Source organism: Methylococcales bacterium, from assembly GCA_030949405.1.
Lineage (GTDB): Bacteria > Pseudomonadota > Gammaproteobacteria > Methylococcales > Methylomonadaceae > WTBX01.
The window spans coordinates 2,074,062-2,189,404 of record JAUZSN010000002.1 but is presented as its reverse complement, the minus strand read 5'-3'; the positions used below and the strand labels follow the sequence as shown (position 1 = coordinate 2,189,404).

General features: G+C 38.0%; 104 protein-coding genes, 6 tRNA genes and 1 pseudogene (2 of these 111 cut by a window edge). 47 read left to right on the top strand and 64 right to left on the bottom strand.

The genetic code is table 11. From position 1 onward, the window contains the following. From Q9M50_11240 to Q9M50_11215, 6 genes are all read right to left on the bottom strand, one after another. Positions 1-19, bottom strand: the 5' portion of a protein-coding gene (locus tag Q9M50_11240) for a hypothetical protein (protein ID MDQ7091195.1). 179 nt of this gene lie to the left of the window's left edge; only the first 19 of its 198 coding nucleotides appear in the window; the start codon lies at positions 17-19; its stop codon lies beyond the left edge, outside the window. Positions 20-212: 193 nt separating this feature from the next. Continuing rightward, a complete protein-coding gene (locus tag Q9M50_11235) occupies positions 213-596 on the bottom strand; it encodes a transposase family protein (GenBank protein MDQ7091194.1) in 384 nt (127 codons plus the stop codon). 26 nt (positions 597-622) lie between these two features. Next, positions 623-1,141: a transposase family protein gene (locus Q9M50_11230; GenBank protein MDQ7091193.1), complete on the bottom strand. Its 519-nt coding sequence runs from the start codon at positions 1,139-1,141 to the stop codon at positions 623-625. A gap of 166 nt (positions 1,142-1,307) precedes the next feature. After that, positions 1,308-2,417, bottom strand: a complete 1,110-nt coding sequence (locus Q9M50_11225; GenBank protein ID MDQ7091192.1) for a hypothetical protein — start codon at positions 2,415-2,417, stop codon at positions 1,308-1,310. A 141-nt stretch (positions 2,418-2,558) separates the two neighbouring features. Further along, positions 2,559-2,831, bottom strand: a complete 273-nt coding sequence (locus Q9M50_11220; GenBank protein ID MDQ7091191.1) for a transposase family protein — start codon at positions 2,829-2,831, stop codon at positions 2,559-2,561. A 149-nt stretch (positions 2,832-2,980) separates the two neighbouring features. Further along, a complete protein-coding gene (locus Q9M50_11215) occupies positions 2,981-3,475 on the bottom strand; it encodes a transposase family protein (protein MDQ7091190.1) in 495 nt (164 codons plus the stop codon). 312 nt (positions 3,476-3,787) lie between these two features. Between Q9M50_11215 and Q9M50_11210 the strand changes: the two genes are divergently transcribed. The 4 genes from Q9M50_11210 (at position 3,788) to Q9M50_11195 (ending at position 6,345) form a co-directional block, all read left to right on the top strand. Then, positions 3,788-4,057 (top strand): hypothetical protein, encoded by a 270-nt coding sequence (locus Q9M50_11210; GenBank protein MDQ7091189.1) that lies wholly within the window; start codon positions 3,788-3,790, stop codon positions 4,055-4,057. 371 nt (positions 4,058-4,428) lie between these two features. Continuing rightward, positions 4,429-4,767, top strand: a complete 339-nt coding sequence (locus Q9M50_11205; protein ID MDQ7091188.1) for a hypothetical protein — start codon at positions 4,429-4,431, stop codon at positions 4,765-4,767. A gap of 405 nt (positions 4,768-5,172) precedes the next feature. Next, positions 5,173-5,481 (top strand): hypothetical protein, encoded by a 309-nt coding sequence (locus tag Q9M50_11200; protein ID MDQ7091187.1) that lies wholly within the window; start codon positions 5,173-5,175, stop codon positions 5,479-5,481. 12 nt (positions 5,482-5,493) lie between these two features. Further along, positions 5,494-6,345, top strand: coding sequence for a hypothetical protein (locus tag Q9M50_11195; protein MDQ7091186.1), 852 nt, complete (start codon positions 5,494-5,496; stop codon positions 6,343-6,345). A 56-nt stretch (positions 6,346-6,401) separates the two neighbouring features. On the opposite strand, the gene Q9M50_11190 is transcribed toward Q9M50_11195, so the two are convergent. Then, positions 6,402-7,610 (bottom strand): hypothetical protein, encoded by a 1,209-nt coding sequence (locus tag Q9M50_11190; GenBank protein ID MDQ7091185.1) that lies wholly within the window; start codon positions 7,608-7,610, stop codon positions 6,402-6,404. 98 nt (positions 7,611-7,708) lie between these two features. Between Q9M50_11190 and bioB the strand changes: the two genes are divergently transcribed. From bioB to Q9M50_11125, 13 genes are all read left to right on the top strand, one after another. Further along, positions 7,709-8,692 carry a biotin synthase BioB gene (gene bioB, locus Q9M50_11185; GenBank protein ID MDQ7091184.1) on the top strand — a complete coding sequence of 328 codons (984 nt, stop codon included), beginning with the start codon at positions 7,709-7,711 and terminating at the stop codon, positions 8,690-8,692. Between the two features lie 3 nt (positions 8,693-8,695). Continuing rightward, on the top strand, positions 8,696-9,853 hold the full coding sequence (gene bioF, locus Q9M50_11180) for an 8-amino-7-oxononanoate synthase (GenBank protein ID MDQ7091183.1): 1,158 nt from the start codon (positions 8,696-8,698) through the stop codon (positions 9,851-9,853). Then, positions 9,850-10,626 carry an alpha/beta fold hydrolase gene (locus Q9M50_11175; protein MDQ7091182.1) on the top strand — a complete coding sequence of 259 codons (777 nt, stop codon included), beginning with the start codon at positions 9,850-9,852 and terminating at the stop codon, positions 10,624-10,626. The genes bioF and Q9M50_11175 overlap by 4 nt, the downstream gene beginning before the upstream one ends. Beyond that, positions 10,616-11,407, top strand: coding sequence for a malonyl-ACP O-methyltransferase BioC (gene bioC, locus Q9M50_11170; GenBank protein MDQ7091181.1), 792 nt, complete (start codon positions 10,616-10,618; stop codon positions 11,405-11,407). Before Q9M50_11175 ends, bioC begins: the two co-directional genes overlap by 11 nt. 156 nt (positions 11,408-11,563) lie before the next feature. Then, positions 11,564-12,553, top strand: a complete 990-nt coding sequence (locus Q9M50_11165) for an MMPL family transporter (protein MDQ7091180.1) — start codon at positions 11,564-11,566, stop codon at positions 12,551-12,553. Then, positions 12,529-13,143, top strand: a complete 615-nt coding sequence (locus Q9M50_11160) for a cyclic nucleotide-binding domain-containing protein (protein MDQ7091179.1) — start codon at positions 12,529-12,531, stop codon at positions 13,141-13,143. Before Q9M50_11165 ends, Q9M50_11160 begins: the two co-directional genes overlap by 25 nt. A gap of 247 nt (positions 13,144-13,390) precedes the next feature. Beyond that, positions 13,391-15,475 carry an elongation factor G gene (gene fusA, locus Q9M50_11155; GenBank protein MDQ7091178.1) on the top strand — a complete coding sequence of 695 codons (2,085 nt, stop codon included), beginning with the start codon at positions 13,391-13,393 and terminating at the stop codon, positions 15,473-15,475. A 159-nt stretch (positions 15,476-15,634) separates the two neighbouring features. After that, on the top strand, positions 15,635-16,360 hold the full coding sequence (minC, locus tag Q9M50_11150) for a septum site-determining protein MinC (GenBank protein MDQ7091177.1): 726 nt from the start codon (positions 15,635-15,637) through the stop codon (positions 16,358-16,360). Between the two features lie 25 nt (positions 16,361-16,385). Next, the gene (minD, locus tag Q9M50_11145; protein ID MDQ7091176.1) at positions 16,386-17,198 is read left to right on the top strand and encodes a septum site-determining protein MinD; all 813 of its coding nucleotides are present in this window, start codon (positions 16,386-16,388) and stop codon (positions 17,196-17,198) included. Next, positions 17,198-17,488 carry a cell division topological specificity factor MinE gene (minE, locus tag Q9M50_11140; GenBank protein ID MDQ7091175.1) on the top strand — a complete coding sequence of 97 codons (291 nt, stop codon included), beginning with the start codon at positions 17,198-17,200 and terminating at the stop codon, positions 17,486-17,488. The genes minD and minE overlap by 1 nt, the downstream gene beginning before the upstream one ends. A 5-nt stretch (positions 17,489-17,493) precedes the next feature. Continuing rightward, positions 17,494-17,706, top strand: a complete 213-nt coding sequence (locus tag Q9M50_11135) for a winged helix-turn-helix domain-containing protein (protein MDQ7091174.1) — start codon at positions 17,494-17,496, stop codon at positions 17,704-17,706. Between the two features lie 699 nt (positions 17,707-18,405). Further along, positions 18,406-18,831: a hypothetical protein gene (locus Q9M50_11130; GenBank protein MDQ7091173.1), complete on the top strand. Its 426-nt coding sequence runs from the start codon at positions 18,406-18,408 to the stop codon at positions 18,829-18,831. Positions 18,832-19,190: 359 nt separating this feature from the next. Next, the gene (locus Q9M50_11125; protein MDQ7091172.1) at positions 19,191-19,520 is read left to right on the top strand and encodes a hypothetical protein; all 330 of its coding nucleotides are present in this window, start codon (positions 19,191-19,193) and stop codon (positions 19,518-19,520) included. 102 nt (positions 19,521-19,622) lie between these two features. Here the strand turns inward: Q9M50_11125 and Q9M50_11120 are convergent, their stop codons facing one another. From Q9M50_11120 to Q9M50_11015, 22 genes and pseudogenes are all read right to left on the bottom strand, one after another. Further along, positions 19,623-21,572 carry a BRCT domain-containing protein gene (locus Q9M50_11120; GenBank protein MDQ7091171.1) on the bottom strand — a complete coding sequence of 650 codons (1,950 nt, stop codon included), beginning with the start codon at positions 21,570-21,572 and terminating at the stop codon, positions 19,623-19,625. Between the two features lie 32 nt (positions 21,573-21,604). Then, entirely contained in the window at positions 21,605-22,654 is a 1,050-nt protein-coding gene (gene hypE, locus Q9M50_11115; GenBank protein MDQ7091170.1) for a hydrogenase expression/formation protein HypE, read from the bottom strand. Further along, a complete protein-coding gene (gene hypD, locus Q9M50_11110; protein ID MDQ7091169.1) occupies positions 22,647-23,735 on the bottom strand; it encodes a hydrogenase formation protein HypD in 1,089 nt (362 codons plus the stop codon). The genes hypE and hypD overlap by 8 nt, the downstream gene beginning before the upstream one ends. Continuing rightward, positions 23,732-23,974, bottom strand: coding sequence for a HypC/HybG/HupF family hydrogenase formation chaperone (locus Q9M50_11105; protein MDQ7091168.1), 243 nt, complete (start codon positions 23,972-23,974; stop codon positions 23,732-23,734). Before Q9M50_11105 ends, hypD begins: the two co-directional genes overlap by 4 nt. A 32-nt stretch (positions 23,975-24,006) precedes the next feature. Beyond that, on the bottom strand, positions 24,007-25,296 hold the full coding sequence (gene tilS / locus Q9M50_11100; protein MDQ7091167.1) for a tRNA lysidine(34) synthetase TilS: 1,290 nt from the start codon (positions 25,294-25,296) through the stop codon (positions 24,007-24,009). A gap of 478 nt (positions 25,297-25,774) precedes the next feature. Beyond that, positions 25,775-25,894: pseudogene (locus tag Q9M50_11095) on the bottom strand (prepilin-type N-terminal cleavage/methylation domain-containing protein). Positions 25,895-26,131: 237 nt separating this feature from the next. Further along, positions 26,132-26,207 (bottom strand) — tRNA-Glu (locus Q9M50_11090). A 56-nt stretch (positions 26,208-26,263) separates the two neighbouring features. Continuing rightward, positions 26,264-26,339 (bottom strand) — tRNA-Glu (locus tag Q9M50_11085). A 34-nt stretch (positions 26,340-26,373) separates the two neighbouring features. Next, positions 26,374-26,449, bottom strand: a tRNA-Ala gene (locus Q9M50_11080). 31 nt (positions 26,450-26,480) lie between these two features. Beyond that, on the bottom strand, positions 26,481-27,887 hold the full coding sequence (gltX, locus tag Q9M50_11075; protein ID MDQ7091166.1) for a glutamate--tRNA ligase: 1,407 nt from the start codon (positions 27,885-27,887) through the stop codon (positions 26,481-26,483). 19 nt (positions 27,888-27,906) lie between these two features. Continuing rightward, positions 27,907-28,431: a peptide deformylase gene (gene def, locus Q9M50_11070; protein MDQ7091165.1), complete on the bottom strand. Its 525-nt coding sequence runs from the start codon at positions 28,429-28,431 to the stop codon at positions 27,907-27,909. Continuing rightward, positions 28,428-29,444, bottom strand: a complete 1,017-nt coding sequence (locus Q9M50_11065) for an ABC transporter substrate-binding protein (GenBank protein ID MDQ7091164.1) — start codon at positions 29,442-29,444, stop codon at positions 28,428-28,430. Before Q9M50_11065 ends, def begins: the two co-directional genes overlap by 4 nt. Beyond that, positions 29,434-30,225, bottom strand: coding sequence for an ABC transporter ATP-binding protein (locus tag Q9M50_11060; GenBank protein ID MDQ7091163.1), 792 nt, complete (start codon positions 30,223-30,225; stop codon positions 29,434-29,436). Before Q9M50_11060 ends, Q9M50_11065 begins: the two co-directional genes overlap by 11 nt. Further along, positions 30,225-30,986, bottom strand: coding sequence for an ABC transporter permease (locus Q9M50_11055; GenBank protein MDQ7091162.1), 762 nt, complete (start codon positions 30,984-30,986; stop codon positions 30,225-30,227). Before Q9M50_11055 ends, Q9M50_11060 begins: the two co-directional genes overlap by 1 nt. Before the next feature lie 221 nt (positions 30,987-31,207). Continuing rightward, positions 31,208-32,110 (bottom strand): AAA family ATPase, encoded by a 903-nt coding sequence (locus tag Q9M50_11050; protein MDQ7091161.1) that lies wholly within the window; start codon positions 32,108-32,110, stop codon positions 31,208-31,210. 15 nt (positions 32,111-32,125) lie between these two features. Then, positions 32,126-33,187, bottom strand: coding sequence for a chemotaxis protein CheB (locus Q9M50_11045; protein MDQ7091160.1), 1,062 nt, complete (start codon positions 33,185-33,187; stop codon positions 32,126-32,128). A gap of 50 nt (positions 33,188-33,237) precedes the next feature. Beyond that, a complete protein-coding gene (locus Q9M50_11040; protein ID MDQ7091159.1) occupies positions 33,238-36,195 on the bottom strand; it encodes a chemotaxis protein CheA in 2,958 nt (985 codons plus the stop codon). Between the two features lie 11 nt (positions 36,196-36,206). Next, the gene (locus Q9M50_11035) at positions 36,207-36,563 is read right to left on the bottom strand and encodes a response regulator (GenBank protein ID MDQ7091158.1); all 357 of its coding nucleotides are present in this window, start codon (positions 36,561-36,563) and stop codon (positions 36,207-36,209) included. Positions 36,564-36,600: 37 nt separating this feature from the next. Continuing rightward, positions 36,601-37,128 (bottom strand): chemotaxis protein CheW, encoded by a 528-nt coding sequence (locus Q9M50_11030; GenBank protein MDQ7091157.1) that lies wholly within the window; start codon positions 37,126-37,128, stop codon positions 36,601-36,603. A gap of 14 nt (positions 37,129-37,142) precedes the next feature. Then, positions 37,143-40,316: a methyl-accepting chemotaxis protein gene (locus Q9M50_11025; protein ID MDQ7091156.1), complete on the bottom strand. Its 3,174-nt coding sequence runs from the start codon at positions 40,314-40,316 to the stop codon at positions 37,143-37,145. 38 nt (positions 40,317-40,354) lie between these two features. Then, entirely contained in the window at positions 40,355-41,407 is a 1,053-nt protein-coding gene (locus Q9M50_11020; GenBank protein MDQ7091155.1) for a chemotaxis protein CheB, read from the bottom strand. A 5-nt stretch (positions 41,408-41,412) separates the two neighbouring features. Continuing rightward, positions 41,413-44,130, bottom strand: a complete 2,718-nt coding sequence (locus Q9M50_11015; GenBank protein ID MDQ7091154.1) for a response regulator — start codon at positions 44,128-44,130, stop codon at positions 41,413-41,415. 823 nt (positions 44,131-44,953) lie between these two features. Here Q9M50_11015 and Q9M50_11010 point away from each other — a divergent pair. After that, a complete protein-coding gene (locus Q9M50_11010; protein ID MDQ7091153.1) occupies positions 44,954-45,406 on the top strand; it encodes an SUF system NifU family Fe-S cluster assembly protein in 453 nt (150 codons plus the stop codon). Positions 45,407-45,617: 211 nt separating this feature from the next. Here Q9M50_11010 and Q9M50_11005 read toward each other — a convergent pair whose 3' ends face one another. From Q9M50_11005 to fur, 5 genes are all read right to left on the bottom strand, one after another. Then, positions 45,618-46,145: a DUF1097 domain-containing protein gene (locus tag Q9M50_11005; protein MDQ7091152.1), complete on the bottom strand. Its 528-nt coding sequence runs from the start codon at positions 46,143-46,145 to the stop codon at positions 45,618-45,620. Positions 46,146-46,309: 164 nt separating this feature from the next. Further along, complete coding sequence (locus tag Q9M50_11000) at positions 46,310-46,570, bottom strand: hypothetical protein (protein ID MDQ7091151.1); 261 nt, start codon at positions 46,568-46,570, stop codon at positions 46,310-46,312. Beyond that, the gene (gene lolD, locus Q9M50_10995) at positions 46,554-47,288 is read right to left on the bottom strand and encodes a lipoprotein-releasing ABC transporter ATP-binding protein LolD (GenBank protein MDQ7091150.1); all 735 of its coding nucleotides are present in this window, start codon (positions 47,286-47,288) and stop codon (positions 46,554-46,556) included. Before lolD ends, Q9M50_11000 begins: the two co-directional genes overlap by 17 nt. After that, positions 47,281-48,534 (bottom strand): lipoprotein-releasing ABC transporter permease subunit, encoded by a 1,254-nt coding sequence (locus Q9M50_10990; protein ID MDQ7091149.1) that lies wholly within the window; start codon positions 48,532-48,534, stop codon positions 47,281-47,283. Before Q9M50_10990 ends, lolD begins: the two co-directional genes overlap by 8 nt. A gap of 5 nt (positions 48,535-48,539) precedes the next feature. Next, positions 48,540-48,962, bottom strand: a complete 423-nt coding sequence (gene fur, locus Q9M50_10985) for a ferric iron uptake transcriptional regulator (GenBank protein MDQ7091148.1) — start codon at positions 48,960-48,962, stop codon at positions 48,540-48,542. A gap of 198 nt (positions 48,963-49,160) precedes the next feature. Here fur and bamE point away from each other — a divergent pair, with 198 nt between their 5' ends. The 3 genes from bamE (at position 49,161) to Q9M50_10970 (ending at position 51,720) form a co-directional block, all read left to right on the top strand. After that, the gene (gene bamE, locus Q9M50_10980) at positions 49,161-49,619 is read left to right on the top strand and encodes an outer membrane protein assembly factor BamE (GenBank protein MDQ7091147.1); all 459 of its coding nucleotides are present in this window, start codon (positions 49,161-49,163) and stop codon (positions 49,617-49,619) included. Between the two features lie 231 nt (positions 49,620-49,850). Next, complete coding sequence (gene yegQ, locus Q9M50_10975; GenBank protein ID MDQ7091146.1) at positions 49,851-51,209, top strand: tRNA 5-hydroxyuridine modification protein YegQ; 1,359 nt, start codon at positions 49,851-49,853, stop codon at positions 51,207-51,209. Between the two features lie 325 nt (positions 51,210-51,534). Further along, positions 51,535-51,720: a hypothetical protein gene (locus Q9M50_10970; protein ID MDQ7091145.1), complete on the top strand. Its 186-nt coding sequence runs from the start codon at positions 51,535-51,537 to the stop codon at positions 51,718-51,720. 41 nt (positions 51,721-51,761) lie between these two features. On the opposite strand, the gene parE is transcribed toward Q9M50_10970, so the two are convergent. Beyond that, positions 51,762-53,651: a DNA topoisomerase IV subunit B gene (parE, locus tag Q9M50_10965; protein MDQ7091144.1), complete on the bottom strand. Its 1,890-nt coding sequence runs from the start codon at positions 53,649-53,651 to the stop codon at positions 51,762-51,764. 260 nt (positions 53,652-53,911) lie between these two features. Between parE and ispA the strand changes: the two genes are divergently transcribed. The 7 genes from ispA to lysS all read left to right on the top strand — a co-directional run bounded on the left by ispA (position 53,912) and on the right by lysS (position 61,106). Continuing rightward, positions 53,912-54,808, top strand: coding sequence for a (2E,6E)-farnesyl diphosphate synthase (gene ispA, locus Q9M50_10960; protein ID MDQ7091143.1), 897 nt, complete (start codon positions 53,912-53,914; stop codon positions 54,806-54,808). Between the two features lie 73 nt (positions 54,809-54,881). Then, on the top strand, positions 54,882-56,747 hold the full coding sequence (gene dxs, locus Q9M50_10955; protein ID MDQ7091142.1) for a 1-deoxy-D-xylulose-5-phosphate synthase: 1,866 nt from the start codon (positions 54,882-54,884) through the stop codon (positions 56,745-56,747). Between the two features lie 172 nt (positions 56,748-56,919). Next, positions 56,920-57,192, top strand: a complete 273-nt coding sequence (locus Q9M50_10950; GenBank protein MDQ7091141.1) for an HU family DNA-binding protein — start codon at positions 56,920-56,922, stop codon at positions 57,190-57,192. Positions 57,193-57,205: 13 nt separating this feature from the next. Beyond that, positions 57,206-57,281, top strand: a tRNA-Val gene (locus Q9M50_10945). An 8-nt stretch (positions 57,282-57,289) separates the two neighbouring features. After that, a tRNA-Asp gene (locus Q9M50_10940) sits at positions 57,290-57,366 on the top strand. Between the two features lie 217 nt (positions 57,367-57,583). Further along, positions 57,584-59,452, top strand: coding sequence for a SurA N-terminal domain-containing protein (locus Q9M50_10935; GenBank protein ID MDQ7091140.1), 1,869 nt, complete (start codon positions 57,584-57,586; stop codon positions 59,450-59,452). A gap of 157 nt (positions 59,453-59,609) precedes the next feature. Beyond that, on the top strand, positions 59,610-61,106 hold the full coding sequence (gene lysS, locus Q9M50_10930) for a lysine--tRNA ligase (protein MDQ7091139.1): 1,497 nt from the start codon (positions 59,610-59,612) through the stop codon (positions 61,104-61,106). A 182-nt stretch (positions 61,107-61,288) separates the two neighbouring features. On the opposite strand, the gene Q9M50_10925 is transcribed toward lysS, so the two are convergent. The 5 genes from Q9M50_10925 to Q9M50_10905 all read right to left on the bottom strand — a co-directional run bounded on the left by Q9M50_10925 (position 61,289) and on the right by Q9M50_10905 (position 63,327). Then, complete coding sequence (locus tag Q9M50_10925; protein MDQ7091138.1) at positions 61,289-62,296, bottom strand: ATP-binding cassette domain-containing protein; 1,008 nt, start codon at positions 62,294-62,296, stop codon at positions 61,289-61,291. A 53-nt stretch (positions 62,297-62,349) separates the two neighbouring features. Beyond that, complete coding sequence (locus Q9M50_10920; protein ID MDQ7091137.1) at positions 62,350-62,484, bottom strand: hypothetical protein; 135 nt, start codon at positions 62,482-62,484, stop codon at positions 62,350-62,352. Positions 62,485-62,531: 47 nt separating this feature from the next. Then, positions 62,532-62,762 carry a hypothetical protein gene (locus tag Q9M50_10915; protein ID MDQ7091136.1) on the bottom strand — a complete coding sequence of 77 codons (231 nt, stop codon included), beginning with the start codon at positions 62,760-62,762 and terminating at the stop codon, positions 62,532-62,534. A gap of 120 nt (positions 62,763-62,882) precedes the next feature. Further along, on the bottom strand, positions 62,883-63,095 hold the full coding sequence (locus tag Q9M50_10910; GenBank protein ID MDQ7091135.1) for a hypothetical protein: 213 nt from the start codon (positions 63,093-63,095) through the stop codon (positions 62,883-62,885). Next, the gene (locus Q9M50_10905; protein ID MDQ7091134.1) at positions 63,052-63,327 is read right to left on the bottom strand and encodes a hypothetical protein; all 276 of its coding nucleotides are present in this window, start codon (positions 63,325-63,327) and stop codon (positions 63,052-63,054) included. The genes Q9M50_10910 and Q9M50_10905 overlap by 44 nt, the downstream gene beginning before the upstream one ends. Before the next feature lie 158 nt (positions 63,328-63,485). Here Q9M50_10905 and Q9M50_10900 point away from each other — a divergent pair, with 158 nt between their 5' ends. Then, positions 63,486-63,620: a hypothetical protein gene (locus Q9M50_10900; GenBank protein MDQ7091133.1), complete on the top strand. Its 135-nt coding sequence runs from the start codon at positions 63,486-63,488 to the stop codon at positions 63,618-63,620. Between the two features lie 546 nt (positions 63,621-64,166). Here Q9M50_10900 and Q9M50_10895 read toward each other — a convergent pair. Continuing rightward, positions 64,167-67,943, bottom strand: coding sequence for a nitrate reductase subunit alpha (locus Q9M50_10895; protein MDQ7091132.1), 3,777 nt, complete (start codon positions 67,941-67,943; stop codon positions 64,167-64,169). An 85-nt stretch (positions 67,944-68,028) separates the two neighbouring features. Then, positions 68,029-68,940 (bottom strand): Rpn family recombination-promoting nuclease/putative transposase, encoded by a 912-nt coding sequence (locus Q9M50_10890; protein MDQ7091131.1) that lies wholly within the window; start codon positions 68,938-68,940, stop codon positions 68,029-68,031. 251 nt (positions 68,941-69,191) lie between these two features. Between Q9M50_10890 and Q9M50_10885 the strand changes: the two genes are divergently transcribed. Beyond that, the gene (locus Q9M50_10885) at positions 69,192-70,412 is read left to right on the top strand and encodes a cysteine desulfurase (GenBank protein MDQ7091130.1); all 1,221 of its coding nucleotides are present in this window, start codon (positions 69,192-69,194) and stop codon (positions 70,410-70,412) included. Positions 70,413-70,477: 65 nt separating this feature from the next. Here the strand turns inward: Q9M50_10885 and Q9M50_10880 are convergent, their stop codons facing one another. The 5 genes from Q9M50_10880 to speD form a co-directional block, all read right to left on the bottom strand. Further along, positions 70,478-72,376 (bottom strand): ATP-binding cassette domain-containing protein, encoded by a 1,899-nt coding sequence (locus tag Q9M50_10880; GenBank protein MDQ7091129.1) that lies wholly within the window; start codon positions 72,374-72,376, stop codon positions 70,478-70,480. Then, on the bottom strand, positions 72,376-73,599 hold the full coding sequence (locus Q9M50_10875; protein MDQ7091128.1) for a molybdopterin-binding protein: 1,224 nt from the start codon (positions 73,597-73,599) through the stop codon (positions 72,376-72,378). The genes Q9M50_10880 and Q9M50_10875 overlap by 1 nt, the downstream gene beginning before the upstream one ends. Before the next feature lie 50 nt (positions 73,600-73,649). After that, positions 73,650-74,336: a PspA/IM30 family protein gene (locus tag Q9M50_10870; GenBank protein ID MDQ7091127.1), complete on the bottom strand. Its 687-nt coding sequence runs from the start codon at positions 74,334-74,336 to the stop codon at positions 73,650-73,652. Between the two features lie 12 nt (positions 74,337-74,348). Continuing rightward, positions 74,349-74,765 (bottom strand): DUF2170 family protein, encoded by a 417-nt coding sequence (locus tag Q9M50_10865; GenBank protein ID MDQ7091126.1) that lies wholly within the window; start codon positions 74,763-74,765, stop codon positions 74,349-74,351. Between the two features lie 84 nt (positions 74,766-74,849). Further along, entirely contained in the window at positions 74,850-75,206 is a 357-nt protein-coding gene (gene speD, locus Q9M50_10860) for an adenosylmethionine decarboxylase (GenBank protein ID MDQ7091125.1), read from the bottom strand. 248 nt (positions 75,207-75,454) lie between these two features. Here speD and Q9M50_10855 point away from each other — a divergent pair, with 248 nt between their 5' ends. The 9 genes from Q9M50_10855 to Q9M50_10815 all read left to right on the top strand — a co-directional run bounded on the left by Q9M50_10855 (position 75,455) and on the right by Q9M50_10815 (position 87,447). Beyond that, positions 75,455-75,688 (top strand): FeoA family protein, encoded by a 234-nt coding sequence (locus Q9M50_10855; GenBank protein ID MDQ7091124.1) that lies wholly within the window; start codon positions 75,455-75,457, stop codon positions 75,686-75,688. After that, positions 75,688-78,018, top strand: coding sequence for a Fe(2+) transporter permease subunit FeoB (gene feoB, locus Q9M50_10850; GenBank protein ID MDQ7091123.1), 2,331 nt, complete (start codon positions 75,688-75,690; stop codon positions 78,016-78,018). Before Q9M50_10855 ends, feoB begins: the two co-directional genes overlap by 1 nt. Further along, complete coding sequence (locus Q9M50_10845; GenBank protein MDQ7091122.1) at positions 78,015-78,236, top strand: FeoC-like transcriptional regulator; 222 nt, start codon at positions 78,015-78,017, stop codon at positions 78,234-78,236. The genes feoB and Q9M50_10845 overlap by 4 nt, the downstream gene beginning before the upstream one ends. A gap of 175 nt (positions 78,237-78,411) precedes the next feature. Further along, a complete protein-coding gene (gene uvrA, locus Q9M50_10840; protein ID MDQ7091121.1) occupies positions 78,412-81,234 on the top strand; it encodes an excinuclease ABC subunit UvrA in 2,823 nt (940 codons plus the stop codon). Positions 81,235-81,348: 114 nt separating this feature from the next. Continuing rightward, entirely contained in the window at positions 81,349-82,824 is a 1,476-nt protein-coding gene (locus Q9M50_10835) for a L,D-transpeptidase family protein (GenBank protein ID MDQ7091120.1), read from the top strand. 138 nt (positions 82,825-82,962) lie between these two features. Further along, positions 82,963-84,207, top strand: coding sequence for a hypothetical protein (locus Q9M50_10830; GenBank protein ID MDQ7091119.1), 1,245 nt, complete (start codon positions 82,963-82,965; stop codon positions 84,205-84,207). Between the two features lie 29 nt (positions 84,208-84,236). Further along, the gene (locus Q9M50_10825; GenBank protein ID MDQ7091118.1) at positions 84,237-86,150 is read left to right on the top strand and encodes an AAA family ATPase; all 1,914 of its coding nucleotides are present in this window, start codon (positions 84,237-84,239) and stop codon (positions 86,148-86,150) included. Next, positions 86,150-86,767 (top strand): 4Fe-4S single cluster domain-containing protein, encoded by a 618-nt coding sequence (locus Q9M50_10820; GenBank protein MDQ7091117.1) that lies wholly within the window; start codon positions 86,150-86,152, stop codon positions 86,765-86,767. Before Q9M50_10825 ends, Q9M50_10820 begins: the two co-directional genes overlap by 1 nt. After that, positions 86,764-87,447 (top strand): FHA domain-containing protein, encoded by a 684-nt coding sequence (locus Q9M50_10815; protein ID MDQ7091116.1) that lies wholly within the window; start codon positions 86,764-86,766, stop codon positions 87,445-87,447. Before Q9M50_10820 ends, Q9M50_10815 begins: the two co-directional genes overlap by 4 nt. Here the strand turns inward: Q9M50_10815 and Q9M50_10810 are convergent. Both Q9M50_10810 and Q9M50_10805 read right to left on the bottom strand, forming a co-directional pair. Further along, complete coding sequence (locus tag Q9M50_10810) at positions 87,340-88,395, bottom strand: transposase (protein MDQ7091115.1); 1,056 nt, start codon at positions 88,393-88,395, stop codon at positions 87,340-87,342. The genes Q9M50_10815 and Q9M50_10810 overlap by 108 nt on opposite strands. 280 nt (positions 88,396-88,675) lie before the next feature. Continuing rightward, the gene (locus tag Q9M50_10805; GenBank protein ID MDQ7091114.1) at positions 88,676-89,053 is read right to left on the bottom strand and encodes a hypothetical protein; all 378 of its coding nucleotides are present in this window, start codon (positions 89,051-89,053) and stop codon (positions 88,676-88,678) included. A 137-nt stretch (positions 89,054-89,190) separates the two neighbouring features. On the opposite strand from Q9M50_10805, the gene Q9M50_10800 reads away from it, so the two are divergent. Beyond that, entirely contained in the window at positions 89,191-91,518 is a 2,328-nt protein-coding gene (locus Q9M50_10800; GenBank protein ID MDQ7091113.1) for a serine/threonine-protein kinase, read from the top strand. A 447-nt stretch (positions 91,519-91,965) separates the two neighbouring features. Here the strand turns inward: Q9M50_10800 and Q9M50_10795 are convergent, their stop codons facing one another. From Q9M50_10795 to Q9M50_10785, 3 genes are all read right to left on the bottom strand, one after another. After that, positions 91,966-92,400 carry a hypothetical protein gene (locus Q9M50_10795; protein ID MDQ7091112.1) on the bottom strand — a complete coding sequence of 145 codons (435 nt, stop codon included), beginning with the start codon at positions 92,398-92,400 and terminating at the stop codon, positions 91,966-91,968. A gap of 128 nt (positions 92,401-92,528) precedes the next feature. Beyond that, on the bottom strand, positions 92,529-92,858 hold the full coding sequence (locus tag Q9M50_10790) for a type II toxin-antitoxin system PemK/MazF family toxin (GenBank protein MDQ7091111.1): 330 nt from the start codon (positions 92,856-92,858) through the stop codon (positions 92,529-92,531). Then, a complete protein-coding gene (locus tag Q9M50_10785; protein MDQ7091110.1) occupies positions 92,852-93,106 on the bottom strand; it encodes an AbrB/MazE/SpoVT family DNA-binding domain-containing protein in 255 nt (84 codons plus the stop codon). Before Q9M50_10785 ends, Q9M50_10790 begins: the two co-directional genes overlap by 7 nt. A 729-nt stretch (positions 93,107-93,835) precedes the next feature. Here Q9M50_10785 and Q9M50_10780 point away from each other — a divergent pair. After that, positions 93,836-94,543, top strand: coding sequence for a protein kinase (locus tag Q9M50_10780; protein ID MDQ7091109.1), 708 nt, complete (start codon positions 93,836-93,838; stop codon positions 94,541-94,543). On the opposite strand, the gene Q9M50_10775 is transcribed toward Q9M50_10780, so the two are convergent. The 12 genes from Q9M50_10775 to Q9M50_10720 form a co-directional block, all read right to left on the bottom strand. Further along, positions 94,500-95,258 (bottom strand): metallophosphoesterase, encoded by a 759-nt coding sequence (locus tag Q9M50_10775; protein MDQ7091108.1) that lies wholly within the window; start codon positions 95,256-95,258, stop codon positions 94,500-94,502. The two genes, Q9M50_10780 and Q9M50_10775, sit on opposite strands and share 44 nt — an antisense overlap. A gap of 359 nt (positions 95,259-95,617) precedes the next feature. Then, entirely contained in the window at positions 95,618-96,088 is a 471-nt protein-coding gene (locus Q9M50_10770) for a transcriptional repressor (GenBank protein ID MDQ7091107.1), read from the bottom strand. A gap of 23 nt (positions 96,089-96,111) precedes the next feature. Further along, positions 96,112-98,115, bottom strand: coding sequence for a TonB-dependent receptor (locus Q9M50_10765; protein ID MDQ7091106.1), 2,004 nt, complete (start codon positions 98,113-98,115; stop codon positions 96,112-96,114). 159 nt (positions 98,116-98,274) lie between these two features. Then, positions 98,275-98,415: a hypothetical protein gene (locus Q9M50_10760; GenBank protein MDQ7091105.1), complete on the bottom strand. Its 141-nt coding sequence runs from the start codon at positions 98,413-98,415 to the stop codon at positions 98,275-98,277. Between the two features lie 280 nt (positions 98,416-98,695). Continuing rightward, the gene (gene pnp / locus Q9M50_10755; protein ID MDQ7091104.1) at positions 98,696-100,783 is read right to left on the bottom strand and encodes a polyribonucleotide nucleotidyltransferase; all 2,088 of its coding nucleotides are present in this window, start codon (positions 100,781-100,783) and stop codon (positions 98,696-98,698) included. A 170-nt stretch (positions 100,784-100,953) separates the two neighbouring features. Further along, positions 100,954-101,223: a 30S ribosomal protein S15 gene (rpsO, locus tag Q9M50_10750; protein ID MDQ7091103.1), complete on the bottom strand. Its 270-nt coding sequence runs from the start codon at positions 101,221-101,223 to the stop codon at positions 100,954-100,956. A 95-nt stretch (positions 101,224-101,318) separates the two neighbouring features. After that, on the bottom strand, positions 101,319-102,218 hold the full coding sequence (gene truB / locus Q9M50_10745) for a tRNA pseudouridine(55) synthase TruB (protein ID MDQ7091102.1): 900 nt from the start codon (positions 102,216-102,218) through the stop codon (positions 101,319-101,321). A 2-nt stretch (positions 102,219-102,220) separates the two neighbouring features. Further along, positions 102,221-102,586 (bottom strand): 30S ribosome-binding factor RbfA, encoded by a 366-nt coding sequence (gene rbfA / locus Q9M50_10740; protein MDQ7091101.1) that lies wholly within the window; start codon positions 102,584-102,586, stop codon positions 102,221-102,223. Between the two features lie 3 nt (positions 102,587-102,589). Next, positions 102,590-105,166, bottom strand: coding sequence for a translation initiation factor IF-2 (infB, locus tag Q9M50_10735; protein MDQ7091100.1), 2,577 nt, complete (start codon positions 105,164-105,166; stop codon positions 102,590-102,592). Beyond that, positions 105,159-106,694: a transcription termination factor NusA gene (gene nusA, locus Q9M50_10730; protein ID MDQ7091099.1), complete on the bottom strand. Its 1,536-nt coding sequence runs from the start codon at positions 106,692-106,694 to the stop codon at positions 105,159-105,161. The genes infB and nusA overlap by 8 nt, the downstream gene beginning before the upstream one ends. Then, positions 106,684-107,175 carry a ribosome maturation factor RimP gene (gene rimP / locus Q9M50_10725; GenBank protein ID MDQ7091098.1) on the bottom strand — a complete coding sequence of 164 codons (492 nt, stop codon included), beginning with the start codon at positions 107,173-107,175 and terminating at the stop codon, positions 106,684-106,686. The genes nusA and rimP overlap by 11 nt, the downstream gene beginning before the upstream one ends. A gap of 135 nt (positions 107,176-107,310) precedes the next feature. Continuing rightward, positions 107,311-107,387, bottom strand: a tRNA-Met gene (locus Q9M50_10720). 177 nt (positions 107,388-107,564) lie between these two features. Here Q9M50_10720 and prfB point away from each other — a divergent pair. The 6 genes from prfB to Q9M50_10690 all read left to right on the top strand — a co-directional run. Further along, on the top strand, positions 107,565-108,662 hold the full coding sequence (gene prfB / locus Q9M50_10715; GenBank protein MDQ7091097.1) for a peptide chain release factor 2: 1,098 nt from the start codon (positions 107,565-107,567) through the stop codon (positions 108,660-108,662). A 542-nt stretch (positions 108,663-109,204) separates the two neighbouring features. After that, positions 109,205-109,753: a GspH/FimT family pseudopilin gene (locus Q9M50_10710; protein MDQ7091096.1), complete on the top strand. Its 549-nt coding sequence runs from the start codon at positions 109,205-109,207 to the stop codon at positions 109,751-109,753. Positions 109,754-109,794: 41 nt separating this feature from the next. Next, entirely contained in the window at positions 109,795-110,286 is a 492-nt protein-coding gene (gene pilV / locus Q9M50_10705) for a type IV pilus modification protein PilV (protein ID MDQ7091095.1), read from the top strand. Continuing rightward, entirely contained in the window at positions 110,283-111,263 is a 981-nt protein-coding gene (locus tag Q9M50_10700; protein ID MDQ7091094.1) for a PilW family protein, read from the top strand. The genes pilV and Q9M50_10700 overlap by 4 nt, the downstream gene beginning before the upstream one ends. 16 nt (positions 111,264-111,279) lie before the next feature. Continuing rightward, positions 111,280-111,813 (top strand): PilX N-terminal domain-containing pilus assembly protein, encoded by a 534-nt coding sequence (locus Q9M50_10695; GenBank protein MDQ7091093.1) that lies wholly within the window; start codon positions 111,280-111,282, stop codon positions 111,811-111,813. Positions 111,814-111,826: 13 nt separating this feature from the next. Then, positions 111,827-115,343, top strand: the 5' portion of a protein-coding gene (locus Q9M50_10690) for a PilC/PilY family type IV pilus protein (protein ID MDQ7091092.1). It continues 257 nt past the right edge of the window; 3,517 of the gene's 3,774 nt are visible here — the first part of the coding sequence; its start codon is at positions 111,827-111,829; its stop codon lies off the right edge, out of view.

The window sequence follows — 115,343 nt, the reverse complement described above, 5'->3', positions numbered from 1 at the left end:
AAATTTCTTTTATTTTCATGTTATACTTTGATTTTTATTTTTTATAGAAATTTATTATAAAGCTTATTTATTATTTTTAATAATTTAATTTAAAGTTTATTTATTAGGCTGTATCAACTGATTGTGAGTGTTATCAAGTATATATAAGCAATTGATTTTAATATATTTTATTTAGAAGAACAAGTCTATTAGACTTGTTCTTTAAGAAGAAGTTAATATATCATGTTAAAATTCCATAGGATAGCCGCTAAAAAAGAAAATAAATCTTTTACACCTTCTTTTTTATTTCTAAACTTGTCAACTAGGCATCTATATCTTTTCATTCCACCGATTACATGCTCAACAATGACTCTTTCACGACTCATCTCTTTGTTTTCTTTTTTTTGATTTTCTGTTAATGTTGGGTTTGGATTATGCTTAGATTTATTTGGTTTTTTATGAGGAATATTTACCGAATTAGTTTTATATTCATTATTAAACCCCAAATAACCTAAATCAATAAATATATTAAAATTACTAAACCAATTTAATTCTGGATTAAATTCTTTTTTAAACATTCCATAATCATGATTTTTACCTGGAAAATTAACCCCAATATATAAAATTAAATGACCTAAAGAAGCTATAGTGGTATTTTTAATTGTATGCTGTTTTTTTTACCACTGTAAAATTCATTTTGTTCTTCATAGTCACTAGGGCGTTGTACAGCACGCTCTGTAGCATCTATTATCAATGTTTGAACTCCGCCAAAAGCCTGCTGCATTTCTTCAGGGGTTGAAAAACTTGTTGCAGGTAAAACATTAAATATATCTAACGTCTTTATTAAAATTGGAAATAATTTGTATACATGAGTATGGGCGCATGATTTATTCATATTAAAAGAAAACCCTAAGTGATCGAAAGTAGAATAGCACTTCATATAATTTAATATAAATAATAATTTGTCTGCGGGTGTTTTTAATGTGCTATCTAAACCACTACCGTATTTTCTTTCTTTATTTTCATGTTTTTCTTTTTGATCTTCAATAAGGGTCTTTTCAAATAGAGATAATAGTAAAATAAAATGTTCTGTTTTTAATCCTGTTAAAGCTCTTAACTGTCTATCATCATAAATTCTTGGTAAAATTTCTTTTATTTTCATGTTATACTTTGATTTTTATTTTTTATAGAAATTTATTATAAAGCTTATTTATTATTTTTAATAATTTAATTTAAAGTTTATTTATTAGGCTGTATCAACTGATTGTGAATGTTATCAAGTATATATAAGCAATTGATTTTAATATATTTTATTTAGAAGAACAAGTCTAATGAACATTTACCTCTTTAAATAAACCTTGACTTTGTTCTTCTATAGCTTTACCAAATAACCGCGCATCATTTACGGTATACTTTAAATTGAGCCGTGAATCTTCAAAATCTTTAATCCCAATACTTAAAACATGTAAAGTAGGTTGACTATAATAATCTTTAATTAATTTATGACTGACTGGTTTACTTTTATTTTTATTTGAATAATCATAAACCTCTGCTTTGATAACACTCACGCCATAAGGTAAATCCAATTCATATTCTTTCGTAATGGAACCATCTCCATTCGTTTGAGTACCCCTTATTTTTGGATTTAATCGCGTATTATCTAAATAAATATTTATTTTTCCTATGCCTCCTCCTTGATTTATGGTAGTCACTTTAAAGCGAGTAACCGCACTGGTAGAATCGTTATCAAACTCACCAATTTTAATTTCTGGTGCTGTATTATTAGCATAGTTTTTAGGTTTATCATCGCTGTTTGGCATTGATCCAAAGTCCACAGCTAAGACTGTTTTTTTAACTGCAATTAATGTTCGGTTATCTTGAATGATTTTGATGAGGTTGGTTTCATTAAGAATATCTTGTACCGCCTCTTCATTTATAACGACGCTGTAATTTCGATTAATATAGCTCACAGATTTATCTTTAGAAAAAGGCTGATAACCAGGTGCTGTTCCAAAACGTAACACATTCATCGTTATATCACTGACATACGATTGAATAACATGACCTGAATTACTCTCTTCCATCATAGAAAGTTTTGAACTAGAACAAGGGTGATAGCCTTGATATTTAGTTAAAGACTGGCAGTGATAACGAGCTTTCTTTTCGACCACTTCAAAAAAGGGTGAAATTTGCTTAAATTGAGACGTAATTTGGAGAACTTCTTGATTTGAATTATCTCTAGCACGCGGTTGTATACTAATTTCTTTAATTTCCCATTGCTCATTAATAGACTCAACAAGGACATAATAACTATTTTTTTGAACTAAATAATCTTCAATAATAATATCTGGTTTGTTGAAGAGATTCATACACGAAGTAAGATTTAAAAATAAAAGACCTGTGCCTATTACTTTAAGGTTTTTTTTAATTTTTTTCATAGATACCTTGTAATTTTCATCCTAGATTTAGAAATGTTCTTAATCTTATATACGGGATAGGAATTAACAAATTTTGAAAAAAATTTAATTTGATGAAAATTATTGAGGATTAAAATAAGAGACTTGTTCTTTAAGAAGAAGTTAATATATCATGTTAAAATTCCATAGGATAGCCGCTAAAAAAGAAAATAAATCTTTTACACCTTCTTTTTTATTTCTAAACTTGTCAACTAGGCATCTATATCTTTTCATTCCACCGATTACATGCTCAACAATGACTCTTTCACGACTCATATCTTTGTTTTCTTTTTTTTGATTTTCTGTTAATGTTGGGTTTGGATTATGCTTAGATTTATTTGGTTTTTTATGAGGAATATTTACCGAATTAGTTTTATATTCATTATTAAACCCCAAATAACCTAAATCAATAAATATATTAAAATTACTAAACCAATTTAATTCTGGATTAAATTCTTTTTAAACATTCCATAATCATGATTTTTACCGGAAAACTAACCCCAATATATAAAATTAAATGACCTAAAGAAGCTATAGTGGTATTTTTAATTGTATGCTGTTTTGTAAAATTCATTTTGTTCTTCATAGTCACTAGGGCGTTGTACAGCACGCTCTGTAGTATCTATTATCAATGTTTGAACTCCGCCAAAAGCCTGCTGCATTTCTTCAGGGGTTGAAAAACTTGTTGCAGGTAAAACATTAAATATATCTAACGTCTTTATTAAAATTGGAAATAATTTGTATACATGAGTATGGGCGCATGATTTATTCATATTAAAAGAAAACCCTAAGTGATCGAAAGTAGAATAACACTTCATATAATTTAATATAAATAATAATTTGTCTGCGGGTGTTTTTAATGTGCTATCTAAACCACTACCGTATTTTCTTTCTTTATTTTCATGTTTTTCTTTTTGATCTTCAATAAGGGTCTTTTCAAATAGAGATAATAGTAAAATAAAATGTTCTGTTTTTAATCCTGTTAAAGCTCTTAACTGTCTATCATCATAAATTCTTGGTAAAATTTCTTTTATTTTCATGTTATACTTTGATTTTTATTTTTTATAGAAATTTATTATAAAGCTTATTTATTATTTTTAATAATTTAATTTAAAGTTTATTTATTAGGCTGTATCAACTGATTGTGAGTGTTATCAAGTATATATAAGCAATTGATTTTAATATATTTTATTTAGAAGAACAAGTCTAAGGTTTTTGCAACCTATTTTCTTAGAAAAATGATTTTCCTATCCCGTATATAGTTAAAGGTAGGATCAACTTACCAATAATTCATAGCGAGGAAAATCTAAATGAAGAATTTACTATACATGCTCATAGTCACGAGTTTTTTTGTGACCCCTTTAGTGCATGCACGAAGTATAGGAGGCGTTTTTATTGATGGAAACGTTTCACAGCTTACGAAAGTGACTAAAAATATTACTAATAGTGCCAGTGGTTCTCATGCGAGAGCAGAACAATATTTAGCTTCTATTAGTGGCGATAAGATAGAACTTAGAGGCAGTCTTACGCAAGTAGTCAAAGCACACAATATAAGAAATATTGCTAATGGAAGTCACCCTATCGCAACACAAATGATTAGTAATATTATTGTTAATCAATAGCAATATATTTTATTTTTATAGAAAATTCACAAAAAAATTAAATTTTTTACTAAAAGTGAAATTTTCTATCCCGTATATATATTATGTAGGTTAAAAAATCTGCATCTTAATTCACATAATTCAAATTTTGGAGAATCTAAATGAAAAAATTAACTTATATCCTGTTAATCTCAACTTTCCTTGCCACTTCATCAGTGTATGCTAGAGCTATTGAAGGTATTAAAATTTCTGGAAAAGTTAAACTAACGGCTACCAACTTAAGGCGGGACAGTTTTAAATCCCCAATATTTACAAAGTGAGGAAAATCAACAATCGTGCAGTAGTTGATTTTACTGGATGTCCCGTCTTAAGTTGGTAGCCAAGTTAAACTAATGACAGTGACAGAAGGAGCTATAAGTAGTATTGCTAAAGGCTCTGGTAGCCAAGCTAACCAAAGTATATCTGTAATAGAAGGTGAGGCCGTAAAAGTGGATAATAAAGTTACCCTATCTACTATTACTAAAAAAGGGGGAATTACTAATATAGCTGATGGAGCTAATACAGTGGCTAACCAATATATATCAACCTTATCAGGTGAAAGAATTGCCGTTACTGATACACTAGAGCTATCAACTAAAGCTGGTAGCATTTATAATTCTGCAAGCAATGGTGGAAAATCCAATCAATATATTTCTACTATTCGAGGTACTAATGTATCTGTAGGGCAATAAAACTTATAATTATTTATAGAATGAGGTAGTTAAATTTAATTGGCTATCAATTTTAGACAGGCGATTTAAATATTTTAATTTGTAAAACCAAGAAAATTAATAATCGTGCAGTAGTAGATTCGCTGACTATCCGATCTTAAATTGGTAGCTAATTTTAAATCAACTCTAAGTATCTAAGTAAAAGATTTTATTTTTAAAGGTATTTGTAATCAACATCTTGCGTCGATAAAATATACGGGCTACCAACTTAAGACGGGACATCCAGTAAAATCAACTACTGCACGATTGTTGATTTTCCTCACTTTGTAAATATTGGGGATTTAAAACTGTCCCGCCTTAAGTTGGTAGCCAATATACGGTAATTTATATTTAAATACTTACTTTGAATCACAATAAGGAAAAAAAATGAAAATTTTATTATATGGAGTGCTTTTATTATTTAGCATTCAAATTTATGCTGATAATATCAACCAACGAACTGATTTATCCCCTAGTACGAGGCTTTCCGTTAATAAACATATCGCTAAATCTTATGTTCAAAAAGAAAAAGATTATAATAATAATGCTGATAAAGTTAATATAGAAAAAAATGGGACTAAAGAAGACAATGGCAGTCAAATAATTAATAGTTTTAGTGATGTAAATGATGTACCAGATGAGGTAGTTACTGTTGTTGGTGGAGATATTGTAAATATTTGCTTTCGTTGTCGATAATAAAAAATTACTATGAAAAATAAACTCCTAATAACCTCAATACTTTTACTTTTTAACGTCTTAAGTGGTTGCTCAACGCATACTAATGAGGTATTTGATTTATATCAAACGGTGCTTCCCCCTGTTAGAAATATTACTCGCTTTGAAAAGTCCTTAGAATGTTTTCGTGAGTTATTACGTAAAGATTATAAGGGAGAGGTTATTACTATTACCTCAAATGGTATTCCAAATCATGCAGGGCGCGATTTAAGTTTACTCAGTGGTCGTGATATGTTGATTAGTACTATCAGTCAATTAAGAAGTAAAAAAATTAAATTTATTGTAGTGCCTTCAGCTCCAACTATTAATCAGTTTTCAGATAACATGGCTATTGCAGGGGGTGATCCTTTATTATTTGACAAATATATTGATTTATATCAAAAATGGTTTCCTAGTGGATTACTTAAACAGCCACATTATCCTGATTACAGAATTATAGGATCAATCAGTCAGCTTGATAAAGGCGTTATTTCAGGTAATGCCTCAGCAAGTTTAGCTTTTGAAGATAGCAATATAGGTTTTTCTCGTGATGATATGACCTCAATTATTACTATGGACATGAACATAGAAGATACAGCCGACTTTTCCATTCTTAATGGTGTAGGAAGTTCAAATTCCATTGCCGTTTATCGTGCAGGAATTGCAGGTGACCTAGGTGGACGCTTAAAACGAGCAGGGGTATTTTTTGATTTTTCATTTGATCGTAGCGAAGGCGTTCATCAAGCTATTAGAACCTTAATACAATTAGGGACGATTGAAATGTTAGGAAAGCTGGCTAACGTTCCTTATGAAAGCTGTCTAAAATTATCACAATCAACTACATAAATGGTATTACAGAGGGAATAATAGTTAACACTCTATTTTCCCTCTACATAACCCACTCAAAAATGATAACTTAACTCAGCACGAATATGATGGTCTTTTCTCAAAAAATAAGACACATCATTAACCCTTGCGCCACTAAAAAAACGCGCTTCAAGCTCTATCTTAAACGCATCCCCTAAACGCCGACTGGCTTCAATATTATAAAACTTCTCATTCGACTCTCGATCAAAAAGAATCCCCGCTAAAATTTGAGTACTTTGAATATCATTAAATGAAAAACGCATCGCCGCTAAAAAATCATCTTCGGTCGTTGTCGGCGCATTATCGCCTCGTCCATCGTACAAATACTCGGCCACCCAACCCACATCGAACCCCGTTTCAAATACATTATATAACGTGTATTCAAACCCCACCGTACTCGCAAAAAACGTTTTCCCTTGCCCTGAACGAACAATAGATTCCAATTTCCACAACCAATCACCTTTGGTTACCTGAACATCAATCGCTGACTGATGAATCATTTCATAATAAGGAATCAATCTTAAATTTCCCGTGGGTAATATTTCCGCTAATAACGTAGGCTCTCGGCTCATGCCATAAAAATGTGATACCCCTAAATCCCAATCACCTAATGTATGGGACCAGCGAGCGGCATAGCCTAAATGTTTTTCAGCTCCGTGTTTTTCATAACGCGCCTCACCCACATCCACCGCGGGAAAACTACGCAATCGCCCTTCATTACCTGCAAAAGTACGCTCTCTAAATCCTGTTAAAAAAAATAAATCTAACGTCCCCCAATCCTGAATAATCGCTAAATTAATCATCGGTTGCCCCAGCTTATCTTCCGTATCCGTATTTTCAACCGCATCCGTTTGATTAATAATATCCACTAAATGCTGCCCTTCCGAAACCCCCCAAAACACTTTACGAATCCCTATCCGTAATTCCCAGTTCGTTCGTGCATTCAACCACGTTAATTCTCGAATATCAAAATGTGTCCGTCGACTATCATGCTGAGAATAGCGATAAAAAGGCACAAAAGCGATGCTTTGCCGCCCCTTATCCCATTCATGATAAAGCTCAATTTCACTGACGGCCGATAACGTGTGATTATGCTGCTCAGAATCTAAAGGATTATTTAAAAACCCCAGACTTTCAATGCCTATAGAACCCGAATACTCAAAAGCTTCTGCGTTCGACTGAATTAAAAATAAAAATATAAAAATAAAGGGCAATTTTTTCATTAACGTATTTTTAGCGATCATAGTGGTTTATATTGTATAATATTTATCCAATTATCTACTTTTTTTATTCATTTAAGTTGACAACTGTTTCATCACTTTTTCTCGGAGAGCCTCTTCTAATGTCTGCAACACTTGATACCCAGCCCATTAATTTACGCCATGACTGGTCTTTAGATGAAGTTAAGGCTTTATTTTCATTACCTTTTAATGATTTGTTATTCAACGCACACTCTATTCATCGAAGCCATTTTGATCCTAACCAAGTTCAAATTAGTAGTTTATTAAGTATTAAAACAGGAGCGTGTTCTGAAGATTGTGGTTATTGCCCTCAAAGTGCGCGTTACGATTCCGATTTAAAACCTGAAGCCTTAATGCCTATTGATGATGTTTTAAAAGCGGCAAAGCGGGCCAAAGAAGACGGGGCCTCCCGTTTTTGTATGGGGGCGGCATGGCGACAACCGAAAGATAAGGATGTTGAACGCGTCGTTGAAATGGTTCAAGGCGTTAAAGCCTTAGGGATGGAAACCTGCGTCACCCTAGGGATGTTAACCGATAAACAAACCCAAACTTTAAAAGAGGGCGGTTTAGATTATTACAATCATAATTTAGATACTTCCGAAGATTATTATTCCGAAGTGATTACCACCCGCACCTATCAAGATCGTTTAGATACCTTAGAGCGCGTACGCGATGCAGGCATAAATGTCTGTTGTGGGGGTATTATAGGTATGGGGGAATCCGATGCGGATCGTGCTAATTTATTAATTGAATTAGCCAATCTTCCCAGTCATCCTGAAAGTGTGCCTATTAATATGTTGGTTCAAGTCGAAGGAACGCCGTTAATGGGGTCAGAAAATTTAGATTCCTTAACCTTTATTCGTACCCTTGCGGTTGCGCGTATTTTAATGCCTAAATCACGCGTTCGCCTATCCGCTGGACGTAATGAAATGAATGATGAAATGCAAGCCTTGTGCTTTTTTGCAGGGGCAAATTCTATCTTTTATGGCGATAAACTATTAACCACGGATAACCCAATGACCCATCATGATAAAACCTTATTTGATCGCCTAGGTTTGCATTCAGGTGGTTCAAGTTACGCTTAAATTATGAAAGGGTTTGCTTTAGAAAATGAACTTGAGCGATTAAAACAGCAAGGACTCTATCGTTCACGGCGTGTGATTGATTCGCCTCAAGACGTAAGCATTAGGATTGATGGGCGACCCGTTTTAAATTTTTGCAGTAATGATTATTTAGGACTGGCCCGTCATCCACAGGTTATTTCTGCTTTTCAACAGGCGGCTAATCATTATGGAATCGGCAGTGGTTCAGCTCATTTAATTTGTGGGCATAGTGTTGCTCATCATACCTTAGAAGAAGAACTTGCCACGTTTACAAAACGAGACCGCGCCTTATTATTTTCCACAGGCTATATGGCTAACCTAGGGGTTCTTTCTGCGTTACTTGGGCGAGGCGATGACGTGTTTGAAGATAAATTAAATCATGCCTCTTTATTGGATGGCGGTTTATTCTCAGGTGCAACCTTTAAACGTTATTTACATGCGGATGTAGACAGCTTGCAAAAAAAGCTTAATCGCTCAACCGCCGCAAAAAAAATACTCGTCACCGATGGGGTTTTTAGTATGGATGGGGATCTTGCACCTTTAGTTGACTTAGCGAGCCTGGCTAAAAAAAATGAAGCCGCTTTAATGGTTGATGATGCCCATGGTTTGGGCGTATTAGGTCAGACAGGTGGAGGACTGGTTGAACAATGTGAATTAACTCAAACCGATGTCCCTATTTTGATGGGGACATTTGGCAAAGCCTTTGGAACGTCAGGGGCATTTGTCGCGGGCTCTGAGGCTCTGATTGAAACCTTAATTCAAAAATCTCGCCCTTATATTTATACCACCGCACTCCCCGCAGCCATTGCAGCAGCGACTTCCACCAGCTTAAACCTATTGATTAATGATTCATGGCGCAGAGAGAAATTACAGGCTTTAATAATGCAATTTAAACAAGGAGCGAACCAGTTAGGTCTACGTTTAATGAATTCAAATTCCGCTATTCAACCTATTTTAGTGGGGGATGCTCAAAAAGCAGTGGCCATCAGCCAACACTTATTAGATTTGGGAATTTTAGTAACCGCTATTAGACCGCCAACCGTCGCTAAAGGGCAGGCACGATTACGAGTCACTTTTTCTGCCAATCATCAAAAAAAGAATGTCACCTCTTTATTGAATGCGTTAGAGAAATCAATTTTATGAAAATACATAAAGAAATTTATGGAAAAGGGGATCCTATTGTTTTGCTGCATGGTTGGGCAATGCACACAGGAATTTGGCGTAATTTTGCTCAAAAGTTAGCTCAAAATTATCAGGTCATTTGTCTGGATTTACCGTCACATGGGCGCAGTGACTCACTCCCTAACTTTCAATTAGATAAAATTAGCGCGGCATTAGTGGAAGCCTTTCCTAAAGAACCCTGTACCGTTTTAGGCTGGTCATTAGGCGCAACCATTGCCTTAGATTTAAACCACCGTTTTCCTGATAAAGTGAAACAATTAGTCTTGCTAACAGGTAATCCCTGTTTTGTAAAAAATGAACGGTGGGCAGGAATGGAATTAACCTTATTACACCGCTTTGCTCATAATTTAATGAACGATTGCCAAGCGACTTTAGTACGTTTTTTATCCTTACAGATTTTAGGATTACCCACGTATAAGACTTTAGTTAAGACCTTAACCCTCGCATTACAAGAAACGCCTGTAACCCCGAAATCCGCTTTAGAGCAAGGTTTACTTATTTTAGAAAAGCAGGATTTACGCCCTGCCCTCGCTTCTTTAAATTGCCCTGTGATGGCAATTTTAGGTGATCGAGATACGTTAATCCCTGTTGCCATCGGTCAACAAATGCAAGCGTTACAGCCGACTTTATCCTTACATATTTTAAAAAAATCAGGTCATGTTCCTTTTTTATCACATGAAAATGAATTACTTAGTTTACTAACCACTTTTATGGAAAATACGCATGTTAGCTGAGTCACATTTAGATAAAAAAAATATTCGACAAGCCTTTGCCAAAGCCGCTCATTCTTATGATGCAATGGCCGCGTTACAACGACAGGTGGGACACGATTTATTAAGTGAAGTCAGTGCGAAGGATTTAACGGGAACGATTTTAGATGTCGGCTGTGGTACGGGTTTTTTAACAGGCGAATTATTAGCCTTATCAGGCTATCAACAAATAATCGCGTTAGACTTAGCCTTCCCAATGGTGGAAGCTACCCGAGCTAAATATCGTATGGAAAAATTGACTTATTTATGTGCCGATGCCGAAAATTTACCCTTACAAGCAAACTCCGTTGACACGCTTTTTTCTAATGTGGCCTTACAATGGTGTCAAAACCTATCCGCTGTTTTTGAAGAAATGAAACGAGTTTTAAAACCAACAGGTTCGCTGATCTTTTCTACCTTTGGCAGTCAAACATTACACGAATTAAAAACAGCGTGGGCCAATGTTGATCGTTTTAGCCATGTGAATGAATTTTATAATACCGCTCAAATTTACGACGCTTTAAAATACGCGGGCTATAAAAATATTATCATCACTGAAAAAATTCATCGCCCTTATTATGCCTCGGTCATCGCTTTAATGCGTGAGTTAAAAGGCATTGGCGCACATAATGTCATGGCGGGACGTAATCATAATATGACAGGCAAGTCTAAGATGCAGGCCATGATTCATCATTATGAATCATTGCACTCAAGTCATAAAATTCCAGCAACCTTTGAAATCATTAAGGTCTCTGCTAAAATTTAGTGTTCACATCAAAAAATATAACTGCAGCTCGTGAGTTAAACCTTATTTATAAATATAATCGTTAAAAAATAAAAAATACGTTTTTCATCCCGTTGCCTAACCTTAGATAATCAAACTAATAATAAAACCGCTATTTTTTATAACGCAGGCCAACGCGTGAACCCTCATAAGCATGAACCCGAAAAAACGGGTGAACATTCACTGGTTTTTATTGAACAAATAATGACATTTGGGGCGCGAAAACCCCTCATTAGTTTTTTATTTATCCTGTTTATTTCACTGATAAGCGGGGTCGGTTTACTGAATCTAACGTTAGATACCAGTTACGATAGTATGTTGAGTAACAATGATCCCATGATCCCTGTTTATAATCAGGTTATTAAAGACTTTGGCTCAGATAATTTAGTATTAATTCATTATCAAGCGGATAATTTATTTACGATTGAAAAATTAAAAATACTTAACGAAGTAACCAATACCTTACAAAACCTAGAAATTGTTGAAAACGTTGAAACCTTAGCCACAACCTTAACTATTCGTAATACCCATAAGGGATTGAAGATTGATCCTTTAGTTTCAACCCCGCCTCAAACTCAAGAAGACCTTGCGATCATTAAAGATAATGCGCTCTATAGCCCCTTAATTAGAGGAACGTATCTTTCAGACGATGGAAAAAAAGCCGCCCTTATTGTGACCCTGCGCCCCACCTTTAACGAACCTGAGTTTAATCGTAACGCGTATGAAAGTATTCAACAAGCAATTAAACCCTTAGAAAAAACCTTTGATAATGTTTTTCAAATGGGGAATCCGCGTATTAATGTTGAGTTTGAACGGGGTATTTTTTCAGATTTAACCACGATTACGCCCTTAGCCATTTTAGTGTTAATTATTAGTATTGTTTGTATGTTACGAACACCGATGGCCGCAATCTTACCGCTAGTCACCTCCGCACTGAGTATCCTTTGGGCATTAGGTTTTTTAGGATTTTATGGGATACCCCTTAATTTATTAACGGCCATTCTTCCTGCTTTAGTGGGGGAGAGTGTCGTATTGATGGAAATCAAATTGCCGCAGCAAGGCGAGCCGTTAGAACTGAAGCCATCCCTGTTATTTCAACCTCATTGGCACTTGCATCAGGTTTTTTAATCTTAAATGCCTCACAATTTAATATTATTGCCCAATTTGGATTATTATCGGCCTTAACCATGATAGGCGCGATGTTTAGTGACTTACTTATCACTCCCATATTATTTAAACGAATTCGTTTGGTCAGTTTATGGGATGTTATGACCCTTAATGTACAACAGGTTTTCACAAAAAGTGACATTTTTTCAGACATGTCTCCTTTTCAAATAAAACGCGTGATTCTATTATCACAAGTGCGTGAATATCAATCTGGCGAGATTGTCATTCAACAAGGCGACTTAGGGGATAAATTATTTATTGTTATTGCGGGCAACGCTGAAATTGTACTGTATAAGGTTAAAACTGAAATATCCATTGCCCATTTATGCTGGGGAGAAGTTTTTGGTGAAGCGGGTTATGCGGGCAATGTTAAACGTACCGCAACCGTAAGAGTTCCTGAAAATGGCCCTGTATTGCAGGTTATTATGCTTAATCAGCAACAGGTACAATCCAGTATGCGCTTTTACCCCCGCCTTCATGCCAAATTAAATAGTAATATTAGTAAAATTTTAGCCCAGCGTTTATTAGAACGAACTCAAATGGAGCTATAAATATCCCTAATTTTAATCGCTCAAATAAATAAATCAGACAAAGTCGTCATTTAACATCATGTATTTTAATCTTTATTTTTTAATTAACCTAAAATCAACCTATTAGAACCCTACCTCCTCTTTATTTTGTGGTATATTAGTCGGTTAAATTTCAGGATTGTATTCATTAATCCTGTATAAGTCCTCTTACCTTCAAACTTAAGAGTTATCCCAAACGTTTTTTATACACCATTTTTAGAGTATAACCATGACAGATTTATCCCTTTATAGAAACATTGGTATTTTCGCGCACGTTGATGCGGGTAAAACCACCACCACTGAACGTATTTTAAAGCTTACAGGTAAAATTCATAAGCTTGGCGAAGTACATGATGGGGCGGCAACGACTGACTTCATGGAACAAGAGCAAGAGCGTGGGATTACCATTCAATCTGCTGCAACGTCATGTTTCTGGAACGATCATCGTTTTAATATTATTGATACCCCAGGACACGTTGACTTTACCATTGAAGTTTATCGTTCATTAAAAGTTCTTGATGGCGGTGTCGGTGTATTTTGTGGTTCAGGTGGTGTTGAACCTCAGTCTGAAACTAACTGGCGTTATGCAAATGACTCCGAAGTGGCGCGGGTTATTTTTATTAATAAACTCGACCGTTTAGGCGCTGATTTTTATCGCGTGACCAAGCAAGTTAAAGAGGTACTGGGTGCAAATCCTTTAGTCATGGTATTACCGATTGGTACAGAAGATGATTTTATCGGTGTCGTTGATTTATTAACCCGTAAAGCATGGGTGTGGGATAACTCAGGTGACCCAGTTAATTATGAACTTCAAGACGTTCCCGCTGATATGGTGGACACCGTTGAAGAATGGCGTGAAAAACTTATCGAAACGGCTGTTGAGCAGAGTGATGAGGCTTTGGAAATGTATCTGGACGGTGAAGAACCTTCTATGGACATGATTCAGGCGTGTATCCGTAAAGGGACGATTAATCTTAATTTCTTCCCAACCTATTGCGGGTCTGCTTTTAAAAATAAAGGGATTCAATTAGTCTTAAATGGGATTATTGATTATCTACCGTCGCCAACAGAAGTTAAACCTCAACCTGAAGTCGATGATGAAGGTGAAGAAACAGGTAAATTTGCGATTGTTGATATTGAAAACCCGTTCCGTGCGTTAGCGTTCAAAATTATGGATGATCGTTACGGTGCGTTAACCTTTATCCGTATCTATTCAGGTAAATTGAATAAAGGCGATACCATTCTAAATAGCTATACTGGCAAAACTGAGCGCGTAGGCCGAATGGTTGAAATGCACGCCGATGAGCGTATCGAGCTAGACAGTGCGCAAGCGGGTGATATTATCGCTATTGTTGGCATGAAAAATGTACAAACAGGGCATACCTTATGTGACCCTAAGTCGCCAGCAACCTTAGAGCCTATGGTCTTCCCAGATCCTGTTATCTCAATTGCAGTCGCCCCTACTGATAAAGCGGGTTCTGAAAAAATGGGGATTGCGATTGGTAAAATGATTGCAGAAGATCCTTCTTTTCGGGTAGAAACGGATGAAGACAGTGGTGAAACCATTCTTAAAGGCATGGGTGAATTACATTTAGATATTAAAGTTGATATTCTAAAACGGACTCATGGCATTAATGTTGAAGTTGGTAAGCCTCAAGTTGCGTATCGCGAAACGATTACTAAAGTCATTGAAGACAGCTACACACATAAAAAACAATCAGGTGGATCGGGTCAATTTGGTAAAATTGATTATATGATTGAGCCAGGTGAGCCAGGTACGGGTTTTATATTTGAATCAAAAGTCACGGGCGGTAACGTTCCTAGAGAATTTTGGCCTGCGGTTGAAAAAGGATTTAAAAATAGTATTCACCAAGGTGTCTTAGCAGGTTTCCCTTGTTTAGATTTCAAAGTGACCTTATTAGATGGCGCGTTTCATGCCGTTGACTCCTCAGCCGTTGCCTTTGAAATTGCCGCAAAAGCCGCTTACAGACAATCACTTCCAAAAGCAGGGCCTCAGTTAATTGAGCCGATTATGAAAGTTGATGTTTTCACACCTGAAGATCATGTCGGTGATGTGATTGGTGATTTAAACCGTCGTCGTGGAATGATTAAATCACAAGAAGCGAATGTCACAGGTGTTCGCATTAAAGCCGACGTTCCTCTAAGTGAAATGTTTGGTTACATTGGCGACTTACGTACCATGACTTCAGGTCGCGGTCAGTTTTCAATGGAATTTTCACATTACTTACCGTGTCCTAAAAATATTTCAGAAGACGTAATTAAAGAAGTTAGAGAACGTAACGATAAAAAATAAGTTATTACCTCTAAATTATAGAACAGTAGAGGCGTGATTCTTCACGTCTCTACCCTCTAGTCTCCTCATAAAACTAGATTATTTAACCTAGAGCGATGATTTTTTTTGTTAGCGGTGATAAAATCATTTTAACATTTCACTAAAACCATCACTTATAAAATGTTAGCAACCACTCCGCTTCACATCGTTTCTAAAACGACATTAGAATTTAAGAGTAGTTCTTTTAATATCCCTGTACTCGTGTTGAACAGTGATAGTTTGCTTGAAATAAAAAAAGAACTGCATGAAAAAATTTCACAAGCCCCTGATTTTTTTAAACACTCGCCCCTGATTATTGATTTAAACTTAGCCATCACTCAATACCTTGACATACAAACATTGATTGAAACTTTACGGCAATTACAGTTATTTCCCATCGGTGTACAAGGTGGAACCTCTAAACAACACGAAACCGCAACGAATCTTGGACTCCCTCTTTTATCGGTACGGTTACTTAATAACTTAAAGCTTGCCAGCCAACCTCCGTCCAATAATGAAACATCGCCCCCCCAAATAGAAGCGATTGAAAATAAATTAATCACCTCGCCTGTTCGCTCAGGACAGCGTATTTATTCTAAAGGGGATTTAACTATTTTAGCGCAAGTGAGTGCAGGGGCCGAAGTTATGGCCGAAGGGAGTATTCATATTTACGCCTCATTACGAGGTCGTGCTTTAGCGGGTGTACAGGGAAATATTCATAGTCGTATTTTTTGCAGCGACTTACAGCCTGAACTCATCTCAATTGCAGGTAACTACCGTGTTAGAGATGATTTAGAGACCGTCATAGCGAACAAAGCGGTACAGATTTTTTTACAAAAAAAATCATTAATTATTCAACCCTTATAACGTAACGTTTTTAGAGGATAAAACATTGGCCAGAATCATCGTCGTTACATCAGGTAAAGGTGGCGTAGGAAAAACAACAACAAGTGCGGCAATTGCAATGGGACTTGCAAAAAAAGGCCTTAAAACAGCGGTGATTGATTTTGACGTGGGGCTGCGTAATTTAGATTTGATTATGGGTTGTGAACGTCGAGTTATTTATGACTTCATTAATGTCATTAATGGCGAAGCCACTTTAAATCAAGCCTTAATTCGTGATAAACGTTGCAATTTATTATCCATTTTACCCGCCTCTCAAACTCGCGATAAAGACGCGCTGACAAAAGAAGGGGTCGAAAAAATATTAACGGAACTCTCCAAGGACTTTAAATATATTATTTGCGACTCCCCCGCAGGAATCGAGCTTGGGGCTTATTATGCAATGTATTTTGCCGATGATGCTTTTGTCGTCACGAACCCTGAAGTTTCATCCGTTAGAGATGCCGATAGAATGTTAGGGGTCTTAGCCAGTAAATCCTTACGCGCTGAAGAAGGCCGTGAACCGATAAAAGAATATTTATTATTATCACGCTATTCACCTGAGAGAGTTGATTTAGGGGAAATGTTAAGCGTTGATGATGTTCAAGAAATATTATCCCTGCCTTTATTGGGCGTTATTCCTGAATCCAGATCCGTTTTAAATGCGTCCAACTCAGGTATTCCTGTGATTTTGGATGAAAAAAGTAATGCGGGTCAGGCTTATATGGATATTGTAGCGCGTTATTTGGGTGATGATAAACCGCATCGGTTTCTTACAAAAGAAAAAAAAGGACTATTTGATAAATTTTTTAGGGGGAAATAATGCGCTTATTAGACTTCTTCAAAAATGCCAAACCTTCATCGGCTTCTATTGCAAAAGAACGATTGCAAATTTTAGTCGCTCATGAACGCGCGTCATTAAGTCAACCTGCCTACCTTCCTAAATTAAAACAAGAACTAATGGAAGTGATCCAAAAATATTTCAAGGTTCCAGAAACCAGTATTTTTGTTAATTTAGATCAAGATGACGAAAGAGAAACGTTAGAAATTAACGTTATTTTTCCCGATGAAGAACCATCAAAAAAAATTATTTCAACTAAAAACGAAAGGTAATCACTATGTCAAAAACAATTGGAAAAGCAGCGGGGAAACTATGGGCTTACTTAGATAAAAATAAATCTGCGAGTCCTTCACGGATTATAAAAGAAACGGGTATTTCTAAAAATGATCTTCAACGTGCTATTGGTTGGTTATCAAGAGAAGAAAAACTTATCATTGAAGTCGATGGTCGGGTAGAAACGTTATCGCTGAAAGAAGGAATAAGCGATTAATAGTGTCTGAAAATCATCTATAAGATAAAAATCAATTTGTAGGCTGGGTAGAGCAGTAGCGAAACCCAGTACATGCTCTGAAAAAATTAAAAATGGGCAAAGGTTACCTGAATTTTTAGCCATGTCGGGTTATTCGGGAAAAACCAATCAATTGTTAGGCTACCTCAAAAATCTATATGAAAAAAGAGTCAAAAGTAGAAAATTTATCAAGCTCATTATTTACTATGAGTTTACCAACACGCTTCTCCCACTGCGTTACTTCCAATACTGATTAATACACTAGCTAATACAAGCAAGGCATCAAGCTAGAGTTGAAAAATAGATGGTGAACATGCAATGGGTTTAATTACTCTGGGGTTATTAGCTAAAGAGAGTGCGGACGAATTATGGGATCTTTCTGGTAAATATGTTTTTACACCCGTTTCTAATAAACTACTTAAATTAATTATTTAGCACGGTAGGTTGGAGTGAGATACGAACTCCAACAATTATTTAATATATATTGTGTTACCTTTTTAACGGTCTTAACGTTAAAAAATGTTGAGGTTCGTACCTCACTCAAACCTATAGCACCACTTTCTAAAAGCGTCATGTCTTTTTAAAAAGACATAAAATCTACGTCTATTTTATCCACTGCTTAATTTTAGCGTTAAGTTTCAAAATAACATTCAACAATCTCACTAACTAAGGAAAATCATAATGAATAAGTATTTTTGGCTTTCCGTTCCTGAAAGTGATTTAAAAAATAAATACGATAGTTTAAAAGATGAAGTTATCAATGATACTGACCTTAAAGGTTTATTAAACATAGAGACAAAAGATAATCTTTTGAAAGTAGTTAAGGCATTTCAAAAAATACTAAAATATCAGTCTGATGAGCAATTTTTTAAATCAGAGAAACATAAGTTTGCTTTCCTAATACTAAAACATCAAGGAAATATTTTTGATGAAGAATTAGGTATTAAAAAGAAACACTACATAGATAAAAATGCTGCGAAAGAATGGAAAACAAAATTTCAAAAAATATTTCACCCAGATAAAAATATTGGGGATAATTCGCTTGATTATGATGAGGTCATGCAGAAAATAAATAAAATTTATAACAGAATGGTTGGTAAAGCATGACAGATAATCTACCATCAATTAAACGATTTAGTTGATAGACCAGAACTTAATCATATTGCTAATGTTACCACGGGGATATTAAGTCATGGGCATATTACGGCAATTGTTAACGCTTTCTTTGTAAATACAAAATTTTGCGTAAATGGAATTCCTTATATTAAAATTAACGGTCTATCAACAATTCTAAGAACAGGAAATTCAGGTGCTGAAAGACCATTAATTTACCAAGTATAATATCGCCCGCCGAAATCATTGAAATTGCAGGAGAAGAACATATTTCAGGCCCTACACTTCGAGCTTTCATTGATGCCAGAATAGCATTTTCCAACGGCAAAACTAAACAGTACTTGAATGTTGCAATGCAAGCATACGAAAGAATAATAAATCTTGCTAAAGTTAGAGATTTAAAAGATATTTTTCTTGAAGACATTAGAAATAACCGTCCACTTCTTAAAAGTCAACGTATAGCAGCATACGATATTACACAGTGTGCGTTTTCTGGAAATTATTTTTCAAATAAAAGTGAGGTTGAATTTGCTCACATTGAAAGTGTTGTAACACAACCTTTAAATGCACTTAATATTGATAATGGTGTAATTATACGTTGTAGTATTCATCGAGAACTTACTAAGCAAGGTATGTATAATTTTTGCATTCAAAAGAACTACTTTACAAATTGGGCAGATTGAAACTTAAGTCAGGTAGCCACCCCACCTCGCAATGAAGAAGCCCGATTAATTAAAAATGAATGCTGAATTACCCCCCATTGTAAAAAATAATCCCCCTAGAAACTAGTTTTCAAGTTGCTCTAAATAAACCGCTTCCGTTAAAATAATCACACCTTTTTCTTCCGCCGCTTTTAATTTACTCGCCCCTACTTTTTCACCCACAATCAGCCAATCTGTCTTCCCTGTGACCGTACTCCCAACTTTTGCCCCTAAAGCCTTGGCTTGTTTTTTCATTTCATCACGCGAACCTTGCTGCATAGCCCCTGTAAAAACAACCGTTTTCCCTGCAAGTACGAGCGACTCACCTTCAATAACCGTGACAATTTCACTGCGTTGTAAACTAAAATTTAACCCGTAAATAATATCAAATAACGGTTTAATTTTTACTAACTCTTGAATAACAACCGTTGCCGTTTTTTCAGCAAAACCTTCAACACGGATAATATCCTGTTCCGTTAACGTAAATAAATCTAATAAGGAATAATGGGTTAATAACTTTTCACAATTTCCCCGCCCCATTCTAAAAATTCCAAAGGCTGCTAAAAAACGCCAATCCTCTATTATTTCAGTGCGACTTCTAAGAAGCTGCTCAACTAAATTTGAAGACTGCTTCGCACCAAAACCAAAGGCTTCAAATTCATCTGCTTTTAAGGCGTAAATATCGGCAATCGTATTAATATTATGGTCATATAATTTTGAAATCGTCGCAGAACCCAAACCATCATTATTTCCCAACGTTTTAAAAAAATATTCCATTGTATTTGTCAGTTGTGCCGAACACGTTAAATGATTCGTACACATCAAAAAATCCCCCTCCCAGATTAAATCATGCTCACAACTGGGGCAGGTTTTAGGAATTTGTGGCACGACCGACTTTAAAACCTTTTCAATTTTGGGAATAACTTCACCACTACGCGCAAGCTCAATAATCGCACCTTCGCCAATGCCTTTATCCAGAACCATTTTATAATGATGAACCGTTGCACGTTGTAATAATGCCCCGCTTAACCGTACAGGTTCTAATTCAGCAACAGGAGTAATCCGCCCTGAACGTGATGTTTGCGGCGTAACTCTTAACACTTTAACCTCAGCCGTCGCCCGATTTTCTTTATACGCAATTTGCCAACGATGATGATGCCGTGTTGCCCCCATCGCCTGCTTTATATCCGTATCCGTGACTTCTAAAACGATGCCATCAACGTCATAATCAGTTTGATGCCAAATATCGTTACTAATACAATCAAAGTTTTTTAAGAGTGAAACCGAATCTCCCTGCCAATCAGGTAAAAGACGAAAAGGAAAAAAGACCGCCGCGCCTGATTTTATCGCCAATTCCGCATGAGGACTTAACGCTTTCTCTTTAATAATACTGGCTTGAAAATTACGACTATTATCAAATTGTTCCGCTAATTTTTCTTTAAAATACGTTTTACTAATAACGATTTCACCCGCCCCTAAGCCTCGTTTTCCTTGATTAGCCACTTGCAGTCCACGCGTAACCGCACGAGTTATATCCGTCCCTTTTGTGCCATCGCCCCGCGTATATAATGTTTGACCATCATCATAAGCAGCATAACCATCCAGCTTAGGCGTAACTCTAAACACCAATTTATCAACCGATTTATTAAGACTTAACGCGGATTTTTCAATTCGCTTTAACCAGCGTTTTATGTCTTCTAAATGATAGGCTTTCTCAGTAGACAGCATTTTTTCAGGCAAAATCACTGTTTTTTGAGCGGTAGGTGGCTCAGGTTCTACTTGATTAATCAGTTCATGCTGAGGCTCACGGTTTTTAAGTTCGGCTAAAAAAATAAAATCATAATCCGCATCGCTTATTAAAGGCTCACCACTTCTGTAAAGTGCATTACTGACCTGTAAAAATTCGATAAGCTCCGATGTAGACAATGTTTTGGCGTGTTTATTTTTCGCGCTATCAAAAATTTGTTGTTCCGTTAAATGGAGGATCTTTGCTTTTATTTGTTGAAAAATTTGCTGTTGGTTCGTATTAAACATAAGTGATTATCATTTTTTTAAAGTCGCTATCATTAACAAATACGGGGGAGTTGTTCGCCGCTTAATAAATCTAAAACACGATGGCCTCCGAGAACGGTTTTAAGGGTCACTATTCCCTTGTTATTATTCATCGCCGTCACCGCGCCTATCCTCTGTGCTTGTCGTCCTAAAGGATGTTGATGTAAACAATTTAATGTTTTTTCCATTTCAAATTCGGGGACAAAAAGAACAAAACAGCCTTCATTCGCAACATATAAAGGATCAAAGCCTAAAATTTCACAGGCACTCTGAACACTTTCATCTATCGGTAACGCCTCTTCATTAATTTCAAAATTTAATGTCGCATCCGTGGCTAATTCAATTAAACCACTTGCAAGCCCCCCACGGGTTAAATCCCGTAAACAATGCAATTCAAGCCCTTGATTCATTAAAATTTGTACCAACCCTGAAACATCCGCGCAATCACTTTTCAAATCATGTTCAAAATCAATGCCTTCACGTTCCAACATGATTGCCATCCCATGACGGGCAATATCACTGCTAATAATAATTTGATCGCCTAATTGAATGTTATTAGCTCCCATCGCAATATTATCCGCAATAACGCCAATACCTGCGGTATTAAGATATAAACCATCGCCTTTACCCCGTTCAACCACTTTGGTATCCCCCGTAACGATTTTAACCCCTGCTTGTATCGCCACTTGCTGCATTGATTCAAGAATTCGTTGTAAATCCGCTATTAAAAACCCCTCTTCAATAATCAATGAACAGGTGATATATAAAGGCTTTGCACCACTCATCGCTAGATCATTCAATGTTCCACAAACGGCTAATTTTCCAATATCGCCGCCTGAAAAAAATAAGGGCTTAACCACATAAGAATCTGTGGTCAATGCAATGGTTGATGGGTCAATATTAATAACGGCGCTATCATGTTTTTGATTTAAAATAGTATTATCGAAGGCAGGTCGAATAACGGTATCAATGAGTTGTTGCATCATTCGTCCACCGCCGCCATGCGCCATCACAATACGTTGCGGTTGGTGTGGTAAAAGACAATTTAAAGTTAATTTAGTCATGAGATCGGTAACGGTAATAAGCAGCACAAGCCCCTTCAGAAGAAACCATCGTTGCTCCTAAAGGATGTTCTGGGTAACAGGTTTTAGCAAATTCTGGACACGCATTCGGTTTCAATAATCCTTTTAAAACCTCACCACTTCGGCACTCTTTGGGTTCTTGGGTATTAATTTCGGTGACTGGAAAATGGGCTTCTGCATTCCACTGTTGATAATCCGCCGAAAGCGTTAAACCACTGTTAGGAATTAGACCCAATCCACGCCACTGCTGGTCAACCACCGTAAAAACCTGTTGCAATAATTGCTGCGCCGATGGATTACCTTGTTGAGTGACCACTCGACTGTATTGGTTTTCAACCTGAGATTCCCCTAATTCCAATTGTTTAATGCAAAAATAAATACCTTGTAATAAATCCACGGGTTCAAAGCCTGTAATCACAATCGGAATTTTATAGTCGTTCGCTAAAGGAATGTATTCATGATAACCCATAATCGTACATACATGCCCTGCCCCTAAAAAACCTTGAACACAATGATCTTTATCATCCAATAAGGCTTTCATCACAGGTGGAACGCGAACATGAGTCGCCAAAACTGAAAAATTAGTTAAGGCTAATTGTTTGGCTTGATAGAGTGTTAATGCAACGGTGGGGGCTGTGGTTTCAAAACCCACCCCAAAAAAAACGACTTTTTTATCAGGATTATCTTGTGCCATTTTAAGGCTATCTAAAGGGGAGTAAACAATACGAATATCCGCCCCTTTCGCTTTTAAAGTTAATAAATCCTCGGTTGATCCTGGAACGCGTAACATATCCCCAAAAGAGCAAAAAATAACATTCGATTGTTTCGCTATTGCGAGGGCTTTATCAAGGGTATGTAACGGCGTAACACAAACGGGACAACCTGGGCCGTGAATAAGCGTGATGTTCTTCGGCAACAATTGGTCAATCCCATATTTTATAAGACTGTGTGTTTGCCCCCCACAGACTTCCATAATCGTCCATGGGCGAGTGGTTATCGTGTTAATCGCCTTTAACCATCGTTTTGCGGTATCTGTATTACGATATTCATCAACAAATTTCACAAATTTGCCTCAAACTCTTCCAATGCTTGAAACACGTTTAAACTTTCACGCGCCTCATTTTCATCAATAATAGACAATGCAAAACCTGCGTGAACAATGACATAATCATTTAATTTTGCTTCGGGTAAATAAGCGAGACTGATTTCTTTTTTGATCCCCGAAAAGGTGACCTTTCCCATTCGATAAAGAGGCTCATCCCCCGAAATTGCGATTATTTGACCTAGTACAGCTAAACACATAATAGAAAGTGATCCTTTTTAAAATTTAAACGTTATCGGTGCCATTTAAGTTGATAGCAATCTTCATCCGTCAGACCCACTGAGTATGAATCTATCCATAAATCAGCCACTGCGACTAATTTATCATCAAAATAAATTAACGGAATTTGTTCACGTTCCCACGGTGGAATCCCCACTTCTTGAAATAATTTTTTTAATGTGTGATGTCCTCTACGATAGGGCAGGTTTATTTTCTCCCCCCCTATGCGATAACGGATGCTAACCGTTGAAATGTGCCATAAGTGTTGCGAAATACCCTGTTTTGAAGGCAGCCGCTGTAAAGAATGCGTTTGAGATAATGATAAATGTAAATCCGATTGTAACCAAATTTGCGATTTAACACTATTATTTTCTGGATTTAGGCAATAAAGCTTATTTTGATAACGTCGAATATGACAATCATTGCGTTTTAAAATAGGATTTGAACTTTTTTTTGCAGCAATGACATCGTTAAACAGTTGCGCTATAAACGTAACACTGGGCATTTTTAAGTTTAGAGCGGCAAACCATTGTCGAATGACTAAGGATTGCTGTGGGGAATTTAGTAACAACAAACCATCAATGGATAAACTGTTATCAACATTAATGAGTTTCGTTAATAATTGAGTCGCGACCTCGGTTAATAGCTGTTGAGCATTTGCACAATGCTTTGCACTTCGTGCAACCGTTTTATCCAATGTCGGCCAATGTGTTTTTAAAGATGGAATGATTTGATTGCGTAAGAAGTTACGTTCAAAATCATCACATTGATTACTCGGATCTTCAACCCAATGTAAATGTTGTTCAATCGCATAGTTTTTAAGCGATTGCTGTGAATAACTCAGTAAAGGTCTTATTAACTGTCCTTGACCAAACGCGGATATTTCCGCCATAGCAGAAAGGCCTTGTACGCCTGCCCCTCGAAATAATTGTAATAAAACGGTTTCTAATTGGTCATCTTGATGTTGAGCAACTAATAAAACATCGTCTTTTTCCATTAGTTTTTTTAGAGCGTGATAACGCGCTTCACGGGCAACTTCTTCTGGGCTTTCACCTTTAGAGGCTGTTGCATCAATCGATAGTATTTTACAATCAATTTCTAATAACTGTGATTGCTGTTGACAATGGGCTGCCCAGTCATCTGCTATTTTCTGTAAACCATGATGAACATATACAGCGGTTATTTTATTTTTTATTTGTGGGTTAACACTGCATAAATGCAATAAGACATGTGAGTCTAAACCCCCACTATAAGCAATATAAATATGTTTTGCCGAGATTAGGTACTCTGTGGAAAGCTGCATTCAAGTTTGACCTATAAACGCTAAAAATAAAAAAACCGCCTTTTAGTTGCCTAAAAGACGGTCTATTCAAGCTTGTAATGTGGGTAATGAGTATCCCTACATTTTATTTAGCTATTGAACCTTTCACAAAACTAGCACACTTTACTTTATCTGCTAGTGTAGCATCCTTAGATCGAGCCTCTATCACCCACTCAATACTATGAAGTTCTGTATTTACACTAGGTATAAATGTTACTTCGCACTTAGATAATGGAGAGAGACCTGTCACTACAATAGCAGCTGATGTAGCTTTAAGTTCTACCTTATCAATATCATTATTGGTTGTAAAAGTTAGCGGCTTAGCAAAACCATACTTTCCTAGATCTGAGGTAGCCGATCCTAATGTATCACATTGCTGTGCATCACTAGCGTTATCATTTAAACACTCACTAACTGCTAACTTAAGCGCAGCAACACTTGAAACAGCCTTACCCCATTTAGCACGAGTCATGTAATCTTGATACGCAGGAATCGCGATAGAAGCTAAAATACCAATAATAGCTACAACAATCATCAATTCAATTAAGGTAAAACCTTTTTGATTTGTTTTTCTTTTCATCGTTTTCATGTCTTTCTCCAGTTTTGAGAATAATTATAATAAGCACTTTAACTAAAGCATATTACATGCCAAAAACTAAAAAGAGTTACTATTCAACCACTTACTATAGAGGCAAAGAAAAGTTAATTTTAAATACAAATAAACTAACAATAAGCTGTCAATTATTGACATAAAATGTCAACTCTAACTAACAAACATAAAAAAAGGTCTACTATAAAAATAGCAGACCTTTAAATTTGGCGTCCCAAGGGGGGTTCGAACCCCCGTTACCGCCGTGAAAGGGCGGTGTCCTAGGCCTCTAGACGATGGGGACTAAGACTGATTTAAAACTTATTACTTAAAGGCTTTAAACTAAAACCTCTTGAAAATTGGCGTCCCTAGGGGGGTTCGAACCCCCGTTACCGCCGTGAAAGGGCGGTGTCCTAGGCCTCTAGACGATGGGGACTAAGACTAATTTATATTCCCATATTTAAAAAATATGGTGGAGCCAGGCGGGATCGAACCGCCGACCTCAACACTGCCAGTGTTGCGCTCTCCCAATTGAGCTATGGCCCCAATTGAGTTCACTAATTATACAGCCAAATTTTTATTTGTCTAGCTTTTTTATATAATCTATCGCTGTTTTTATTCTTTGTAAGACTCTCTCACGCCCTAGTAATGATAAAGTAACATCAATAGCCGGTGATACAGCACATCCACACACAGCAACACGTAAAGGTTGTGCAACTTTACCTAATTTTAATTCCATAGCCTCTGCGGTATCTAATACAATTTGATGTAAAACCACGCCATCCCAATCTTCAAGGATTGAAAACTGCTTTAAAAGAGACGCTAAAACAACTTCGCTGCCGGTTTTAAAATTTTTCTTCGCCGCTTTTTCATCATACTGCTCAAAATCTTTATAAAAATAAAGACTCGCATTTGCCATTTCAACTAAGGTTTTACACCGCTCTCGTTGTGCTTTAACCAATAAAACAGGATCAGCCCCTAATGACGAATCAATCCCTAACGCGTCTAAATGCCAATTTAAGTGTTTAGCAACCTCAATAGGGTCACTATTCATAATATAGTGATGATTAAGCCATAACAATTTTTCAGGATTAAACGTTGACGCAGCTACGTTTACATCATTTAGATCAAACAATTCAATCATTTCATCCAATGAAAATATTTCTTGATCGCCAGACGACCAGCCTAATCGTACTAAATAATTAAGTAACGCTTCAGGCAAAAAACCTTCATCACGATATTGCATCACACTAACCGCACCATGACGCTTAGAAAGTCGAGCGCCATCAGATCCTAAAATCATCGGTAAATGTGCATAGTGCGGTAACTCTACGCCCAGTGCCTTTACTATGTTAATTTGTCGTGGCGTATTATTAATATGATCGTCCCCGCGTATAACATGCGAAATATTCATATCCATATCATCAACGACAACGGTTAAATTATAAGTCGGCGTTCCATCCGAACGCGCTATAATTAGGTCATCGAGTTCCTTGTTATTAATAGTTATTTTCCCTTTAACTAAATCATCAATAACAACATTCCCTATTTCAGGATTTTTAAAACGAATGACCCTATTTTCCGTGTCATTTTTGTATTCTTTATTTCGACAACATCCATCATAACGGGGTTTTTCCTTACGAGACTTTTGTCCCTCACGCATTTCATCAAGCTTTTCTTTACTACAAGAGCAAACGTAGGCATCCCCTTGATCTAATAAGGTTTGAATAATCGCTTGATAACGATCAAATCGTTGCGTCTGATAAATAGGGCCTTCATCATAGTCAAGCCCTAACCAGCTCATGCCTTCTAAAATAGCATCTACTGATTCTTGCGTCGAACGTTCTAAGTCCGTATCTTCAATTCTTAAGACAAATTCACCCTTATTTTTTTTAGCGTAAAGCCAAGAAAATAAAGCGGTTCTCGCCCCTCCCACATGTAAATAACCCGTTGGACTCGGGGCAAAGCGTGTTTTTATACTCATAAATTATTTTTAAAAAGTTTTATTTATTTTTAGTGCGTTTATAAAATTCAGTTTCTGAAATAATATCTTGGTTATTATTAACTCTGTCCAAATAAACTAATCCCTGTAAGTGATCATATTCATGCTGAAAAATTCGAGCGACAAAATCATTTAATGCTAACTCTTGGTATTCCGCTTTCATCGTTTGGTAACGAACTAAAATATGTTGGTAACGTGGCACTAAGGCTCGTATACCTGGAATACTTAAACACCCTTCCCAGTCTTTTTGTTGCGTATCATCACGCACCTTAAAGCTCGGATTAATCATAATGGTAGGTTCCATTACGGGGGCATTAGGATAACGAGCCGTCGGTTTAGAGGACATAATCAAAATACAATACGATTGATTTATTTGAGGGGCCGCAATACCCACCCCTTCTGAACTTTCTAAGGTACACAATAAGTGATCAACCAGTGTTTTCAATTCGGGTCTTTCAAATTGAGTAATATTTTTGGCTTTAGCTCTTAAAACAGACGCGCCTAATTGAACAATGTCTTGTTTCATTCAAAAATACTTTTTAAATCATCCGTTACATTATCAACTTTAGTGGCTTTAGCAAAGCGGTCATCAATGAGACCTGTAATATCATTATTTTCTAACAAACCCAGTGAAACCATATCATCCGCCATTGTTTGCATTTCAGACTCTAGTGGAATGTAATGATCAAAGAGGGTACGATTCTTAGGCTTTGTTAACGCATAATTCACCAGTTCCTCTGTCTGATTCCAGTAATCCGATACGATTTTCACCGTTTCATCAATATGTTTTTCTGCCCAAACACCCGAACGAATTGCGCCTTGAACCAGCATTTTTACAGTTTCAGGATCTTCTGTTATAAAGTCATTTCTAACAATAACAAGGTTACAAATAAAATATTTTGAAATGTCTTCGGCATAAAGTAATTTTTCAGATTCACCTGATTTTAAAGTTTGTACGGCAAAAGGCTCACCAACAAAATAAGCATCCAAAGCGCCCGCTGATAAGGCAGAGGCCATATCAGGTGGGTTCATTTCAACCACAGTAATTTGTTTTTCTAATCCACGTTCTCTAAGTAGTTTTCGCAAGGCAATATTATGTCCTGAATAACGCATCGGAACGGCAATTTTACTGCCCGCCAAATCACTTAATGAACGAACTTTTAAACCTTTACGTGTAACTAACGTACTTTCATGGCGATTACCAATGTAAACAATTTTAATGTCTTCATTTTGCTGTCTTAAAACAATCGATAAAGGCGCGATAATAAACGCGGCATCAATTTTTTTATTGCGTAATGATTCTGCCATTTCAGCAAAGGATGCAAATTTTAACGCTTTAAAGCGAACATCTTTATTATCTTTACTTGCATAATCCAATAACGGAGTCGCTAAGTTTGTAATAACGGGCATGTACCCCATATAAACTGTTTTTTTACTTCCATGATCAAAATTTAATTGATAATGAAAAAATGAGATAAAAAATAACCACGTTAGCGAGACAATGGCTATTTTCCAAGGTAATCCAAGTTTAGATAGCATAACTCACACCTAGCATAAAAAATATTTCATCACGCAATTCTCTAAGTTCGGGATCTTGCCCTAAATCTCGTGGACGACCAAAATCTAATTTTTTCTCTAATTTAATGCCCGCAGGTCGGTCACTCATAACAATAACTCTATCACCCATAATTAAAGCATCATCAATATCATGTGTTACAACTAGCGTTGTTTTTCGAATAAATTCGTGCATATTAACCACTTCTTCACGAATTTTCATGTGGGTTAAAAAATCTAAGCCACTAAAGGGCTCATCCATAATTAAAGTATCAGGATTAACGGCGAGCGCGCGTGCTAGTTCTGCACGCCGTAACATGCCTCCTGACAATTGGTGAGGATAGTGATGCTCAAACCCAGTTAATTCGACCATGCTAATATATTCACGAATCGTATTCGCTTTTTTTTGTTTATCCTCAAAATGACGTAAGCCTAATTCAACATTTTCCCAAACAGTCATCCAAGGTAAAAGGCCACTATGTTGAAAAACAAAAATATTATCGGCACGAGGCCCGTCTATCGGCAGACCATTAATGAGTACTTCACCTGAAGTGGGTGATTCAAAGCCTGCAATCATCCGTAATAAGGTTGATTTACCACACCCAGAGGGCCCTAAAATACAAACCATTTCTCCATCGTCAAATTCTAAATTAATATTATCCAGAACATTAATCACTCCCGATGACTTATCTGAATCATCTGAACGAGCAATTCGTCTTTTATCAATATAAGATTTTTTTAAGTTTTTTATGTGTATATGACTCATTATTTTGACAACCTTCCCCATGCAGTCGATTCAATGTTACCTAATATTCGCATAATATAATCTAGTAATAAACCAATAAGTCCTATAACAATCATGCCTACCATGACATAGTCCATTCGCAATGCATTTCTTGAGTCTAAAATCATATAGCCCAACCCCGATTGTACGGCAATCATTTCTGCGGCAACCACAACTAACCATGCAATGGTAATCGTTAGCCTTAATGCAGTAGTCACTTCAGGGGTAATAGCGGGCATAACCACTTTAGTAATAACTTCATAACGATTAAAGTTAAAATTAGCCGCTACTTGAAAAAAAGTAGGTTTAATTGATTCAACTGCAACACTTGTTGCGACCACCATCGGGAAAAAACTAGATAAAAATATCAAAAAGATGGCGGGTAAGTCGCCAATCCCAAACCATAACATGGCTAAAGGTATCCAGGCTAACGGTGAAATAGGGCGCAAAAAATGAACTAAAGGATTAAATAAAAGCTTTGCTACTTGTAAACGTCCTAAAATAATTCCAACTGGAATACCTGAAATAACAGCTAGAAAAAAACCGACACTGACTCTAAATAAACTTGCAACAGAGTGCTTTAATAGATCTCCATTACTAATTAACTCCCCCATACTCATTAATACCGCCAAAGGACTTGGAAACACTTGGTTACTCCAGCCACTAAAGCGCGTTATTAATTCCCAAATTAACAAAATAGATAGAAATGTTATTAAAGGGAAAGTAATTTCTCTACGAAACATTCAAGATTCCTTTTTTTAGACGATGAAATTAACCGCTACTATCATCATGTGGATAGATATGTTTTATTAAATTATTTTTAGCTTGCTAATTCTATAAAAATACTCAATTAATAGACACTCTCATTAAAATACTAACGTCTTAATTCCAATCATTTTACAGCCAGTCTTTAATATAATGTGTCATGTCTCTACAGTCTTTATACACTCAACATTTTTACCACCTAGATAACTTCAATTTCTTTTGCTAAGGCGTGATACTGCTTAGCCGCTATTGCTTTTTCATCATAGTAGGCAATAGGTTCATTAACAATTTGAGACTCTTGCATTTTAGAATCAAAATTAATGACCGTTTCAAATATTTTTCCTTGATATTTTTTCTTTAATTTAGAATAAATAACTTTTGAAGCGGTATTACGTTCATCAAACAAGGTTACTAATACCTTATAGTCAATGGCATGTGTCTTTGCCACCGCTTTAATAATATTTTCCGTTTGCAATACTCCATTCATTGATAAAAACTCACTTTGTGTTGGAATAACAACAAAATCAGCGGCCATCAAAGCATTGGGGGTAAAAAATTTCACCGAGGGCGGGGTATCAATTAAAATATAATCGAAATGATCTTTTATCGGCTTTAACGCATCTCGTAAGAAAAAACCGAAGTCTTTTTGCTGCAAGCATTGTTTTGCCAATAAGGCCATACGACTATTTGAAGGCAATAACCATAAGTTAGTCCGCACATTTTTAATTACTTTTAAAATATCAATATCTTCTTGAATAATTTCATAAAAAGAAAATTGATTATTTTGTCCTAACAACAAACTCAAATTAGCTTGTACATCAAAATCAATCAACAATACTCGCTTACCTAAGAGGGATAACGATGTGCCTAAATTTAAACACGTCGATGTTTTAGCAACCCCCCCTTTATGATTACAGATAGTAATAATTTTTTTCTCAGGCTCTATACTCGTTTGTTCTAGCTCATAAACCTCCTCTTTAGGGGACGTATCAACCGAAAAAACATGCTTGCATTTTGAGCACCGTACCTTAAAAAGTGTTTTTTTTATTAAACTAATATCTAGCCGAAACCTAGTTTTACATTTATCACAAATAATAATCATTAAAAAACTCTATACTCAAGACGACGATAAATCATTTATATGCTCATTAATTAACATGTCTATATCATTAATAAGATCAGCTTCGTCAACAATCCTATCAACTAACCCTCGTTCAACGGCACATTCTACTAAATTAGGATAAACACAGGTATCACTTTTTTGTGCAATCGTAACCCCTAACTTTTCTTTAATGGTTAAAAAACCTTCTGAACCGTCATCACCGATACCTGTCAATAACACACCGATGGTATTTTCACCAAACACATGAGCAGCCGAAGAAAAAAGCTTATTTAAAGGTTTTTCAACGGCATCGACAAGCTTTAAAAAAACTTCATTATTTTCCCTAACTTCTAATGAAATAGCATATTCATTTGAGGCAATATAACAAACGCCTGATTCTAACAGAGCGCCATCAACAGCTTCTCGCATATTCCATGCACTGTATTTATCAAATTCCTCGACAAAAGCGGATAATATTTTAGGTGAAATTTCTTGTACTATAATCGCAGCCGTCGATAATTTAGGGGCCAATTTAGAAAAAAGACGAATACTCGTATTAGGTCCCCCTAACGTTGTTCCTAAGAGTAATAAATGATCTAAGTTTTGAAAAGCATAGTTGTCTAATTCGCTAGATTCATTCGTAGGTTGAATTTTTACACGATGAATATTATGAATATTAACTGAAACCGCAATTTTTATACGTTTTATAATTTGCTGCTTCGCATTATGAATATCTTGTGAGATAGCCCCTGAAGGTTTAGGTAAAAAATCAACAACACCTAATCTTAATGCCTCAAAAGAAATCGCCCCATTACTAAATAGCGAGCTTAACATAACAATAGGAACAGGACATCCTAGCATAATATGACGAACCGCCTTGATTCCATCCATAACAGGCATATCAACATCCAATGTAATTACATCAGGTTTCAGTGCTTTAATTTGATCTAAAGCCAATTTTCCATTTTTAGCTGAACCCACCACTTCAATATCAGGATCAGAGTTTAAAATTTCACTAATAGCTTTAACCATAAAACTTGCATCATCAACCACCAAGACCTTTATTTTTTCTGCCACAATATTCTCTGCTTAAGTAAACACATTCATAGCTATTAATAAATAAGACATTACGTCTTATTTCCCAGTGTTGCTAATGATTTTTGTTCTTGTTTACGATGCATTTTAATTTGTTTATCGGTTGTCATATTAATCAACTCATAAATATCTAAAATTAAAGAAATCCGTCCATCACCAATGATGGTTGCACCTGAAAAACAGTTTTGTTCATACAAATAATCGGCTAAGGGTTTAATAACAACCTCTTCTTGCCCGATCAGTGCATCAACCATTAGCCCTATTTTTTGAGTCCCCGTGTTAACAATCACCACAAAAAAATCATCTAAACCCATTTTACTATCAGATTTTAATGAAAATAACGTTGCCAAGCGAAAAATAGGCACTGTTTTTCCACGTAGATACATCACTTCGGTTTCTTCCATAATTGAAACTTCATTGTGTTCAACTCGCAATGTTTCTTCAACATTCGCCAATGGAATGGTAAATGAATCAACCCCTACTTTCACTAATAAAGCGGGAATAATAGCCAGTGTCAATGGAATTTTCAAACGCATTTTAGTTTCAATGCCTTTTTTCGATTCAACCTCAATCGTGCCATTAAGTTTTTCAATATTTTTCTTAACCACATCCATGCCCACACCGCGTCCTGAAGTGCTACTAATTTCTTTGGCGGTTGAAAAACCTGGCATCATAATAAAACGCGTTAGATCATTCGTACTCATTCGATCAAGTTCATCTCTAGTGAACAATTCCATTTGCTCTGCTTTAACTTTAATGCGTTCAACATCAATACCACGACCATCATCCGTTACTTCTATAACAATATGATTACTTTCGTGAAAGGCTTCTAAAACTAACGTTCCAATTTCTGGTTTCCCTGCCTTAATTCGATCTTCAGGTAATTCTATGCCATGTCCAATGGCATTTCTAATCATATGCATCAATGGATCGGCCACTTCTTCAATAATCATTTTATCAAGTTCAGTTTCCTCTCCTCGAATATCTAAATTCACTTTTTTATTATTCGTATTTGCAACATCATGGACTAAACGAGGAAAACGGTTAAAAATTTGCGCGACAGGCAACATTCTAACCTTCATTACGCCTTCTTGAAGCTCATTAGAGGTTCGACCTAATGAAATAATGGCTTCGCTAAACCGATAAGCAAACGTTCTTACAGGCTTAAGATCTTTTTGTCCTAACCCCGTCTCTTTTAAATATTGTTGTAATTCCGAGATTTCTGTGGCTAATTGAAAGAAATAAGCACGATCCACAATCAGTTCGCCAACTTGGTTCATCAGTGAATCAATTTTATCCGCATCAACCCGAATACTTTTCTTAAAAACTTTACCTGTTGCTGGCGGGGCAGCGGTCGCTTTTTTATCATCCGTCTTAGTTGGGGATGGTTTAACAATATCTGGTTTGGAAGGAGGCTCTATTTTTGCCCCAACAGACGTTTTATCTTCAACCACACGTTTAGGTTCTAATACGTCTAATACTTCTGATGTTTCGACCGGTTTAAACGGTTCTTTATTAGCTTCCGCTAATGTTTTAACATCAAGTACTAAACCTTTGTCTTTATTAACATTAACGTGTTTTCGGTGTTCAACGGTTGAGTCAAGTAATGAACTAAAAACTTCATTGATAGGAACCGAAGTAATAGATTGCTCTATTACAGAAGCATCCAATGCTGAGCTTAATCGATCAAATAAATCACCGTCATTATCGTCGATGCTCTCTTTCTTAGGTTTATCAACTATGAGTGGGGATTGTTTATTTCGAACCTCTAAATTATTAATAAAGGCTAATTCACCGCCTGATATATTTTTTTCATTAAATACATCGGTAACAACGGCATCTACTTTTTTAGGCGCGACATAGTCACTCTCAACTTTATTTTCTTTAAGTTGCGGAAAAATAGTCTGCAATCTAAGTAAGTATTCTTTTATACACGTAAGCGAAAGCTCGTCTGTTACGTGTAAATTTTCTTTAACATTAACAACTTTATGGATCCAGCCTGCATAAAAATGTGTTAATTTTTCATACGTCATGTAGTTCGCAGAAAATTTAAGACTTTCTAATGCTTTTAACACCGTCTCAAGCAGTTCTTTTTTATGCTGAAAACTATCTGGCTGAACGAGACAACCTTTCAATACCGAAAACTGTTCTTCTAGTTGTGAAATAAAAATTCCAAACAACTCCTGATCGTATTCTTCTTCAGGGATAGAAAATTCTTCATCCGTAGGTGATTTTAAATTTTTATCCAATTCAAATGATAAAGGCGGCTGATTATTTTCATTTAAATTAAATGAATTATTCTCTTGCTCATCAATTGCCTCTGATAGAAAGCTACCCAGCGTTAAATCATCTTCTGATAAAAAAGAACTCGTGGCTTCATTTTCATTCGTTTCTTCTAAAAAAGAACTAACAGTTGTTTGTTCCTTATCCTCTAACAAAAAAGAATCCGTATTTAACGCATCATCACTTAAAAACGAGGCAATATCATCGCTAACTTCTTCCTCTGAAAGAAAAGGAGTAAGTTCTTCATCATTTGATAAGAAGGAAGTAAGTTCTTCCTCATTTTGCACCGAAGCATCCTCATGACTATCAGAGGGTGCTTCAACAGGTTCAAGACCTAAATGGACATTAAGCTTTGCAATTAAATCATTAACTTCTGTTTCTTCTGTTTGTGATCGTTCTAAGTCGGTAACTAATAAAGTGATTCTATCTTTTGCTTGAATTAAAAGCGCAATAATTTCTATTGTGACCTGTTTTTTACCTTCTCGAAGTAAATCAAGTAAATCTTCTAACGCATGACTAAGTGCAGAGGCCCTTTCCAACCCTACAAATTGAGCAGCACCTTTAATTGTATGTATCGCTCTGAAGATGGTATTAAGTAATTCATTATCATCAGGCGTTGATTCAAGTGTAAGTAGAGCGGCTTCCATCTCTTCCAGACTTTCCCCAGCCCCCATTACAAAATCTTCAAGTAAAGATAAATCAATCATTATCAGCCCTTTTAATTAGCCGCTATCACATCAAGAATATCTTGAGACTTGTGCTTATTAACAAATCCTATTGCACCAATGCTCTCCACATCCTCACCATATTTATTTTTATCTAAATTTGAAAGAAATAAAATATTTGCCTGACTATCATGCTCTAAAATAGCTCTCGCCGCACTTAAGCCATCCATCTCTCCCATGGTAATATCCATAGTAATTAAATCAGGCTGTAGTCTTTTATACTCCTCCAACGCTTCAAGACCATTTTTAGCTTCTCCAATAATTGTATGACCTCCACGATTAGTTAATACTTTAGTAATCATTTTGCGCATCATAGAGGAATCATCAACAATTAAAATACGTTTTCCCATTACCTATACACCTTATTAATCTCTAAATACGCTTTCACTAACCTGCCTCATTTTTTTCTTGGTCAACGCTTACATTTTTTAATTTTATAATTTCATCAACTAACAAAATACGATTAAAATCTAACAAAATCAATAGCGCCTCTTCAACCTCACAAACGCCTCTAATATACTGGCTTTGCAATCCTGCAACCAGAATATCAGGGGGCGGATCTATTGTATTTTCTTGAATTTTAATAACATCTGTGACCCAATCAACAATAAAACCCGTAATTCGACCCCCTATATCTAAAATGAGAATCCAATCGGTTTCTTGACGATAATCACCTGTATTTAGGTTTAATCGCTTCCGTAAATCAATGACGGGAATAATACTTCCCCGTAAATTAATCACACCCTCAACAAATTCAGGTGAATTAGGGACATAAGTAATGGGTGCCGAACGAATAATCTCTTGTACCATGAGAATATCGACACCAAATGTTTCTTTACCAATTTTAAACCCGACCATCTGAATAAGCTGTTCCTTATCCAGTGTATCATCCCTCATTCTATAATTATCAGTCATATTGAACCCCTTGACTAAATTTTGAAGTTTTCGACCTGAGTTGTTAGATCTTTTGACAAATCTTGTAAACCCTCAGTAATTTTTACAACGGTTCCCGCTCCTTCCACTGTTTGTTCTGCTGCCTGCGCGGATGAATTAGAAATATTTACCACTTTTGCAGAACGTTTTGCTTGTTGATCTGTCATCGTACTCATTTCCTCTGTGCGCGATACAATACTATTCATTTCTGTCCCAATTTCATTCGCACCCTTATTCGCCTCACCAACTAATTCTGTAATACGATTTGATTCTTCAAGTAATAATAATAATGCTTTTTCTGCAACCTCACGACGCTCACCCTGCTCGCCCGCCATACCCGCAATTTGTTCGGCCAAAACATTAAGTTCTTTCATCAGGCCTTGTACTTGCTCTGTACCTTGTGCTAAAACATCCGCCGTTCTTTCAATCTCATCAATGGCTCGCATATTATCTCGACCCCCTTCATCAATTTTAATCAATGATTGTTGAGATTCATCAGTCAGTTTTGACCCATCGGCAACCCTTTCACTTGAATCCTTAATCAACTGGGTAATTTCTTTTGCCGCTTCCGATGAACGTTGGGCTAGTTTACCTACCTCATCCGCAACCACCGCAAAACCTTTACCATGCGCTCCCGCTCTTGCCGCTTCGATCGCAGCATTCAGTGCTAATAAGTTAGTTTGTTCAGCAATTTCAGTAATTACCCCGATAATATCAGAGATTTGTTCAGATGAGTCCGCAATAGCCTGCATCCCTTCTACCGTTGATGATACTGATTTTCGACCTTCTTCAGCGGCGATTAGTGATGCTTTACCATGTTCTGTGGCTTGTCCAACGGCTTTATTCATATTTTCCACAGCCCCTGTAATTGATGCTACCGCTGAAGATACCCGGGCTACCATCGCCCCCTGTTCTCTTGCGGTTGCAACAACCTTCGTTCCGATTTGCCCCATCTCAGATACCCGTACCATGGTTTCAGTAGCCTCTTTATTCTGAGTTGCCGCTAATTCTGATACCTTTGAGACTGAATCCAGTAATCGTGTAATCGTTATCGTTGATGTTTCTGCCGCCATTTTCTGTGCTTCCGATGCCTGACTCACTTGACGTGCAGTCCCTCCCATTTCTGAGATAATATCCACCGATTCATGCGCACGAACTAACTCACTTTGCGCCCTCTCTCTATTTGCTGCTGCTCGTCTTGCCACGTTTTCTGCACCATCCGCCACTTTAAACGCGGACTCATTTACTGTTTTAAACGCTTCATGAATAATATGCATCATATTATTAAACGCAACCGACATATGTCCAATTTCATCATCCGATTCCACGGGAACATCTAGCGTTAAATCTCTATTTTCAGCAATTTTTGTAATCGTATTCGCCATGTTTACAATCGGATTCGCAATTGATTTCGCAACATAAAGAGCAAAGGCAACAATCAAAACTCCAACAATTAAGCCTAAAATCATCATATAGCGTCGTAATGCGGTTACAGAACTTAACGCTTCGTCTTCATCAATTTCAGCAATAAGAGCCCATGTCGTATTAAAAACTTTTAATTGCGTATACGACGATAATACAGAAACTCCCCGATAGTTATCAATTCGTATCGCACCGTCATTACCCGCTAAGGCTTCTTTAAACGCTTTAGTTTTTACACTCCCGTTATTCGGGTTTTCAAATGAAGCTTTTACTTTATGTGTTTTATCAAAAACAGAATCAGAACGCATTAAATTATCCGAACCCACCAAATAACTTTCTCCCGTTTCCCCCATCCCTGCACGTTGCTGCATGACTTCGTTAATTTTTTTAATAGAGAGCTTTAATACAACAATTAATTCTACTTTTCCATCCTTAACAACCGGTTGAGCCACAAAAGCCGCAGGATAATTATTTGAAGGGGCATAAAGTTTAAAATCAGCAAACCCAAATGTCTTAGATTTATTAATTTGACCAATCAGTTTTCCAAGATTGGTTGATGAATAAATTCCTGTCAAAATATTAGTACGATATTCTAAATCATGATCTGTGGTATAGAAAATAAAACCACTTGGATCAATTAAGAATAAATCATTATAACCATAGGCTTTTTTATACTTAACCAGATAATCTTCCTCTTCCCCTTTTATCTTGGGTACAACGACCTCTTCCATAGTTGCCGAAGAAATAATCCCCCATTTTAAACCAGGTATCTCAAGTGGGGTATAAACACTAATCTTTAATATCCCCGTTCCGCCCGATTTAGTAATCCGTCCTTGATCGCCATCCAGTACCGAGTTAACGTCTGCACCTAACTCTTCGTCACCAACGCCACCTTTCTTTAATAATCGTTTACTTCGCAAGGAGTTTTTATTGTCAGACGATCGACCCACCAAATAACTCTCAGCGGTTTGACCTAAACCACTTCGTTGTTGAGTGATTTTATTAATAGGATCTGCTGAAATTTGAAAAACAACACTTCCGATATATCGTCCTGAATTGTCTGTTAAAGGCGTGGCCAAAAAAGCAGCTTGGGCTTTAGAAGGCTCGTACCACGAAAAATCCTCAATCACAATTTGTGTTCGTGATTTAGTAAATACACGTCCTATTCCTGATGTCTTTAATGCACCTGTTTTAATATTAACACCAAAATCTGACTCTTTCGCAACACTGTAAACAACGTTACCTTCAGCATCAATTAAAAAAAGATCATAAAAACCTGATTGAACTAAAAAAGTTTTAAAGCCCTTTTCTTTTGTTGAGGATAATGCCCTATACGCTTCACTTTTTATACCTTGCTTAAAAGCGGCTGAAAACAACTTTACCCCCTCAGTAAAACGTATATTTTGTTGTACGTCAGCCATTAATTTAAATCGAGTATCGAAATAGTCTTCAAGCTGAATTTTTTGTAACGCTTGAATAGCTTCTAGCTTACTAAACCCTTCATTTTTCATCGCAGATACGGTGTTTGCCAAAACCGAGACATCCCCTTTACGAGCAGCAAAATAAGACTCAAGGCGTTCTTTTTTTACTTGTCGAACCGCTGTTAACGAGTCAAAAATTTGTTCTTCCAAAGCAGCAGAAGAACTCGTTGCCGCAATAAATCCACTTACTGCAAAAGGAACAATCCCTACAACCAAGAAGAAAGCCAGTAGTCTTATCCTGAGACTGAGGTCTCTAAACCATTTCATTTTAATTTCCTCATAGAGTCATCATATTCATACGGCACTTAATCGACCGAATACATTAAAAAATTATTTATTTCAGTAGCAATTTCCCTATCGGCAACCACTACTTCTGCTTCACATAAATTTAAAGCTGACAAAGCCATACTTTTATAAAGGCAACTAACCGGTGACTGAATAATAGCCCCACCCCCCACACGTACTATTTCTTCGAGTCCTTCAGCACCATCACTTCCTGCACCCGAAAGTATTACACCCAATGAGTGTTTATCTAAGTTTTCTGCCACAGAAAACATCAACATATCAATTGAACCACGACGTGATGAAAAAGGAGCCGGACTGACATACGTTGTTAATTTTCCTCTTTCTCCATGAACTGTGACATATTCTTCACCCGTACTAATGTAACAGCCGCCGACTTCTAATAAAGCGTTATTCACCGCACGTTGCACATTTACTGTACTAAAATGGTTAAGATAACGAATAAAACCATCTACATGCGCCGCAGCTTCATAAAAAATAATAATATAAGCGGTCGTATTATTAACCAATAATTTAGGAACTATTTTTAACAACGTTCCATAGCCCCCTTCACCCACGCCCAAGACGACTAAATTTTTACATCCTTGCTTTTGAGTGCTAGTCACTTTTATATTAGGTTTCAATCTAATATATTGAAGTGCGTTACTTCTAACTTTTGCCGCCAAACAAACTTTTTTTATTAACTGTTCTTTTTGAAGCCTAGACGCACTATTAGCTAAATTAGAAGGCTTATTTATAAAGTCAATGGCACCATAACGAATAGCATCAAACGTAATCGGCGTTCCTTCCTGAATAAAACTACTTAAAATCACCGTAGGCGTTGGATAAAAAATCATTATATGCTTTAAAGCGGTTAAACCATCCATTTCTGGCATAACAATATCCAGAGTGATTATATCTGGCTTTAACTTAGGGATTTGTATTAGTGCTTCATGCCCATTCGCAGCTTCGCCTACAACGTTCAAATCATTACTAGAATTCAGAATAGCAATAATAGCTTGGCGAATAATACTCGAGTCATCAACAACTAAAACCTTATAAGGTGCTTTAACCATAATTATTACCTTAAATATTTCCTCACAATGGTTAATAGCTCTTCAGGCTGAAAAGGTTTCGTTAAATATTCATTCGCTCCTGATACTTTACCCTTGATTTTATCAAACAAACCATCGCGTGACGTTAACATCACAACAGGCGTATGTTCAAATAATGGTTTTTGCTTAATTTCCTCAAGTATTTCATAACCATCCTTACCTGGTAAAATAATATCCAATAAAATTAAGTCGGGGTTCTTTTGTTCTAAGCCTTCTAAAGCTTCAAATGAGTCTTTCGCCTCAAACACTTCATACCCCCTTGCAACAAGCGTTCTTACAATAACTTTTCGCGTTACTAAACTATCTTCCACAATTAAAATTTTTGTTTTCAACCCTATTTTTGCGGGTATTTTTTCTTCAACAATCGGCTCTAAAGGTATTGTAATCGAATCTTCAAGTTTTTCATTGACTTCAGGCGTTTCATTGACTTCAAATTTTTCATTAATCTCAGGTTTTTCATTGACTTGAGGGGGTGAAAAACTTTGAGTTGTTGCAAAATGTTTACGAACAACTGTCAACAGCTCATCCGGCTGAAATGGTTTTGTCAAATATTCATCGGCACTTGAAACCTTACCTTTGAGCTTATCAAACAAGCCATCCCGTGACGTTAACATAATTACGGGCGTTTTTTCAAATATGGGTTTTTGCCGAATTTCTTCAAGAATTTCGTAACCATCTTTTCCTGGTAGGATAATATCCAATAAAATCATATCAGGTTTCTTTTCTTCTAAGCCATTGAGTGCCTCAAAAGAATTTTTCGCTTCAAAAATTTCATAACCATTAGCAACGAGTGTTCTGGTAATCACTTTCCGAGTAACTAAACTATCTTCAACCACTAAAATTTTCAGTTTTTCGGTATCATGACTGACCTGTTTTTCCTTGGTCGGAGCTGCCGTGTCAAAATTCAACCCTCTCGCATTCATATAATCCGTTAAAATACGTCCTTGGGTATTCAGCGCCTTATTTTTAGGAAATAAACGCGTTATTTCATTAAACTGATCTAAGCCCTCTTGAAAATATTGTCGATTTAAATACGCCATCGCAAAATAAAACCGCAAGTAAATTTGATTATTACCGTCATTTTCTTTTTGTAACGCATGACTATAGCGGTCAATTGCCTTATCTAATATATCTATTTTTGCTTTACCTATCTGTTTAAAAAAGTTAGGCTCAATAAAAAAATTTGACTGACAATAACTGCATTCCGTCTCTTTTTCAACGGTTGGCATCCAACAAAAAGGACAGCGTATAACAAAATCTGAGGTGATTGTTTTACGCGCCAAAGTAAATTTTCTAACTTCCTCAATTAAATCTGCATTTTTTGAGTGAATATGCCCTGCTTTTTTCAATGCTAATTCAATGGCTGTCATATTCGTTAACACACGCGAAAGCCATAACCAGGCTTTAAAATTATCATCGTGACTTATTAAAATATTTGTTAATATTTTTTCAGCACGCGCACCATCACAACTTTCAATTAATTCAATCGCTTTTGCAACCAACGTAATTTCGTCGGCTTTACTGTACTCAGGCATGGCCGTTTTATGAACCCCCACGCCGTCGATCTTTAACAGTTCCATTTCCTTAGCTAAAGAATCAACCGTTTGTTGAATCTGACGAGAGACCTTTTTTTGAGCGACGGCTCTAAACACTAAATAATCATGATTCCATTGCAAAATATCCATGGCAATGATTTTGCCATTCATACCACACTCAACTGCATTAATCAGAACACCTTTGTCGAAATAAAATCCGCCTGCTTTTGCTTTTTCACGAACTTCCAGCAATCCAGTGCGACCTGATTTTTCCAATAACCGTAATAAAGCGAGTAAATCAACAGAAGGCCCTAAATTTCCAGCCATTTCAATCTGTAATAATAACTTATCTATGAGTAGCGAGTTAAATTCACCTTGAATTCCGTACTTAGCAACATAAAGTCCCAATGTTGAATTATTTAACCTTAGTTTTTTATCAGACCCTTTTAAAGCCTGTAAAATAGCATCATGCCCCTTCAAGTTATATTGGGAAATAAAGGCTAAAATATTCTGTCTAAAAATCTTTTGCTGTTCAGCAGTTAAAACCTCTTTCGAAATTTTTTCTACTACCGCATTTAATATTTTAAAATCATTCGCCGCACGAATAATTTCTTTCGAATAATCAAAAAATACAATTTTAGCAACCGGTCCTATAATTGCGGCTAATTGCGCTTCAATGGTTACCATGCCTCCATTTTCAGCCATGCTACTGTATTCATCATAATTTGTAACCACATCTTCAATCATAGATGAATTAGTTGCTAATCCATCATTCGTCGTCATTATGGGTTTAAGCGGATTTTGTTGCGATTTTTTTGCGGATAATTCAATATCAGAGGTTAATATCTGAAAAATTTGAACGGTTGATAAGGCAATTTTTTTCTCTATTATTTCACCCTGATTAAGATGATTAGAAAAAGTAACATGCCCTTTCTTTATTTCTTTAATTAAGCCTAGCGCAGCTTTTCCACTTCTCGCTTTAAAAACAACATCAAAGATAGCGCCTTTTTCCAGTAAAAATTCAGCTGTTTCATCAGCCTCATTTTTGATAACCATCACCCCTGAATGCTTTTCCTTGCATAATTTTTGCAAAACCAATAATAACTCACGATAAGTGAGCAGGCGTATAGTATTACCATTTTCTTGCATCAGCTATTCCTCTGCTGCTGTTGTAATGAAAAAATGTTGTTCGCCATAATTCTTATTACCAAAAATAGGATTGTTTTAATGATTAGCGTCTAAAAAAACTATAATTATAGCGTAAAAAAACAGACATGTTTTAAATCTACCCTGATGTATCGTCCTTAATATTTTTTTTTTAGATTAAAAAACATCATTAGTCGCCTTTAAACACACACATAAAGCATTTAACTCACCCATAACCAACTGATTATAATAACCTAATAAATTTAATCCTGATTTCACTGCCCGTCTTTCTACAACTTAATAATATTTCCACTTAAATAAAATATCAAGGCTATCGTAATCAAGATAAACAGTATCAATTACCTCTAATCATTTCAATAGTTTTTTTAATTTTACCCCTGTCTTAATTTTTCTCCTGCGTTCATCTGCTTTTTAGCCTTTAATCTTAAGCCTAAATTTAGATGTATAATGCCCCTCCTCTCTCAAGGAATAAAAACGTAATAGCATCCAATTTAATCGTGTTTATTTCATCTTAATAGTTTGTCGCTAAAATTCACGTTAACTTACAGGTTATTAATCACTCCACTCTATTTTTTAGCTATTTTCGTCAAACTTTTATCCCCTCTTATTTCTCAGTACTTCGGACAGTTTTAAAAAAGATAGCGGTCTTAATTCTATAAGCAATTGATTTTAAAGGGTTTTATATTTACGAGGTGTGTTGGTAAATTCTTTTTTAAATCAATGGGTTACAAAAACTGTCCGAACTATTGATTTCTTATAATTTGAATTCAGCTTATACTGAACGATTAATTATTTGAGAAATACTATGTTTGAAGACTTGCGCGACCTTTATCAAGAGGTTATTTTTGATCATAATCGTAACCCTCGCAATTTTAGGGTAATCGAAAATGCGAACCGAAAAGTTGAGGGATTTAACCCTTTATGCGGTGACCGCTTAACCTTATTTTTAAAGATACAAAATGATGTTATTGAAGATGCAAGCTTTCAAGGATCAGGCTGTGCAATTTCTACAGCATCTGTATCGTTAATGACTGATATTATTAAAGGAAAAACAGAACAAGAAGCGATGAGTTTATTCACTGTTTTTCATAAAATGACAACAGGGAAAGAGGAAGAAATTCAATTAGAAGCTGTGGGTAAGTTAGCTGTTTTAGCGGGAGTTCGTGACTATCCAGCTCGGGTAAAATGTGCAACGTTAGCCTGGCATACCTTAGATGCGGCCTTAAAAAATGAAGCGAATTCAATTTCGACCGAATAATTAAGGGGGGTAAAGTAACCCTTTAAAACCTATTACAGCATCCTATTTACCGTAAATATTAAGGGTCGGCTAACGACCTAAACAAAAAATTTCATCTACTCTATAGAATGATAATCCATTGAAAAAATAGACGATATTTTATGTTCAGGTACTTAAGCCTGCCTTTAGCAAGGTTAAGCGGGGCTAACAGTTAGGTTAGCCCAGTAGACGTTTAATCTTCTACGGTTGTCCATTTAGCCGCTAGTTTACCAGAACCAATGCCAAAGGCCGTTCCAAGAACCAATGAGAAAGAAATGATTATTAATGGGTTATCCCATTGAACATTAAGCAAAACTTCTTTTGATAGCTTTTCAGGTGTTTGTAATAAGTAAGCAAACGTTGCAGAATAACCCAGTACACTGGCTGGAATCGCTGCAAGCATAGGAATATTTGCCGCAAGACAGGTCACAACAACCGAAACGGCAACAATAATTCCTGCCATTAATGGAAAAGGAACGATACAATCAGGTGCAATACTCACGATCAAAACCGCCGCATACCACGCCATGAAAACACCAAAGATACCACAAACAATTGTATTTTTTGCCGCATCACAATTGCCACCTAAAGCAAAGTAAGAGGCCCAAGCGATTGTTGCTGCCCAGATAAAAAAGATACCACTCAATGGACCGACGGCTAAAAAGGTCGCAAGTCCTGCTAAAGCACCAATACTTAACGAAAGTGCGGTAAGGCTCTTCATATTAATTTCTCCAAATTTATTACCTCATTAATCAAAGTTTGTGTTAGGTTTTGCAGTGAGGTGATGCCACAAAACTTAATTCATAAATAGGCTAACCCATCTTAATAGCTAGCAAAAAAGCGAGTTGATTTAAGCATATAACCCCAAAATAAGCAAAATTCACCTTATGACTTAATGGCCGCGTCAACGTGAACAATAAAATTATGTTCTTGCAAGGGTTTGGCTTTGACCCCTTTAAGTTTAAGTAAGTCTATAAAATGAATGACCTCTTCACCTGTTCTAAAGCCTGTCGCCGCATAACCTCGCAACGTGTTATCTTGTTCATTAAGCGTTAAAACTAATTCGAGTTTATGACCTGTTCTCTCGTTAAAAAGTTTTAACAGCGTGTTAATTTTTAGTTCGGTTAGTTTAAGGGTAAGACTCATGGACTGAATTTAATGATTTAAGTTTAGCGGGGGTCAGTGTTTCTACAATTAAACCATCTTCCATGTGTAAGACCGTATCCATCCGCTGTGCTAAAGCAGGATCATGGGTAACAATTAAAAAACTAACCTGTAGCTCTTGATTAAGCTCTTGCATTAATTGATAAATGTTTTCGGCCGTTTTACTGTCTAAATTACCCGTAGGTTCATCCGCTAATACACATTTAGGATGATTAATTAAGGCACGCGCAATCGCTGCACGTTGACGTTCTCCGCCCGATAATTCACCGGGTTTATGTTTAACCCGATGCCCTAAACCGACGCGATCTAACAATTCAAGTGCTTGCTTCTGTGCCTCTTTAATGGTTTTATTACCTATTAATAAGGGCATCGCTACATTTTCTAATAAGGTAAATTCGCCCAGCAAATGATGAAACTGATAAATAAACCCAAGAGATTGATTACGAAGTTTAGCCAGTTTAGACGCTTTAATCGTGGCCAAATTAACGCTATCTAAAATGACTGACCCTGAAGTCGGTTTTTCCAACCCCCCAAGCAAATGAAGCAAGGTACTTTTTCCCGATCCTGACGCACCCATAATAGCGACGCGCGCACCCGCTTGAATCGTTAAATCAACCCCTTTTAAGACGCTAACATCCAGACCACCCTGTTGATAATACTTGGTAAGTCCTTTACATTCTAAAATAACGTGATTACTCATAACGTAATACCTCCGCTGGATTTACTTTAGAGGCTTGCCATGCGGGGTATAGCGTAGCTAATAAGGATAAAATAAAGGCCATTCCTGAAATATGATAAACATCTTCCCAAACTAATTTAGAGGGGACTTCACTAATATAATAAACATCCGCCGCCATAATATCGAAGCCTAATAGGTTTTCAATAGCAGGGACGATTGTTTCGATATTTAAAGCCAACAACACCCCGCCTAGTATTCCCAGAAGGGTTCCAATGATACCGATAATGGTTCCTAAAACAATAAAGATCCCCATAACAGATAAATTAGATAACCCTTGCGTTTTTAAAATAGCAATATCACCCCGTTTATCGGTGACCACCATGACGAGGGTTGAAACAATATTAAATGCAGCAACGGCAACAATTAATAATAGAATAATGAACATCACCCGCTTTTCTGTTTTTACGGCACGGAAAAAATTACTGTGGGCTTGTGTCCAATCACTCACACGATAGCCCTTATCATAAAGACTATCTGCAAGCTCTCGGCTTAATTTAGGGGCATTAAAAACATCATCTAACTTTAAGCGCAGACCTGAGACCTGATCCCCTAAACGAAATAATTTAGCGGCATCTTCAATATGAATAAGGGCCATATTACGATCATATTCATACATGCCTACTTTAAAAACACCCACAATAGTAAAGCGGCGTAAACGCGGTAAAATCCCCGCAGGCGTTGAATTTAATTGAGGACTAATAACCGTCACTTTATCCCCGACAAAAACACCTAAATAAGCGGCTAATTCCGCGCCTAAAATAATTTGAAATTTCCCTGCAACTAAATTAGTTAATTGATTTCCCTCTAACATTTTTTCAGCGACTTCTGAAACTTTAGGCTCATAAAGCGGGTTAACCCCTCGTAGCATGGTTCCACTCACTTGACGATCCGCATTCACCATCACTTGCCCTTGTATAAAAGGAGCCGTTCCTTCTATATGAGGGTAATCACTCAGCTGCTGTTCTAGTGCCTTCCAGTGACTTAACCGACCATTATTTTCAGTAATCGTACTATGTGAGGTCATCCCTAAAATACGTTCTCGGAGTTCAGCCTCAAACCCATTCATAACGGATAAAACCGCAATCAAGGCAGTAACCCCTAAGGCAATACCCAATACCGACGTTAAGGTAATAAAAGAAATAAACTGTGTTCGTCGTTTTGCGCGGGTATAGCGCAAACCAATATATAAAATAAGGGGTTTAAACATAAGTATTAGCGATTAGTAGTTTGACAGTCTTTACAAAAACCATAGAGACAAAGACTATGCTCTGTTAGGGTATAACCTAGTTTTTCAGCAATTTTTAATTGTTGTTTTTCAATAATGATATCAATGAATTCATCCACTTTACCACATTTTACACAGACAATATGATCATGGTGTTTTCCCGAATCCAGTTCAAAAATAGAATTCCCACCTTCAAAGTGATGACGTGTTACCAGCCCTGCCGTTTCAAATTGTGTTAAAACACGATAAACCGTTGCTAAACCTATATCTTCGCCTTCTTTTAATAGAATTTTATAGACCTGTTCCGCACTTAAATGCCGTTCACTGGTTTGATTCTCTAAAATTTCTAAAATTTTCACTCTAGGTAGGGTTACTTTTAAACCTGCGTTTCTTAAATCCTGAGTTTCCAAAAAGACATCCCCTTTCACTTTAATTTAGATTACGAAGTCTATTGTAGCCTTTTTTTCAGCATAATCGCATAGAGTTTATAGGATAAATGTTTAACATCCTGTATCATTTCATCTTTTTGCCAATTGTTTTTTATGCGTAAATTGATTTTTTTATCACCGTTATTCGTTTTTTTTATACTCAGTGGTTGCTCAACGATTATGAACAATCTTCCTGGAGTCTATAGCATTGACATACAACAAGGTAATAGAGTCAGCCAGGAGATGATAAATCAGTTAAAACCTAGAATGAATAAACGCCAAGTACGTTACATTATGGGTTCTCCGATGTTAATTGATGTCTTTCATAAAAAACGTTGGGATTATCTATATTCTAATCAACCTGGCGGGGAATTAAGAGAGCAAACACGAATTTCTTTGTATTTTGAAGGTGATATTTTAGTCGGGGTTCAAGGCGACTTTAAACCGACAGCGAATACCAAAATAATTTCTAAAGAAGTCACGGTTGAGGTACCCAAAAGAGAGTTAGAAAAAACCATGTCAGAAAAAATCAAGGGCCTTTTTAATACAGGTACTCATGAGAACGAAATAGAGACGACTGAACCCTCAATCAATGAAATAATCGAAAAAAAGCAAGCCATTGAAGAAAGCACGGATTAATTCAAAATCCCTAAGCATAAAATGTAAACGATCTTAAACGCCAACCTCTAAATAAATACCCGCGTACAAAACATTTTTTGTGCGCCCAAAAGATCTGAAATCTGTTATTTAAGTATTAATCCTTATTTATTAGCAATGAAGCGTTAACAACCGCTGTAATTTTTATTAAAAGGTTGTTCACTTCTCATTCTTTATCAACAAATCAAACCCTCCCCTTTTTATAAACAAGCTATGAAACAAATTGAATTACTTTCACCCGCAGGCACCCTTAAAAATATGCGTTATGCCTTTGCATACGGGGCTGATGCTGTTTATGCTGGTCAGCCGCGTTATAGTTTACGTGTTCGTAACAATGATTTTTTAGAAGAAAATCTTGCAAAAGGAATTGATGAGGCCCATCGATTAGGGAAAAAGTTTTTTTTAGCAACGAATGTTATCCCACACAATACCAAAGTAAAAACCTTTATCAAGGATATAGAACCGATTATTGCGATGAAACCTGATGCGTTAATTATCGCAGATCCAGGTTTAATCATGCTCGCTAAAGAAAAATGGCCTGATATGCCCCTGCATTTATCGGTACAAGCCAATACGGTTAATTACGCAACGGTTAAGTTTTGGCAAGCACAAGGTATAGAACGGGTTATTTTATCGCGTGAATTATCATTAGATGAGATTGCTGAAATTAAACAACAATGTCCTGAGATGGAGCTAGAGGTCTTTGTTCATGGGGCCTTATGTATTGCCTATTCAGGACGCTGTTTATTATCAGGGTATTTTAATCACCGTGATCCCAATCAAGGAACCTGTACTAACTCCTGTCGCTGGAAATACGACACCCTTCCCGCCCATGAAAATGCAGAGGGGGATTATGTTCAAGGAACGGCCCCAATTTCAATGGATGCGATTAATAACATCAGTCAAACCGCAAGCTGTGGTGGAGCAGAGCGTCACCCTTTAGCCGATAAGGTCTATTTTTTAGAGGAAGAAGGCCGTAAAGGTGAGTTATTACCGATCATCGAAGATGAAAATGGGACTTATATAATGAATTCCAAAGATTTACGCGCGATAGAACATGTACAGCGTTTAGTGGAAATAGGAGTGGATAGCTTAAAAATAGAAGGGCGAACTAAATCCCATTATTATGTTGCACGCACCGCACAAACCTATCGGGAAGCCATTGATGACGCGCTTGCAGGACGTGAGTTTAACCCTAATTTAATAGGCGTGTTAGAAAACCTAGCTAACCGAGGCTATACCGATGGTTTTTATCAACGCCATCATACCCATGAATATCAAAATTACATTACAGGCTACTCTAAAAGTCATCAACAACAGTTTTGTGGTGAAATTAGAGCCTATGATAAAACAACAGGACTTGCAGAAATTGATGTAAAAAATAAATTTGCCGTCGGGGATCAATTAGAATTAATTTTGCCCGATGGTAATAAAAATATTACAGTTGAAGCGATGGAAGATATGCGAGGTAATAAAATGCAAGAAGCGTTAGGCGGTGGCTATGAAGTTAAAATTCCATTACCTGAAATAGCGACTAATCAAGGGCTTTTAGCGCGGTATACTAAAGCCTAATTTTACGACCGCAGCAACGGCTGGATCAATGCGTATTTTTTTCACGGTTAACCTGAACCTAGCCTGAACAAAATAAAGTGAGCTGTAGCAATCACTTAGCAACTTATCTTAAAAAAAGCCCCGACCTTAAAAGGATCATTCGTTACTCTGATTTTATCGTTTATTTTGACATACTAGGGGCATCATGATAAAAATACACCCGTCGATTAAAAGAAATGCGTTTTCAACGACACAACAGCTCACTAGTTCGTAGCTATTGTGCTGTCTCCTTTTCTATAAAAGGAGATTTCATTATAATAATTAAAATCCAATAGGGGATAGAAAAATGGCTGAAAAAAAAGAAAAAGATAATTTTTTCAAAATTATTGGCGTTATCGCTGTTATTACAATTACATTAGTAGTTATTTTAAAACAAAGAGAAACTGAGCATCTTGAGCCTCAAGCAGCCAGTCAATCTAAAGATCAAATTTTAGAAAGAAATCATCCTCCAGGAAATACGTTCGTAGAATAGTAGTTCAAAAAACCCTCATCTTAGATGAGGGTTTTTTTGCATTAAATTTGAGCTAAATTCCCTTTACTTTCTAGCCAAACTTTTCTGTCTTGAGCGCGTTTTTTTGCTAATAACAAATCCATTTTTTCACGGGTATCATCATTAGCCTCAATCGTTAACTGCACTAACCGCCGCGTATCTGGATTCATCGTCGTTTCTCGCAATTGACTGGGATTCATTTCACCTAGCCCTTTAAACCGCTGCACATTCACCCCCCCTCTTAGCTTTTCTAGCTTAATCCTTTCCAATATCCCTAATCGTTCGCTATCGTTTAACGCATAAAAAATACGTTTACCGACATCAATACGATATAAAGGCGGCATCGCCACAAAAACATGGCCCGCGCTCACTAAGGGTTTAAAATGCTGGTAAAACAAAGCACAGATTAAGGTCGCAATATGATTTCCATCCGAATCTGCATCCGCTAAAATACACACTTTACCGTAACGTAATTGCGTTAAATCATCCGAGTCAGGTTCTATTCCCAACGCTACCGCTATATCATGCACTTCTTGAGAAGCCATCACTTGAGACGAGTCAACCTCCCATGTATTTAAAATTTTCCCACGTAACGGCATAATGGCCTGAAAATCACGCTCTCTGGCTTGTTTAGCCGAACCACCTGCCGAATCGCCTTCCACTAAAAATAATTCACTGCGCGATATATCTTGCCCTGAACAGTCCGCAAGCTTTCCTGGTAACGCAGGGCCTTGTGAGATTTTTTTACGAATAACTTTTTTATTCGATTTTAATCGTTTATGCGCACTCGATAAGACAATTTCTGCAATTTTCTCCCCTTCGGAGGGATGTTGATTAAGCCATAAACTAAAGTGATCTTTAGCAATCCCCGCAATAAAAGCCGCGCACTCGCGAGAACTTAAACGCTCTTTAGTTTGACCTGAAAACTGAGGATCTTCCAATTTTACCGATAAAATAAAATGGCATAATTCCAACACATCTTCAGGTGCAATTTTTATACCACGGGGTAATAGATTTCTAAAATCACAAAATTCACGAATGGCTTCGGTTAATCCCGACCTTAAACCATTAACATGGGTTCCACCGAGGGTTGTTGGAACTAAGTTAACATAACTTTCATTAACTACTTCTGACAACCGTTCAACCGTCCAAACAATCGCCCATTCCACTGCGTCATGATCCGTTGATAAATCCGCCATAAAAGGATGTTCGGGAAAAAATTCAGTTTTCCCCATTTGATCGCACAAATAACCTTTTAAACCGTCTTGATAAAACCACGTCCATTCATCCTTATTGGCTTCATCGTTTAAACTAATTTTTAAACCCGGTAGTAAGACCGCTTTTGCGCGTAAAACCTGCTTTAATTTTAAAACTGAAATTTTGCTGGAATCAAAATAGCCACTATTCGGTAAAAAAGACAACTTTGTCCCCGTATTATTTTTACCTACTTTTCCTATTTCTATTAAGTTACTTTGCTTATCGCCATTCGCAAAGCCCATCTGATAAACTTTCCCCCCCCGCTTTACTTCAATAGTAAGCGTTGATGACAACGCATTAACGACAGAAACGCCTACCCCATGTAAACCGCCTGAAAATTGATAATTTTTATTCGAAAACTTCCCCCCCGCATGAAGCTGGGTCAAAATAACTTCCACACCAGGAATACCTTGTTCAGGGTGTAAATCAACAGGCATTCCACGACCATTATCCGTGACGCTTACCCAACCATCTTGATATAAAATGACCTCAATAGACGAGGCAAAGCCTGCAATAGCCTCATCAATACTATTATCAACGACTTCTAAAACCAGATGGTTTGGTCGCGTTGTATCCGTATACATTCCCGGTCTTTTTTTAACGGGGTCAAGCCCTGTTAATACTTCAATCGCCGCAGCGTTATATTCACTCGTCATACTTACTAATCACTTCATTTAATTTTAAGATATAATAGTCGGTTACGTTTAGAAATTGGGCTTGACTTGCGTCTAATAAGCTTCACGTTCAAACTATAAATTTAACGACCCTACAAAGAACATCGTATCACCCTTTTATTACGATGCTAAAAAACAAAGTAACGTTTTAGCTTAAAACCCAAGGATGACCTTGGATCATACTATTGGGATTTATTATCTATAAACTAAAACCTCTCTCTAAATATTGGAGTATTTTACCTATGAGTAACGCATTAAAAGAATACCTAACCCTTTGTCAAAATCGTGTTGAAAAAGCCTTAGATGCGCGACTCCCTCCTGCCAACATCTTACCCAATCGTCTTCACCAAGCGATGCGTTATAGTGCCTTAGACGGGGGGAAACGAATGCGTCCCATGTTGACCTACAGCACAGGACAAGCCTTGGGACTTGATTTAGCCTGTTTAGATGGCATGGCGTGTGCCGTGGAATTTATTCATGTTTACTCACTCATACATGATGATCTACCCGCTATGGATGATGATGATTTGAGACGAGGAAAAGCAACCAATCATATTGCCTTTGATGACGCAACCGCTATCTTAGCAGGCGATGGATTACAAGCTTTAGCCTTTGAAGTCTTAGCTAATGACCCCACAATCAAAGCCACGCCCGAACAACGTCTAAAAATGATTGCGACCTTAACCAAAGCCAGTGGTTCACAAGGCATGGTAGGCGGACAAGCCATCGACTTAGAATCCGTAGGCAAACAAATCAGCTTGCCTGAATTAGAAAACATGCACATCCATAAAACAGGCGCGTTAATTCGAGCCAGTGTTACTATGGCGGTGATTGCTAAAACAGATATTACACCCCATACCGCTCAAAAATTAGATCACTATGCTAAATGTATTGGATTATCCTTTCAGGTCAAAGATGATATTTTAGATGAAGAAAGTGACACAGCGACACTGGGTAAAACACAAGGTAAGGATCAAAGTAATGATAAACCAACCTACCCTGCTCTCTTAGGACTGGCAGGGGCTAAACAGAAAGCGGAGGAGTTGCACCAACAAGCACTTGTGAGTCTTGATGATTTTGGCCGCGAAGCGGATCTATTGCGTGATCTATCACTTTATATTATCCAACGAAACCATTAAAACAACCTCATCCCCCCTAATTTATTGCCTTATTTATTAAATAACGCGCCCGCTACAAAGGACACATTGATCTATGAATACCTTATCAGGTAATTACCCATTGCTAGACACCATTAATTTGCCCGCCGATGTTCGCGCGCTCCCTAAAGACCAGCTTCAAGCTCTGTGTAAAGAAGTACGCGAATACCTAACTCATACCGTTAGTCTTTCAGGCGGACATTTTTCGGCAGGTCTGGGTACGGTTGAACTAACCGTCGCACTCCATTACGTTTTTAATACCCCCGAAGATCAATTAGTCTGGGATGTAGGTCATCAAGCGTATCCTCATAAAATCTTAACGGGGCGAAAAAAACAAATGCCCACGATACGCACAAAAGATGGTGTCTCTGCGTTTCCTAGCCGTAGTGAAAGTGAATACGATGCCTTTGGGGTCGGTCATTCAAGCACCTCTATTAGTGCGGCATTAGGCATGGCCATTGCCTCAAAATTAAACGGGGACGATAAAAAAATGGTGGCTATTATTGGCGATGGCAGCATTACGGGTGGAATGGCTTATGAAGCCATGAATCATGCAGGCGCATTAGATGCTAATTTATTAGTGATTCTAAATGATAATGACATGTCAATTTCACCGCCTGTCGGGGCGATGAGTAATTATTTAACCAAAGTTTTATCCAGTCAGCTTTATTCTTCGGTTAAAAAAGAAAGTAAAAAAGTCCTAAGTCGAATGCCCAGTATGTGGGAATTAGCGAAAAAAACCGAAGAACACATGAAAGGCATGATTGTACCAGGAACCTTGTTTGAAGAATTAGGCTTTAATTACATAGGCCCCATTGATGGTCATGATATTGATCGACTGGTTTCAACGCTGGAAAACTTAAAAAACCTGTCAGGGCCTTTATTTTTACATATCGTCACTAAAAAAGGTAAAGGCTACTCGCCCGCTGAAAAAGACCCCCTTGCCTATCACGGGGTACCTGCTTTTGATGTGACGAAAGATAGCTTACCCAAACCCAAACCATCCCCTCATCCCACTTATACCCAAGTATTTGGGCAATGGTTATGTGATATGGCCGCCAAAGAAGAACGGTTATTAGGCATTACCCCTGCCATGCGTGAAGGATCAGGGTTAGTTAAATTTTCAGAAACCTACCCTAATCGCTATTTTGATGTCGCTATTGCCGAACAACATGCGGTCACCTTAGCCGCAGGGCAAGCCTGTCAAGGGGCTAAACCTGTTGTTGCTATTTATTCCACCTTTTTACAACGGGCTTACGACCAGCTTATTCACGATGTGGCTTTACAAAATTTAGATGTCCTATTTGCCATTGATCGAGCAGGTTTAGTCGGCCCTGATGGACCGACTCATGCAGGATCATTTGATTATTCGTATATGCGTTGCCTTCCTAACATGGTGGTCATGGCCCCTGCGAATGAAGATGAGTTACGAAATATGCTCTACACGGGTTTCCTATTTAAAGGCCCTGCCTCAGTCCGCTACCCTCGCGGAAAAGGACCGGGCGCGCTGGTTAAAAGTTCAATGACAAAACTTGAAATAGGAAAAGCACAGGTCTGTCATCAAGGTGAACGCATTGCTATTTTAGCATGGGGAAGTTTAGTCACCCCGTCCATAGCTGTCGCCAAACAACTCAGCGCAACAGCGGTTAACATGCGTTTTATCAAGCCCCTTGATGAAGATTTAATTTTAGACGTTGCAAAAACACATGATGTCATCATCACCGTTGAAGAAAATGTCATTGCAGGGGGAGCAGGCAGTGCGGTTAATGAGTTCTTACAAGCCAAACAAATTTTAATGCCCATTTTAAATATAGGGCTTCCCGATGAGTTTGTTGAACAAGGGACACGAGAAGAATTATTAAGTTTATGTGGTTTAGATATACAAGGAATTCTTTCAAACATCGAACGGTTTTGTGCTTAATCGTTAAAAAACCTTAAAGTACAGGGTCTGTAGAGTTTTAAATGCTTGACACCTTACGGTGGCATTGATATAAATGACGCAGTTTCTTACGCCCTAAAACTAGGGCAAGGGTTAAGAAATTTGAATTATTCTATAAACATCATTGATAATTAACATTTCCTAAGGAGGAAAAATGAACAAATCACAACTAATAGACGCAATTGCTGCCGCTGCTGAGTTACCAAAAGCACAAGCGGGTAGAGCTTTAGATGGTTTTTTAACGACAGTCACATCTGAACTATCTGAAGGCAACAGTGTAGCACTCGTAGGCTTTGGAACGTTTTCTATTAAAGAAAGAGCGGCTAGAAAAGGCCGCAATCCACAAACAGGAGAAGAGATTACAATCAGTGCAGCAAGGATTCCTGCATTTAAAGCTGGTAAAGGTTTAAAGGATGCAGTAAAATAGCATTTCTTTAGTCGGGTGCTTAGCTCAGTTGGGAGAGCATCGCCCTTACAAGGCGAGGGTCGGGGGTTCGAACCCCTCAGCACCCACCAAGATTAAAGGAGCGGTAGTTCAGTTGGTTAGAATACCGGCCTGTCACGCCGGGGGTCGCGGGTTCGAGTCCCGTCCGCTCCGCCAAATATAAAAAAACCCCGAATCATAATGATTCGGGGTTTTTTTTTGCTTCTTAGAAAGTTGCCGTTAAAAGCCGTCTGGAAGATAATTCCTCGATTTGTTAAAATAATTTTGGCTAATCATTAAATAATGAAGCCAGCGAAAGTCGGGTATTGCTTTGAAATGGATAGCCAACAATTACATACACTTTTTATAACCTGATTAAAATAAGGTCAACGTAATGCTATTAAAGATTAGAGAAAAATCACAAGGCGTTTTTGCTTGGATTATCCTCATAGTGATTTGTGTCCCTTTTGCATTATGGGGAATTCAAAACTACATTGGTGGGGCATCGGAAGATGCTATTGTTACCGTGGGGGGGACAGAGTTTTATCAACAAGATATTAATAAAGCCTATCAGCAATACAGTCAAAAATTTGCTGGCATGACCGTTAACGAAACCACCTTAAGACAGCAAGCCCTCTTAAAACTCGTTAAAGATGAAGTTTTATTACAGCATGTCCGCGAAGAAGCCTTAGTTATTCCTGATGAAACCGCAAAAAAATTCATCCAATCGTTGGAATATTTTCAAGTTGATGGAAAATTTGATAAAGCTCAATATAAAGCCCTATTAAGTTCACAACAACTGTCCTCCACCCAGTTTATTCAACGAATTAAAAAAGCTCAAGTCATGGAGCAATACCAGCGCAGTGTATTGGCCAGTAGTTTTGCGACCCAATATGACATTGAATTATTCTTTAAAATTCAAAACCAGCAACGTGATATTGATTATTTAAGCATTCCTTTAACGCCGATAACCGTCGCGCCAACCGATGAGGCGATTAATAGTTATTATCAGAAAAACCAAGCCGCTTATCAAACGGCCGAACAGATGTCTATCGAATACGTTAGTTTATCATTGGATGATCTAGCCCAAAAAGTAGAAGTCACTGATGACCAATTACTCAGTTTTTATACCGATCAAAAAGATCTTTACACCACCAAAGAACGACGAAAAATCAGCCATATTTTATTTTCATTTGGAAAAGATGGCAATGATGAAGCGGTCTTAGCTAAAGCACAAGCGGCACAAAAAGAACTCGCCACTAAAAGTTTTGAAGCCTTAGCCGCCGAAGTCTCCGATGATACCACCACCGCTAAAAAGGGCGGTGACTTAGGTTTATTTGAAATTGGAGGCTTAGAAAAAGTATTAGAAGAGGCGGTTAGCCCCTTAAAACTAGGTGAAGTGACCGCACCCGTTAAATCAAGTTTTGGTTATCACTTATTAAAAGTCGTTGAATTAGTGCCTGCAAAAACAAAACCCTTTGAGGCCGTCAAAGCTGAGGTTAGCAAAGCGTTACAACGTAAAGAAGCCGAAAATAGTTTTTATGAAATGGCGGAAAGACTCGCCAATATCAGTTATGAAAATGCTGATAATTTAACCGCCGCAGCCGATGCCATTGATGCCAAGGTTGAAACCAGCGCGTTATTTTCTAAAGATAAGGGCGAAGGTGTTGCCAATAATGCCGCAGTCCGTACCGCGGCCTTTTCAGAAGATGTCTTAGCGGGTAATAATAGTGAATCCATTGAAATGGGAACGGATCGCGTGATTGTATTGAGAATGGCGCAACATCAACCGAAAAGTGTACGCCCCCTGATTGCCGTTAAAGCCGAAATCATCACCGTTTTATTAAGACAACAAGCACAACAACAGGCTGAAAAAACCGCTAACGACCTTAAAAAACAATTAGTCGCTGGCGTAGATATGCAAACACTGGCCACTGAAAAAACATTAGAGCTTAAACATAACCCAACCTTAGTGCGTAATAATAAAGAGCTTCCTTGGCAAGTGAGTCAAGCTATCTTTAAAGCCTCAAAACCGCTTACCGATAAACCCACTTTACTCACTGTGGGTTTAGAAACAGGCGAGCAGTACGTTATGCGTATTAATAAGGTGACTGAAGGGGTTATGAGTGAAAGTGATAAAAAACAATTAAAGTTAGCTCAACTTAATATTGGAAAAGCATTAGGCGAAGCCACCTTTGAAGCGGTATTAAATAGTCTACAAGCCAATACTGAGGTGACTATGAAAAAAATAGCGACCGAATAAAAATAAGAACGCCTATTGACTCCATTTAAATTGGGTAGAGTGGGCATTGCCCACCCTACCCCGTGTGCGTTTTGGAAATTATTAAAGTTTCAGTCTTAAATCACTCTTTAATTAATTTCCTCTTACCCCTTATCGTTTAGCCAACCTTACTAAAAACATGTCAGAAAGCCAACCAGACGAACAAATCCAAATTAAACAACGTCGTGAAAAACTTACTCTTTTGCGTGAAGAAAGCATTGCTTTTCCGACTGATTTTCGCCGCGAACATCTTGCCAGTGAATTATTAGCCACTTACAGCGATCAAACCAAAGAAGAATTAGACGAAACGCCGATTAGAGTTAAATTAGCGGGACGCATTATGACCCGCCGTATTATGGGGAAAGCGAGTTTTGCCCATATTCAAGATATGTCCTCTAAAATTCAACTTTATGTCACCCGTGACACCTTACCCGAAGGTTTTTATAATACCCAATTTAAAAAATGGGATATTGGCGATATTATTGGTTGTGAAGGCGTTTTATTTAAAACCAAAGTAGGGGAATTAAGTATTCGAGTCGATGCGATTCGTCTCTTGACCAAAGCCTTACGCCCGTTACCTGAAAAATTTCATGGCATTACCGATCAAGAAATTAAATATCGACAACGGTATTTAGATTTAATCATGAATCCTGATTCGCGTAAAAATTTTGTTATTCGTTCAAAAATAGTGAGTTATATTCGCCAATTTTTAACGGAACGGCAATTCATGGAAGTCGAAACCCCGATGATGCAAACAATTCCAGGCGGCGCGACGGCAAAACCGTTCACCACCCATCATAATGCGCTCGATATGGACTTATATTTACGCGTTGCGCCCGAACTCTATTTAAAACGCCTTGTTGTTGGTGGATTTGAGCGTGTTTTTGAAGTTAATCGTAATTTTCGGAACGAAGGCTTATCATCACGACATAATCCTGAATTTACCATGCTTGAGTTTTATCAAGCCTACGCGGAATACGGCGAATTAATGGATTTAACCGAAGCGATGTTACAAGGCATTGCACTGGATATTGGTGAGTCAACTCAAGTCAGCTATCAAGGGGAAACCTATGATTTTGGTCAGCCCTTTGTACGCATGACGGTGGTGGAGTCTATTTTACATTTCAATCCAGAATTAACATTAGATAATCTTTCAACGCGTGAGGCGGCTATCGACGTGGCCGAAAAACTTAGTATTCCTATTAAAGAGAGTTATGGGTTAGGAAAAGTTCAAATTGAAATTTTTGAAAAAACCGTTGAGCATCGGTTAATGAATCCAACGTTTATTACCGCTTATCCTGTCGAAGTTTCCCCACTTGCCCGCCGTAATGATGATGACCCTCATGTGACGGATCGCTTTGAGTTTTTTGTCGGAGGTCGTGAAATTGCCAATGGATTTACCGAATTAAATGATTCCGAAGACCAAGCGCAGCGTTTTCAGCAACAAGTGAATGAAAAAGACGCGGGCGATGATGAAGCTATGCACTATGATAGTGATTATATTACGGCATTAGAATATGGAATGCCGCCCACAGCAGGCGAAGGCATTGGCATAGATCGTTTGGTGATGCTATTTACTGACGCGCCGTCAATTCGTGATGTTTTATTATTTCCTCACATGCGCGCTAAAGCCTAGTCTAAACCGCGTTAAGAGCCACTTAACTTTAATGGCTACCAACCCATTCGTGTGAGCTTATCGAAGTAGGAACGGCTTAACCGTCTGCCCTTCGACTGAACTCAGGACAAGCGGTTAAGCCTCGCCCTGTAATATCCCATCTTAAATTAGTAGCCACTTTAATTTTATAAAAAAGTGGCTTTCTAAACGATTACGACTGCATTCGCTTTAAAACTCATCCAAATAAGAGCGGTTAACCTCAAGTCTAATCCCGTTAGAGCCTCTTGAGTAATCATAACCTGAAAAATATCCCCTGCATTGACACTCACACGAACTAATTCATTCTCCTTCGTAATTGCAATCACACGACCTTGATATTGATTCTGCATACTTGAATTTAAACGGTTTTTTGATAAGACAATATCACGGGGATCTATTGAAATATGCGTTGACGAATCGAATGATTTTGTCGCTAATATCGTTAAATGCGCTGTTTTAAAATAACCCGCCTCAAAGATGCCCTTAAACAAATTAACTAAGGGGGATTCAATTTGCCTCCCCTTGGCTAATGAAATCATATTATCGGCAATGGCCAAGCCTTGTAAACGGTTGTGGGTACTAAAGATCAGTGTATTTTGAGTATTTATCACATAATTTAAAATAAATTGTTCTAATAATTGGCTGCTTGTTTGATCTAAGTAGCTAAACGGTTCATCCATTAATAGGACTTTAGGTTGGGTGATTAAGGCGCGTGCGAGGGCAACTTTTTGTAATTGGCCCCCTGATAGCATTTTTGCAGGATGTTCTTGGAGGTTATCTAGGGTTAGTTGCTCTAAAATAGTGGTTATTTTAGCGCGGTGTTGATTGTTTGGAATTTGATGGATTTTTAAGATTAAACGCAGGTTGTCATTTACCGACCCTCTAAAGAGATAGGGTTTTTGTGCTAAAAAGCCGATTTGTCTACGAAAATAGGTGTGTTGTTTTAACGTCACTGGGGTATTAAAGAATTTTAGGCTTCCTTGCTTGGGGCGTTCTAATAAGCCTAATAATTTGAGTAAGGTACTTTTACCGCTGCCATTATCGCCCATTAAAGCGGTAATTTTTTGAGCGGGAATGTTTAATGTTGGGAGTGTTAAGTTAAACCCGCTATTTTTTTTGTAAAAATAATCAATTTGATTGAGTTGATAGGCTTGATTGTTATGGTCGTTCATTAAATTAATAAGTAAAGCATGGATCTACTTTAAATTTCAGGGTAAAACAAATATCAGACCTGCAAACTTTGCGCTTTTTGAGCGATAAGATTCGCCATAGACGGCATTTTGAATTCACCACTAACTCGGTCATAAACATAATCATAAAAACTCACGGCTAGTTTTTTAGCCGTTTCAGCAAGACTCATAAAACTGTCTTTGATTTTCGTGCCTTTCTCATTTCGAGTCTGGAAGCTTATGTCTCGCGCACGCGCTTGTCTTCTTGATTCATCACTGTATTAACAGGTATTTGAGCATCAACTTTTGCCCGCGCTTTATCAGCTAACTTGAACTCGTCAAGCAAGGATTGAGCTTGTTGATTGTAGATATAATGGCGTGGCGCATAATCGGTCAGCACGTCCAGAACCGATAAACGGTTTTTGTGTTTGGTGGTGAAATAAGCGGTAAACAAGTCATTGCAGACCACCTGACAATAGTGGTTATCACCGTTGACTCGCGCACTGGTATCATCAATCTGCCCGTAATCACTGTTGAGAATACCGCTGCGATAAAGTTCGCTTTTTTTCCTGAGACTTAAGCATGGGAATTAAGCTACGAAAAAGCCTTTAGATACTAAGTCGCTAGGCAAGCCAGTTTTGTCGAGTAGGCATTTTAGCGTTTGGTCGATTTTAACTCGTGGGATCTTGGGTTTACGGCGGCGTTTTTTCTTATCCGAGTCCGTATTTTCAGTGTCGTTATTAGTTTCTTTTTGCGCGTCAACTTGTGCTTTTTTTACGTTCGTCTTCGGATGAAATATCATCACCCTTATTATTTTTATTGGGTTTGATATCAGGCTTTCCCTGCTCACCTTTCAAGCGATTAACCTCGTCACGAAGTTGCTGTAATTCAGTTTCTAAAGACAATTTATCACTGGCTAAGCGTTCAATAAGATTGAATATTTTTTTGACAATATCCTGCGCTTCGCTACTTTCAATTTGAGCGATTGCTTGATAAATGGCGTTAGTTTCAGCCTGTCGGTCGTGGATATTCAAAGTATGTAAATGTTCGTTCTTTTATGATATGTTGTCAAATCTATTTTAGAAATTTTATCTTTACCCTGAGATTTAAAGTAGATACAAGACAAGCGCGTGCGCGAGACATAAGCTTCCAGACTCGAAATGAGAAAGGCACGAAAATCAAAGACAGTTTTATGAGTCTTGCTGAAACGGCTAAAAAACTAGCCGTGAGTTTTTATGATTATGTTTATGACCGAGTTAGTGGTGAATTCAAAATGCCGTCTATGGCGAATCTTATCGCTCAAAAAGCGCAAAGTTTGCAGGTCTGATATTTGTTTTACCCTGAAATTTAAAGTAGATACGATGCTATCGTGGTCAGGATGCAAGCCAGAAGCAATATACAATACGGGAATTAACTCATAGATTGCTCTTTCTATTTTACGACTGGAAAATATGCCCTTGGCATAGCAATAAAAGAGTAAAGCTAACATCATTTTCGGCGGATACCCCTTACTTCCTCCACGTTTATAAGCATTTTCTATCACACGAGTATCCAATTGCTCAACGACATCAATTATAAAAATAGCTAAATCGTCATCCTTTAACCATTCCACTAAATTATCAGGTAAGACAATTGGCTCGCGTCTATCTATTTTTATGAATTTCTGACTCATTTTAAGGCAATCTTAATTTTAAGTATATTAGCTATAAATTGTAGCAGAAAGACTAAAAGTCCGACAAACTCCTAGAATTTTACTTAATTTGACTATTTTTGTTTTTAGAGACTAATTCTGTCCGTTTGGCAAAGGCATTGCAATATAGGATTAAAATAAAAAAAGGGTGAATAAATCACCCTTTCTTTTATTTACAAAACCTTAAACTTCAGGTTCTGGCTCATCATCTTGAACATAAGGGGCTTGATGAATGCCTTCAGGATTTAATTGAGCTTCCCGTTCGGGCGTTAATTCACGTTCCAACCAATCTATATCTTGATCTTCAATTTTATGTAACACCACAAACTCATCACGTTGAGACCCAACCGTACCATAGTAATTAAAACCATAACTCAATTGAGCATAACCCCCAATCATGTGTGTCGGTTTAACCGTAATACGAGTAACACTATTTAAAATACCGCCGCGTTTGCCCGATGACTTCGCCCCTGGGGTATTAATATGTTTCTCTTGCGCGTGATACATCATCGCCATCCCTTCTGGAATGCGTTGACTCACAATAACACGTGCCATCGTCGCACCATTGGTATTTAACGCTTCAACCCAATCCCCATCTTCTAAATCAATAGACTTCGCATCAACTTCCGAGACCCAAACCCCAGGGCCTCCACGGAATAACGTCAACATCCGTAAATTATCACTGTAAGTACTATGAATTCCCCATTTAGAATGGGGCGTAATCCAATTTAAGGTTAAATGTGGCTTATCTTTGATGATTTTTTCAATCCCTTGGGTCGCACTTAAATCCACAGGGGGCCGATAAGTACAAAAGGATTCACCAAAATCACGCATCCATTGATGATCTTGATAAAATTGAGCTCGACCTGTTAAAGTTCTAAAAGGAATATGCTCATGAATATTGGTATAACCCGCGTTATAACTGACTTTTTCTGATTCAATACCACTCCACGTTGGCGCAGTAATAATTTTACGCGGTTGGGCTTTAATATCACGAAAGGTGATTTTGTCATCTTCACGCGATTTAGCTAAATGCCCGTGATCTATCCCCGTTTTTTTACTTAACGCATCCCATGATCTAACCGCAACTTCGCCATTGGTTTCAGGGGCTAAGGCTAAAATTGTTTCACAAACATTAATATCTTTTTCTAACGAAGGCATTCCTTTTGAAATTCCTTCCTCTTGAATGGTGTAACAAATTTCTTTTAAATGCTCGTATTCTTTATCCGTAGTCCAGTCGATCCCTTTGACATTATTACCTAACTTAGGTATTAAAGGGCCTAGAGCGGTAAATTTTTTATAAGTATTCCCAAAATCACGATCAACGACTTTTAAAATCGGTAAAGTTTTACCTGGAATCGGCTCACATTCGCCTCGTTTCCAATCTTTAACCTCCATCGGTTGTGCTAATTCCGCGGGGGTATCATGTAACATGGGTAAGGCGACTAGATCTTTTTGGGTGCCTAAATGTTTTTCCGCTAACGGTGAAAAATGTTCCGCTAAGGTTTTAAAAATTTGCCAATCCGATTTAGATTCCCAACCAGGGTTAACAGCTTCGGCGAGAGGATGGATGAAGGGGTGCATATCGGTGGTATTTAAATCATCTTTTTCATACCAAGTCGCGGTCGGTAAAACAATATCCGAATACGCGCCTGTGGAATTCATCCGAAAATTAATATCAACCATTAAATCAAGTTTTGCAATCGGCGCGTCTTTATGCCATTTAATTTCATTACCTTTGGCATCTTGCACTACATCTTGCATTACTCCATTTTGCGCACCGAGTAAATGTTTCAGAAAATATTCATGCCCTTTGGCACTAGAGCCTAATAAATTGGCTCGCCAAACGAATAAATTACGCGGGTGATTTTCTTCGGCATCAATATCTTCAGCAGCAAAGGCAATGTCGCCACTTTTAAGTTTTTCGACCACATAATCCGCAATGCTTTTTTCATCATCTGCCCCAGCAGCCATCGCCTCTTTGCAAATTTCTAAAGGATTTTTATTAAAATGCGGGGCTGAAGGTAACCAGCCTAACCGTTGTGAGACGACGTTATAATCCGCTAAATTACTGCCCTTGTATTTTTCCTTAGCATTCGCTGCTAATAAACCATCCGCATCTAAACGCTCATAACGCCATTGGTCGGTATGAAAGTAGAAGAAAGTAGTCCCATTCATGTGACGTGGGGGGCGATGCCAATCTAAACCAAAGGCAACAGGTAACCAACCTGCTTGAGGACGTAATTTTTCTTGTCCAACATAATGCGCCCAACCGCCGCCACTTTGACCGACACAACCACACATGTGTAATAGATTCATAATAGCGCGATAGTTCATATCATTGTGATACCAATGATTGATACCCGCGCCTAAAATAACCATGGATTTACCACGTGTTTTTGCCGCATTATCAGCAAACTCACGTCCTGTACGAATAATATCCGCTTGTTTAACCCCTGTTATCGCCTCTGCCCAGGCAGGTGTGTTCGGGGTATTCGCATCGTCATAACCTAAAGCAACATCGCCTCCTAACCCACGATCAATGCCATATTGAGCAACTTGTAAATCAAAAACAGTGGCAACCATAACTTCTTTGCCATTCAGTATGATTTTTTTCGCAGGCACGTTACGTTTCATGCCTAAATCTTTGCCTGAATCAAAGCTTGGAAAAATAACTTCGACACGATCGTTATTACCCGAAATTAAACTTAATTGAGGGTGAGTTTCTAAGTCGCCTTTTTTAGGCAATAAATTCCATTTTCCTTCTTCGCCCCAACGAAAACCAACGGATCCATTAGGGGCAATAATATCCCCTGTTTTTTCATCTAAAACCACTGTTTTCCATTCAGGGTTATTTTTTTCACCTAATGAATTATCAAAATCAGCCGCTCTAACTAAACGTCCCGTCGTGAATGATTCATCATGCGCTTCTAGCATCACTAACATCGGTAAATCGGTATAGGTCCGTGCGTATTCTTGAAAATAATCATTTTGATTGTCGATGAAAAATTCTTTGAGAGCCACATGCCCCATTGCAAGAAAAATCGCAGAATCCGTGCCTTGTTTTGCAGGCATCCAAAGATCGGCAAATTTAACATACTCTGCATAATCTGGCGCAATCGCAACAACTTTTGTCCCTTTGTAACGCACTTCTGAATAAAAATGTGCATCAGGCGTACGCGTCATCGGTAAATTTGCACCCGCAACGATTAAGTATGTTGAGTTATACCAATCAGCCGACTCAGGTACATCCGTTTGCTCGCCCCATGTTTGCGGTGAGGCGGGCGGTAAATCGCAATACCAATCGTAAAAGGATAAACACACACCCCCAATTAACGATAAGTAACGACTGCCTGCGGCATAACTAATCATCGACATTGCAGGGATCGGTGAAAAACCTACGATGCGATCAGGGCCATGTTCTTTTGCGGTGTAAACATTGGCTGCCGCCATGATTTCATTGACCTCATCCCATTCTGCGCGAACAAAACCGCCCAATCCTCTAACAGCCGTATATTTTTTACGCTTCTCAGGATCTTTTTGAATCGCTCCCCAAGCTTCAACAGGATCTTTACCCGTTGCCCGTTCAGCACGATAAATCGTGACTAAACGTTCTCGTATCATGGGATGTTTAACGCGATGTGGGCTGTATAAATACCATGAAAAACTAGCTCCGCGTTGACAGCCGCGTGGTTCATGATTGGGTAGATCAGGACGCGTGCGTGGATAATCCGTTGCTTGCATTTCAAAGGCAACTAAGCCATTTTTTACATGGACATTCCAAGAACAGCCGCCCGTACAATTGACTCCGTGGGTTGAACGAACAACCTTGTCAAAACGCCAACGATTACGGTAACCATCTTCCCAATGACGACTTTCATCGGTGACGATGCCATGACCATTGGAAAACGTGCTTTTTGTCTTTTTAAAAAAATTTAATCGGTCGAGAAAATGACTCATTAATTTGTCTCCTTGTTGGCGTTTATCGCTTTCAGACTTATGTGAATACGATTGATAGGTAATGCGTGTTTATACTGAGAGATCGTTAGACCTCATCATCAAGTAAATTTTCGACGTTACCAATACTAATTGCGCTAATTAATAATTTATTTAAGCGGTCTATATTGTTTATATTTAATAATTTAGTATGGGTAGGCTCTGGAATTTCTTGGAAGCGTGTGGTCAGAATATTAATAATATTTTGCTGTAGCGTAGCAATGATACCGCGTATTTCACCCCGTATTTCACCCCGTTTTTCACCGCGTTTTTCACCGCGTTTTTCACCGCGTTTTGCTCCTAGTTGATAAAGCCCAGATTTTTCAATAGTTATTTGAGTTATCATCTCACTTGCCTTTTCTATGTGTGATTGCAGATTTCTATTTTCAGCTAAAACATCAACCATACTTAAATATTCCCGAAACTGCTTAGGATCATCTTTGAATAATTCATGTAAACCTAGCACAATATGATTGACCATTTCTTGTTCATCACGACCTTGAAAGTCACATAGAATTGCTAAAACTAACGCATCAGGGTTATTTCGAGCCATTAATGTTTGGCAATCAACATCCTTCATATCAATTAAGTTATAACAATAGTGCCAATCAGGTTCTTTGATGCCGCTATGCATTTTTAATGGTTTTTGGCCTATATAAATGACATATTGTTTAATGGGTAATTTACGGTTAGCAAGGGCAATATCCGTATAATAGCGCATCATTCGCAGGGGCATTTTAGAATCGTTGCTGCTTTGAATTTCGATGTGCAATATAAACGCTTGATTGTTTTTAAGCTTCAACTTGACGACTAAATCAGCACGGCGTTCTTCTATTCGCTGTTGTTCTGTGGTTAAGAGTTCGACTTCGTTAGGATCTATTTTTAACTTTAATAAATGAATAGCAATATCAACAGCAATCCGCTTGATACTTTGTTTACTGATAATATCTTTATGAGCCATGATTTTAAACGTTATCTAAGATAAGCCAAGTTTTTGATTATAAATAATCGGATGAATCGTAATGTTTAAATGGGTAAAACCTTGTTTTTTGAAGCGTTATTATAACATTGACTCGCTAGGTAACTAGAAATAAAATGGTAAAATATTATTTCAATTCATAATACTGAAATAATTAGGGAAATTTTTTAATTTTTCTATCACGCATAGCCTTAAAGATGAGGCTTGTAAGTTCAATAACTAACTCACACACTATGACTTACCCCATTGAAAAAATTCGTGCTGATTTTCCTATTTTAGCGCAAAAAATTCGTAATAAACCGTTAATTTATTTAGATAATGCCGCCAGTTGTCAAAAGCCCAATCAAGTGATTGATTGTATTAGTGATTTTTATCGGCAAGATTATTCTAATATTCATCGCGGGGTTCATACATTAAGTCAGCGGGCAACTGATAAATATGAACAAGCACGAACTAAAGTCAAAGATTTTATCAACGCGAATTCCGAGAAAGAAATTATTTTTGTGCGCGGTGCAACGGAGGCAATTAATTTAATTGCCCAAACCTTTGGACAAGCCACTATTAAGGCCGGGGATGAAATTTTAATTACCGCCATGGAGCATCATTCTAACATTGTACCGTGGCAAATGCTGTGTAAGCAAAAAGGAGCCGTTCTTAAGGTAGCTCCGATCAACCATCAGGGGGAATTAATTTATGAGGCGTTTGAAAGTCTGATTACTGATAAAACCAAACTGGTTGCGGTTGTACACATGTCAAATGCACTCGGAACGGTTAACCCGATTAAAAAAATAATTGCCGCCGCCCATGCTAAAAATATTCCTGTTTTATTAGATGGTGCTCAAGCGATTCCTCACATGTCGGTGGATGTACAGGCTTTAGATTGTGATTTTTATGTCTTTTCAGGGCATAAACTTTATGCACCTTCGGGTATTGGAGTTTTATACGGTAAACAAGCTTTATTGGAGGCGATGCCTGCCTATCAAGGCGGCGGTGATATGATTAGGACCGTTACTTTTGAAAAAAGCACCTATTCAGGTTTACCGCATAAATTTGAAGCGGGTACGCCTAATATTGCAGATACGGTCGCCTTAGGGGCGGCTATTGATTATTTGAATGAAATAGGAATGGATACAATTGCCGCTTATGAACATGAGCTGTTAGTGTATGCCACCGAAAAAGCACGAAAAATTAACGGCTTGACCCTTATTGGCGATGCTGCTGAAAAAGGGGCTATTTTATCTTTTACATTGGATAAAATTCATCCACATGATATAGGCACTATGTTGGATAGTGTCGGAATTGCTATTCGCGCAGGTCATCATTGTGCAATGCCTGTGATGGATTTCTTTGAAGTACCTGCTACCGCGCGGGCTTCATTTGCTATGTATAATACGAAAGCTGAAATTGATGTGTTAATGGAAGCGATTGAGGAATTGATGGTTGTTTTTGGATAACGGGATAGAAAACTCGCGTCCAGATGGGAGAGCCGAAAAAATATCGGCTCTCGTTATCTTATAATTTAAGCGTTATCTGCGATGGCTTCTAGCTCATCCCAACGTCGATAGGATTTTTCTAATTTTTGTTCCGTTTCTTGAAGTTCATTTAAAACGTTAGCGGTCATTTCTTTCGCTTGTTGATAAAAATCAGACGCATTAATTTTTTTATTAATCGTTTGTTGTAATTCTTCTAACGTATCAATGATTTCAGGAAGCGAGTCAAGCTCCTGCTGCTGTTTGTACGTTATTTTTTTCTTGGAAACAACGGCTGCTTTTTCAGGTTTTGACGTGTTTTTTAATTTTTGGGTTATTTGATTTTTTTTTCGTTGTTGCTGCTGATGAAGTGACCAGTTGCTATAGCCCCCAATAAATTCATCAATTTGAGCGTGTCCATCAAAAACAAGGACACTAGTGACCACATTATCTAAAAAAGCACGATCATGACTGACTAAGAGTAACGTTCCTTCAAAGTCAACTAACTTAGCTTCCAATAACTCTAAGGTTTCTAAATCTAAATCATTGGTTGGCTCATCCATAATGATGAGATTGGCAGGGCGGGTAAATAATTTAGCCAATAATAATCTATTTTTTTCGCCTCCTGATAAACTTTTAATCGGCGACCGCGCTCTTGCAGGGCTGAATAAAAAATCAGATAAATAAGACATCACATGACGTTTATTTCCTGCAATTTCAATAAAATCACTGCCTTCGGCCACAGAATCGGCAACCGTCATTTCAGGATCTAATTGCTCTCTCAATTGATCGAAATAGGCAATGTCTAATTTAGTACCTTGAGTGACGGTTCCTTGAGTCGGTTCTAATTGCTTTAAAAGTAATTTTAAAAAGGTTGATTTTCCACTCCCATTTCCGCCAATTAATCCAATTTTATCGCCTCGTTGAATTAACGTAGAAAAATCCTCAATAATCACTTTATCACTGTATTTAAAGTTTAAATTTTCCACTTCAATTACTTTTTTACCCGAGGCATCGGATGACCCTAAGGTTAATTTACTGGTTCCTTGTTGATTTCGGCGTTCAGAGCGTTCACGGCGTAACTGCTCTAAGGCTCTAACCCGTCCTTCATTACGTGTTCGTCTGGCTTTAACCCCTTGGCGTATCCAGACTTCTTCTAGAGCCAGTTTTTTATCAAATTCAGAATTTTGGTTGGCTTCATCTTCCAAGGCACTCGCTTTGCGACGTAAATAATCGCTATAACTCCCTTGCCATGAGACTAATTGACCTCGATCTAAATCAACAATTCGCGTGGCTAATTTTTGTAAAAAAGAGCGATCATGAGTCACAAATAAAACAGCGCCTTTAAAATTACTGACTTGTTCTTCTAACCATGTAATACTTTCAAAATCTAAATGATTGGTCGGTTCGTCTAATAACAAAACATCAGGCTCGATGACTAACGCTTGAGCAAGAGCAACCCGACGTTTCCAGCCGCCAGATAAACTGCTGACTTGAACATCAGCGGGTAAATTAAGTTTGCTTAAGGTGTTTTCAACTCGCTGTTGGAAATGCCAACCGTTGTGGGTTTCCAATTTATGTTGTAAGTCGCCCAGTTCATGGAGTGCTTTCTCATCACTCGCATCTAAAGTCATGGATAAGCTATGATAACGACAAATCCAATGGCCTAAATCACCGAGTCCATCAGCGACTGCATCATAAATGGTCATTCCTTCGGTTAGCTCAGGCGATTGCTCTAACCATGATAATTTCAAGGCAGAATCTCGCCAAATATCGCCCTCATCCGCTTGAATGTTGCCTGCAATAATTTTCATCAACGTGGATTTTCCCTCCCCATTACGACCTAGGAGGCCTACGCGTTCACCCGCATCCAATTGAAAGTTAGCATGATCTAATAAAGAGTGGGTTCCGTAAGCAATGGAAACATTTGAAAGTTGTAATAAAGGCATTATATTTTTTTAGGTTGTAAATAACGGCGCAGTAGGTCTAAACCCAGCATTGCGGCACGATTTTGTTTGCGATCTAATGATCCATTTAAGGTTTCAATACGTTGATGAATCCCTGTCGGCGTTTGTAATGTGTTGTATAAAATAACAGGATGGTTTTCATTCCTATCCACTTGATTATCATCCTGATAAAGTTGTACTAAGGCAAAATCTGTCCCATTATGATGCTGTAATTTTTTAGCTAACTGTTTTGCGAAGATTGATAAGTCACTTTCTAGGTCAATTTTCCAGTGTCGCCTGAGTGACTCTAGGGTATTAAAAAAAGAGGATGTTGTTAACCACGTATGACCGATACATTTAGCGGCAAATAACCCTTGGCTCAGTGTTTCAATCGCGGCAAGGGTTTGCTTATTTTGTTGTAATTGTTTAGAGACAACCTCAACCAGCCCGCCTGTCTTATTTTCTAAGGTCTCAATAGCAAATAAAGGATCTCCTATGGCCGCTGTTATCTGATTTATTAATAACGCTTTAGTGGCGGGGGGAAATTGTTGAGGAAATAATAATTTAAGCTGATTTTCTTCGGGTGTCGCTCTAAAACCGATTTTAAGCGTTTTAGGTAAATCAAGTTGATTGAGACAGGATTGTAACTCAGATTCCCCAATGCCAAAGGTTTTTAAGGTAATTAAAGGCTGTGGGGTTAACGTAAAATCCGTGGTTAAAATGGCTTTTATTTTTTCATTAAATAAATTCCGCATTTCAAAGGGAACCCCTGGTAAAAAAATAAATAAACACTGTTCGTATTTAAAGCTAAACGCAGGTGCGGTTCCCCACGGATTGTCAATTCGCGTTGCACCTCGTGGAAAAAAAGCTTGTTGACGATTAACCTCCGCCATTTTTTTTTCACGTTTTTGAAAATAAGTTTGAATATTTTCTAAGGCGATAGGGTCAATAATTAAAGGCGTGTCAAAGGCGTTTGAAACCGCTTCACGCGTTAAATCATCTGTTGTCGGCCCTAAACCGCCTGTGCAAAGACAACATGCACTGCGGCTTGCAATTTCTTGAAGCAAAACCGTTAAATCGTTTAGATTATCACCGACTGCTGTATGTCGAGATACCTCAAATCCTAATGAAATAAGGTGTGATGATAACCACGCGGCATTAGTGTCGGCCACTTGCCCTGTGATAACTTCTTCACCTTGTGAGAAAATTTCAACCGTTGGATTCATTCTGCGTATTTTTTCAAAACGAGGGGTTCCCTTTGTAGTTTTAGGTTAAATTATTCCGTTTTTTTATAACGATCTAAAATAGAATTAGCGGAAGATTGATTACCAATCACACCAGCGGCTTTTAATTTAGCTTGTAAGTCACCGCCACTGTTTTCCTGAGCGAGTTCTCGCGCAGATTTCATTTTATCTTTCCGCTTTTGTTGTTTGGCCTTAATGCGTTCCATTGATGCTGTCGCGGAATTAAGTGAGGAATTTGTTCCCGAAAACTGTGCCGAGGTTGCTTCACTGGCTTTTTGTACCGCTTCCGTCGATTTAACAATAGCAACTTCGCGACCTAGGGCTTCAATTTGTTTGGCCGAATCTTTAATAATTCCTTTTAGCTCTTTAACTTGTTCGGTATAAGAGTCTAAAACCGCTTGGTTGGTGTCTAAATCACTTTCTACATCGGCTAATTTTTCAGCCGTTTCTAACGCTAAGGCTTCATTTCCAGAATCCAATAATTTCCCTATGGCTTCACTGTATTCATCAACCGTAGCTTTTAAATTAGCGACTTTACGAGCCATTCCTTTTTGTTCTGCCATAACTCCTGTTAACGAGCCATTCGCTTTACTTTGATTTTCTTTCGCATCACGTATTTCTTGTTCCATAATGCGGATACCTTGACTATCTACAAAGGCATCATTCGCATCATTTCCTAATCCTTTAACTGTTTTAAATACATTATTTAAAAATCCCATCGTATTTTCCCCTTAATTTAAGTAATTTTGGCACACTTCAAGTGCATCCATAATGTTTTCAGATAAGACTAAGACTTCTTCTTGAATTTGATTCGCATCTGAATCGACCGACATCGCGCCAAAAATAGAATAAATGGCCCCTGTTTTTGCAAAAGATGATAAAGGCATTGCCATATTAAGTTCGAGCATCATTTGGTTTAATTCAGCCGTTTTTCCTTCTGCAATTTGTCCACTATCGAATAAGGCAACATTAAATAATAATTGCGTTTCACTCGCCGTGACAAGAATTGCAAATTCTTCTAAATCATCACGAATCACGGTTAACATTTCTAAATCACTTTCTTCTGTCACGGTGACATGAAAACGACTGTCATCGTCGGCAACATAATCAACTAAGGCTGAGTACGCTTGGTTTAAACATTTGTTCATATTTATTTCCTATCATTGAAAAAAAATCGAGAGGCGGGTGAAAATTAAATAACACCCAAAACCATCTTATCAAAGTTAACGGTTTTAACGACCATTTTTACCCCGTTGTAGCATAATTACCTGTTCACTACCACCAAAATAGTCTTTAATGATGTCAATAGCAATTTTAGGGTTAGCCGTTCCACACATAAAAATATCAAAGGCGGCAAAGTGTTGTTCTGGCCATGTATGTACCGAAATATGTGATTCAGCTAGGCAAGCAATCCCTGTAATCCCTGAGGGTTGAAACGGGTGAAAATTTTCAAATAATAAAGTGGTTTCCGTTTGCCGAATAATTTCATGGATTGCCGTCTTCATCAAGGCAAGGTCATTAAGATTTTGAGCGTGATATAAATCAATAATTAGATGCTGGCCACTGGCGTTAAAATTTTTTTTCTTCACAAGACTTAAATTTTTAGTTTAAGGAATAAGAACATAATAACGCCTGAAAGTCATACACGGGATTTTACTTTAATTAAATTTTTAGCACGCTAATAAAGAGAGGCGTTAACGCCGAAAAAAATAATTGATATAAATACCATAGGGATATCAGAACTGCAAGGGGGAGTCTTTAAGTTTACATTGCAAATGAGAATGATTATTGATAACATCACTAGTATATTTTTCATTTTTCAAAGGTATAAGAGATTATGGTTACAAACTTTAAAGCATTAGCGGTCGGTGATAGTGGAAAAATAACAGGTTTTGAACAGTCAGGAAAGGCTTATCGTAAACGATTACTTGCGATGGGATTAACCCCTGGAACGCCCTTTAGTATTATTCGTTTTGCACCAATGGGCGATCCTGTTGAAATAAAAATACGGGGCTTTTCATTAACGTTACGCAAAGATGAAGCCGCCGTATTACGCATCGAGAAGTCCTAATGTCCCGTCATTTTATTGTTGGGGTGGTCGGTAATCCTAATTGTGGAAAAACAACGCTTTTCAATGCACTGACGGGTTCAAAGCAGCACGTTGGTAATTGGCCAGGCGTGACCGTTGAGAAAAAAACAGGGGATTATTCATTTGATAATAAGACCATTGAGTTGGTTGATTTACCAGGAACGTATTCACTAGAATCAACGGATGATGACGTTTCGTTAGATGAAAAAGTAGCCCGTGATTATGTGGCTTCAAAAGAGGCGGATTTAATCATCAATATTATTGATGCGTCCAATATGGAACGTAATCTGTATTTAACCTCACAACTGATTGAAATGCGGGTACCGATGATATTGGTTCTCAATATGATGGATGCGGTTAAACAGCACGGATTAAAAATCAACCTAGAGAGTCTATCTCAAAAATTAGAATGCCCTGTTATTCCTGTTATTGCAAGTCATAAAACCGGCATAGAAAGCTTAAAACTGGCGATTAATTTGGCCATTCATAGTCACCCAACGCCGACTTTAACCATCAATTACCCCGATGCGTTAGAAAAAGCCATTGAAACCACGTGTGAATTATTAACCGAAAGTGCGCAACGTCATCATTGTGATCTGCGTTGGTTAAGTTTACGGGCGTTAGAAAATGATACCTTAGCGCATACCTTGATAGATCAAGCGGCTACTTTAAAAATACAACACTTACAGCAACAGATTGAATTAGAAACAGACGATGAAATTGATATTCTGGCCGCCGATGCACGTTATGGCTTTGTTAATGAACTGACACAGGATTCATTATGTAAACTGGGAGAGGTGAGTCATCATTATACCGAAAAAATAGATGCTATTGTTTTAAATCGCTTTTTAGGCATCCCCATCTTCTTATTAGTGATGTACCTGATGTTTATGTTTACGATTAATATCGGCAGTGCCTTTATTGATGTTTTTGATCAATTAGTCGGGGCTTTTTTAGTGGAGGGTCTGGGTCAAGCCTTAACCCATCTTAGTTTTCCAGATTGGTTGATTGTTTTATTAACCCAAGGACTGGGAGGCGGGGTTCAAGTGGTCGCAACCTTTATTCCTATTGTCGGATTTTTATTTTTATTCTTATCGGCGTTGGAAGATTCAGGTTATATGTCACGGGCGGCTTTTGTGATGGATCGGTTTATGCGAATGATTGGCTTACCGGGTAAAGCCTTTGTACCGATGATTGTTGGTTTTGGTTGCAACGTCCCCGCTATCATGGCAACGCGAACCTTAGATAATGAAAAAGATCGGATTTTAACGAATCTAATGAACCCCTTTATGTCGTGTGGGGCACGATTACCTGTTTACGCGCTTTTTGCAGCGGCCTTTTTTCCTGTTGGCGGACAAAACTTAGTCTTTGGTTTGTATATTTTTGGAATCATTGTCGCAGTCTTAACTGGGTTGATTATGCGTTATACCTTGTTTAAAGGCACGGCAACGCCTTTTATTATGGAACTACCGGCTTATCATCTACCGACCTTACAAGGCGTATTAACCAAAACATGGGATCGACTAAAAGCCTTTTTGGTGAATGCAGGAAAAGTCATTGTCCCTATGGTGTTAGTTTTAAATTTTTTAAATGCACTGGGAACCGATGGCAGCTTCGGGCAAGAAAATAGTGAGCAATCGGTCTTAAGTGAAATCGGCCGAAGCTTAACCCCTTTATTTAAACCGATGGGAATCGAAAAAGATAATTGGCCCGCGACCGTCGGAATTTTTACGGGTGTATTAGCTAAAGAAGCGGTTGTTGGCACATTAGATGCGCTTTATAGTCAAATGGCCACTAAAGATAGCCTTCAAGAAGCCGAAGTTTTTAACCTAGAAACCGCTATAATCGATGCGTTTGCAACCATTCCTGAAAATTTAGGCGGGGTTATTGATAATTTATTAGACCCCCTTGGACTTAATATTGGTAATGTCGCTGATTTAGAGTCGGCTGTTGAATCGCAAGAAGTGAAACACGGGACGTTTAAAGCGATGCAAGATAGTTTTGACGGCCAAGCGGCGGCTTTTGCTTACCTACTCTTTATTTTATTATACGCCCCCTGTGTTGCGGCTACGGCGGCTATTTATCGAGAAACTAATCTGGGTTGGACGGTCTTTGTACTTTTTTGGACAACAGGATTAGCCTATTTAACAGCAACCATTTTTTATCAAGTGGCCACCTATGAACAACATCCTAATTATTCACTGGCATGGATTAGTGGTTTATTATCTATTTTTATAAGTGTTTTAATCGGACTGTGGTTTTACGGTAAAAGCAAAGATAAAACAGCGATGACAAAGGTGCTAAGCTCATGATTTTATCGAAATTACGTGATTATTTAAAGCAACAACAACGGGTTACTTTACACCAACTGGTGGTTCATTTTGATTGTGATGCCGATGCCTTAAGAGGAATGCTTGGCAAATGGATTAGTAAAGGAAAGGTTCAACGACTTAACCCTAATTCAAATTGTGGAACGGGTTGCTGTCAATGTGATCCCGCGTTAACAGAACTCTATGAATGGGTGGAATAATCGTAAACAACCTGCAAAAATTTCTACACTTTAACCTTTACGACTTAAGGGCATTATTCGCTTCAATCTTAAGTTTCAAACTTAGATTCTTGACTCTACGTTAAAATGATGTTGGACATGAGGCATTTTAAGTCGTATATTAATCAGTTGTTTTTATTTATCAAGTGCTTTATTAATGGACACTATCAATATTAAAGGGGCTAGGACGCATAACCTTAAAAATATTGACCTTGAGTTACCCCGTAATGCCTTAATTATTATTACGGGACTATCGGGATCAGGTAAATCATCATTGGCATTTGATACCCTTTATGCCGAAGGCCAACGTCGTTATGTAGAATCTTTATCCGCGTATGCACGTCAGTTTTTATCCATGATGGAAAAACCTGATGTGGATCATATTGAAGGTCTTTCACCTGCAATTTCAATTGAACAAAAATCAACCTCGCATAACCCTCGTTCAACCGTTGGAACCATTACCGAAATTTATGATTACCTACGTTTATTATACGCTAGAGTAGGAACGCCTTGTTGCCCTGAACATGGCGAATCATTAGAGGCTCAAACCATTAGTCAAATGGTGGATTTAGTTTTAACCCAAAATAAAGATCAACGCTGGGCTTTACTTGCGCCTGTTGTTAATCAACGTAAAGGGGAACACCTCCAGTTATTCACGCATTTACGCGCCCAAGGGTTTATTCGTGCGCGGATTAATAATGAAATTTATGACTTAGAAGCGCCTCCTAAGCTGGATTTACATAAAAAACATACGATTGAAGTTGTGGTGGATCGTTTTAAAATTCGGGATGATTTACGTTTACGTCTCTCTGAATCATTTGAGACCGCATTAAAAATAGCCGACGGCATGGCGAAAGTGATCTCAATGGATGCAAAAACTGAGCTTATTTTTTCAGATAAATATGCCTGTCCTTTATGTGGTTATAGCCTAAGCGAATTAGAGCCGCGTATTTTTTCATTTAATAATCCGAAAGGCGCGTGTTCAACTTGTGAGGGCTTAGGTATTAGCCAGCATTTTGAGCAGAGTTTGGTGATACATGATGACATGTTAAGTCTTGCTAAAGGGGCTATTCGTGGTTGGGACCAGCGAAATCAATACTATTTTCAAATTTTATCCGCGTTAGCTAAACATTATAAGTTTAATATTAATCAATCGTTTGCTAAATTACCGCCGAACATTCGTGAAATTATTTTATACGGAAGTGGCGACGAGTCCATTCAATTTGAATTTAAAACGGGTTCAGGAAAATTAATCAGTAAGTGCCATCCTTTTGAAGGTATTATGATTAATATGGAACGACGTTATCATGAAACCGATTCCCAAGCGGTGCGTGAAGAACTCTCCAAATATTTAGCTAAAAAAACCTGTGATAGCTGTCAGGGGGCGCGTCTAAATACCGCCGCAAGACATGTTTTTATTACGCATAAACCCTTACACCACTTAACGGCATTATCCATCAGTGCGTTATTGAATTTTTTTAAAAATTTGGATATTCAGGGGTATAAAGGGGCGATTGCCGTTAAAATTAATCAAGAAATTCAAAACCGCCTTGAATTTTTGGTCAATGTTGGTTTGGATTATTTAACCCTAGACCGTAGTGCCGATACGTTATCAGGGGGCGAAGCTCAACGTATTCGTTTAGCCAGTCAAATTGGAGCAGGCTTAGTCGGCGTAATGTATGTATTGGATGAACCGTCTATAGGCTTACATCAACGTGATAACCAACGTTTATTAAAAACACTTTTTAAACTCCGTGATTTAGGCAATACCGTCATTGTTGTTGAACACGATGAAGAGACGATTCGTTCAGCCCAGTATATTGTTGATATAGGCGTAGGCGCAGGTATACATGGCGGACAGGTTGTTGCGAAAGGAACCGTTGATGATATTATCAATACGCCCGCGTCCTTAACGGGGCAATATTTATCAGGACGGCAACAAATTGACATTCCTAAGCAGTTAACCCAGCCTGATAAAGCAAAACAAATTGTTATTCGTAACGCCTCGGGTCATAATCTTAAAAATATTGATGTTTCTTTTCCTATTGGCTTACTAACCTGTGTTACTGGTGTTTCTGGGTCAGGTAAATCGACTTTAGTTAATGATACCTTATACCGTTACAGTGCGCGTCTAATCAATAAATCGAGCGTGCAAGCCGCCCCATGTGAAACCATTGACGGCTTAGCGCAAATAGATAAAGTCGTGGCGATAGATCAAAACCCTATCGGCAGAACGCCTCGCTCAAACCCTGCAACGTACACAGGAATTTTTACGCCGATACGCGAATTATTTTCCGCGACCCCAGAAGCACGTTCACGTGGTTATACCCCAGGAAGATTTAGTTTTAATGTTAAGGGCGGTCGCTGTGAATTATGTAAAGGCGATGGGGTTATTAAAGTTGAAATGCACTTTTTACCGAATATATTTGTCCCTTGTGAACGATGTGGGGGTAAACGTTATAATCGTGAAACCTTAGAAATTCACTACAAAGCTAAAACCATCAATGAAATTTTAGAAATGACCATTGAAGAGGCGGCTCAATTTTTTAAAGCCATCCCTGTGTTAGCCAAAAAATTACAGACCTTAATTGATGTTGGCTTAAGTTACTTAACTTTAGGTCAAAATGCGGTCACCTTATCGGGTGGCGAAGCGCAACGGGTCAAGTTGGCCAAAGAGCTTTCTAAGCGTGATACGGGAAAAACGCTTTATATTTTAGATGAACCGACCACAGGGTTACATTTTCATGATATAAAACATTTATTAGCGGTATTGCATCGATTACGCGATCATGGCAATACCCTTATTATTATTGAGCATAACCTTGATGTCATCAAAACTGCCGACTGGATTATTGACATTGGGCTTGAAGGGGGCGAAAAAGGCGGCACTTTAGTTGCTCAAGGAACGCCTAAACAATTAGCTCAACATCCAAACTCTCATACGGGGCATTATTTAAAACGCTTTTTTAATGTTTCTTAACGCTATTTTATTTTTATTATTGCCATGATTCCATTTCGCAGCCTTATTATTACTTTGATACTCGCATTTTATAGTAATATAAATTATGCTGTTGATAACCCACCGTCGTCAAAAATGATGATTAGTGAAGCTTTATACGCATTGATTAAACTTACGCCTCAAGAAAAAGACGCGACCCTTGAGCTTTATCGGTTAGCTAATGATCAGTTTATTTGGTTAAAAAATGAAGAAACCAAAGTGGCCTTATTATTATTAGCAAATGCGGCTGAACAGGGCTTAAAAAGTAATGATTATCAAAGTCAATGGTTATCGGCGCAATGGGATCATTTAAAAACCATTCCATTTCCTTCGTTGCATCAACAGGCTTTATTTGATACCACGTTAACTCATAATTTATTGCATTATTATTCAGATGTACGCTACGGTAGAATCAAACCATCGCGGGCCAACTCTAAATTTACTTATTCTAAAGATCCGATAGAATTAGCTCAAAAAATATGGAATGCGATTCAAAAAAGCACGTTGATTCAACTAGGTCAACAATTTGAACCCACGTTATCGTTTTATCATAACCTGAAGAAAGCTCTACATAATTACCAAAAAGCCATTAAAGACTTTCCTAAAATAGCGTTTAAGTTTAAAAAACCGTTAAAAATAGGGCAGAAAGATCCTCAAGTTATTAAGTTACGGCGTTTGTTAATAACCTTGGCTGACTTTGTATCCATTAAAGAAATCTCACTGTCCGTTTTAAACAGTCAACTTTATGATAAGCCGTTGAGTGAGGCGATTAAACGTTTCCAAAAACGACATCGTTTAAAGGCAACGGGTCGGGTTAGTAAGCAAACCGTGAGAGCATTAAATTTTCCACTTACAAAACGTCTTGAAAAAATAGAATTAGGACTCGAACGATTTCGCTGGGTTCCTCGCTATGATGAAGATCAATTAATTTTTGTTAATATCCCAAGTTTTAGACTTTGGGCCTTTAATTCGTTGACCGATAAAAAAGTTAAACCCTTAACAATCCGTGTTGTTGTTGGCAAAGCCAGTCGTCATAAAACGCCCACCTTTAGTTCTAAAATGAAATACTTGGTTTTTAGACCTTATTGGGGAATCCCTTATAGCATTCTAAAAAATGAAGTGTTTCCTGGAATGAAACGGGATGCCAATTATTTAACGAATCGTAATATGGAATTAATTGGGAACCGTGTTCGTCAACGCCCTGGGTCACGTAATGCTTTGGGCCTAGTTAAATTTATATTTCCTAATAAATATTCTATTTACTTACACGACACCCCCTCTAAGAGTTTATTTAGACGGACACGACGTGACTTTAGTCATGGGTGTGTGAGAGTCTCAAAACCCGCTACGTTAGCGGCTTATCTCTTAAAATGGAAAACGAGTCGTGTTAAACGGGCGATGAATAGAGGCAGTGGCGGTAGACGACAAAACCTAGAAAAAGAAATTCCCGTGATACTTTTTTATAGTACGGCACTGGCACTTGAAAATTCTTCAGTTACCTTTCTGAATGATGTTTATGGCCGTGATGCAAAATTAATACGCTTACTTAAGAAAAAAGTTAAGCGCATTTAACGATGCATTGATGTCTTTGGCTACCAACTTAAGACCAGACACTATGGCGCGAGGCTTAACCTCAACGTGTCCCGTCTTAAGTTAGTAGCCTACAATCTTAATATATAACTTTTTTCTAAAATAGAGGATTATTTTAAAATGAGTGGAGAAGCTGTTGTTGTTAGTACTATTAGTGCAGGTACCGTGGGTGCTGTATTAGCTTTTGGTGGCCTGATGGCACTTGGTAGCCTCGCCTATAAAATGGCAAAAACACATCAAGAACAGCGGTTTTTCGATGCACAAAAAAAAGCATTTGAACAAAAAAAGAAGTTAACCGCTTGGCAAGATTATCAAATGAATCAACAGAAATCTATGGAGGCTTTAAATGAAAAACGTCAAATAGCCCTCGACGCTTTTGAAAACTTGCATCTGAATTTGGAAATGCCAGAAGTAAAGTCTCAAAAAAATGACAATACCCCTGAACTCGGTGCGCAAGCGCAAGTTTTTTTAGACACGGATGAACATTCACAAGTAGAACAACACCTTGCAAAATTAGAGCGTTGGCTGTTCGCCTTACCCGCTAAATTATCCGAGCATGAATCATCACTGATACCGCAATTAAAAACACAATTCGATCAATTAAAAACACAGTCCCCTCGCTTAGAAACGGTCGAAAGCTTTATAGCAACGGCGAAACTCAGTGTGAGCCAATTAATGACACGTTTAGATAAACAACAGCAACAACAGGCTCAAGTCTTACAACAAGCCGAGCAACAACTGGATGTCTTATTAAATTATCAGCACTTTGCAGAATCAGAGATTGAGACAGAAGAAATCGCGGCTTTGCAGGCCCATTTATTGACTATTTTAGAGCAGAAAGGTCGTTCTACTCACTTGAGTGCATTGAGTTTATTGGCAAAAAAATCAGCACATTTAAAGCAAGGTATTGATGAACGCCTTGAACAACAAGCAACGGAAGCGACTGTTTATAAACGCATTCATCATCACATGGAATCTATGGGGTATCGTGCGATTCGACAGCAAGGAGAACCGATTCAGAGCTGGGAAATTCCAGGAGGAGAGCAAGTACGTTTCTCTTTACAGCCTGATTTCAAGCTAGGTTTTCAAGTCGCCCATGAGCGTACGCAACACTCTGATGCGGCTTTAAGTTTACCAGAAACGGCTTTTTTGCATCAGCAAGAAGCAAAATGGTGTAACGATTTACCTAAATTATTAATGCAGTTACAGAAAGATGGCTTGAACTATCGGGTTGATTTTGAACGTCAGTTGCCTGATGATGGAATTCCTATTGTCATTTTGGAAACCGTTGATGATTTGTTGGCCGCAGAAGACGAGAGAACGCACTCTCAACAGAACGCCGTTAAAAGGTATTTAGATCAATGATTGTTTTAAATGAAAGCACCCCCCGATGGATGCGTGAATTAGACCGTTTTGTGCATTTAAAAAGCTTATTATTTATTCATGGCAATGTGTTAGATTTAGCCTCTTATCCCGTACAAAGATCGGCTGATGCGGATATTTATTGGACTGAAAGTAACCTTGGTGATTTTTTCAAGCGATTTTTAACGGGTTTAGGCTATGAAATCGTCGGTTTAGTTGATCCATTGGAAGGTCTGCAGTTCGATAATGAAAAAATCATGGGCGATTTATTTCAGCGGCTTGTTGCGGGAGAACGTATTGATTTTATTGAAGAGAAAAAAAATCCCCCTAAAAAAACCGTCCCATTGCGTCGTCCAACGACGGCTGGGGCTGTGCCTGAATTAGAACCCATTGTCAAAGATATATCAACCGTCTTGGCCAATCGTGATATTCCCACCGCATTCGTGATTAATTTTGCCTCGCGTTTAGTGGGAAACCCTGAGCATTTATCCGCTAAGGAACAGCACTTATTTACTCGGATACTCAAAGCTTCTTTAGAAAGTCATCATGTCTTACGAGACAACCAAAGCTGGAATAATGTTCTTATTTTAGTTTGTGACAAGCTCAATGATCTACCCACTTTTTTATATTTAAACAATCCGCGCAGTCGTTCAATTTATTTAGAAAAACCGACGACAGTAGAGCGAAATCGCTTTATTGAAAGTAATTACGCGGGGTTTGAAGGAGGAAACCGAGAGCAGCCACCCACGACAGAGCTAATCATTCAGTTTAGTCATTTGACGGAAGGTTTTTCCTATTATGAAATGCTTAGTTTAATCGGCTTATCTCGGCGTGAACACGTACCGCTTGAACAAATTCGCAATCTTTGTGAACGCTTTAAATACGGTATTACAGAAAGCGAATGGGATAAATTGGATAAGCATCACCTAGCCAAAGCAGAAGGCTTTATTCGTCAGCGAATCAAAGGACAGGAGAGTGCCGTTCAGCGAGTATTGGAATTAATTAAACGGGCGCGTTTAGGATTGGCGGCAGGTACAGCACGAAAAAGTCAGCGTCCTCGTGGGGTGTTATTTTTTGCAGGCCCAACGGGTGTTGGAAAAACGGAATTAGCGAAAGCCTTGGCGGAATTATTATTTGGCCGAGAAGAACGTTTGATTCGTTTTGATATGAGTGAATATGCCGCCGCCCATGCCGATCAAAAATTACTCGGCGCACCTCCAGGTTATGTGGGCTATGAAGAGGGCGGGAAACTCACCAACGCCATCAAAGAACAGCCGTTTTCAATTTTATTATTTGATGAAATAGAAAAAGCACATGCCTCAATTTTTGATAAATTTTTACAAATTTTAGACGATGGACGGTTAACGGATGGTAAGGGCGAAACGGTTTATTTTTCGGAATGTATTATCATTTTTACCAGTAATTTAGGAACGGTCGCGCCATTGGAAATGCAGCAGGGAATACGCCGCGAAATGGTGACATCATCCATGTCCTACCAAGAGGTTCAAGCCACTATTTTACAAAGTATTCGCGATCATTTTAATTTAGTTCTCGGTCGCCCAGAAATTTTGAATCGTTTTGGTGATAATTTTGTTATTTTTGATTTTATTCGTCCCCCCGTTGATGAGCATATTATTGATAATTTATTGAAACAATTGATTGCGTCTTTAGCGGAACAGCAAAAATTAACGCTACGAATTCAGCGGAATGTCCGTGATAAGCTAGTCGAATTGGCCCGCCCTCATCTTGATCATGGAGGACGTGGAATTCGTAATGTTTTAGATGCGGCTTTAATCAACCCTTTAGCGAGTCGGTTATTTGAACTTGAATTGAAAGCCGATTCAAAAATTATGCTGACTCATTTAATGGTTCATGACGAGGATGCAAAACAACGCTTTAGTGTGGAACTACGTTTTCAAAAAGCGGATGAACTCAAGAAAGGTTAATGTTAAAACTAAAATTACATAGTATTGCTTATCCTGTTACTGCGCTAGGCGTGGGGAAACGAGTTGTCTTGTGGGTGAGTGGTTGCAGTCTCAACTGTAAAGGCTGTATTAGTCCTGAGCTGCAAACGACTCATAAGGCTAAAGAGATTAGTATTGATAGTTTATCGACCCATTTATTGGCCTTAACCACTGAATTAGATGGAATCACGCTGAGTGGAGGGGAACCTTTTGAGCAAGCGGAGGGGTTAACGGCATTATTAATTACCTTAAAGCAAAAACGCCCCGCGTGGGATGTTTTAGCCTTTTCGGGGTATTCTCTAGCGTATTTACAAGGGATGAAAAAAACTAACGATTTATTGGCGCAAATAGATAGTTTAGTCGATGGGGTTTATCAGCAAAATAATGTCGGTAAACATCCTCTAACCGCCTCGGCTAATCAGCGCATCCATTATTTAACTCAACGCGGTGAAGCCTTGGCCCCAGCTTACGATTCGTTAGCGATGAATCATGCTAATTTAGCCATCGGGACCGATCCTACACAGCGTTTAGTCGGTATTATCCGACCGCATGAACGTCGTCAAATACATCAAAAATTAAGTTTAAATCAGCCATCATGAGTGAATTTGTCCGTATCTGCCCAAAGTGTCAAACACAGAACCCTGAATATGAGCATATTTGCAACGCTTGTGGGCATTTTATTGCGATGGAAAGTCCTACAGCCGTTCCTGTTAACGATGTTGAACCCAACAGGGAATTAGATCTTAAGCCTGAACCTGATCTTAAGCAGGAAGATAAAGCCCCTCAAACTCAGCTTAAAACTGAACCCCCAGCTATTTATTTGGAACTGCAATCGAATGATAAGCCTCTTTTCACGGTAAAATCAGGTTGGTTTATGGGGCAGTCTTATGTCAATAACCAAGCTGAAATTCAAATAGACCGTGAAATAGAAGGGAGTGAATATGTGCATCGTCGTCATTGTCGTTTTATTTGTAAAAAACAATTATGGTATGTACAAGCGTTAGATCAAAAACGCTATCAAGGTAAATTTACCAATCCGACTAACGTTAACAGTAAAACCCTTCCCGCCGATAAAGCGAGGCAGATTAAAAATGGCGACGTATTAAGTTTATCGGGCTTATCTTTTCAGGTTAAAATCGTATCTACTTTAAATTTCAGGGTAAAACAAATATCAGACCTGCAAACTTTGCGCTTTTTGAGCGATAAGATTCGCCATAGACGGCATTTTGAATTCACCACTAACTCGGTCATAAACATAATCATAAAAACTCACGGCTAGTTTTTTAGCCGTTTCAGCAAGACTCATAAAACTGTCTTTGATTTTCGTGCCTTTCTCATTTCGAGTCTGGAAGCTTATGTCTCGCGCACGCGCTTGTCTTCTTGCGCCGAGTTCGGCTGCATTGTTATGTAATGGTAATTTCGGAAGTTCCAAAACTCGCAATAATTCGGTCTTTTTCGCCAGTGTTTTGGCGATGCGGTCATTGAGGTCTTCATAATCGCTTGTGGTTGCAAACAATTCATCAAATCGCGTTAACAACCATGCCTTTTTATCGGGGCAGGGATTTTTTTGATAGTTAAGCAACTCCTTATAATACTCCCAATAGTGCCCTCGAAAATCGGCTAATGCTTGCTGATGTATTTCCAGAATTGGACGGAGTTTTTTGTAGTGGCGAGCATCGTGAACCCAGCATAACCCCAAATGTTCCGTCAGTAATTTGAATTGCGGCGCATCGTCTGCAAGCAAGGTTTCAATAACAGGAAAATCCGTTTGTTGCTGATAATAGACAATGGCGCAAGCTTCGGTGACATGCGTTGCCTGTCTTACGCCTAAGGTATTTAAGATCGCTAAGTGCAACTTAAATTGCGCTTCATTCATCACTGTATTGACAGGTATTTGAGCATCAACTTTTGCCCGCGCTTTATCAGCTAACTTGAACTCGTCAAGCAAGGATTGAGCTTGTTGATTGTAGATATAATGGCGTGGCGCATAGTCGGTCAGCACGTCCAGAACCGATAAACGGTCTTTGTTTTTAGTGGTGAAATAAGCGGTAAACAAGTCGTTGCAGACCACCTGACAATAGTGGTTATCACCATTGACTCGCGCACTGGTATCATCAATCTGTCCATAATCACTGTTGAGAATGCCGCTGCGATAAAGCTCGCTTTTTTCCTGATGCGCCCAGTCATAACCGCCTGTCCATTGCTGAGAAACATAAGTCGGCGACACCACAATGCCAATATTTTCAAAAAACCGACCATGGGTTTTTCGGTCACGCCCATCATCTTAAGCATGGGAATCAAGCTACGAATTCCAATACCAAATTCGCCCTGACCTCGAACGCCTTCAGGCAATTGGGCGCGGTAATACTTATTTTCAGAAGGTGAATAAAAAATCTCACGGAGATACTTAATATTATTGGTTTTGATGACAATGTCTTGAATCACCACTTCCGCAAAGCCTTTAGATACTAAGTCGCTAGGCAAGCCAGTTTTGTCGAGTAGGCATTTTAGCGTTTGGTCGATTTTAACTCGTGGGATCTTGGGTTTACGGCGGCGTTTTTTCTTATCCGAGTCCGTATTTTCAGTGTCGTTATTAGTTTCTTTTTGCGCGTCAACTTGTGCTTTTTACGTTCGTCTTCGGATGAAATATCATCACCCTTATTATTTTTATTGGGTTTGATATCAGGCTTTCCCTGCTCACCTTTCAAGCGATTAACCTCGTCACGAAGTTGCTGTAATTCAGTTTCTAAAGACAATTTATCACTGGCTAAGCGTTCAATAAGATTGAATATTTTTTTGACAATATCCTGCGCTTCGCTACTTTCCATTTGAGCGATTGCTTGATAAATGGCGTTAGTTTCAGCCTGTAGGTCGTGGATATTCAAAGTATGTAAATGTTCGTTCTTTTATGATATGTTGTCAAATCTATTTTAGAAATTTTATCTTTACCCTGAGATTTAAAGTAGATACTTAAAATCATTACTTAGCATCACGACCATTATTGACTACAAGGAATAGAGCGATGGCGACTCAATCAGTGACACAGTGCTATTCTAATCCAAAAAATAAAAAGGCAACGAACGTAACCGAAAAATACGACGATAAACCGACTCAGATTACTCAGCGTTATTTGTCCGCATCACTGACTCAAAAAAAGACAACACGTCAAGGTTTAGCCGCCGATACCTTAATTGCTGAACGCTACCGTATTCAAAAAGGCCCTTTAGGCGATATTAGTGGTGAAGCGAATGTATATCAATGTTTAGATAATACGACTCAACAGACCGTTGCTGTTAAGGTCTATCACTATTCTGCTGTTCCCAAAACTGATGTTATTCTTAGGTTACAACAATTGAAGCATCCCAACGTCATCAGTTTATATGAACATGGTGAATGGCAGGGGCATTTTTATGAGGTCATGGAGTTTTGCGAGGGGGGAGTCATGAGTGAATACATGCCCTTTAGTGAAGAGGAATTACGCAAGGCTTTACCAGGAATTATTCAGGCCTTGGAACATTGTCATAGACAAGGTATTGTTCATCGCGATATTAAACCCAATAATTTATTTTTTAATAATTCTGAACAGCGTCATCCCTTGATTGGTGATTTTGGAATTAGCTCTTACCTTGAAAAAAGTGTCAATATTCATCATACACAAACAGCGGCTAATTTAACCTTAGATTATGCCGCCCCCGAATTGTTAGACGGGCATGAAGTGAGTGCAAAAACTGATTATTATAGTTTAGGGATTACCCTGTTGCATTTATTGCGGGGGCGTTCACCCTTTTATGGGCTTAATAAAAATGATGTTTTAGTCAGTCATTTACGTGGACGCGTTTCATTGCCTGATAATTTATCGCTCGATTTTCATCAATTACTTCGGGGTTTAACCTTACCCAATTCAGAGGATCGTTGGGGTTATAACGAGGTGTTAGGCTGGTTGCGAGGTGAACATGTTGCGTTGCATTTAGATAGTTTGCAAAATGCGGATCCAAATAAAGGGACGAAACCGTATCCAGGGTATCCTCAAGTACGCACGGCGCAGGCTCTGGCCTCAAGTTTAGATCGGTTTGATGCGTTCAAACAATTGCAACGGGGGGATATTCGTCGTTGGATTTTTGATAATATAAACCAAAATTTGGCGGAAGAAATTGAAGCCTTAGAAACAAATTATGAGGATCGCCCTGAACTCGCTTTGTATAAACTACAAGGGTTACTTACCCCTGATACTCCGTTACCTGTAGGAAAACAAACGGTTAATAATTTACGTGCCTTGGTTGAGCTACTTAAAAAAGCAGAAACGAATACGAAATTAGCAGATTCTTTACTCGATGTTCTATGGAATGAATATCTTGAAAGTTGGTTAATCAGTACCAAAGCAGGAGGCGAGGCTCATGTTAAGTTAGTTACTCAAATTATAGGTTTACGTGAACGCCTTCATTACCGAGCTCCAGAGGCGGCTTTATTTGCCTTGTGTTATAGCTTAGATCCTCAACGTCCCGTTCAAATTAATGAATCACTGCAACTGAATTCCCCCCACTCTTTACCGCAACTTTTTAAGGCAGAACGCAAAATTGTTGAAGTGTTTTTAACTGAGTTTATTTATTCCAAACGTTTTGATGAATGGTTACGTGCGGCTGAATTTCCAGATTGGCAAGAGGATTTACATTTTATTGAGAATACGCGTAGTTTTTATTTAGACCAAAAAAAAATGGGTACTTATTGTGTGTTATGGCATTATTATCCTGACTTACCTTTTTCCTTTGCACAACAGTCTATTACCGAGCCTGTTATGCTGGCTACGCTAATTGACGCGTCAATAGAAAATACTCAAAAAGGGCTTGTTTTGCTCAGTAACGGTTGGTTACGTGCTTGGTTGGTCGGAAGTGGGAAAATACGATCAATGGAATTAGACCAAGCGTTATTAAATATAAAAGACAGTACGGAGGCTAAGCTTGAGGCTATTTTGCATTTACTTCATCCACAGCTCCCTTTTCCTCAATTACACAGTGATCTTGCTCAGCTTAATTTTTATCGTATTTATCAGGGTGAGAGTCGAACGCTGAATTGGGTGCTTTCTAATGAAGGTCGGGGTTATCTTAATGGTGAAATTATTTTAGCTCATTATGGCGAGGGGGTATTTTTAGATAAATACAGTATTGAAGGGAATTATCAATGTTATAAGGTAACAATTAAAGTTATGGAGACCTTGAAGGCAGGGGTGCATCGTAATGTATTACATATTCGTAGTAATGGGGGGGATATGGAAATTCCAGTACGCTTTACGGTACGTGTGCAAGCAGAGGAAGCCGTACCTTGGTGGCAGTCTTTATTGGATCGCTTTTTTTGAAATATAAATTTACGAATAACGGAAGACCTTAGTTATTTATGAATTTTATGTTTTTGTTGATATTTTTTGATAGGGTTTAGAATCAGTTTTAGAGTTAAAGTGTATCCAGCTAATTATAAGAATTTTTCGTTTCCAAGCTGGAGCTTAGAAACGAGACAGCCACGCACAAAGATACGCAATTTAATGAAATTGGGCGTAGAAAAACACGCCGCTATTTTGGCTGGATTGAGCAGTAAATCCTACTGGAAAAACGCGAAAACTCCTTGCATTAATAAGGGGTTGGGGAAATATTACCTGAAACAACAAGGGTTATTTTCATTACGAGATGGCTGGATTAAGTGTCATCACGGTTAATGAAACGCCCTGTGCGGATCCGCACGCAGGGTGTTGGTGAAATACCCTTGGCTACCCGATTAGGCTTGTACATATTCAGATAACCACGCCTATTCATAAAAATAAAGTACTAAATAACCTAGCATCAATGTATACAAAAGTGATAAAAACGAATGGAATCATAACTGCTTTCAGAAAAAACAAACTATCCAACACCTCAGACATTTCATGTTTTTTTCTATTATATACAACCTTGACTTCGTTTCCTTCCGAATATTTATTATGCAACTCAGAAAGGTTGACTAAATTATTGCTACCTCGCTGCCCTCTTCCGATTTGGATTACAGGCGAAGAATAAATTTTGCCACCCACCTCATATTCATACACAAAAGAAGCTGAAAATTGACAATCAAAACCCTCATCGTAAACAACTTCTTGAATGATTCCTATAACTTGTTTTATTCCTAAAATAAATTTGAAATATTGAACAAGGGCATACCCTGACCAAATAGATAGAAAAAGGACTAAAATAAAAATTAAATTGAGCATATATGGCGAGAAATTATTTTAGCCTAACGACCGCTTCAGCCGCCGTAAAAAGAGGCGGAAAATTTGCGTCTTTTTGCAAATTTTGTGACGCTTTTTACGGTTGGCTGGAAGCGCTGGTTAGCTGATTTTTAAAATATAAACATTTCTTGAAGTGAACCACATAATTTAATCTGGATCTCCTCATCAAGAATACCTAGCTTCTTTATTAGGCGTGTTTTATCAACTGCTCTAATTTGATCTAACAGTATTAATCCGTTTTTACCTTTAAAGTTACATTCAACTCGGCAAGGAAATTCAAAACCCTTGCTTGTCATTGGAGCAACTAGCACTGTCGATAATGCAGACATCTCATTAGGAGAAATAATAACACAAGGACGAGTTTTATTAATTTCTTTGCCTTGTGTTGGGTTAAGACCAACAAGCCATATGTCAAACCGATGAATACTGGAAACTACCATTCTAATTCATCTTCATTTGTTAATTCAGCATCAAGCCACTCACTATCCATTAACTCTTTTCCATGAGAGGCAAATATTGTATTAATAGAGTTAGCCCAACCTTTCCTTGCTTCTTTAATAGGAGCAATAAAAAGACCACCATTCAGCACTTCAAATTTAAGCTCTTTTCCTTCAAGCTCAGCTTGCTCTATCAGTGGTTTAGGTATTCTAACGCCTTGAGAGTTACCAATTCTAACTAAGTGAGCCATAAGAACTCCAATAACAAAAGAAGTAGTAATTATAATGTAACTACTTCTTTCTTGCAAGAAATTTTATTCTCTGCTCTTGTAACCCAGTGGACTTATTCGTTCTAATTTAACGATTAATTCACATTTATACTAAATTTTTCACTTGAAGCTAACGCCAAAATAAGCGGCGGATAAAAGGGGCGCAAATTTTGTGACGCTTTTATCCGATCAAGGTAGAACAGCCAGTTACCCGACTGCCCCCTCACAGATCCCTGCGTGCGGAATTACCGCACAAGGCTCTTCAAAACTGCTCGCTTTGCACACGGCTATGCCGCTTTATTTGCTATTCCCCGCAGTGAGGTTTGCTCCCTAATTCCGACCCTTCATGTTCGGTAGGAGTTTCCTTTGCAGGCTACACAGTTTTGTACATCCCTTCCCCATGTACGCGGCTTTCCCGCGCTCAGAGTACTATGAATGTATCTGACTCCCCTACCGTCATCAGCCATCCTTCTTTTAGTTGGGTAAGCTTACCTGAGCATCAAGATTTGGTTTAGACAACTTATCTTAAATTGCAGGAACAGTAAGGGTCTCACAAGTTCTCATCATTTCTCTCTATACATGTCACGCCCTACGACACCGACAAACCTTCCAGAGTCTAACCAAAATGACTCCTTAGTATAGGCTTCCATTAGGGGTATAATGTCGCCGTTTGCTTTGTGAATATAACGATGCTGAAATAGCTTCAGGAACGTGCAAGTCCCTAATTTATTTTTTAATAATTCTAAACAGCGTCATCCCTTGATTGGTGATTTTGGAATTAGCTCTTACCTTGAAAAAAGTGTCAATATTCATCATACACAAACAGCGGCTAATTTAACCTTAGATTATGCCGCCCCCGAATTGTTAGACGGGCATGAAGTGAGCGCAAAAACTGATTATTATAGTTTAGGGATTACCCTGTTGCATTTATTGCGGGGGCGTTCACCCTTTTATGGGCTTAATAAAAATGATGTTTTAGTCAGTCATTTACGTGGACGCGTTTCATTGCCTGATAATTTATCGCTCGATTTTCATCAATTACTTCGGGGTTTAACCTTACCCAATTCAGAGGATCGTTGGGGTTATAACGAAGTGTTAGGCTGGTTGCGAGGTGAACATGTTGCGTTGCATTTAGATAGTTTGCAAAATGCGGATCCAAATAAAGGGACGAAACCGTATCCAGGGTATCCTCAAGTACGCACGGCGCAGGCTCTGGCCTCAAGTTTAGATCGGTTTGATGCGTTCAAACAATTGCAACGGGGGGATATTCGTCGTTGGATTTTTGATAATATAAACCAAAATTTGGCGGAAGAAATTGAAGCCTGCTTTGAGGGTATAGCTGGAGTTGCAGGATACAGTGTACATGCGATTATGCTCAAACACAAAACATTTCCTCTTCAGATTTTAATTTTATTTTGATAAGAAACGCCACAGGATTGATTAATCCCATTTTTCCAGTTTTATAAGTTCCCAAGTCCATAAAGGTACGATTACCCAAGGTCGTTATCTCATCAACGATGGTATGCCCATGAAAAACATGATCAATATTTTCAACAGGCAGTATCCGTGCGTGTACTTCATCTGAACCCGTTACCTGTCCTTTGTTATGTAATATGCTTCGGGTTAATGGCGTTGCCGTGCTATTGTCTTTTTGGGCTTTAGCCAAAAGTGTTGACTTTACCGCTCTCCAGTCACAGATCTCAGGTAATTGTGCATGAAGCAGACCGACTTTTTTACCATCGCTAAGTATTAATTCAATCGCCATCGGTAAGTCAACCATCGCGTGGTAATAGGGGGCTACGGTTTGTTTATCCTGACGACTGATCCAACTACCGCCCCAAAGGTTCCATTCTGTCAACATCGCCGCATCTTCCATCCCACTTTCAAAGGCTTCAATCAACATTAATTCATGATTGCCAAGCACGGCGTGAAACCAAGGTTTAGCCAAATAGTCACACACCCGATGTGATTGCGTACCGTGATCAATTAAATCACCCAACGCAAATAAGCGGTCTTTTTTTGAATTAAAATTAACATGATTGAGCATTTCTTCAAGCAGGTCATAGTAACCATGAATATCAGAGCAAATAAAATCTTTCCCCATGCGGTTGGGGGTAAAAGTAGCAATTTTCATTTATAGGTTACTCAGAGGGGTGAATAAATTAATCTTTCATTTAAAAAAATGACCTCACGCTTTCGATTTAAGTGTTATATTTTTTGGCTTTTTTGATTCTATCACCGTTCATAAAGTCATTTTAAAACAACGTATCATACAGAATTTTATGGGGTATTTATTTATTACAATGCTATAAAATAAAGGTAAATTCTCTATTCTGATCCACCTAAAAGCAAGAAAAACAATGACTGAAATTATAGCACGCAATGGTAACGAAACAATCCTTTAAGGCATCCACTTTAAATTTCAACGGGATAGTACCTGAGTTAGACCATGCTGGTATCAGCGTTTGGTATAGGATGCTTTACTTATAAACCCTACAACCGACAAACATGACAAATCCCATGCAATTCAAGACTAATATTTTTAGGTGTAAACACGTTTTGTTCTGCAATTTTATAAATGCCTTCAAAAATAGGCTGGGCTTCCACTTCGTCGGCTTGATGGCATTGATCGCAAATAAGTAAAATGGACTGATGTTCAAATTCAGGCTGTAAACATCCAACAAAAGCGTTTAATGATTCAATTTTATGAACTAATCCCGATTCTAATAAAAAATCTAAGGCTCTATAAATCGTGACAGGTTTTGCTTTCGGGTCTTTTAATTGCAAGGTTTCCAGTAAATCATAAGCGCCCACAGCTTTATGATTTAACCAGATTAATTCAAAAATATGCTTTCGGATGGGCGTTAAGCGAATATTTTTTTGCTGGCAGATTTTTTCTGCGGAATTTAACGCCTGAGTAATACAGCGTTGATGATTGTGTTGTGAAAATAATGCGTCTGTCATCTGAGTATGTTTAAAATTAATCCTTAAAAGCTTATTCTAAGCCCCAATTCAACCCCCCGTCCTGCTTCGGGGGCAAAATTTCGTAAAAAAGAGCTGGCATTGCGACTATTTTTATTAAGCAGGTTATTCCCTTTGGCAAACAAAATTAATTTACTGTGCTTAAAATCCATCTGATAGTGAGCCGCACTCGACAATAAAAAATAACCGCGTGTGTTACTCTCATGATCGCCCGCATGGTTTTGATTTTCAATACGAGTGAAACGCAGGTTTGCCGATAAATTTTGTTGATTATTATAATCAATTTGCACACCATAGCGTAAGGGCGGCTGTCTAGGAACGTCACCGCCCTCATCAAATGTAGCGCGGACATAATCGCCAAAAAGAGTTAAATCCATCGCGAGCTGTTCAGAATCCCAAACAGGAAATTGAATTTTAGACTCAAAACCATAAAAACGGGCATGGCTTTGGCGGGTTTCTAAAATAGATAAACACACGTCAGTCACTGAACAATTACTTTGAACGATTTCTGTCTCTAAATTAAAAAATTCGCCCTTATTATATTGATTTATATAATCTTTATTCCAACTATGAAACAAATTAAGCTCTGCGGAAACCCAGTCATAATCGGTTTTAAAGTTGAGTTCTAAATTATAAGCCGTTTCTACCGATAAATTGGCATTGCCTTTTTCATAACTATGAGTCGCAAAATGAACGCCTTGTGCAAATAATTCTTGTACATCGGGTGCGCGTTGAGCATAAGAAAAGCTTAAACCGACTGTATTTTCATCATCGACATCCCAAAGTGCCGAAGCCGAGGCACTCACAGGTGTATGTGTTTTTTTATCCCAACCTTCCGCTTGTATGGATTGTTGTTCGACACGAAAACCAAACTCATACGTCCAATTTTTATAAAAAATATTTTCAACCGCAAAAATACCGTAAGAAAGAATGTCAGAAGGCGGTACAAAGGCTTCTTCGCCCACAGCAGAAAACTGTTTTGATTGCATTTGAAAGCCTAGAACCCCTTGGTCAATGAATAAAAAAGGCTGATGTAATAATTCCACGCGCCCCTCAACCCCATCATTTTCAAAAGTCGTCCCCACCTCACCACTTTCTTCAATTTCATTGTGTTGATAATCATTAACCCCTAAACGAAGCTTTAAACTATCCACAAAAGCAAACGGCTGTTTTATTTCAGCTTTCATATCATAACGCGTCTGCGTTAAGGCAATACGAACCTCTTCGGCACTCGGTGGAATACCGTACTGATTATCCAAATAATTGACTGAAAAACCGATAAAGCCCCAATCATCCACCCATGATCCACCGACGGTTCCACTCCAACTTTCAGCATCACTATTCGCCATAAAACCATGACTATTAAACGCCCCTGCAACCGACTCATCAACCGCATTCCCAGCAATAGTAATATTATCACGCTGACGATAGAATCCATCCAAATGCCATGCAAACTTCCCTGAACTGCCATCATGCTTTAAAACACTACTGGTTTCATTGGAGACACTGTTAAAACGCTGCTCTAAAGCTGTTTCCAGTGATTTTTTTAAACGATCAGGAATTCGGTTATCCAAAACATTCACAATTCCACCAATTGCGCCACTGCCATAAAGTAAGGTGGCAGGCCCTCGCAAAACTTCAATTCGATCCGCTAACAAAGGCTCTGTACTATTCGCATGGTCGGGGCTTAGATTAGAAACATCCAAACTTCCTAGGCCATTTTGTAAGACTCGAACCCTAGAGCCTGTTTGTCCACGAATCACAGGTTGCCCAACGCCAGCACCAAAAGAGGCATTATGAATTCCCAGTTCGTGTTTAAGCGTATCCCCAATGCTATTGCCTGTTTTTAATCGAAGTGCGTCCCCTTCAAGAATATTAATCGGTAAAACAGTCGCCGCTTTTTTTTGCATTAAAGGCGAGGAGACGACAACATCCTCTAATTGTAAAGGGTCTTTCTCGGATGCAAAAATAAAAGAAGGGAGCAGAATCAAAAAAATAAAAAATTTCATGGCAATAGTTAATTTATGTAATATTATATGTAATGTTATATTATTACATAAATTTTCTTTAAAAGAACACTAAAATGTTCGAGCCTCTTTATTCAAAATTGCAGCTTATTGTTGGTTTATATGTTGAATCATAAAGACAGTCAGGCTCACATTTTTTGCTTATGCTTCGGTATATGGCAATTTAAATCCTTGATATTGTTCTACTAAATAATAATTCACACCTGAAATATCGACTAAATCCCCTTTGGATAATTCGCATATTTCAGCAATAATTTCATCAAAATCATTAGGAAAGGACATTTTTCACCCTTACTCAAATTATTGCGTTAACCCATTAAAAGTAGCTAAATCAATCTTTTTTTATCTAAATTACACGGCTTGTGCAAATAGGGTGACTCTAAGATTAATCACCATTAATGGGACTCCCCTATTTTCTTGAGCTTTATTAAACTGCCAACATATAAAGAGCATTTATAATCTGAAACCGCCTTAAGTTAATATTAATTTTATAAATAATTCGCATAAAAAAAGGGTCAAATTAATGACCCTTTTTTATTAACAGGAAAACGGTTTAAATAAATTACGCGTCTTCACTCTCAATTGCTTTCATGCTCAGTCTTACTCGACCTTGACGATCAATTTCTAAAACTTTTACTTTAACCACTTCCCCTTCGGTTAATTTATCACTTACTTTCTCAACACGCTCTTCAGAAATTTGTGAAATATGAACCAACCCATCTTTACCTGGCAAAATAGTTACAAATGCCCCAAAGTCCATTAATCGAGCGACTTTACCTTCGTAAATTTTCCCAACTTCAACTTCAGCCGTAATCTCAACAATAATACGTTTCGCTTCTTCACCCGCAGCTTTATCAACCGAAGCAATTTTAACGATACCATCATCCGTTAAATCAACACTGGCCCCTGTTTGTTCTGTAATGCCTCGAATAGTGGCCCCGCCTTTACCAATAACTTCTCTAATTTTACTCGGATCAATTTTAAAGGTAATAATACGTGGCGCGTAATCCGACATCTCTTCACGCGTTTCAGATAAGGCTTTGTTCATTTCATCTAAAATATATAAACGTCCCTCTTTAGCTTGCGCTAAGGCCGCTTTCATAATTTCAGAGGTAATCCCATCAATTTTAATGTCCATTTGCAAGGCCGTGATTCCATCTTTAGACCCTGCTACTTTAAAATCCATATCCCCTAAGTGATCTTCATCACCCATGATGTCCGATAAAACAGCAAAATCATCGCCTTCTTTAATCAAACCCATTGCAATACCTGCAACTGGAGCTTGTAAAGGAACGCCTGCATCCATCAGAGCTAAACTACTTCCACAAACAGAGGCCATTGAACTTGAACCATTTGATTCTGTAATCTCAGAGACCAGTCGAATGACATAAGGAAATTCATCCATATCCGGTAAAACAGCTTGTACACCGCGTTTAGCTAAACGACCATGTCCTATTTCTCTACGTTTAGGTGACCCTACAAAGCCTGTTTCACCGACACAATAAGGAGGAAAATTATAATGTAACATGAAGTTATCTTTATATTCTCCCGCTAAGGCATCAATAATTTGAGCATCACGCGCCGTTCCTAAGGTTGCGACTACAATGGCTTGAGTCTCTCCACGGGTAAATAAAGCAGAACCGTGTGTTCTCGGTAAAATACCCGTTTTGATGCTAATCGGTCTAACCGTTGATAAGTCACGGCCATCAATACGTTTGCTTTCTTGTAAAATTGAACTACGAACCACTGTTTTTTCTAACTGTTCAATAATATCTCGAATAGCTTTTTCGCTGTATTGCTCATCTATAGTTAATTTTTCAACAATCGTATTTCGGATTGTTTTTAACGTTTCTTGTCTGACTAATTTTTCAGCAATTTTATAAGCGGCTTTAACATCTGCTTCAATTTCAGAAATAACTAAATTTTCTAAAGTACTATCAACCTCAGTAGCCACCCAGTCTATGCGTGATTTACCGACTTCCGTAGCAAATTCATTAATGGCATCAATCGCAACTTGCATTTTTTGATGACCAAATAAAACCGCGTCTAACATGACTTCTTCAGATAAGCATTCCGCTTCTGATTCCACCATTAAAACAGCATCTTTTGTTCCTGCAACCACTAGTTGTAGTTGAGATTCGTCAAGCTCAGAAACAATCGGGTTTAATAAGTACTCACCCTCTTTATAACCAATCGTTGCCGCGCCAATAGGACCATTAAAAGGAAGCCCTGAAATGGTTAACGCCGCTGATGTGCCTAATAAGGCTGGAATTTCAGGATCAACATCAGGATTTAATGACATCACCGTAATAATGATTTGTACTTCGTTCACATAACCTTCTGGAAACAAAGGTCTAACAGGACGATCAATTAAACGCGAAGTTAAGGTTTCTTTTTCAGTCGGACGACCTTCTCGTTTAAAAAATCCTCCTGGAATTTTTCCTGCCGCATACGCTTTTTCTTGATAATTAACCGTTAATGGAAAAAAATCACTGCCTTTTTCATTTTTTTTACTAACAACGGAAACTAATAACGAGGTGCCTTCGACATTAACCATGACTGCGGCATCGGCTTGACGTGCAATTTCACCTGTTTCTAAAATAATCAGTTGGTCGCCGTATTGAAATTCTTTCCTGATAGGGTTCACTATGAGGTTTCCTTATTAAGGGTTGTTTAAAAAAAAACAGGCTTGTTTACATCATACTTGTAATGCGCGTAACGCAATCATTACTCATGTATGCTATAAACAAACCTATATTATTCATTTTAAAATAATTAATAAAAACAGCACGTATTCCGTGCCAATTTTTAAACTATTTATTATTTACGTAAACCAAGACGAGCAATCAATGCACGGTAACGTTCTACGTTTTTTCTCTTTAAGTAATCAAGCATTTTACGACGCTGATTAACCATGCGTAATAATCCACGACGAGAATGGTTATCTTTTTTATGCTCAGCAAAATGAGGCGCTAAATGGGTAATGTGGGCTGTTAATAAAGCCACTTGTACTTCAGCTGATCCTGTATCGGTATCAGATAGACGATATTCTTCAATAACAGCTTGTTTTTGTTCAGTTGTAAAAGGCACTTTTAATCCCTATAGATTTAAAGGTTTAAAAAAAATCATTCGTTATCGAATGACCAAGAGGATGATACTCCACAATAGGGCGTAGAAATCACACGTTATGATAAATTAAATAGTTTTTTCGGCGCAAGGTGTCCATCCACGGACATTTCACCCAAACCCAAAAAACACTGTTGATTATACATCCTTACTTTCCCTAATAAAGAATATTTTGTACTTATGGCTTGCCCTAATCGAATTGCATGAGTTTGAGTTTCAGAGAGTTCGACTTTAGGTATTGATTTTAAAGGTAAATCAACCGACAACAAACAATTTTTTAAAGTCACTTGATCCATAGCGGCTAATTGCTCAAGGGTATAACTCGCATCAATTATGAATTGCCCTGCTTGTAATCGCCGTAACGTTTTAACACTGGCAACCGTTTTCAACTGCTGCCCAATATCTTCCGCTAAGGAGCGAATATAGGTTCCTTTTGAACAAAAAACCTCTAAGGTTAAGGTTTCTTTAGTAAAGGAGAGGAGTTTAAGCTCAAAAATAGTGATTTTTCGGGCTTTACGTTCGATGGTAATACCTGCACGCGCTAATTCATAAAGTTTTTTACCTTCATGTTTTAACGCGGAGTACATAGGAGGGACTTGTTCGATTTCACCTGTAAATAAAGATAAACACAAGTCAAGTTGTTTGGTTGATAACTCAGGAATGGAGTGGGTCTCAATTATTTCCCCTTCTAAGTCACCCGTTTCCGTTAATATCCCCAGTTGAATTTCAACGTGATAACGCTTATGAGAATCGAGCATGAGTGCCGATACTTTAGTGGCTTCTCCAAAACACAACGGAAGTAACCCCGTAGCGAGCGGATCTAAACTCCCTGTATGGCCTGCTTTATTCGCATTAAATAAGCGTCTCACTTCTTGCAAGGCTCGATTAGACGAAACCCCTAAACGTTTATCAAGCAGCAAAATTCCATGAATATTAAGCCCTGATTTTCGTTTTGACATAACTACGTTTTATCTTCCAAGGGTTTAACCTCGTGTAATAATTCATTGACACGCATCCCTGTATCAAACGAATCATCATAAATAAAACGTAATTCTGAAATATGCCGTAAACGCATCCGTTTAGCAAGATAGTGACGAATAACAGGAACAAGTTCGTTAAGCAACTTGATTTGCTTTTGTTTGGCCTCGTCATTTCCATTAAGCACGGTGATATAAATTTTAGCCATCGCTAAATCTTTACTCAAGGCGACTTCATTAATGGTAATAAAACCAAGGCGTGTATCCGCAATGTCACGCTGAAAAACCAGCGCGAGTTCTTTTTGAATCTGTGATGAAACTCGCGCACTACGACCAAATTCGCTTGCCATAAATTAAATTTCTCGCTTTACTTCAATACGTTCAAATACTTCGATTTGATCCCCTGTTTTGACATCATTGTAGTTTTTAACCCCAATACCACATTCCATGCCCATCTTAACTTCATTAACATCATCTTTAAAACGACGTAATGATTCCAGTTGACCTTCATAAATAACGACGTTATCACGCAATACCCGAATAGGTAAGTTACGTTTCACGATGCCGTCAATAACCATACAGCCTGCAATTGAACCAAACTTAGGCGAACGGAAAACATCACGAACTTCGGCCAGTCCCAAGATTTTTTCTTGAATATCAGGAGCCAGCATTCCATTAATCGAACGTTTTACTTCGTCAATCGCTTCATAGATAACACTGTAATAATGTAAATCAATATCTTTTTCGGCAATTAATTTACGCGAGGTACTATCCGCACGGACATTAAAGCCCATTAAGATCGCACCCGAGGCTAAGGCTAAGTTAACATCACCTTCATTAATACCCCCGACACCGCCATAAACACATTTAACATCGACTTCATCGGTTGATAATTTCACCAACGATTCGCGTAGTGCTTCAAGACTGCCTTGAACATCGGTTTTAATGACTAAGTTTAACGTTGAAGTCTCACCTGCGGCCATTTTAGCAAAAACTTCATCCAATTTCGCAGCTTGTTGTGCAGCGTGACGACTTAGTTTGTGCTTATCTTCACGATGTTCTGCAAGTTCCCGTGCGGTACGTTCATTTTTCACCACTAAGAATTCATCACCTGCATTCGGCGTGCCTGATAGACCTAATATTTCAACAGGGGCGCAAGGCCCAGCTTCTTTTATCAGTGTACTGGTTTCATCAAACATGGCACGAAGACGACCGTATTCATGTCCACATAGAATAATGTCGCCTTTCTTTAAGGTTCCTTTTTGAACTAGAATCGTTGCGACAGCACCGCGTCCTTTTTCAAGGCGTGATTCGACCACTAATCCCGAAGCCGTCCCTTCTATAGGTGCTTTTAATTCTAAAATTTCAGATTGTAAAATTAAGGCTTCAATAAGCTCATTAACGCCTTCACCTGTTTTTGCTGAGATTTTAAGAAACTGAGTATCGCCGCCCCATTCTTCAGGCACCACATTAATGATGGCTAATTCCTGCATTACTTTTTCAGGGTTCGCTTCAGGCTTATCAATTTTATTAATAGCGATAATAATAGGAACTTCAGCGGCTTTTGCATGTTCAACCGCTTCTTTCGTTTGTGGCATGACACCATCGTCAGCGGCAACAACAATAATAACAACATCGGTAATTTTAGCTCCACGCGCACGCATTGCTGTAAAAGCGGCATGTCCTGGGGTATCTAAAAATGTCACCGAGCCATGATCAGTTTTAACTTGATAGGCTCCGATATGTTGCGTAATTCCGCCCGCTTCGCCTGCGGCAACGCGTGTTTTTCTAATATAATCTAAAAGTGAAGTTTTTCCGTGATCGACATGCCCCATAATGGTTACGATAGGTGCGCGTGAAAAGTGCTCCCTACCATCGACTTCAACCACTTGTGATAACATTTCTTGCTCAATATCATCATCACTTTGAATAACGGGCTTATGCCCCATTTCTTCAACTAAAATAACCGCGGTTTCTTGATCAATACTTTGATTGATCGTCGCCATCAACCCAAGTTTCATTAATTGCTTAATGACTTCAGCCGCTTTTACGCTCATTTTCTGCGCTAATTCAGACACAATAATGCTTTCAGGAATAGCCACTTCCTTGATGGTAGGGGCCACAGGCATTTCAAACTGATGTTTAGTCTCAATAGCAGGATTAACCGCAGCTCGACCTTTTAATCGTCCTTTTTTACCTTTGCCTCCGCGTCCTTTACGACCTTTATCAGCCACAGCCGATTTAGTATTTTTATCGTTGCGCTTAGGTTCGGCGGCTTTATTTCGGTAACTCGGTTTCTTTTTTTCAGTCGTTGTTGTCGTCGTAGCAGCTTGTTGTTTAGCCGCTGCTATTTTTCTAACTTTTTCTGCATTACGTTCGACAGAGGCTTCTAAACGTTGCTTCCGTTCACGTTCCAATCGTTCTTTGTCATCTTCTTTCTTTTTCTCTAGCACTTTTTTCTGCTGCTCAGCATCCACTACAGGGTCTATTTTTTCAACGACTGATTTCGATTTTGTTTCTATATTCGTTTTTTTTCCGATAGCGTCCACCGTTGTTACGTCTGTTGTTTGTATGTCAACAGCTTTATTCTCTGCATTCGGATTCAATTCATCAGAACGTTTGACATAGGTTTTTTTCTTACGAACTTCAATAGAAATTGATTTCGTTGATTTACCAGAAATAGACGTTTGTTTGAGTTCACTTACTTTTCTGTGTTTCAATATCACCCGTTTAGGTGTATCCACACTATCGACACCGTCATTTTTACCATGTCGCTTACGCAAATGCGCTAATAATTTGTTTTTTTCACCTTCATCAACAATATCATCAGGGCGATTTACTTTTAGACCCGCTTCTTTTAGCTGCTCTAATAAACGATCAAGAGGAATTTTAACAACCTCTGCTAATTGTCGTACCGTTTGGTTACTCATTTTCCCCCCCTTTTTCTTGGCTATTTTCTACCGCAAACCATCGTTCACGCGCTTTCATAATTAAGGCTCCTGCTCGTGATTCATCCATGCTCGTAAACTTTAACAGGTCATAAATAGCTTGATCTGCTAAATCATTGAGAGTGATAATTCCCTCACTCGCCATCTCATAAGCTAATTTCTCATCCATGCCCGCCATCGTTAATAAATCATCGGCAGGTGTTGCTGTTTCAATTTTTTCTTCAGAGGTAATGGCATTAATAAGTAACGCATCTTTTGCACGATCCTTTAATAATTCAACCAGTTCTGCATCAAAACCGTCAATCTCTAGCATTTCATCCATAGGAACATAGGCTATTTCTTCCACGCTATTAAACCCGACTTCGGCTAAAATAATTGCAATGTCAGCATCAACAGCCAGTTGATCCATAAAAATATTTTTAACCGTATCTATCTCGGCTTCTGCATCCTCTTCAACTTTGGAAACATCTAAAACATTTAGTTCCCAACCGGTTAATTCGGTTGCTAATCGTACGTTTTGTCCGCCGCGTCCAATCGCCTGAGATAAATTATCGGTTGCAACTGCAACATCCATACTGTGCTTATCTTCATCCACCACAATGGATTCTATTTCAGCAGGTGACATCGCATTAATAACAAATTGAGCTTCATTATTATTCCATAAAATAATATCCACTCGCTCACCTGATAATTCATTGGTAATCGCCTGTACCCGTGAGCCTCGCATTCCGACACACGCTCCGACAGGATCTAATCGTGGATCATAACTTCTAACGGCAATTTTAGCGCGTGAACCTGGATCGCGTGCTGCGGCTAAGACTTCGATTAAACCTTCACCGACTTCGGGAACTTCAAGTCGAAATAAAGCCACAAGAAGTTCAGATGAGGTTCGACTGACAAATAATTGAGGCCCTCGGGGTTCTAAACGGACTTCTTTTAGATACCCTCGAATTCTATCGCCAGTACGAATAGATTCTCTAGGAATCATATCATCTTTAGCAATATAAGCTTCTACATGTCCCCCTAAATCAAGATAAAGACTGCCTTTCTCAATTCGTTTAACAACGCCTGTAACTAACTCACCCACACGATCTTCATAGGCTTCAACAATTTTTTGACGTTCAGCTTCACGTACTTTTTGAATAATAACTTGTTTGGCTGTTTGTGCTGCAATTCGACAAAATTGGGCGGATTCGATTTCTTCTTCAACGAAATCACCGACTTCAATGTCTGCATCATCTAATTGAGCCACTTCAAGCAAAACTTGCCAACTAGGAAAAGCAACATCACCATCAACTTCATCATTAGGCTCAACCACTTCCCAACATCGAAAGGTATCATAATCGCCCGACGTTCGATCAATCGCCACTCTGGCTTTAATTGGAAACGCATGACGTTTAATCGCGGATGCTTCTAACGCTGATTCAATCGCCTGAAATACAATTCCCTTATCAATGTCTTTTTCATTAGAAAAAACATCAACTACTAATAAAATTTCTTTATTTGACATGATGACCTCCTTTTTCAAGTATATATTGCGGCACAAGACGTGCTTTGCTCATCGCCGTAAATGGAATTTCAATAAGCTGAGTTTGATTGAGTTCTTGAAGAAAGATAATATCGCCTTCAACTTTATGAATGGATCCTGTTATTTTTCGACGTTTTTGAACCGGATTAAAGAGGTTTATTTCTACTGTGCTACCAATAAAACGTTCAAATTGCCCCACTTTAAAAAAGGGTCTGCTTTCGCCTGGCGAGGATACTTCTAAATGATAATTTGAAGAAATAGGATCTTCGACATCCATTGCGCCACTAATTTGATGGCTAACTTTAGTACAGTCCGTTACTAAAATACCCGCATCACTATCAATATAAATCCGTAATAAACCATTTTTTGGGTGTGGGTTGTAATCAATTCCAACACACTCATACCCAAGTCCCTCAACAATAGGTTCGATAAGATTCACTAAATGTTCAGGGGCTTGCTTCATTCGCTGGACTCACTTTATTTTACACAAAAAAAAAAGAGCCTAAAGGCCCTTCCATTGATGACGTATTGTTGTAACTTCTATTGTTTTCTAACCTTTAGAAAACAAAAAACCCCATAAATGGGGTTCTTTTAAATATGGTAGCGGGGGCAGGATTTGAACCTACGACCTTCGGGTTATGAGCCCGACGAGCTACCAAGCTGCTCCACCCCGCGATTGATTTGAGTTATTATAAAGACTTATTATAATTTAGCAAGTTTTTATTTTTTATTTTTATTAAAGTCCGTTATTATTTGAAATATCCTCTTAAGTTAAGTGCTTTTGTTATCTCTAGTTATCGTTTAAAATGCCCCCTTCTTAACCCGCCTATATAAATAGTGTAAAATGACCTTATGCAAGAAATAAATCCCATTAAAAACAAAATCGCTGATCTTAACCAACGCGGACAGGCCCTCAAAAAATATTTAGACTTTGACGTTAAAACTGAGCGCTTAGTGGAGGTTTTAAGAGAACTGGAAAACCCTGAAATTTGGAATCAACCCGAAAAAGCACAAGCATTAGGTAAAGAACGGGGATTATTAGAAATTATTATTAATACTATTCATGAGTTAGAACATGGTTTAGTCGATGCAAATGAATTATTAGCAATGGTGGTTGATGAAAATGATGAAGAAACCTTAGCGAGTATCGTTGTTGATTTAGATCAGTTTGAAAAAAAAGTAATGAATTTAGAATTTCAACGAATGTTTTCGGGGAAAATGGATGCGAATAATGCTTTTTTAGATATTCAATCAGGCTCTGGAGGCACGGAAGCACAGGATTGGGCGCAAATGTTGGAGCGAATGTTTTTACGTTGGGGCGAAAGAAAAGGCTTTAAAACGGAACTCATTGAGGAGTCTTCGGGAGAAGTCGCAGGTATTAAAAGCTGTACGATTAAATTTACGGGGGATTATGCCTTTGGTTGGTTACGAACTGAAATAGGCGTTCACCGTTTAGTCCGAAAATCCCCCTTTGATTCAGGAAGCCGTCGTCATACCTCATTTGCCGCGGTGTTTGTTTCCCCTGAAATTGATGATAATGTGACCATTGATATTAACCCCGCTGATTTAAGAATTGATGTTTATCGTGCGAGTGGTGCTGGTGGGCAGCATATTAATAAAACGGAATCAGCCGTACGAATAACCCATAACCCCTCTGGAACTGTGGTGCAATGTCAAAACGACCGCTCTCAGCATAAAAATAAAGAGACCGCGATGAAACAATTAAAGGCGAAACTTTATGAATTAGAAATGTTGAAGCGGAGTGAAAGCCAACAAGCAGTCGAGGAAACTAAATCCGATATAGGCTGGGGCAGTCAAATTCGTTCTTATGTGCTGGATCAATCACGGATTAAAGATTTACGCACACATGTTGAAACAGGGAACACTCAGGCTGTTTTAGATGGGGATTTAGATCCGTTTATTGAGGCGAGCTTAAAAGCAGGTTTGTAATTATTTTCGTTGGTAAAAAACCTAAAATTGTCAATTAATGACAAATTTTTAGGCTTGATTTTCATTACTAGTCGCTTAAAAAGGTTTCCCATTTCAATAAGGAAACTTAGCTTCCTTAAACTATTTTTATTTTTTAAATAACGCCATGTAACGTAAGGACACCCTACCTTAACAAACAAATTTCCTTATCTTTTTCACCTGATAATATAAATATAAATCAGTCGCTAAAAACAAAACCATCACACCCATAGTTTATTGATTTATAAGTTATTTTCATAAGAACAAGTCATTTTAGTGGCGTGTTTATCGACACGCTAACACTCGCTTATTTTTCACGTTGGTCTATTAATTGCTTTTATTTAAATAGTATAGAATGGCGTACTCTATTTAAATCATTTAATGATTGCGCTCTATTAAGAGAAGATTAAGATAAATAGACGAAAAAATCGAACCCACCTCTTAATTTACACTCGCTAACAATGACATTGATAATTTATCATGATACGGTTTAGCTACATTACACTTATAATCTGTTAATGCTTATGGATATTTTCAACAAAAAAATAGATGGACAGCAAGGGTTTACCTTGATTGAGTTGTTAATAACAATAACAATCATGTCAATTGTTATGTCAATTGGCTATCCAAGTTTTACAGGGGCTGTTAGGAATAGTCGCCTAACCACGAATGCGAATCAATTAATTGCCTCTCTAAATTTAGCACGAAGTGAAGCCATTAAACGCAATATGATGGTTTATATTCGACGGAAAGGCACTACGAGTAAAAATTGGAGTGAAGGTTGGGATATATTTATAGATGCTAATAATAATCAGATTTTTAATGAGGGTGTTGATACCTTATTAAAAACATATCCTCCGTTAGAAAATAATTATACACTGATGACAGGGGCTAACTTTAATGATTGGACGGCTTATTTACCCTCAGGGCTGAATAGTTCTTCAGGTAGTTTTTTAAATGATTCCTTTAGGTTATGCGCCACCGCTGGGGATACTATTAATTCTCGTCGAGTTGTGCTTAATGCCGTCGGGCGAGCGCGAATTTCTAGGGGGGATGTTTCGTCATGCCCCTAAACTTAACCTATTCAATTTTAACCTTAGTTAGGGAGATTTAAATGAAAAAAAATCATGGGTTTACCTTAATTGAGGTATTAATTTCAATGGTTATTTTAGCGATTGGCTTACTGGGGTTGGCAGGCATACAAATGATGGGGTTGAAAAATAATCTGAGTTCTTATCAACGAGGACAAGCAACCTTACTGGTTTATGATATGGCTGACCGAATGCGAACCAATATTACACATGCTGAGTTAGGCTCAAATAGTCAATACGTTATGACGAACCCCTTAACGCAAGCGACTAAACAAAATGGATGCACCACTATTACAGGATCATGTACGCCCTCACAAATGGCAGAACACGATTTGTTTGAATGGAACACCGATATTACAAGAATTTTACCCAATGGAGTCGGGAAAATTGAAATTTTCGGCCCCTTAGCCAATAGGTCATTTACGATTTCGCTAACGTGGGATGATAAAAGTAAAATTAACGATGCTTATAAGACGAATGATGAATTAGAATTTAAAATGAGTTTTAAATTATGAAACAACTTCCTATAAATAGCGCGCAGCGTGGAATAACGCTCATAGAAATTATGATTGCGATGGTCATTGGCTTATTTTTAATGGGCGGGGTGATGCAGATTTTTTTGAGTAGCCAGCAAACCTATAAAATGCAAGATAATTTATCACGGATGCAGGAAAATGGTCGTTTTGCCGTTGAATTTATTAGTCGTGATATTCGGATGGCAGGGTATTGGGGCTGTTTAAAGACAGTGACTAATATAAAATCAATGCTCAAAAACGATGCAACGTTTGATAGCTTTAAAGAAAGTATTAATGGGGCTGATAATGATAGTACCAATAGTAATATTATAGATGGTACGGATAGCCTTATTTTAAAAGGGGTTTTAAGTTCAAATATTTCTTTAACGTCAATGCTTGATAGCCTTAATGATCCTAGCGTTAACATTGAAAACAATAGTAATCTTCAGAAAGGTGAAATTGTTTTGATGAGTGACTGTGCAATGGGGGATGTTTTTCAAATTACTAATTCACCTAGTACTGAACTTCGCCATCAAACAGGTGGAAGCTTACTCCCTGGAAATCAACATGATAAATTTCAAAAAATTTATGGCCTTGATGCTTATATTTATAAATTTAATTCGTATACATACTTTATCAAACAAAATGCGGCTAATAATGGCTCTGCACTTTTTAGAACCGCGAATGGTGGTGCTGATCAAGAACTTGTAGATGGCATTGAAAATTTACAAATTTTATATGGCGCCGATACAGACGGGGATAATACGCCTAACTATTATGTTCCCGCAGGTACGGTAGGCTTAAAAATGAGTAATGTTATCAGTGTTCGTATTACATTATTAGTGGTCTCCCCTGACGATAATTTAACCTCAAAACCCATTGTTTATACTTATAATGGTTCAGACGTAACCCCAACAGATAATAGGTTAAGAAAGGTTTTTTCAGCAACAGTGGCTGTTCGCAATCGACTTCCTTAAATTAAGGCGATGAATCATGATAAATAAAATAAATACATTAAAAAATCAATCCGGGGTTGTTTTGGTTGTGAGTCTCATCATGCTAGTATTGCTTAGTCTCATTGGCATAACGGGGACGCAAGTCACAGGGCTTGAAGAAAAAATGGCCAATAATAACCGCGATAAAAATTTAGCCTTCCAAGCCGCAGAAGCGGCTTTAAGAGCGGGTGAAATAAAAATAGAAAGTAAAACAACCACTGAAGAATTTGCCGCAACGACAGAAAACGGATTACTCTCTAAAGATGAAAGCGTTCCAGACCATTTTAATTCTAATACATGGACGGACAATGATTCTTTTTCGTTTGATGCAAACCTAGATCAAGTGAATATTCAACCCCGTTATTTTATAAAATACACGGGGGATCATGAAGTTCCTTGTATTAATACAGCGTCTTATGGCCAACCCTGTTCAGTGATTATTTCTTATTTTACAGTGACATCAAAAGGAACAGGCGCGCAGGATACCAGTGAAGCCTACTTGAGATTAAATTATGGTAAAGAATTCTATTAATTTGGAGACTAATATGATTATCCGCCCCTTTTTAAGTGGTTTTATTGGCTTTTGTGTACTGATAAGCTGTTCAATTAATACAGGGGTTGCCGCCCCTGGGAAATTAGCTGATAGCCCCTTATTTACCTCTGCAAGTAATACCCCACCCAATGTTTTTTTTGAGGTCGATGATTCAGGTTCAATGGATTGGGAAATCTTATTAAAGCATCATTGGGGACAAGCGTCTTATGACAATACCTGTTATGCCGCTAATCCCACTGCAAATCCTTGTCAGATAACCTCTGTTGAGCGTCCTGCCGGGACTGTTTATCGGTTTTATAATCCTAATTATGTTAATGATAATAATAGAAAAGAATTCGGTAATAAATTTTTAGATGCTGAATATTTATTCTCTAATTCCAGTAATTCTTATATCCCTTCCTGTGAGTTTACCGATTCCGATCCTTTAAAAAACTTTGATAGTCAAACTAAACGCCGTCCACTTGAATTATGTTCTGATGAAATTCAAAAAAGAGATTGGCGGATTAAATCATCTGCACTCAATGTTATGTACTATAACCCTAGTATTGAATACACTCCTTGGGATAAAGGCAATGGTGTTATTATGGATGACGCTTCCTTTTCTTCCGCAAGAGCAAATCCTCAGTCTGGTGCTGAGGGATATTCGATTAGAAAAGATTTAACAGGACTCGTTTATAACGTCTGGGAAGATACCCATGGGTTTAGTGGTTCACAACCTATCTTAGGAAATACTCGAACAGAGGTAGTCAATGGGGAAGTGGATTGGTGGGATGAGCATCTTCGTTATACTGTTAATAGTAGTTCTATTAAAGTTGAAAGAATCGGTTATCAAGTTTCCTCCTCTGATGTTACAGAATATGTAATCAGTACGAAAACACTTTCAGGCTCAACAAAATATGCAGAGCTTAATGATAAAAATGTTACAGAAGCAAAGCAAAATATAGCCAATTGGTATCAATATTCTCGAAACCGTGCTTTTGTCGCTAAAACCGCTATTTCAAAAGTTATTGCGGACAACCCTAAGTATTACTATGGGTTAAATTTTATTAATGATAGTAGTTTTCCTTATAACGGCAGTACTAGTAATTTTGTTGAAGTCCCAACAACTAGTACCGATTTAGCAACGCATAATGTCGATTTAGTCAAAGGACTTTTTAGTCTTGATTGGCCTAAAAAAAATACCCCCTTAAGAAAAGGTCTTAATAGAATCGGCCAATATTATGACAATACCGACGGAAAACGTAACCCTATTATTCAAGAATGCCAACAAAATTTTTCTATTTTATTTACCGATGGTTTTTGGAACATGAAAGAACCGAGTGGTGTCGGTGATGTCGATAGCGATGGGCATAGTTTAGGTACAGAGACAACCACTGTAGCTGATGTTGCCCGTCATTATTACACTAAAGATTTAAGCAGTTTAGATAATAATGTTATCGCCAATGACTTTGATACCGTAACCCATCAACACATGGTCACTTATACCGTCGCTTTTGGGGTTAAAGGCTTATTAGTCGATACCGATGGTGATGGTTGGCCAAACCCTGCTTTATTAGAAAATAGTCCTAATTGGGGTGACCCTTTTGGAACGAATGCAGCGAGTAATAATCGTAAAATTGATGATTTATGGCACGCGGCCTTTAATTCAAAAGGAAAGTTTATTTCCGCAGAAACCCCAGAAGATGTATCGCGGGCTTTATCCGATGCACTCACCAGTATTGGGGATAGAGTCGGTAGTATTGCATCCGTTGCCTTTAGTACGTCAGCCTTAACAGGAAGCACCGATGTTTATCTGGCACAATTTGAAAGTGCAGATAACCAATGGACAGGGGATTTGTTAGCTTACCCACTCTCTTCTAATGGGGATGTGAGTAGTACTAAACGTTGGTCGGCGGCGGATCAACTTAATACTCGCTCTAATCCTAGCAGCACTCGAAATATTTTTACTTATAACAATACCAAAGGCATCCCTTTTCTATGGAATGATTTAGTTACTGAGCAAAAAAATGATTTTAGACTGAACCCAAATAATTCCATCGCTGATGATACGAAAGCCGAGGCGCGATTAAAGTATTTGAGAGGCGATCAAGCACATGAAAAAGGACGGGCAACCGATAATTATAATTTCAAATACCGAAAATCCTTATTAGGCGACTCAATTCACTCAGAACCTATTTTCGTGGCTAAACCGCAATTATTTTGGCCAAGTGCCGCGCCTTTTCCAGAAGGCAGTAATAGTTACGAGGTTTTTAAAGAAAGTTCAGCAAAAAATAGAGAAGGAATTGTTTATGTAGGCTTTAACGATGGAATGCTTCATGGCTTTAAAGCCTCAGATGGTTCAGAAGCGTTTGCCTATATTCCTGCGACGTTATTTTCTTCCCATTCAGCAACGGAAGGGCTGCATTATTTAACCTCATTAGATTATAAACATCGCTATTATGTTGATATGCCCTTAACCATCTCAGATGCTTATCTTAATAATAAATGGCACACTATTTTAATCGGCGGCGGACGCGGCGGAAGTCGAGGATTATTTGCATTAGATATTACTGATCCCACTCAATTTACCCAAACAGCAAGCCATGCTGATAAACTCGTTCTTTGGGAGTTTGACGAAGAAGATGATGCTGACATGGGGTACACCTTCAGTAAACCCTCTATTGTTTTAATGAATAATGGACGCTGGGCGGCTGTTTTTGGTAATGGTTACAATAGCAGTGGCGATGGCACGGCCAGTTTATTTATTCTTTTTCTGGATGGGGGTAATGATGGAGAATGGACAGATGGATCGCAAGGCTCTAGCCTTGATTATGTTAAAATTAGTACCAAAACAGGCTCAATTAATCAAAACTCAACCTGTCTCTTAAGCAGTGATTGTAATGGTTTATCTAGCCCTCAAGCCGTTGATGTAACGGGAAATAAAGTTATTGATCGTGTTTATGCAGGTGATTTACAAGGTAACATGTGGGCATTTGATGTTAGTAGTGCAAATTCTTCTCAATGGGGAGTTGCTTATGGAACAAACAATAACCCTAAGCCTTTATTTATCGCAAAAGACTCCACTAACAAACCTCAGCCGATTACACAAAAACCCTTATTATCAAAACACCCTCAACAACTAGGCGGTGATCCTGATGTCTTAGTTTTCTTCGGAACAGGGCAATATTTAGTCGATGGCGATGCCAGTGATACATCTCCTCAATCTTTTTATGGCGTTTGGGATAACGGTTCAGATTCGATTAAACCCTCTGATTTAGTCAAACAAACCTTTGTCTCAGGTTCACTGACGAATAAAGGCAAGAATGTTAGCGATAGCATTAGAATTTTAACCGATCACGAAGTCGATTACGAAGGAGGACAGCATGGGTGGGCGATTGACTTAACCGCTGCCCCAGGTGAGCGAATGATTGTTGATGCCGATTTAAGGGGGGATTTTCTTTCTTTCAATACTTGGATTCCAGAAGGAAGTGCCTGTGGTTCAGGTGGAAGTGGTTTTTTAATGCTGGTTA

What these genes read in the sequence shown, in the direction of transcription:
- Q9M50_11230 (MDQ7091193.1), bottom strand. Translation starts at nt 1,141, where the DNA reads ATGAAAATAAAAGAAATTTTACCAAGAATTTATGATGATAGACAGTTA.
- Q9M50_11225 (MDQ7091192.1), bottom strand. Translation starts at nt 2,417, where the DNA reads ATGAAAAAAATTAAAAAAAACCTTAAAGTAATAGGCACAGGTCTTTTA.
- Q9M50_11215 (MDQ7091190.1), bottom strand. Translation starts at nt 3,475, where the DNA reads ATGAAAATAAAAGAAATTTTACCAAGAATTTATGATGATAGACAGTTA.
- Q9M50_11205 (MDQ7091188.1), top strand. Translation starts at nt 4,429, where the DNA reads ATGACAGTGACAGAAGGAGCTATAAGTAGTATTGCTAAAGGCTCTGGT.
- Q9M50_11200 (MDQ7091187.1), top strand. Translation starts at nt 5,173, where the DNA reads ATGAAAATTTTATTATATGGAGTGCTTTTATTATTTAGCATTCAAATT.
- Q9M50_11195 (MDQ7091186.1), top strand. Translation starts at nt 5,494, where the DNA reads ATGAAAAATAAACTCCTAATAACCTCAATACTTTTACTTTTTAACGTC.
- Q9M50_11190 (MDQ7091185.1), bottom strand. Translation starts at nt 7,610, where the DNA reads ATGATCGCTAAAAATACGTTAATGAAAAAATTGCCCTTTATTTTTATA.
- bioB (MDQ7091184.1), top strand. Translation starts at nt 7,709, where the DNA reads ATGTCTGCAACACTTGATACCCAGCCCATTAATTTACGCCATGACTGG.
- bioF (MDQ7091183.1), top strand. Translation starts at nt 8,696, where the DNA reads ATGAAAGGGTTTGCTTTAGAAAATGAACTTGAGCGATTAAAACAGCAA.
- Q9M50_11175 (MDQ7091182.1), top strand. Translation starts at nt 9,850, where the DNA reads ATGAAAATACATAAAGAAATTTATGGAAAAGGGGATCCTATTGTTTTG.
- bioC (MDQ7091181.1), top strand. Translation starts at nt 10,616, where the DNA reads ATGTTAGCTGAGTCACATTTAGATAAAAAAAATATTCGACAAGCCTTT.
- fusA (MDQ7091178.1), top strand. Translation starts at nt 13,391, where the DNA reads ATGACAGATTTATCCCTTTATAGAAACATTGGTATTTTCGCGCACGTT.
- minC (MDQ7091177.1), top strand. Translation starts at nt 15,635, where the DNA reads ATGTTAGCAACCACTCCGCTTCACATCGTTTCTAAAACGACATTAGAA.
- minE (MDQ7091175.1), top strand. Translation starts at nt 17,198, where the DNA reads ATGCGCTTATTAGACTTCTTCAAAAATGCCAAACCTTCATCGGCTTCT.
- Q9M50_11135 (MDQ7091174.1), top strand. Translation starts at nt 17,494, where the DNA reads ATGTCAAAAACAATTGGAAAAGCAGCGGGGAAACTATGGGCTTACTTA.
- Q9M50_11130 (MDQ7091173.1), top strand. Translation starts at nt 18,406, where the DNA reads ATGAATAAGTATTTTTGGCTTTCCGTTCCTGAAAGTGATTTAAAAAAT.
- Q9M50_11125 (MDQ7091172.1), top strand. Translation starts at nt 19,191, where the DNA reads ATGCAAGCATACGAAAGAATAATAAATCTTGCTAAAGTTAGAGATTTA.
- Q9M50_11120 (MDQ7091171.1), bottom strand. Translation starts at nt 21,572, where the DNA reads ATGTTTAATACGAACCAACAGCAAATTTTTCAACAAATAAAAGCAAAG.
- hypE (MDQ7091170.1), bottom strand. Translation starts at nt 22,654, where the DNA reads ATGACTAAATTAACTTTAAATTGTCTTTTACCACACCAACCGCAACGT.
- Q9M50_11105 (MDQ7091168.1), bottom strand. Translation starts at nt 23,974, where the DNA reads ATGTGTTTAGCTGTACTAGGTCAAATAATCGCAATTTCGGGGGATGAG.
- tilS (MDQ7091167.1), bottom strand. Translation starts at nt 25,296, where the DNA reads ATGCAGCTTTCCACAGAGTACCTAATCTCGGCAAAACATATTTATATT.
- gltX (MDQ7091166.1), bottom strand. Translation starts at nt 27,887, where the DNA reads ATGAGTATAAAAACACGCTTTGCCCCGAGTCCAACGGGTTATTTACAT.
- def (MDQ7091165.1), bottom strand. Translation starts at nt 28,431, where the DNA reads ATGAAACAAGACATTGTTCAATTAGGCGCGTCTGTTTTAAGAGCTAAA.
- Q9M50_11065 (MDQ7091164.1), bottom strand. Translation starts at nt 29,444, where the DNA reads ATGCTATCTAAACTTGGATTACCTTGGAAAATAGCCATTGTCTCGCTA.
- Q9M50_11060 (MDQ7091163.1), bottom strand. Translation starts at nt 30,225, where the DNA reads ATGAGTCATATACACATAAAAAACTTAAAAAAATCTTATATTGATAAA.
- Q9M50_11055 (MDQ7091162.1), bottom strand. Translation starts at nt 30,986, where the DNA reads ATGTTTCGTAGAGAAATTACTTTCCCTTTAATAACATTTCTATCTATT.
- Q9M50_11050 (MDQ7091161.1), bottom strand. Translation starts at nt 32,110, where the DNA reads ATGATTATTATTTGTGATAAATGTAAAACTAGGTTTCGGCTAGATATT.
- Q9M50_11040 (MDQ7091159.1), bottom strand. Translation starts at nt 36,195, where the DNA reads ATGATTGATTTATCTTTACTTGAAGATTTTGTAATGGGGGCTGGGGAA.
- Q9M50_11035 (MDQ7091158.1), bottom strand. Translation starts at nt 36,563, where the DNA reads ATGGGAAAACGTATTTTAATTGTTGATGATTCCTCTATGATGCGCAAA.
- Q9M50_11030 (MDQ7091157.1), bottom strand. Translation starts at nt 37,128, where the DNA reads ATGACTGATAATTATAGAATGAGGGATGATACACTGGATAAGGAACAG.
- Q9M50_11025 (MDQ7091156.1), bottom strand. Translation starts at nt 40,316, where the DNA reads ATGAAATGGTTTAGAGACCTCAGTCTCAGGATAAGACTACTGGCTTTC.
- Q9M50_11020 (MDQ7091155.1), bottom strand. Translation starts at nt 41,407, where the DNA reads ATGGTTAAAGCACCTTATAAGGTTTTAGTTGTTGATGACTCGAGTATT.
- Q9M50_11015 (MDQ7091154.1), bottom strand. Translation starts at nt 44,130, where the DNA reads ATGCAAGAAAATGGTAATACTATACGCCTGCTCACTTATCGTGAGTTA.
- Q9M50_11010 (MDQ7091153.1), top strand. Translation starts at nt 44,954, where the DNA reads ATGTTTGAAGACTTGCGCGACCTTTATCAAGAGGTTATTTTTGATCAT.
- Q9M50_11005 (MDQ7091152.1), bottom strand. Translation starts at nt 46,145, where the DNA reads ATGAAGAGCCTTACCGCACTTTCGTTAAGTATTGGTGCTTTAGCAGGA.
- Q9M50_11000 (MDQ7091151.1), bottom strand. Translation starts at nt 46,570, where the DNA reads ATGAGTCTTACCCTTAAACTAACCGAACTAAAAATTAACACGCTGTTA.
- lolD (MDQ7091150.1), bottom strand. Translation starts at nt 47,288, where the DNA reads ATGAGTAATCACGTTATTTTAGAATGTAAAGGACTTACCAAGTATTAT.
- Q9M50_10990 (MDQ7091149.1), bottom strand. Translation starts at nt 48,534, where the DNA reads ATGTTTAAACCCCTTATTTTATATATTGGTTTGCGCTATACCCGCGCA.
- bamE (MDQ7091147.1), top strand. Translation starts at nt 49,161, where the DNA reads ATGAACAATCTTCCTGGAGTCTATAGCATTGACATACAACAAGGTAAT.
- yegQ (MDQ7091146.1), top strand. Translation starts at nt 49,851, where the DNA reads ATGAAACAAATTGAATTACTTTCACCCGCAGGCACCCTTAAAAATATG.
- Q9M50_10970 (MDQ7091145.1), top strand. Translation starts at nt 51,535, where the DNA reads ATGGCTGAAAAAAAAGAAAAAGATAATTTTTTCAAAATTATTGGCGTT.
- parE (MDQ7091144.1), bottom strand. Translation starts at nt 53,651, where the DNA reads ATGACGAGTGAATATAACGCTGCGGCGATTGAAGTATTAACAGGGCTT.
- ispA (MDQ7091143.1), top strand. Translation starts at nt 53,912, where the DNA reads ATGAGTAACGCATTAAAAGAATACCTAACCCTTTGTCAAAATCGTGTT.
- dxs (MDQ7091142.1), top strand. Translation starts at nt 54,882, where the DNA reads ATGAATACCTTATCAGGTAATTACCCATTGCTAGACACCATTAATTTG.
- Q9M50_10950 (MDQ7091141.1), top strand. Translation starts at nt 56,920, where the DNA reads ATGAACAAATCACAACTAATAGACGCAATTGCTGCCGCTGCTGAGTTA.
- Q9M50_10935 (MDQ7091140.1), top strand. Translation starts at nt 57,584, where the DNA reads ATGCTATTAAAGATTAGAGAAAAATCACAAGGCGTTTTTGCTTGGATT.
- lysS (MDQ7091139.1), top strand. Translation starts at nt 59,610, where the DNA reads ATGTCAGAAAGCCAACCAGACGAACAAATCCAAATTAAACAACGTCGT.
- Q9M50_10925 (MDQ7091138.1), bottom strand. Translation starts at nt 62,296, where the DNA reads ATGAACGACCATAACAATCAAGCCTATCAACTCAATCAAATTGATTAT.
- Q9M50_10920 (MDQ7091137.1), bottom strand. Translation starts at nt 62,484, where the DNA reads ATGAGTCTTGCTGAAACGGCTAAAAAACTAGCCGTGAGTTTTTATGAT.
- Q9M50_10910 (MDQ7091135.1), bottom strand. Translation starts at nt 63,095, where the DNA reads ATGATATTTCATCCGAAGACGAACGTAAAAAAAGCACAAGTTGACGCG.
- Q9M50_10900 (MDQ7091133.1), top strand. Translation starts at nt 63,486, where the DNA reads ATGAGTCTTGCTGAAACGGCTAAAAAACTAGCCGTGAGTTTTTATGAT.
- Q9M50_10895 (MDQ7091132.1), bottom strand. Translation starts at nt 67,943, where the DNA reads ATGAGTCATTTTCTCGACCGATTAAATTTTTTTAAAAAGACAAAAAGC.
- Q9M50_10890 (MDQ7091131.1), bottom strand. Translation starts at nt 68,940, where the DNA reads ATGGCTCATAAAGATATTATCAGTAAACAAAGTATCAAGCGGATTGCT.
- Q9M50_10885 (MDQ7091130.1), top strand. Translation starts at nt 69,192, where the DNA reads ATGACTTACCCCATTGAAAAAATTCGTGCTGATTTTCCTATTTTAGCG.
- Q9M50_10880 (MDQ7091129.1), bottom strand. Translation starts at nt 72,376, where the DNA reads ATGCCTTTATTACAACTTTCAAATGTTTCCATTGCTTACGGAACCCAC.
- Q9M50_10875 (MDQ7091128.1), bottom strand. Translation starts at nt 73,599, where the DNA reads ATGAATCCAACGGTTGAAATTTTCTCACAAGGTGAAGAAGTTATCACA.
- Q9M50_10870 (MDQ7091127.1), bottom strand. Translation starts at nt 74,336, where the DNA reads ATGGGATTTTTAAATAATGTATTTAAAACAGTTAAAGGATTAGGAAAT.
- Q9M50_10865 (MDQ7091126.1), bottom strand. Translation starts at nt 74,765, where the DNA reads ATGAACAAATGTTTAAACCAAGCGTACTCAGCCTTAGTTGATTATGTT.
- Q9M50_10855 (MDQ7091124.1), top strand. Translation starts at nt 75,455, where the DNA reads ATGGTTACAAACTTTAAAGCATTAGCGGTCGGTGATAGTGGAAAAATA.
- feoB (MDQ7091123.1), top strand. Translation starts at nt 75,688, where the DNA reads ATGTCCCGTCATTTTATTGTTGGGGTGGTCGGTAATCCTAATTGTGGA.
- Q9M50_10845 (MDQ7091122.1), top strand. Translation starts at nt 78,015, where the DNA reads ATGATTTTATCGAAATTACGTGATTATTTAAAGCAACAACAACGGGTT.
- uvrA (MDQ7091121.1), top strand. Translation starts at nt 78,412, where the DNA reads ATGGACACTATCAATATTAAAGGGGCTAGGACGCATAACCTTAAAAAT.
- Q9M50_10835 (MDQ7091120.1), top strand. Translation starts at nt 81,349, where the DNA reads ATGATGATTAGTGAAGCTTTATACGCATTGATTAAACTTACGCCTCAA.
- Q9M50_10830 (MDQ7091119.1), top strand. Translation starts at nt 82,963, where the DNA reads ATGAGTGGAGAAGCTGTTGTTGTTAGTACTATTAGTGCAGGTACCGTG.
- Q9M50_10825 (MDQ7091118.1), top strand. Translation starts at nt 84,237, where the DNA reads ATGCGTGAATTAGACCGTTTTGTGCATTTAAAAAGCTTATTATTTATT.
- Q9M50_10820 (MDQ7091117.1), top strand. Translation starts at nt 86,150, where the DNA reads ATGTTAAAACTAAAATTACATAGTATTGCTTATCCTGTTACTGCGCTA.
- Q9M50_10815 (MDQ7091116.1), top strand. Translation starts at nt 86,764, where the DNA reads ATGAGTGAATTTGTCCGTATCTGCCCAAAGTGTCAAACACAGAACCCT.
- Q9M50_10800 (MDQ7091113.1), top strand. Translation starts at nt 89,191, where the DNA reads ATGGCGACTCAATCAGTGACACAGTGCTATTCTAATCCAAAAAATAAA.
- Q9M50_10795 (MDQ7091112.1), bottom strand. Translation starts at nt 92,400, where the DNA reads ATGCTCAATTTAATTTTTATTTTAGTCCTTTTTCTATCTATTTGGTCA.
- Q9M50_10790 (MDQ7091111.1), bottom strand. Translation starts at nt 92,858, where the DNA reads ATGGTAGTTTCCAGTATTCATCGGTTTGACATATGGCTTGTTGGTCTT.
- Q9M50_10785 (MDQ7091110.1), bottom strand. Translation starts at nt 93,106, where the DNA reads ATGGCTCACTTAGTTAGAATTGGTAACTCTCAAGGCGTTAGAATACCT.
- Q9M50_10775 (MDQ7091108.1), bottom strand. Translation starts at nt 95,258, where the DNA reads ATGAAAATTGCTACTTTTACCCCCAACCGCATGGGGAAAGATTTTATT.
- Q9M50_10770 (MDQ7091107.1), bottom strand. Translation starts at nt 96,088, where the DNA reads ATGACAGACGCATTATTTTCACAACACAATCATCAACGCTGTATTACT.
- Q9M50_10765 (MDQ7091106.1), bottom strand. Translation starts at nt 98,115, where the DNA reads ATGAAATTTTTTATTTTTTTGATTCTGCTCCCTTCTTTTATTTTTGCA.
- Q9M50_10760 (MDQ7091105.1), bottom strand. Translation starts at nt 98,415, where the DNA reads ATGTCCTTTCCTAATGATTTTGATGAAATTATTGCTGAAATATGCGAA.
- truB (MDQ7091102.1), bottom strand. Translation starts at nt 102,218, where the DNA reads ATGTCAAAACGAAAATCAGGGCTTAATATTCATGGAATTTTGCTGCTT.
- rbfA (MDQ7091101.1), bottom strand. Translation starts at nt 102,586, where the DNA reads ATGGCAAGCGAATTTGGTCGTAGTGCGCGAGTTTCATCACAGATTCAA.
- infB (MDQ7091100.1), bottom strand. Translation starts at nt 105,166, where the DNA reads ATGAGTAACCAAACGGTACGACAATTAGCAGAGGTTGTTAAAATTCCT.
- nusA (MDQ7091099.1), bottom strand. Translation starts at nt 106,694, where the DNA reads ATGTCAAATAAAGAAATTTTATTAGTAGTTGATGTTTTTTCTAATGAA.
- rimP (MDQ7091098.1), bottom strand. Translation starts at nt 107,175, where the DNA reads ATGAAGCAAGCCCCTGAACATTTAGTGAATCTTATCGAACCTATTGTT.
- prfB (MDQ7091097.1), top strand. Translation starts at nt 107,565, where the DNA reads ATGCAAGAAATAAATCCCATTAAAAACAAAATCGCTGATCTTAACCAA.
- Q9M50_10710 (MDQ7091096.1), top strand. Translation starts at nt 109,205, where the DNA reads ATGGATATTTTCAACAAAAAAATAGATGGACAGCAAGGGTTTACCTTG.
- pilV (MDQ7091095.1), top strand. Translation starts at nt 109,795, where the DNA reads ATGAAAAAAAATCATGGGTTTACCTTAATTGAGGTATTAATTTCAATG.
- Q9M50_10700 (MDQ7091094.1), top strand. Translation starts at nt 110,283, where the DNA reads ATGAAACAACTTCCTATAAATAGCGCGCAGCGTGGAATAACGCTCATA.
- Q9M50_10695 (MDQ7091093.1), top strand. Translation starts at nt 111,280, where the DNA reads ATGATAAATAAAATAAATACATTAAAAAATCAATCCGGGGTTGTTTTG.